This window comes from Sphingobium sp. EP60837, from assembly GCF_001658005.1.
GTDB lineage: Bacteria > Pseudomonadota > Alphaproteobacteria > Sphingomonadales > Sphingomonadaceae > Sphingobium > Sphingobium tyrosinilyticum.
This window is the reverse complement of the sequence record NZ_CP015987.1, coordinates 894,179-1,008,868: the sequence shown is the minus strand read 5'-3', so window position 1 is coordinate 1,008,868 and position 114,690 is coordinate 894,179. Positions and strand designations below refer to the sequence as shown.

The 114,690-nt window shown below is 61.7% G+C and carries 109 protein-coding genes (2 of these 109 only partly in view); 65 read left to right on the top strand and 44 right to left on the bottom strand.

What is annotated here, in order from left to right:
* Positions 1-183, top strand: partial view of an SDR family NAD(P)-dependent oxidoreductase gene (locus tag EP837_RS17595; protein ID WP_066531348.1) — the 3' end only. The gene continues 585 nt to the left of window position 1, outside the view; the window shows 183 of its 768 coding nt (coding positions 586-768); its start codon lies off the left edge, out of view; it ends in the stop codon at positions 181-183.
* Here the strand turns inward: EP837_RS17595 and EP837_RS17590 are convergent.
* The 3 genes from EP837_RS17590 to EP837_RS21450 all read right to left on the bottom strand — a co-directional run bounded on the left by EP837_RS17590 (position 180) and on the right by EP837_RS21450 (position 3,261).
* On the bottom strand, positions 180-1,373 hold the full coding sequence (locus EP837_RS17590; protein WP_066531346.1) for an MFS transporter: 1,194 nt from the start codon (positions 1,371-1,373) through the stop codon (positions 180-182). The genes EP837_RS17595 and EP837_RS17590 overlap by 4 nt on opposite strands.
* Positions 1,374-1,472: 99 nt before the next feature.
* Positions 1,473-3,062 (bottom strand): isocitrate lyase, encoded by a 1,590-nt coding sequence (locus EP837_RS17585; RefSeq protein WP_066531345.1) that lies wholly within the window; start codon positions 3,060-3,062, stop codon positions 1,473-1,475.
* A gap of 28 nt (positions 3,063-3,090) precedes the next feature.
* The gene (locus EP837_RS21450; protein ID WP_197486372.1) at positions 3,091-3,261 is read right to left on the bottom strand and encodes a hypothetical protein; all 171 of its coding nucleotides are present in this window, start codon (positions 3,259-3,261) and stop codon (positions 3,091-3,093) included.
* A 145-nt stretch (positions 3,262-3,406) separates the two neighbouring features.
* On the opposite strand from EP837_RS21450, the gene EP837_RS17580 reads away from it, so the two are divergent.
* From EP837_RS17580 to EP837_RS17560, 5 genes are all read left to right on the top strand, one after another.
* Positions 3,407-4,810 carry a helix-turn-helix domain-containing protein gene (locus EP837_RS17580; RefSeq protein WP_066531343.1) on the top strand — a complete coding sequence of 468 codons (1,404 nt, stop codon included), beginning with the start codon at positions 3,407-3,409 and terminating at the stop codon, positions 4,808-4,810.
* Positions 4,811-4,919: 109 nt separating this feature from the next.
* Complete coding sequence (locus EP837_RS17575) at positions 4,920-5,114, top strand: hypothetical protein (RefSeq protein ID WP_066531341.1); 195 nt, start codon at positions 4,920-4,922, stop codon at positions 5,112-5,114.
* A 39-nt stretch (positions 5,115-5,153) separates the two neighbouring features.
* Complete coding sequence (locus EP837_RS17570; protein ID WP_066531339.1) at positions 5,154-5,444, top strand: hypothetical protein; 291 nt, start codon at positions 5,154-5,156, stop codon at positions 5,442-5,444.
* 90 nt (positions 5,445-5,534) lie between these two features.
* On the top strand, positions 5,535-8,627 hold the full coding sequence (locus EP837_RS17565) for a helicase-related protein (protein ID WP_066531338.1): 3,093 nt from the start codon (positions 5,535-5,537) through the stop codon (positions 8,625-8,627).
* Positions 8,628-8,648: 21 nt separating this feature from the next.
* On the top strand, positions 8,649-9,056 hold the full coding sequence (locus tag EP837_RS17560) for a group III truncated hemoglobin (RefSeq protein WP_066531337.1): 408 nt from the start codon (positions 8,649-8,651) through the stop codon (positions 9,054-9,056).
* A gap of 1 nt (position 9,057) precedes the next feature.
* On the opposite strand, the gene EP837_RS17555 is transcribed toward EP837_RS17560, so the two are convergent.
* The 6 genes from EP837_RS17555 to EP837_RS17530 form a co-directional block, all read right to left on the bottom strand.
* Complete coding sequence (locus tag EP837_RS17555; protein ID WP_225870639.1) at positions 9,058-9,654, bottom strand: DNA-3-methyladenine glycosylase; 597 nt, start codon at positions 9,652-9,654, stop codon at positions 9,058-9,060.
* A gap of 63 nt (positions 9,655-9,717) precedes the next feature.
* Complete coding sequence (locus EP837_RS17550; RefSeq protein WP_066531335.1) at positions 9,718-10,347, bottom strand: glutathione S-transferase family protein; 630 nt, start codon at positions 10,345-10,347, stop codon at positions 9,718-9,720.
* 26 nt (positions 10,348-10,373) lie between these two features.
* Positions 10,374-10,634 carry a DUF6894 family protein gene (locus tag EP837_RS17545; protein ID WP_066531333.1) on the bottom strand — a complete coding sequence of 87 codons (261 nt, stop codon included), beginning with the start codon at positions 10,632-10,634 and terminating at the stop codon, positions 10,374-10,376.
* 445 nt (positions 10,635-11,079) lie between these two features.
* Positions 11,080-11,613, bottom strand: coding sequence for a hypothetical protein (locus EP837_RS17540; protein ID WP_066531331.1), 534 nt, complete (start codon positions 11,611-11,613; stop codon positions 11,080-11,082).
* A gap of 122 nt (positions 11,614-11,735) precedes the next feature.
* Entirely contained in the window at positions 11,736-12,755 is a 1,020-nt protein-coding gene (locus EP837_RS17535) for a zinc-dependent alcohol dehydrogenase (protein WP_066531330.1), read from the bottom strand.
* A 172-nt stretch (positions 12,756-12,927) separates the two neighbouring features.
* Positions 12,928-13,842, bottom strand: coding sequence for a LysR family transcriptional regulator (locus EP837_RS17530; RefSeq protein ID WP_066531329.1), 915 nt, complete (start codon positions 13,840-13,842; stop codon positions 12,928-12,930).
* 203 nt (positions 13,843-14,045) lie between these two features.
* Between EP837_RS17530 and EP837_RS17525 the strand changes: the two genes are divergently transcribed.
* On the top strand, positions 14,046-15,299 hold the full coding sequence (locus tag EP837_RS17525; RefSeq protein ID WP_066531328.1) for a hypothetical protein: 1,254 nt from the start codon (positions 14,046-14,048) through the stop codon (positions 15,297-15,299).
* A gap of 87 nt (positions 15,300-15,386) precedes the next feature.
* On the opposite strand, the gene EP837_RS17520 is transcribed toward EP837_RS17525, so the two are convergent.
* Complete coding sequence (locus EP837_RS17520) at positions 15,387-16,076, bottom strand: CDP-alcohol phosphatidyltransferase family protein (RefSeq protein ID WP_380804964.1); 690 nt, start codon at positions 16,074-16,076, stop codon at positions 15,387-15,389.
* A gap of 355 nt (positions 16,077-16,431) precedes the next feature.
* Here EP837_RS17520 and EP837_RS17515 point away from each other — a divergent pair, with 355 nt between their 5' ends.
* Positions 16,432-17,343 (top strand): formylglycine-generating enzyme family protein, encoded by a 912-nt coding sequence (locus EP837_RS17515; protein WP_066531808.1) that lies wholly within the window; start codon positions 16,432-16,434, stop codon positions 17,341-17,343.
* A 478-nt stretch (positions 17,344-17,821) separates the two neighbouring features.
* Entirely contained in the window at positions 17,822-20,338 is a 2,517-nt protein-coding gene (locus tag EP837_RS17510) for a TonB-dependent receptor (protein WP_197486371.1), read from the top strand.
* Positions 20,339-20,388: 50 nt separating this feature from the next.
* Here EP837_RS17510 and EP837_RS17505 read toward each other — a convergent pair whose 3' ends face one another.
* The 7 genes from EP837_RS17505 to EP837_RS17475 form a co-directional block, all read right to left on the bottom strand.
* Entirely contained in the window at positions 20,389-21,726 is a 1,338-nt protein-coding gene (locus EP837_RS17505) for a sensor histidine kinase (RefSeq protein ID WP_066531326.1), read from the bottom strand.
* A complete protein-coding gene (locus tag EP837_RS17500; RefSeq protein ID WP_066531324.1) occupies positions 21,723-22,400 on the bottom strand; it encodes a response regulator transcription factor in 678 nt (225 codons plus the stop codon). Before EP837_RS17500 ends, EP837_RS17505 begins: the two co-directional genes overlap by 4 nt.
* 119 nt (positions 22,401-22,519) lie before the next feature.
* Positions 22,520-23,680 (bottom strand): hypothetical protein, encoded by a 1,161-nt coding sequence (locus EP837_RS17495; RefSeq protein WP_197486370.1) that lies wholly within the window; start codon positions 23,678-23,680, stop codon positions 22,520-22,522.
* Between the two features lie 83 nt (positions 23,681-23,763).
* Positions 23,764-24,429 carry a TorF family putative porin gene (locus EP837_RS17490; protein WP_066531321.1) on the bottom strand — a complete coding sequence of 222 codons (666 nt, stop codon included), beginning with the start codon at positions 24,427-24,429 and terminating at the stop codon, positions 23,764-23,766.
* Between the two features lie 43 nt (positions 24,430-24,472).
* On the bottom strand, positions 24,473-25,690 hold the full coding sequence (locus EP837_RS17485; RefSeq protein ID WP_066531320.1) for a S8 family peptidase: 1,218 nt from the start codon (positions 25,688-25,690) through the stop codon (positions 24,473-24,475).
* Positions 25,687-26,325 carry a zf-HC2 domain-containing protein gene (locus EP837_RS17480; protein ID WP_066531317.1) on the bottom strand — a complete coding sequence of 213 codons (639 nt, stop codon included), beginning with the start codon at positions 26,323-26,325 and terminating at the stop codon, positions 25,687-25,689. The genes EP837_RS17485 and EP837_RS17480 overlap by 4 nt, the downstream gene beginning before the upstream one ends.
* 7 nt (positions 26,326-26,332) lie before the next feature.
* On the bottom strand, positions 26,333-26,932 hold the full coding sequence (locus EP837_RS17475) for an RNA polymerase sigma factor (RefSeq protein ID WP_066531806.1): 600 nt from the start codon (positions 26,930-26,932) through the stop codon (positions 26,333-26,335).
* Positions 26,933-27,066: 134 nt separating this feature from the next.
* Between EP837_RS17475 and EP837_RS17470 the strand changes: the two genes are divergently transcribed.
* From EP837_RS17470 to EP837_RS17430, 9 genes are all read left to right on the top strand, one after another.
* Positions 27,067-27,471: a cupredoxin domain-containing protein gene (locus EP837_RS17470; protein ID WP_066531315.1), complete on the top strand. Its 405-nt coding sequence runs from the start codon at positions 27,067-27,069 to the stop codon at positions 27,469-27,471.
* Positions 27,468-28,208: a ferritin-like domain-containing protein gene (locus EP837_RS17465; protein ID WP_197486369.1), complete on the top strand. Its 741-nt coding sequence runs from the start codon at positions 27,468-27,470 to the stop codon at positions 28,206-28,208. Before EP837_RS17470 ends, EP837_RS17465 begins: the two co-directional genes overlap by 4 nt.
* Entirely contained in the window at positions 28,208-29,977 is a 1,770-nt protein-coding gene (locus EP837_RS17460; protein ID WP_066531314.1) for a carbamoyltransferase family protein, read from the top strand. Before EP837_RS17465 ends, EP837_RS17460 begins: the two co-directional genes overlap by 1 nt.
* Positions 29,974-30,186 carry a DUF5989 family protein gene (locus EP837_RS17455; RefSeq protein ID WP_066531310.1) on the top strand — a complete coding sequence of 71 codons (213 nt, stop codon included), beginning with the start codon at positions 29,974-29,976 and terminating at the stop codon, positions 30,184-30,186. The genes EP837_RS17460 and EP837_RS17455 overlap by 4 nt, the downstream gene beginning before the upstream one ends.
* A gap of 2 nt (positions 30,187-30,188) precedes the next feature.
* Positions 30,189-31,262: a class I SAM-dependent methyltransferase gene (locus EP837_RS17450; protein WP_066531308.1), complete on the top strand. Its 1,074-nt coding sequence runs from the start codon at positions 30,189-30,191 to the stop codon at positions 31,260-31,262.
* Positions 31,262-32,590 carry a PQQ-dependent sugar dehydrogenase gene (locus tag EP837_RS17445; protein ID WP_197486368.1) on the top strand — a complete coding sequence of 443 codons (1,329 nt, stop codon included), beginning with the start codon at positions 31,262-31,264 and terminating at the stop codon, positions 32,588-32,590. The genes EP837_RS17450 and EP837_RS17445 overlap by 1 nt, the downstream gene beginning before the upstream one ends.
* Positions 32,591-33,129: 539 nt before the next feature.
* The gene (locus EP837_RS17440; RefSeq protein ID WP_066531303.1) at positions 33,130-36,225 is read left to right on the top strand and encodes a TonB-dependent receptor domain-containing protein; all 3,096 of its coding nucleotides are present in this window, start codon (positions 33,130-33,132) and stop codon (positions 36,223-36,225) included.
* A gap of 90 nt (positions 36,226-36,315) precedes the next feature.
* On the top strand, positions 36,316-36,636 hold the full coding sequence (locus EP837_RS17435; protein ID WP_066531804.1) for a DUF485 domain-containing protein: 321 nt from the start codon (positions 36,316-36,318) through the stop codon (positions 36,634-36,636).
* Positions 36,633-38,339, top strand: a complete 1,707-nt coding sequence (locus tag EP837_RS17430) for a cation acetate symporter (protein WP_066531302.1) — start codon at positions 36,633-36,635, stop codon at positions 38,337-38,339. Before EP837_RS17435 ends, EP837_RS17430 begins: the two co-directional genes overlap by 4 nt.
* Before the next feature lie 28 nt (positions 38,340-38,367).
* Here EP837_RS17430 and EP837_RS17425 read toward each other — a convergent pair whose 3' ends face one another.
* From EP837_RS17425 to EP837_RS17400, 6 genes are all read right to left on the bottom strand, one after another.
* Positions 38,368-38,619, bottom strand: a complete 252-nt coding sequence (locus EP837_RS17425; RefSeq protein ID WP_156518693.1) for a hypothetical protein — start codon at positions 38,617-38,619, stop codon at positions 38,368-38,370.
* Between the two features lie 115 nt (positions 38,620-38,734).
* Positions 38,735-39,379, bottom strand: coding sequence for a glutathione S-transferase family protein (locus EP837_RS17420; protein ID WP_066531298.1), 645 nt, complete (start codon positions 39,377-39,379; stop codon positions 38,735-38,737).
* A gap of 260 nt (positions 39,380-39,639) precedes the next feature.
* A complete protein-coding gene (locus EP837_RS17415; protein ID WP_443019154.1) occupies positions 39,640-41,307 on the bottom strand; it encodes an arylsulfatase in 1,668 nt (555 codons plus the stop codon).
* A 194-nt stretch (positions 41,308-41,501) separates the two neighbouring features.
* Positions 41,502-42,443 carry a TauD/TfdA dioxygenase family protein gene (locus EP837_RS17410; RefSeq protein WP_066531290.1) on the bottom strand — a complete coding sequence of 314 codons (942 nt, stop codon included), beginning with the start codon at positions 42,441-42,443 and terminating at the stop codon, positions 41,502-41,504.
* A gap of 27 nt (positions 42,444-42,470) precedes the next feature.
* On the bottom strand, positions 42,471-43,877 hold the full coding sequence (locus EP837_RS17405; protein ID WP_066531288.1) for an MFS transporter: 1,407 nt from the start codon (positions 43,875-43,877) through the stop codon (positions 42,471-42,473).
* Positions 43,878-43,886: 9 nt separating this feature from the next.
* Positions 43,887-46,274: a TonB-dependent receptor gene (locus tag EP837_RS17400; protein ID WP_225870638.1), complete on the bottom strand. Its 2,388-nt coding sequence runs from the start codon at positions 46,272-46,274 to the stop codon at positions 43,887-43,889.
* Positions 46,275-47,100: 826 nt separating this feature from the next.
* On the opposite strand from EP837_RS17400, the gene EP837_RS17395 reads away from it, so the two are divergent.
* The 8 genes from EP837_RS17395 to EP837_RS17360 all read left to right on the top strand — a co-directional run bounded on the left by EP837_RS17395 (position 47,101) and on the right by EP837_RS17360 (position 55,565).
* On the top strand, positions 47,101-47,598 hold the full coding sequence (locus tag EP837_RS17395) for an Hsp20 family protein (protein ID WP_066531286.1): 498 nt from the start codon (positions 47,101-47,103) through the stop codon (positions 47,596-47,598).
* A gap of 362 nt (positions 47,599-47,960) precedes the next feature.
* Positions 47,961-48,590: a DUF6644 family protein gene (locus EP837_RS17390; RefSeq protein ID WP_066531284.1), complete on the top strand. Its 630-nt coding sequence runs from the start codon at positions 47,961-47,963 to the stop codon at positions 48,588-48,590.
* The gene (locus EP837_RS17385) at positions 48,587-49,408 is read left to right on the top strand and encodes a DUF6644 family protein (RefSeq protein WP_066531283.1); all 822 of its coding nucleotides are present in this window, start codon (positions 48,587-48,589) and stop codon (positions 49,406-49,408) included. Before EP837_RS17390 ends, EP837_RS17385 begins: the two co-directional genes overlap by 4 nt.
* A 187-nt stretch (positions 49,409-49,595) precedes the next feature.
* Positions 49,596-50,918: an SMP-30/gluconolactonase/LRE family protein gene (locus EP837_RS17380; RefSeq protein WP_156518691.1), complete on the top strand. Its 1,323-nt coding sequence runs from the start codon at positions 49,596-49,598 to the stop codon at positions 50,916-50,918.
* A 39-nt stretch (positions 50,919-50,957) separates the two neighbouring features.
* Entirely contained in the window at positions 50,958-53,369 is a 2,412-nt protein-coding gene (locus EP837_RS17375; protein WP_066531277.1) for a TonB-dependent receptor, read from the top strand.
* Between the two features lie 9 nt (positions 53,370-53,378).
* Positions 53,379-53,795 (top strand): DUF6152 family protein, encoded by a 417-nt coding sequence (locus EP837_RS17370; protein ID WP_066531275.1) that lies wholly within the window; start codon positions 53,379-53,381, stop codon positions 53,793-53,795.
* 13 nt (positions 53,796-53,808) lie between these two features.
* Positions 53,809-54,585 carry a hypothetical protein gene (locus tag EP837_RS17365; RefSeq protein WP_066531799.1) on the top strand — a complete coding sequence of 259 codons (777 nt, stop codon included), beginning with the start codon at positions 53,809-53,811 and terminating at the stop codon, positions 54,583-54,585.
* Positions 54,582-55,565: a hypothetical protein gene (locus EP837_RS17360; RefSeq protein WP_066531274.1), complete on the top strand. Its 984-nt coding sequence runs from the start codon at positions 54,582-54,584 to the stop codon at positions 55,563-55,565. The genes EP837_RS17365 and EP837_RS17360 overlap by 4 nt, the downstream gene beginning before the upstream one ends.
* 150 nt (positions 55,566-55,715) lie before the next feature.
* On the opposite strand, the gene EP837_RS17355 is transcribed toward EP837_RS17360, so the two are convergent.
* A complete protein-coding gene (locus EP837_RS17355) occupies positions 55,716-56,252 on the bottom strand; it encodes a hypothetical protein (protein WP_156518689.1) in 537 nt (178 codons plus the stop codon).
* A gap of 330 nt (positions 56,253-56,582) precedes the next feature.
* On the opposite strand from EP837_RS17355, the gene EP837_RS17350 reads away from it, so the two are divergent.
* The 10 genes from EP837_RS17350 (at position 56,583) to EP837_RS17310 (ending at position 62,992) form a co-directional block, all read left to right on the top strand.
* Positions 56,583-57,581 carry a LysR substrate-binding domain-containing protein gene (locus EP837_RS17350; RefSeq protein ID WP_066531271.1) on the top strand — a complete coding sequence of 333 codons (999 nt, stop codon included), beginning with the start codon at positions 56,583-56,585 and terminating at the stop codon, positions 57,579-57,581.
* A 40-nt stretch (positions 57,582-57,621) separates the two neighbouring features.
* The gene (gene sorA / locus EP837_RS17345) at positions 57,622-58,821 is read left to right on the top strand and encodes a SorA family sulfite dehydrogenase catalytic subunit (protein WP_066531269.1); all 1,200 of its coding nucleotides are present in this window, start codon (positions 57,622-57,624) and stop codon (positions 58,819-58,821) included.
* Positions 58,818-59,126 (top strand): SorB family sulfite dehydrogenase c-type cytochrome subunit, encoded by a 309-nt coding sequence (sorB, locus tag EP837_RS17340; protein ID WP_225870637.1) that lies wholly within the window; start codon positions 58,818-58,820, stop codon positions 59,124-59,126. The genes sorA and sorB overlap by 4 nt, the downstream gene beginning before the upstream one ends.
* 44 nt (positions 59,127-59,170) lie before the next feature.
* On the top strand, positions 59,171-60,067 hold the full coding sequence (locus EP837_RS17335; RefSeq protein ID WP_066531267.1) for a dienelactone hydrolase family protein: 897 nt from the start codon (positions 59,171-59,173) through the stop codon (positions 60,065-60,067).
* A gap of 278 nt (positions 60,068-60,345) precedes the next feature.
* Complete coding sequence (locus tag EP837_RS17330; RefSeq protein WP_066531265.1) at positions 60,346-60,624, top strand: hypothetical protein; 279 nt, start codon at positions 60,346-60,348, stop codon at positions 60,622-60,624.
* A gap of 39 nt (positions 60,625-60,663) precedes the next feature.
* Positions 60,664-60,819 carry a hypothetical protein gene (locus tag EP837_RS21140; RefSeq protein WP_156518687.1) on the top strand — a complete coding sequence of 52 codons (156 nt, stop codon included), beginning with the start codon at positions 60,664-60,666 and terminating at the stop codon, positions 60,817-60,819.
* A gap of 271 nt (positions 60,820-61,090) precedes the next feature.
* Positions 61,091-61,297 (top strand): cold-shock protein, encoded by a 207-nt coding sequence (locus tag EP837_RS17325; protein ID WP_066531263.1) that lies wholly within the window; start codon positions 61,091-61,093, stop codon positions 61,295-61,297.
* Positions 61,298-61,370: 73 nt separating this feature from the next.
* On the top strand, positions 61,371-61,706 hold the full coding sequence (locus EP837_RS17320; protein WP_066531262.1) for a DUF6481 family protein: 336 nt from the start codon (positions 61,371-61,373) through the stop codon (positions 61,704-61,706).
* 353 nt (positions 61,707-62,059) lie between these two features.
* A complete protein-coding gene (locus EP837_RS17315) occupies positions 62,060-62,281 on the top strand; it encodes a hypothetical protein (RefSeq protein WP_066531260.1) in 222 nt (73 codons plus the stop codon).
* 15 nt (positions 62,282-62,296) lie between these two features.
* Positions 62,297-62,992 carry a spermidine synthase gene (locus EP837_RS17310; RefSeq protein WP_225870636.1) on the top strand — a complete coding sequence of 232 codons (696 nt, stop codon included), beginning with the start codon at positions 62,297-62,299 and terminating at the stop codon, positions 62,990-62,992.
* A 12-nt stretch (positions 62,993-63,004) separates the two neighbouring features.
* On the opposite strand, the gene EP837_RS17305 is transcribed toward EP837_RS17310, so the two are convergent.
* The 3 genes from EP837_RS17305 to EP837_RS17285 form a co-directional block, all read right to left on the bottom strand.
* Entirely contained in the window at positions 63,005-63,817 is an 813-nt protein-coding gene (locus EP837_RS17305) for a transglutaminase-like domain-containing protein (protein ID WP_066531255.1), read from the bottom strand.
* Positions 63,818-64,094: 277 nt separating this feature from the next.
* Complete coding sequence (locus EP837_RS17295) at positions 64,095-64,337, bottom strand: hypothetical protein (protein ID WP_066531253.1); 243 nt, start codon at positions 64,335-64,337, stop codon at positions 64,095-64,097.
* A 451-nt stretch (positions 64,338-64,788) separates the two neighbouring features.
* Entirely contained in the window at positions 64,789-65,571 is a 783-nt protein-coding gene (locus EP837_RS17285) for an SDR family NAD(P)-dependent oxidoreductase (RefSeq protein ID WP_066531789.1), read from the bottom strand.
* A 387-nt stretch (positions 65,572-65,958) separates the two neighbouring features.
* Between EP837_RS17285 and EP837_RS17280 the strand changes: the two genes are divergently transcribed.
* From EP837_RS17280 to EP837_RS17265, 4 genes are all read left to right on the top strand, one after another.
* Positions 65,959-66,489, top strand: coding sequence for a TetR/AcrR family transcriptional regulator (locus tag EP837_RS17280; RefSeq protein ID WP_237234899.1), 531 nt, complete (start codon positions 65,959-65,961; stop codon positions 66,487-66,489).
* Positions 66,490-66,500: 11 nt separating this feature from the next.
* A complete protein-coding gene (locus EP837_RS17275) occupies positions 66,501-66,932 on the top strand; it encodes a nuclear transport factor 2 family protein (protein WP_082919825.1) in 432 nt (143 codons plus the stop codon).
* A gap of 118 nt (positions 66,933-67,050) precedes the next feature.
* A complete protein-coding gene (locus EP837_RS17270) occupies positions 67,051-68,991 on the top strand; it encodes a pyrroloquinoline quinone-dependent dehydrogenase (protein WP_225870635.1) in 1,941 nt (646 codons plus the stop codon).
* 197 nt (positions 68,992-69,188) lie between these two features.
* The gene (locus tag EP837_RS17265) at positions 69,189-69,647 is read left to right on the top strand and encodes a hypothetical protein (RefSeq protein WP_066531249.1); all 459 of its coding nucleotides are present in this window, start codon (positions 69,189-69,191) and stop codon (positions 69,645-69,647) included.
* Positions 69,648-69,838: 191 nt separating this feature from the next.
* Here the strand turns inward: EP837_RS17265 and EP837_RS17260 are convergent, their stop codons facing one another.
* Together EP837_RS17260 and EP837_RS17255 are read right to left on the bottom strand one after the other, a co-directional pair.
* Entirely contained in the window at positions 69,839-72,382 is a 2,544-nt protein-coding gene (locus EP837_RS17260; RefSeq protein ID WP_225870634.1) for a TonB-dependent receptor, read from the bottom strand.
* Between the two features lie 381 nt (positions 72,383-72,763).
* Positions 72,764-73,933: an acyl-CoA dehydrogenase family protein gene (locus EP837_RS17255; RefSeq protein WP_066531780.1), complete on the bottom strand. Its 1,170-nt coding sequence runs from the start codon at positions 73,931-73,933 to the stop codon at positions 72,764-72,766.
* A gap of 186 nt (positions 73,934-74,119) precedes the next feature.
* Here EP837_RS17255 and EP837_RS17250 point away from each other — a divergent pair, with 186 nt between their 5' ends.
* Together EP837_RS17250 and EP837_RS17245 are read left to right on the top strand one after the other, a co-directional pair.
* Positions 74,120-74,596 (top strand): YaiI/YqxD family protein, encoded by a 477-nt coding sequence (locus EP837_RS17250; RefSeq protein ID WP_197486417.1) that lies wholly within the window; start codon positions 74,120-74,122, stop codon positions 74,594-74,596.
* A 160-nt stretch (positions 74,597-74,756) separates the two neighbouring features.
* The gene (locus tag EP837_RS17245; protein WP_225870633.1) at positions 74,757-76,706 is read left to right on the top strand and encodes a flavin-containing monooxygenase; all 1,950 of its coding nucleotides are present in this window, start codon (positions 74,757-74,759) and stop codon (positions 76,704-76,706) included.
* Positions 76,707-76,774: 68 nt separating this feature from the next.
* Here the strand turns inward: EP837_RS17245 and EP837_RS21915 are convergent, their stop codons facing one another.
* Positions 76,775-78,019 carry a TetR/AcrR family transcriptional regulator gene (locus EP837_RS21915; RefSeq protein WP_066531247.1) on the bottom strand — a complete coding sequence of 415 codons (1,245 nt, stop codon included), beginning with the start codon at positions 78,017-78,019 and terminating at the stop codon, positions 76,775-76,777.
* A gap of 142 nt (positions 78,020-78,161) precedes the next feature.
* Here EP837_RS21915 and EP837_RS17235 point away from each other — a divergent pair, with 142 nt between their 5' ends.
* The 3 genes from EP837_RS17235 (at position 78,162) to EP837_RS17225 (ending at position 82,655) form a co-directional block, all read left to right on the top strand.
* A complete protein-coding gene (locus EP837_RS17235) occupies positions 78,162-80,462 on the top strand; it encodes an arylsulfatase (protein ID WP_225870632.1) in 2,301 nt (766 codons plus the stop codon).
* Between the two features lie 127 nt (positions 80,463-80,589).
* Positions 80,590-81,912 (top strand): family 1 glycosylhydrolase, encoded by a 1,323-nt coding sequence (locus EP837_RS17230; protein WP_225870631.1) that lies wholly within the window; start codon positions 80,590-80,592, stop codon positions 81,910-81,912.
* On the top strand, positions 81,912-82,655 hold the full coding sequence (locus tag EP837_RS17225; protein WP_225870630.1) for an SDR family NAD(P)-dependent oxidoreductase: 744 nt from the start codon (positions 81,912-81,914) through the stop codon (positions 82,653-82,655). Before EP837_RS17230 ends, EP837_RS17225 begins: the two co-directional genes overlap by 1 nt.
* Positions 82,656-82,785: 130 nt before the next feature.
* Here EP837_RS17225 and EP837_RS17220 read toward each other — a convergent pair whose 3' ends face one another.
* Entirely contained in the window at positions 82,786-83,742 is a 957-nt protein-coding gene (locus EP837_RS17220) for an SDR family NAD(P)-dependent oxidoreductase (protein WP_066531776.1), read from the bottom strand.
* A gap of 24 nt (positions 83,743-83,766) precedes the next feature.
* Positions 83,767-85,161: an RNB domain-containing ribonuclease gene (locus EP837_RS17215; RefSeq protein ID WP_066531243.1), complete on the bottom strand. Its 1,395-nt coding sequence runs from the start codon at positions 85,159-85,161 to the stop codon at positions 83,767-83,769.
* A 131-nt stretch (positions 85,162-85,292) separates the two neighbouring features.
* Between EP837_RS17215 and EP837_RS17210 the strand changes: the two genes are divergently transcribed.
* The 3 genes from EP837_RS17210 (at position 85,293) to EP837_RS17200 (ending at position 87,449) form a co-directional block, all read left to right on the top strand.
* On the top strand, positions 85,293-85,619 hold the full coding sequence (locus EP837_RS17210; RefSeq protein WP_066531241.1) for a hypothetical protein: 327 nt from the start codon (positions 85,293-85,295) through the stop codon (positions 85,617-85,619).
* A gap of 21 nt (positions 85,620-85,640) precedes the next feature.
* Positions 85,641-86,321 carry a pentapeptide repeat-containing protein gene (locus tag EP837_RS17205; RefSeq protein ID WP_197486366.1) on the top strand — a complete coding sequence of 227 codons (681 nt, stop codon included), beginning with the start codon at positions 85,641-85,643 and terminating at the stop codon, positions 86,319-86,321.
* A 183-nt stretch (positions 86,322-86,504) separates the two neighbouring features.
* Positions 86,505-87,449, top strand: a complete 945-nt coding sequence (locus EP837_RS17200; protein ID WP_197486365.1) for a DMT family transporter — start codon at positions 86,505-86,507, stop codon at positions 87,447-87,449.
* An 8-nt stretch (positions 87,450-87,457) separates the two neighbouring features.
* On the opposite strand, the gene pobA is transcribed toward EP837_RS17200, so the two are convergent.
* Positions 87,458-88,627: a 4-hydroxybenzoate 3-monooxygenase gene (gene pobA, locus EP837_RS17195; protein ID WP_066531237.1), complete on the bottom strand. Its 1,170-nt coding sequence runs from the start codon at positions 88,625-88,627 to the stop codon at positions 87,458-87,460.
* Between the two features lie 152 nt (positions 88,628-88,779).
* Here pobA and EP837_RS17190 point away from each other — a divergent pair, with 152 nt between their 5' ends.
* From EP837_RS17190 to EP837_RS17180, 3 genes are read left to right on the top strand one after another with little or no spacing between them, the layout of a single operon-like run.
* Positions 88,780-89,658 (top strand): helix-turn-helix domain-containing protein, encoded by an 879-nt coding sequence (locus EP837_RS17190; RefSeq protein WP_066531774.1) that lies wholly within the window; start codon positions 88,780-88,782, stop codon positions 89,656-89,658.
* The gene (locus tag EP837_RS17185) at positions 89,655-89,858 is read left to right on the top strand and encodes a hypothetical protein (protein ID WP_066531235.1); all 204 of its coding nucleotides are present in this window, start codon (positions 89,655-89,657) and stop codon (positions 89,856-89,858) included. The genes EP837_RS17190 and EP837_RS17185 overlap by 4 nt, the downstream gene beginning before the upstream one ends.
* Entirely contained in the window at positions 89,848-90,075 is a 228-nt protein-coding gene (locus EP837_RS17180) for a hypothetical protein (RefSeq protein WP_066531232.1), read from the top strand. Before EP837_RS17185 ends, EP837_RS17180 begins: the two co-directional genes overlap by 11 nt.
* Positions 90,076-90,154: 79 nt before the next feature.
* Here the strand turns inward: EP837_RS17180 and EP837_RS17175 are convergent, their stop codons facing one another.
* The 7 genes from EP837_RS17175 to EP837_RS17145 all read right to left on the bottom strand — a co-directional run bounded on the left by EP837_RS17175 (position 90,155) and on the right by EP837_RS17145 (position 97,033).
* Positions 90,155-91,093: a Gfo/Idh/MocA family oxidoreductase gene (locus EP837_RS17175; protein WP_066531228.1), complete on the bottom strand. Its 939-nt coding sequence runs from the start codon at positions 91,091-91,093 to the stop codon at positions 90,155-90,157.
* A 144-nt stretch (positions 91,094-91,237) separates the two neighbouring features.
* Entirely contained in the window at positions 91,238-92,083 is an 846-nt protein-coding gene (locus tag EP837_RS17170) for a class III extradiol dioxygenase subunit beta (RefSeq protein ID WP_066531227.1), read from the bottom strand.
* Positions 92,083-92,484 carry a protocatechuate 4,5-dioxygenase subunit alpha gene (ligA, locus tag EP837_RS17165; protein WP_066531225.1) on the bottom strand — a complete coding sequence of 134 codons (402 nt, stop codon included), beginning with the start codon at positions 92,482-92,484 and terminating at the stop codon, positions 92,083-92,085. Before ligA ends, EP837_RS17170 begins: the two co-directional genes overlap by 1 nt.
* Complete coding sequence (locus EP837_RS17160; RefSeq protein WP_066531224.1) at positions 92,481-93,512, bottom strand: aromatic ring-hydroxylating dioxygenase subunit alpha; 1,032 nt, start codon at positions 93,510-93,512, stop codon at positions 92,481-92,483. The genes ligA and EP837_RS17160 overlap by 4 nt, the downstream gene beginning before the upstream one ends.
* Before the next feature lie 100 nt (positions 93,513-93,612).
* Positions 93,613-94,638: an amidohydrolase family protein gene (locus EP837_RS17155; protein WP_066531223.1), complete on the bottom strand. Its 1,026-nt coding sequence runs from the start codon at positions 94,636-94,638 to the stop codon at positions 93,613-93,615.
* Positions 94,639-94,905: 267 nt separating this feature from the next.
* Positions 94,906-95,817, bottom strand: a complete 912-nt coding sequence (locus tag EP837_RS17150) for an NAD(P)-dependent oxidoreductase (RefSeq protein ID WP_066531771.1) — start codon at positions 95,815-95,817, stop codon at positions 94,906-94,908.
* Between the two features lie 64 nt (positions 95,818-95,881).
* Positions 95,882-97,033 carry a LysR substrate-binding domain-containing protein gene (locus EP837_RS17145; RefSeq protein WP_066531222.1) on the bottom strand — a complete coding sequence of 384 codons (1,152 nt, stop codon included), beginning with the start codon at positions 97,031-97,033 and terminating at the stop codon, positions 95,882-95,884.
* 105 nt (positions 97,034-97,138) lie between these two features.
* On the opposite strand from EP837_RS17145, the gene ligK reads away from it, so the two are divergent.
* Genes ligK through EP837_RS17130 form a run of 3 tightly spaced genes read left to right on the top strand, consistent with a single transcriptional unit; the run spans position 97,139 to position 99,757 of the window.
* Positions 97,139-97,813 (top strand): 4-carboxy-4-hydroxy-2-oxoadipate aldolase/oxaloacetate decarboxylase, encoded by a 675-nt coding sequence (gene ligK, locus EP837_RS17140; RefSeq protein WP_066531220.1) that lies wholly within the window; start codon positions 97,139-97,141, stop codon positions 97,811-97,813.
* Entirely contained in the window at positions 97,806-98,870 is a 1,065-nt protein-coding gene (locus EP837_RS17135) for a 4-oxalomesaconate tautomerase (RefSeq protein WP_066531218.1), read from the top strand. Before ligK ends, EP837_RS17135 begins: the two co-directional genes overlap by 8 nt.
* Positions 98,867-99,757: an amidohydrolase family protein gene (locus tag EP837_RS17130; RefSeq protein WP_066531217.1), complete on the top strand. Its 891-nt coding sequence runs from the start codon at positions 98,867-98,869 to the stop codon at positions 99,755-99,757. The genes EP837_RS17135 and EP837_RS17130 overlap by 4 nt, the downstream gene beginning before the upstream one ends.
* 31 nt (positions 99,758-99,788) lie before the next feature.
* Here the strand turns inward: EP837_RS17130 and EP837_RS17125 are convergent, their stop codons facing one another.
* Entirely contained in the window at positions 99,789-99,986 is a 198-nt protein-coding gene (locus tag EP837_RS17125; RefSeq protein WP_066531770.1) for a hypothetical protein, read from the bottom strand.
* A gap of 479 nt (positions 99,987-100,465) precedes the next feature.
* On the opposite strand from EP837_RS17125, the gene EP837_RS21645 reads away from it, so the two are divergent.
* The 6 genes from EP837_RS21645 to EP837_RS17105 all read left to right on the top strand — a co-directional run bounded on the left by EP837_RS21645 (position 100,466) and on the right by EP837_RS17105 (position 104,016).
* Complete coding sequence (locus EP837_RS21645; RefSeq protein ID WP_225870629.1) at positions 100,466-100,663, top strand: hypothetical protein; 198 nt, start codon at positions 100,466-100,468, stop codon at positions 100,661-100,663.
* A 104-nt stretch (positions 100,664-100,767) separates the two neighbouring features.
* Positions 100,768-100,941, top strand: coding sequence for a hypothetical protein (locus EP837_RS21135; protein WP_156518685.1), 174 nt, complete (start codon positions 100,768-100,770; stop codon positions 100,939-100,941).
* Positions 100,942-101,286: 345 nt separating this feature from the next.
* Positions 101,287-101,835, top strand: a complete 549-nt coding sequence (locus tag EP837_RS17120) for a septal ring lytic transglycosylase RlpA family protein (protein WP_066531215.1) — start codon at positions 101,287-101,289, stop codon at positions 101,833-101,835.
* An 87-nt stretch (positions 101,836-101,922) separates the two neighbouring features.
* Positions 101,923-102,687: a molybdate ABC transporter substrate-binding protein gene (gene modA / locus EP837_RS17115; RefSeq protein ID WP_066531212.1), complete on the top strand. Its 765-nt coding sequence runs from the start codon at positions 101,923-101,925 to the stop codon at positions 102,685-102,687.
* Positions 102,688-102,692: 5 nt separating this feature from the next.
* Positions 102,693-103,391, top strand: coding sequence for a molybdate ABC transporter permease subunit (gene modB / locus EP837_RS17110; protein ID WP_066531211.1), 699 nt, complete (start codon positions 102,693-102,695; stop codon positions 103,389-103,391).
* Positions 103,381-104,016: an ATP-binding cassette domain-containing protein gene (locus EP837_RS17105; RefSeq protein ID WP_066531209.1), complete on the top strand. Its 636-nt coding sequence runs from the start codon at positions 103,381-103,383 to the stop codon at positions 104,014-104,016. Before modB ends, EP837_RS17105 begins: the two co-directional genes overlap by 11 nt.
* On the opposite strand, the gene EP837_RS17100 is transcribed toward EP837_RS17105, so the two are convergent.
* Positions 103,997-105,367, bottom strand: a complete 1,371-nt coding sequence (locus EP837_RS17100) for an ATP-binding protein (protein ID WP_066531207.1) — start codon at positions 105,365-105,367, stop codon at positions 103,997-103,999. The two genes, EP837_RS17105 and EP837_RS17100, sit on opposite strands and share 20 nt — an antisense overlap.
* Positions 105,364-106,098, bottom strand: coding sequence for a response regulator (locus EP837_RS17095; RefSeq protein WP_066531205.1), 735 nt, complete (start codon positions 106,096-106,098; stop codon positions 105,364-105,366). Before EP837_RS17095 ends, EP837_RS17100 begins: the two co-directional genes overlap by 4 nt.
* Before the next feature lie 264 nt (positions 106,099-106,362).
* Between EP837_RS17095 and EP837_RS17090 the strand changes: the two genes are divergently transcribed.
* The 3 genes from EP837_RS17090 to EP837_RS17080 are packed head-to-tail and all read left to right on the top strand — an operon-like array spanning position 106,363 to position 112,017.
* A complete protein-coding gene (locus tag EP837_RS17090) occupies positions 106,363-107,508 on the top strand; it encodes an efflux RND transporter periplasmic adaptor subunit (protein WP_066531769.1) in 1,146 nt (381 codons plus the stop codon).
* A 7-nt stretch (positions 107,509-107,515) separates the two neighbouring features.
* Complete coding sequence (locus tag EP837_RS17085) at positions 107,516-110,656, top strand: efflux RND transporter permease subunit (protein WP_066531203.1); 3,141 nt, start codon at positions 107,516-107,518, stop codon at positions 110,654-110,656.
* A complete protein-coding gene (locus EP837_RS17080; protein ID WP_066531197.1) occupies positions 110,653-112,017 on the top strand; it encodes an efflux transporter outer membrane subunit in 1,365 nt (454 codons plus the stop codon). The genes EP837_RS17085 and EP837_RS17080 overlap by 4 nt, the downstream gene beginning before the upstream one ends.
* Here EP837_RS17080 and EP837_RS17075 read toward each other — a convergent pair.
* A complete protein-coding gene (locus EP837_RS17075) occupies positions 112,014-112,910 on the bottom strand; it encodes a LysR family transcriptional regulator (RefSeq protein WP_197486364.1) in 897 nt (298 codons plus the stop codon). The genes EP837_RS17080 and EP837_RS17075 overlap by 4 nt on opposite strands.
* A 149-nt stretch (positions 112,911-113,059) precedes the next feature.
* On the opposite strand from EP837_RS17075, the gene EP837_RS17070 reads away from it, so the two are divergent.
* Both EP837_RS17070 and EP837_RS17065 read left to right on the top strand, forming a co-directional pair.
* Positions 113,060-113,377 (top strand): hypothetical protein, encoded by a 318-nt coding sequence (locus EP837_RS17070; protein ID WP_066531768.1) that lies wholly within the window; start codon positions 113,060-113,062, stop codon positions 113,375-113,377.
* Positions 113,374-114,690, top strand: partial view of a PepSY-associated TM helix domain-containing protein gene (locus EP837_RS17065; protein WP_066531190.1) — the 5' portion only. The gene runs 270 nt beyond the window's last position; only the first 1,317 of its 1,587 coding nucleotides appear in the window; it begins with the start codon at positions 113,374-113,376; the stop codon falls past the right edge of the window. The genes EP837_RS17070 and EP837_RS17065 overlap by 4 nt, the downstream gene beginning before the upstream one ends.

Sequence of the window (114,690 nt, the reverse complement as noted above, 5' to 3'; positions counted from 1 at the left end):
CATGAACTCAGCCGCCTCGGCCAGATCGACCAAAGATGGGTGGATAATACGCATCGGCTGCTCTGCCTGAAGCGCTGGGGCACGGCGGAGGAAATCGGGCATGCGTGCGTGTTCTTCGCGTCCAACGAAGCTGCCTATGTGACGGGGCAGCACATATCCGTTTCGGGCGGCTTCGGCGTCTAAGGAACCTGCGGCTTGACGGTCCAGCGGTGACCTATGCTGGCGGCGAACAGGCCAGCCGCCAGCAAATAGGCCAAACCCACTGCGGTGAAGGCAAAGGCAATGCCATAAGCTTCCCGGACCGGAGCTAGCAGCAGCGGATTGAGGAACTGGCCCAGGAACATGGCCGCGACGTTCACACCCATCGCGCGGTCGTGCAGCGGTTCTGGCGTCCGCAGCAGCAACTCCGAGGCCACTGTCGGTTCGATGATGCCGATGCCCACTCCCACGACGATCATCGAAAGCAGTACCCAGGCTCCGCTGGGCGCCCAGGCAGCGAGCGGCAGGCCGAGGCCGATTGCGAGCGAGATCAGGACGAACATCTGCCTGAAACCCAGCCAGCGCCGCATCAGCCCGTAGAAAGCGCTGCATATCGCGCCGACGAGTGACGACAAGCCGATGAACTGCCCTATGGTGGAAGGCGCGGTGAAGCCCTTGGCGGCCATCAGGAAAGGCCCCTGAATGACCATCATATACATGCCGACCGTATAGCCGGTCAGGAGCAGGTAGAACGTCCATCCGCGAAGCACGGGCCGCCAACTGAGCGAAACGCTGGCGGCCGAAAGTCCGCGATGTAACCCTCTGAGCGCGCAGGGGATGAGCAGCAGACTGACGCCGTAGAGCATGAACGGAGCGCGCCAGCCAAAGCGCTCGACAACATAACCCATGACCACGAGGAGGCCCAGAGAAGCAATCGATGCGGCGGTGGACATGAAGCCAAGGAGCGACTCCCGCCTGCCGCCCTCGAAATATTCGCCGATCACGGCATAAACGGAGGTCAGCAGGACACCACCCACAAAACCGCTGACAACACGCGCGGTGACGAGCAGGGTCAAGCTAGGGGCCATTCCGCCGCTAACGCCTGCAATCGCATAAACCAGCAGACAGGCGGAGATGACTGCGCGCCGTCCCCAGCGTTCGGACAGATAGCCAGAAATCGCAGCACCGACGATCATCACCATCGCAGGCACAGTCAGCACCAGTTGCGCGGTGAGCGCACCGAATTCCTGCGCCATCTGCAGGACCCCCGGCGCGATCGCCAGAGCGAGCATGGAGATGAGCACGGGAATACCGAGCGCCAACGCAACCACGCTCGCACCCCCTACATAGGGGGCATGCGCTCCAGGTTCAGCGCCCTCCTTCTCCGCGGTCATTTCCCCTCCCCGCTCCGTCCGTCATCCGCTCTAGCGGCGGTGATTTAATCTGTGCCCGCGGTTTCGTGACGCGGCAAGGGGAAATGGCTGGCTTGGCTGTCAGGCTGCGAACTGGTTCATGGTGTTGTGAGCGCCGCCCGCCTTGAGCGCCGCCTCACCGGCAAAATATTCCTTATGATCATCGCCGATATCGGAGCCCGACATATTCTGATGTTTCACGCAGGCGATGCCCTCGCGGATCTCCTTGCGCTGCACCCCGGCGACATAGCCCAGCATGCCAGCCTCGCCGAAATAGTCCCTGGCGAGATTGTCCGTGCTGAGCGCTGCGGTGTGATAGGTCGGCAAGGTGATGAGGTGGTGGAAGATGCCGGCCCGCGCCGACGCGTCTTTCTGAAAGGTGCGGATCTTCTCGTCAGCTTCTAAGGCCAGTTCGGTCAGGTCATATTCCGCGCTCATCAGCTTCGCGCGATCATAGGACTCCAGGCCCCTCCCCTCCGCCAACCAGCGGTCATAAACCTGCTGACGGAAGTTGAGCGTCCAGTTGAAGGACGGCGAATTATTGTAAACCAGCTTCGCGTCGGGAACGACTTCCCGAATACGATCAACCATGGATGCGATCTGATCGATATGCGGCTTTTCAGTTTCGATCCACAGCAGGTCCGCGCCGTTCTGCAACGATGTGATGCAGTCGAGCACGCAACGATCCTCGCCCGTCCCTTCGCGGAACTGGTACAGGTTTGACGGCAGCCGCTTGGGACGCATCATCTGCCCGTCGCGGACGATCAGCACATCCCCTTCGCTCAGCGTCTCTATGGGTTCGCAATCGAGGAAGCTGTTATACTGGTCGCCCAGGTCGCCCTTTTCCCGGACATAGGCGATCTGCTTGGTGAGCCCCGCGCCCAGCGAGTCCGTGCGGGCGACGATGATGCCATCCTCCATCCCCAATTCCAGGAAGGCGTAACGGCAGGCGCGGATTTTCGCGAGAAAGTCTTCGTGCGGCACCGTGACCTTGCCATCCTGATGTCCGCATTGCTTCTCATCTGAAACCTGATTCTCGATCTGCAGCGCGCACGCGCCCGCCTCGATCATCTTTTTGGCCAGAAGGTAGGTCGCCTCCGCATTGCCGAAACCCGCGTCGATGTCGGCGATGATCGGGACGACATGTGTTTCATAATTGTCGATCGCATGGGACAGGCGCTGGGCTTCAACCTCGTTGCCACTGTCCCGCGCATGGTCGAGATCGCGGAACATGAGGCTCAGTTCGCGGGCGTCGGCCTGTTTCAGGAAGGTGTAAAGCTCACTGATGAGGGCGGGCACGCTCGTCTTTTCGTGCATCGACTGGTCCGGCAATGGGCCGAACTCACTGCGGAGCGCGGCGACCATCCATCCCGAAAGATAAAGATATTTACCCTTCGTCGATCCGAAATGCTTCTTGATGCTGATCATCTTCTGCTGGCCGATGAAGCCGTGCCAGCAGCCGAGCGACTGTGTATATGCTCTCGGATCGGCATCATAGGCGGCCATGTCCTGCCGCATGATCCTGGCCGTATGGCGCGCGATGTCGAGACCGCTCCGGAAGCGGTTCTGCAACCGCATGCGCGTAACAGCGTTCGCGTCGATCGCGCTCCATGACGCGCCGTTGCCCTTAATCATCTCCGCCGCAGCCGCGACGTCACCCTGATATGTCATTCGTCAATTCCTCTGGAGTAAACCGCGATCAGCTTCGGCCGCTTGGCGCGACGCGGCCCAACCGGTGATAGAGATGGGCGAACTTGATCGATGCGGGCTGGTCCCTGACCTCGTTCAGATAATGGGCGACCGCTTCACGAAGCAGGGAGAAATCCTCTGTCGAGAAAACCGCCCGAGCGCGCTGTTGTTCGCTGTTCATGTCCCTTGGTTCCTTTCGCTTGCTTCAATTTCCTGAAGCCCATGGGGAGGTAGTGACGCATCTGCGCATCAGGCGGAATGGCTATGAAAGCCGCGAAGTCACAATTTACATTGTACATCTTGTGAATTTTTGACAGAATGGCTTCATGAAGGCAGCCACAGAACGGAAGCTCTATCTCGGTCCTAAGCTGCGGCTGCTTCGCCGCGAGCTGGGCCTCAACCAATCGCAAATGGCGGAGGAGTTGGGCGTCAGTCCCAGCTATCTCAATCATCTGGAGCGGAACCAGCGGCCTCTCTCCGCGCAGATGCTTCTGCGCTTCGCCCAGACCTATGACCTGGACATTCGCGAATTCGTCTCAGGAACACTGCCCGACGCGGCGGGCGGGCTCATGGAAATCTTCACCGATGCGCTCCTCCGCGACATCGGCGTCCCACGTGATGAGGTGAATGAGATCGCGGAAAATTATCCCGGCGCGACCGAAGCGATCACGCGCCTTTATCGCGCGATAACGGATTTGCGGCGGTTGCCCGAGGCAATCAATCAGGCGGGCGGGCATTCCCGAACCAGCACCGCGCTCGATTGGCTGCGCGACTTTGTGCATGAGAATAACAACCACTTCCCCGCCCTTGATGCCGCAGCGGAAGGAATCGCTGGCACTCTGCCCGACGAGCCCGCCGAACTTTTCGTTGCCCTGCGGCAGCGGTTGGAGCGGGATCATGCTGTGTCCACCCGCATCATGAACGACAAGGCCATGGCTGGCGGGCGGCGCTTCTACGACTTTCATAGGCGGCGGCTGATGATCTCCGACCGGCTGCCCGCGTCAGGCCGCCTGTTCGCCGCAGGATTCCAGATCAGCATGATGGAGATGGAAAAACCGATCGCCGAAATTATCGAGCGAGGCGCGCCCGACAGTGAGACGCGGCCCTTGCTGCGGACCATGCTGACCAACTACGCCGCCGCTGCGCTGATCATGCCCTACAGCCGCTTTCTTAGCGCGGCGGAGGAAGGCCGCTATGACATGGACCTGCTGCAACGCCGCTTCGGCGCATCCTATGAGCAGACGGCGCACCGGCTGACGACACTGGCGCGCAGTGGCGAGCGGGGGGTGCCGTTCTTCCTGCTAAAGGTCGATATTGCAGGGACCATCTCGAAACGCTTCGCGGGCGAGGGGATGCCGCTCGCTCAATTTGGCGGGGGATGCCCACGCTGGAACGCGTGGCGCGCCTTTCACATGCCCGAACGAAGCGTGGCGGAAATTGTCGAGATGCCCGACGGCGAGCGCTATATGACCTTCACGCGCGCAGTTCCTCATTCGCTCGATCCTCAGGCCAAGTCGGTCCAGGCCATCGCACTTGGATGTCACGTAAAGCATGCTGCGCGCATGGCCGCTGCCGACATGCTGCCAGATCAGCCGAACCTGATCGGCCCGGCGTGCCACATCTGCCCCCGTGTGGCCTGCCCCGACCGCGCATTGCCGCCGATCACCCGATCGCTCGCCGTCAGTCAATATCAACGGGGGCCGACGCCCTACCCGTTTCAACAAGTCTGACCTTTTCCCTGACCGGCTGGTCGTTGGCACAACAAGGGTTGGGAACCATCCCGACTGGTAACCCTTCCTGTGTCGAAGTTCGCGAGCCGAACATGTCCAGGAGGTTGCCATGCCGACGAAGATTTCAAGATTTCAGATTGACGATGCCGAGGATGAATATCTGCTGACGTTTGAAACGGAGGACGGCAGCGCGATTGAGCTGACGGCAAGTTATGAGCAGTTGGACCTGATCGCCGAAGCGATCGATGCTCAATTGGACAGCGACGAGGAGGATGCGTTGGGCGCGGAGATTCAGGAGGACTGATTACCCCCGGTCACTACCACCGCATAAGAAAGGACTGACATGAGCCAGACGATTGAACGACGGTTCGCAACCCGGGCCGAGGCGGATAGCGCCGTAGAACTGCTGGTCCAGGAACATGGCGTTGACCGAAGCGACATCTTCATCGCCGCAGATGGACCGGAAAACAGCGTCGGCGAGGTTGTGAGCGGAGGAGACGCACCTGCTATGCAGAAAGAGGAGGCGCGAGGAGACGCTCCGCTCAACTCGCCGGTCCTTGTGTCGGTAGACATAAATGATGACGCGAAGGTGACTGTAATCGAAGCGGTAATGACGGAACGATCGGGATACTGAACCGGCGACGCGGTCATTTATTAAAAGGTGAAGAAACTCCGCCGATGCACAAGGGTTTGCTCCTGGGGACGCAGCATTGGAGGTCGGTGAATGACTATCGCCTGGGTTGCGACCCGGTTGGCAGATTTTATGGGGCGCGAAAATCTCCTCTATTTAGCTGATGACGATCAGCAGGCTGAGCGGCTAGCCGCTACATTATCTGCCTTGATGCCGGACAGCCGGGTGATATTCTTGCCTTCCAGCGACACATTGCCGGGCGACAGCGCCCCGGCCTCCCCTGCCAATGTAGGACAGCGGGTTGCCGCGCTGCACGCGTTGCGGCGCGCGGCATCATCTCCTGTCGCGCTGATCATGAGCGGCGAAGCTGCTGGGCGCGCCTATCCGCCGCCGGACGCCTTTGATGTCTCCCCACCCACGCTTCGCATAGGCGACCTGCTGACCCTTAACGAGTTGGCAGAACGCCTGACCCAGATCGGTTATTTTCCGGACGACCGAGTGGATGAGCCGGGCGAGATGGCTATCCGAGGCGAGGTTTCCGACATCTTCCCAGCCGACGCCGGAACGCCGGTCCGCGTGGAGCTTGTGGACGGCAAGGTGGCCAGCCTTCGCGCCTATGACCCCATCAGCCAGCGAACCATCGAGGAACTGGATTGCATCGCCGTCGGCCGAGCGGCGGAACCTCTGGCGGAACGCCCCGTCACGATCCTTGCTCATCTCCAGCCCGGAAAGATAAGCTACTCGGCCAAGGCGGAAAAGCGGCGGCAGCGCTTCCTTGCCTTGGCGGCTGAGGTTAAGGGCCGGGATGATCGCGCGCCTCAGGAGGAGTGGGAAGAAGCGCTGGGACGATGGGAGGTGGTGGCACTGGACCCGCCGACCGAGATCCCTCGCTTTGCTGAGCAGCGGTCTCCGCTAACTGCCTTCGCCCGCTTCGCCCAGCCCCACCTGGACTCTGGACGCATCTTCATCCTCGCAGGTGGTGAGCGCGACCTGCGCTTCCTGCGCAGCAAGGTGCAGGCAAAATTGGGGAAGGACTTGGTCGAACTGTCCCGTTGGCAGGACGTCGCGGCGCTCCCCCTCTCCAGCGCCGCGATCATGCGCTTACCCGTCGATATCGGCTTTGCCGATGATCGCCACCTGTTCGTCGCGGCCGCAGACCTGCTTGGCAGCCGGGCGCTGGTCGAGGATATAGCAGCGAGCGTACTACCCGCCTGGACCGATGCAGCGACGCAGATCCAGTTGGGCGATGTCGTCATTCATGAAGATCATGGCGTCGGCATCGCTCTTGGCCTGGAAATGGCGCCAGGGGAGGACGGCGCAGAAACTGAAATGATTGCGCTCGGCTACGGCGGCGGAACACGGCGGCTGATACGCATCGCCGACGCCAATCGGATCTGGCGCTATGGTTCGGACCCGGACGCTGTGGCGCTGGACAAACTCGACAGTTCCTCATGGAAGAAACGCAGCGGGGAGATAGAGGCCGCAGTCGCCCAAACTGCTCGGGGGCTCGCCGAAATGGCCAAGGTGCGCGCGGAGGCAAGCGCGCCCGAAATGGTTCCGGATGACGCCGCCTATGAGCGGTTCGTGGGCGGCTTTCCCCACAATGAAACGGCGGATCAGGCGCGGGCCATCTTGGCCGTCCGCGACGATCTGGCGAGCGGGCGGCCGATGGACAGGCTTGTCGTCGGCGATGTTGGCTATGGCAAGACGGAGGTGGCTTTGCGCGCTGCAGCCATTGCGGCGCTCAGCGGTTATCAGACCATCGTTGCCGCACCGACGACCGTGCTGGTCCGCCAGCATCTGGAAGGTTTTACCGCCCGCTTTAAGCCGATGGGTATAAAGGTCGCCAGCCTTTCCCGCCTTTCATCGCCAGCCGAAAAGCGGGCGGTCAAAGCGGGACTGGCCGATGGCTCCATCGATATCGTTATTGGCACCGGCGCAGTCGTGGGCAAGGGCGTCAGCTATGCAAAGCTAGGGCTGGTCGTAATCGATGAGGAGCAAAAATTCGGTGCCGCCGACAAGAAGCGGCTGCGCGGCTCTGCTGAGGTGCATCTGCTCGCTCTAAGCGCGACCCCGATCCCCCGGACACTGCAGTCCGCCTTGGTAGGACTTCAGCAGATATCCGTCATAGCGACCCCGCCGGCACGGCGTCAGCCGATCCGCACCAGCCTGGGCAGATTCGATGACAGCCGCGTCCGTACGGCCCTTATGCGTGAACATGGTCGTCGCGGGCAGAGCTTTGTCGTCGTGCCGCGCATTGAGGATATGACCTCGCTGGGCGAAAGATTAGCTAGGCTGGTGCCGGACCTTTCGATCGCGATGGCCCATGGTAAGATGCCGGCCGCTGAGATCGACGAGACAATGGTCGATTTTGCCGACGGCAAGGGTGATATCCTGTTGGCCACCAACATCATCGAAGCAGGACTGGATGTGCCCCGCGCCAACACGATGATCGTGTGGCGCGCTGATCGTTTCGGCCTGGCGCAGCTGCACCAGCTGCGAGGGCGTGTCGGACGCGGAAATCGCAGGGGACAGGTGCTATTGTTGACCGACAAGGAAAGTCCCATTGCCGAGCGGACGATGAAGCGCCTGCGCGCGCTCACTGCCTTCGACCGACTGGGCGCCGGTTTCGAGATCAGCGCGCGGGATCTGGACATGCGGGGCGCGGGCGATCTGCTTGGGGACGCGCAGGCAGGGCATATGAAGCTGATCGGGGTGGACCTTTACCAACATATGCTGAGCGCCGCGATGCGCCAGGCCCGTGGCGAGGAGGATGAGCGATGGATGCCGGACATTCATGCCGGTGCGGAAGGGTATTTTCCGGCAGAGTGGATACCCGACCCGTCGATTCGCCTCAGTCTTTACATCCGCCTAGCCCGTCTCATGGAGGCATCCGAAATCGATGTTTTCGAAGAAGAATTGCTCGACCGCTTCGGCACTCTTCCCGACCCAGCGGAATGGCTGCTGGCCCAAGCGCGTTTGCGGGCCAGCGCAAAAGACGCGAAGATCGTGCGCATCGATGTCGGCCAGGCAGGCGTGGCCCTTACGCCACATGCGCACAATAGCGCCGACTGGTCTGAAGCTGGCTTAGAAGCTCGGAATGGCAGATGGCTGCTACAGTCTCCGCCAAATTCCCAAACAGCGCTGGAGCGCGCAATTATGGTGCTCGATCGGGCGATAGGATAGACAGAGGCTAAGAGGCGCCAAATGTCTTATCAGGACCTTGAATTAGCCCTGCCCGAAGTGTTGCGGGCCTTTTATGCCCGTGTACGGCAAGACGATCAGCTTGGACCGATTTTCAACAGTGCCGTGTACGACTGGGATGAGCATCTGGAGCGTATCGCCGACTTCTGGTCATCGGTGATGCTGGGAACCGGCAGATACAAGGGGAACCCGGTGGCGCGGCACCTCCCGCATGCGGCGCAGATTAACCGAGCCAAGTTCGACCGCTGGCTTGAGCTTTGGCGCGAGACGACAAGCCTCATGCTTCCGGCGGAGGTCGCCGCCGGCCTGCAGACGAAGGCTGAGAGGATCGCCGAGAGCCTCATTCTGGCAATGCAGTTCCCTTCCCCTGCTCAACGGACAATGATGGCAAAGATGGCGGCTGACCGCTAATCTAGCCGGCCGCAAACCCTTCCCCGGCAAAGGGGCGGCTAAGGAATGGCGAGTTGCTGAGGCCGAAGCGCCAAGGCGTGTCCACTCCAACGCGGATGCCGATCCGTCGGCCTTCAGTGATCGGCGACTCCCCGCCAGGTGCGAATAGCTGGAACGGAGCATCGCCGAGCGGCGCTCCGTTAAGCGATCCATCGATCCCCAAAGCCTGACATAATCGGCCGGGTCCTGAACATAGCAGGCGCGGATCGCTGATGCCCCTGCGAACGACCATCTGCCCGATACCCTCTAACGGTTCCAACGCGCGGATGAGGACCGCACTTCCAGCTTCCCCTGCCACCGCGTTCAGGCACCAGTGTAGGCCGTAGATCCGGTAGATATAGGCGTGGCCAGGCGGGCCGAACATAACGGCGTTGCGGCGCTTCTGCCCGCCAAAACTGTGAGATGCAGGATCGCTTATGTCATAAGCTTCCGTTTCGACGATACGGCCGCCCACTCCGTTAATGAGCAGCGTGGCGCCTATCAGCCCGCGCGCAATGGTGGGCGCCTTATGTTGGAAGAAGGACTCCTCGAGCGCCGGTCCCGCATCGAATATGGTCAACCTGGCCTCATGAACCTTGAGGGTAGCAAAGTGAGACCAAGCGGGGACAAGCCTTCGCCCGCCTTAGCCCGGTCGTGACGGAACCACCCGGCCGCCCGAAGATATAGCCTTTTCATAGGCCGGCCGGGCCTGCAGGCGGGAAAGATAGGTTTTCAGACCCGGATGATCGGCAGCTAATCCCGCCCCGGCGGCCAGTTCGACCAGATAGGCGAGTTGAATGTCAGCGATGGTGAAGTCTTCACCCATCAGCCAGGGTCCCTCACCCACGCCATCGGCGATGTACGCCATGGTCTTCACCAGTTCGGGCTGTACGAAATCAGTCAAATTCTCCTGTAAGCCGCCCACCATGCCGCCGATTAAGGTGAGCATGACCGGCATTGCTGCAGACCCTTCGACATAATGCAGCCATTCGTCGTGAATGACCCGAGCCTTGCTGCCGATCGGCGGCGCGAGACGGCCGCCGCCATGCTGATCGTTCAAATAGGTGAGGATAGCGCCCGATTCCGCGACGACGAGCCCGTCATCAACTATAACCGGGGCTTTGCCCAGCGGATGCACGGTCGCCAGTTCCGGTGGCGCCCGGAAGGAAGGCGTGCGCTGATAGACGACCAGTTCATAGGGGATACCGAGTTCTTCAAGTGCCCACAGGACTCGGGTCGATCGGGAATAGACCAAATGGTGAAGCGTGATCATCGGCAATCCTTTAAACGGCTTGTAGGCTATTCGCGGAGGACCGGCTTCGCCTTTATCTGGGTTACAGCCTCTTCAAATGGCAAAATCAACAGGGTCCGACCCTGTTCATCGGTGACCTGGATTGCTCCACTGAGGTCGAGCACGCCGCTGGCAACATCGTCGCTAATCAACCCGCGCGCATTTGTTAGGGCGAGACGAAGCGCCTCTGCCGGACTGTCGAGCGCCACTCCTTCTTCGTCGGACAGCATGCCCGACCGATCATGGAGGTGAAAGTGATAACGCGCCATATCGCTCTTATAGTTATGTCTATAGGTGCCTCCACCCCACCCGCTCACTAACTCAAGCGAACGGCCAAGCGTTTTTATCCGTTAAGCGTAATCATTCCTGCCTGCGTTCAAATGCCGGGCGGTCTATCCCACGTCGGCAGATGCACGGCGAGCACGCCGCTCTACGATCCTGCGCGCACTTTCTGCCTCTCTCATCCAGGACTTTGCGGCCGTCAGGCATATCGCGCGGACATTCGGCAAATCACTGCTATTGGCACGGGCGAGATGGGTGGCCGCCTGGGCTTTGCAAAACTCAACAGATGGCTGATCCATGTCCGTACCTTCATTTTATGAAGGCCCGCCCCTTAGGGTGGCGGGCCTCGATGATCCGGACGATTGCGGGGAGCAATAAAAAGTCGTCCGGCAGCCTATAAACCATCGGGCCGAGCCGATGTTCCAGTCAGCGTCAGATTTGCGCCGCCGTCTTCGCACGTGATGAACTGTGACCGCCGTTTCGGTAGAGGATTTCACGCGCTTCGGCGGCATTTACCGTGGAATCGCTGGAATCGACTGACACAAACACGTTCCCGCTCCTGATGCGCTCATCATAATAGGCAGCATCCTCGTCATCGACGCCGTGCTTCTTGAGCGTTTCATTGAGCGTCCCGCCGGCAGCGCCGATTGCTGCGCCGATTGCCGCGGCTTCCGGCACCGCTGACGCGGCGATGGCGCCTACGGCCGCCAGTGGCCCCACCCCAGGAATGGCCAACGCGGCGATGCCGAGACCTGCGCCGAGTGCGCCGCCTCCCAAAATTCCCCTCAGCAGATTGCGATGATCATCATCAGTGATTTCGCCATCGCCCGTGCGCGTTGTTGTTTTCCCGTCGTGCTGGGCGATGATGGAGAGGGAACCGTCGCCAATACCGGCAGCCCGCAGTTCGGATACGGCACGTTCGGCCTCGGCATGACTATCGAAAATAGCGGATGCGATCTGTGTCATTCTACTCTCCTACAGGCATGAAGGCCTGGGCCGGTCGAACGATGCAGCCATTGCATCGTTCCGGCGCGAATCTTCAATGCGATGAGGTGAGCAATAATCCCGCCGTGCTCATGAACGCCGGATCACGGCTTGATGAGTATCTTACACTGCGTTGTGGGCTTGCGCAGCGCCTCGAACGCGTCGGGCAGCTCGTCTAGCGTCACCGTGGCGCTATGCATCGGGCTTGGGTTGATGTCGCGCCGGGCGATTGCGTCGATCACCGCGGCAAAGTCCTGCTCGGTATAGGCTTGGCTGAACCGGATCGTGACTTCCTTGCCAAGCGCCACGATCGGCGCGATCACATCTTCCTGTATGACCACGCCAGCCACCACGACGCAGCCGCGCACGCCGACCAGTTCTACTGCCTGACGCAGCATGCCCGGTATGCCCACACATTCGAAGACGAAGCGCGGCCGCGCTTCACCCGTGGCCTTGCGATAGGCCTCAAGCACGTCCTCGGCATTGGGATCGATCGTCGCGGTTGCGCCCAACTCGGCCGCGCGAGTGCGCCGATTTTTGGACATTTCGCTGACCACCACATGACGCGCACCTGCATGGCGTGCGAACAGCGCCACCGCTGCGCCTATGGGCCCTCCGCCCAGAATCAGCACGGACGCGCCCTTGGGCATGTCCGCCATGCTGACGATATGATGTCCCACGGCAAGAGGCTCGACCAGCGCGCCTTCTTCGAAGTTCACACCGTCTGGGAGGCGTTGAAGCATGTTACCGCGCGCAGCCACATATTGCGCATAGGCCCCCGGCGCGTTCAGGTAGCAGCCGGTGAAAAGGTTGGCGCTGCACAGCGCAGGCAGGCCGCTGTCACAGGCATCGCAGCTGTTGCAGGCGTTGAGTGGAAGAGCCGTTACGCGATCGCCCGCCTTCCATCCGGCGACATTGGAGCCGACTGCGGCGATCATGCCTGCAAATTCATGACCCAGGATTAGCCCCGATGGGGTGTGGGCATGTTCGGTTACATGAAGGTCGGAGCCGCAAATGCCCGCATTCTCGACCGCCAGGATCACCTGATCGGCGTCGGGCGTCGGATCGGGCACGTTTTCGATGGAAAGCGGCTTTCCGACTCCCTTGAATATGGCGGCGCGCATCTGTTCAAGCTCCTCATTGGATAAAGTTGGTCGTGACGCTTCCCTACCGCGGTCGCGCGGATGATGTTGTCGATCGCGCTATTCTGCTACAGGTGTCAGGATTGTATAAGCTATGTTCTTTGTAAGGGAGCGTTGCAGCTCGCGTAACGTCCAGTTGAGGGGCCGATGCCATCTAGGTGGCCCCCTTTGCGAAGACTTCGGGCAGGAAGGACAGGAAGCTGCGCAACTTCCCAGGCTGATATGCCGATTTCTGATAGACGGCGAAAATCCCCTCAGCGCCGATGCGGGGGTGCAGGATCTGGTGATGGGGAAGCAATTGCACCAGCGTTCCAGCGGCAAGCTCCTCATCCACCTCATGCAAGGGCATCATGCCGATACCAAGGCCCGCCAGGATCGCGCTGCGCAACACGGTGCCGTCATTCACGCGCATTCTTCCCTGCGGCTCATGGCTTTGGACCTCGCCGCCAGTCCCGACGAACTGCCACGGCATCGCGCCCATTTCAGGTTCGTAGAGAATGACCTCATAGGCGCCGAGCGCCTCGGCATTTTCCGGCAGCAGCCTTGAAGATACATAATCCGCAGATGCGATCAGCACCAGTTGGCTTGGGGCAAGCAGCTTTGCGACCAGATCGGTACTGTCGGGTCGGGTATAGCGTATGTCCACATCGATATTGTCTGCGATCAGGTCCGCGTCCTCGTCGTTCGACACGAACAGGTCGATTTCCACCTCGGGATTGGCGGTCAGGAAACGGGGCAGTGCCGGGACCAGCAGGCGTGAGGCGGTGAGCGCCCGAATGTTGACGCGGAGCCGGCCGCGGGGCTTTGCCTCCAGCAGCGAAACGCTGTCGATCATCTCGTCAAGTTCCGCCAACATCGGCCGCGCGCGACGAAGCAGCATCTCTCCCGCCTCAGTAGGTGTGAGCGTCCGCTTGCCCCGGTTAAACAGCCGCACCTTCAACTGCGTTTCGAGCGCGGCAATTTGCCGCGAAATCGAGGCGGTCGATGTTCCCATCTGCCGAGCGGCCGCGGCCAGACTACCATGCTGCATCGCCAGTACGAACATCCTGATGCCGGTCATCATCTGCATGGCATGTTGACTTCAGTAGCTCCCCGATTTTGGAACGAGTAGCACCGCGCCCAGGCCGCGCAAAGAACAAGCGAACCAGCCGCCGCCAATGCTGCGTGTGAAAAACTGCCGTTATGCGTGATTGAATTTCAGGTGGTCGCACTCAGGCGCGACGGGCATGATGCACATGGAAGGCCCGTATATCGGCCGATGGAGGATGCATAATGACTGCGCATTCAGCCCTTTTCTTGGGGAAAGGCCGCCGGCTGCTGGCGACGGGAGCGCTGGTTGGCGCAGCGACCATGTTGACCGCGGCGGATGCGCCGACTGGCGGCGAGCCGGGTGTCCGCGCTTTCGTGCTGGGCAATATCTACCTCGCCAATGGTGGAACGGGAGATATCTGCCGCGCCGAGGATGAAGGGGCGCTGGAACGTTTCCGCAAGTTGCTTCCCGCCGCGCAGCAGCAAAAATATGCGGACCCGGCGAAAAACCAAGAGCTCGAGAAATTGATGAACGAGCATTTCGGTTTCCGCCGCCTGATATTGCGCGATGATCGGACGGGGAAGGTCAAACTGCCGCCCGGCGTTGACCGGACCGCGGCGATAACGCCCGAACAGGCGCTCGCCATCGGGGCACTGAACGGCTTCCCTAAAGGCAAGGGACGCCCCGCCTTCAGCAAGCGGGATGTGGTCTATAGCGCCTGCTCTGACCCTTATGACTTTCCGGTGCTGGCCAAGAATTTCCGGACCTATGACGGCCCCGTCGCGGCGGGAATGAACCTGGATGGAAAGGTCAGCAAAGAAGATTTCACGGGGCCCGATGGTGAGAAGGGGATCGACAACCAGCTATGGCGCGTAGCGGGATGTTCCTGGCCGTTCCGGGAAGGCAGCAATCCTGATATTGCGCGCAAGACATTGATCTCTTCGCTGGCGCCTACGCTGATCGAGTTGCGAGGGGTGGATGACGCCAGCAATGATCCGGATGTGACGGTGACGGTTTTTGCCGCGACGACCGCCCTTAACAAGGATGGCAAAGGCGGCGTGCTGGCGCGAGCGACCTTTATTGCCGATCCGGATCCCCGCCTAAAGGCGACGACGCATGGGCGGATTGAGAATGGCGTGCTGACGACCGATTCATTCGACATGGTGCTGAATTACAAGGAACAGATTATCGATGCGCCTCGCCATATCCGAGGGGCTCGTATTCGGGCGACGCTGACCAAGGACGGGGGCATCGAGGGCGGCTTCTATGGCTATTATACTTTGGACAGCTATTATTCCTCGATCGAGCAGATGACGCAAAATGGGGCCAATCTGTCGCGCCTGACTTGTCCCGGCATAAGGCTGGCCATCGACCGATTGGCCGATGGGTATCGCGATCCGAAGACGGGTAAATATACCGCTATTTCGTCGGCCTATCACTTTTTTGGAGTGCGGGCTTTTGTCGTTCCTCCGCAGCAGACGGCGCGCGCGGAGTGAATTGATGAATGCAAAAGCGAGAAAAAAAAACGCGTTTTTGAGCATCACTAAACGTTAGATAATGAAACTGGATGAGCTGCGCGAGGTTCAGCCGAATCTGCGCTCCAGGGCTTCGCCGTCGATCTGGGCCAGCCTTCGCCCAGTGACGAGCGTCTGGCCGACGAAAAGCAGGATCAGGATGGAGCCGACCGTGCCGACAAAAATGTCGAAGCCCGACCAGCGCCCGAACAGCCCCGGCCCTGCCCCCAGCACCATCATCATGACGGTCAGCGCGATCAGCATGATCCTGAGTTCGGTCGGCCCCGCCGACAAATAGGAGAGCTTGAATTCGCCCAGCACGCGGGCGGACAGAAAGGCGTGGATCGACAGCAGCAGATAGCCCGCCAGCGCGATCAAGGCGACGTCCATGGTGACGAAGGGGCTAAGGCCGATGCCCGCCAGGATCAGCAGCGTAGCGAGCCCGTCACAGCTATGGTCGATGAAATAGCCGTACGAGGGACGCTCGATCCGCCGGTGCCGCGCCAGGCTGCCGTCCATGGAGTCGCCGAACCATTGGACGACATAGCCGGCGATGGCGAGGATCAGCCAGGGATAGGCAAGATTGCTGCCCACATAGCCGATGAAGATCATGAACGCGCCGATCATGCCCAGGATCGTCAGCTTGTCCGGCGTGACCCAGGCAGGCATGCGGGCGCAGAGCCAGTTCAGCAGCCGTCGTTCCTTCGCAGCGAGCCAGTTTTCCTGTATCCGGTCGAGCGGTTTAGGCGATTGAGGCATGTCCATTGGCTGCTGCGGCTTTCATGTTCGCGGGAGCACATAAGTCTCTCTGTCGAGTTGCGCGAAACAGGACCCCGATCAGCGCCCTCTATCAGCATGACGACGCGGGGAACAAGGGGTTTTCGGACGTATGGCGCCAACGGTGAGCCGAAGGCCGAAGCACGCGCGTAACAAGCGGAAGGGTTAGGATGGCCAAGCCATAATATCTGGACAGCGGCGGCCACTCACGCCTTTATGATGTGAGCGAGCCTATTATCTTGAGCGGTCGCAGAACATATGTGGAGCATCCATGCGTCAGTTTTCCAAGCCCAGGGCGATACGGTCATCGCGGCCGGTGCAGCCGGACACCAGCGGCATGCGGTGGGTGGAGGGCGGCGCATTCGCCATGGGATCGGAGAATTTCTATCCTGAAGAAGCGCCGGTGCGGCGGGTGCGGGTCGATGGCTTCTGGATCGACGAGACGCCCGTCACCAATCGTGAATTTGCCCGCTTCGTCCAGGCGACGAACCACAGGACGGTTGCCGAAATCGCGCCTGATCCCAAGGATTATCCCGGCATGCCGATCGAACTGGCGCAGCCCGGATCGTTGCTGTTCCAGCGCACGGCCGGGCCGGTGGACCTGAACGACCATAGCCAGTGGTGGACCTTCGCCCTGGGCGTGGACTGGCGGCACCCGCACGGGCCGGGGAGCAGTCTGGACGGGCTGGAGGATCATCCCGTCGTCCATGTCACTTTCGAAGATGCGCGGGCTTATGCGAAATGGGCTGGCAAATCGCTGCCGACCGAAGCCGAATGGGAATATGCGGCGCGCGGCGGACTGCAAGCGCAGGATTATGCCTGGGGCGAGGAGCTGGCTCCAGAAGGACGGATGCTCGCCAATTATTGGCAGGGCGCCTTTCCCTTTGCCAACACATTGGACGACGGGTGGGAAAGAACCTCGCCTGTGCGCAGCTATCCCGCGAACGGCCTTGGCCTGTACGACATGATCGGCAATGTGTGGGAGTGGACAAGCGACTGGTACGCCCAGCCGCGGGTCGAGGCGAAGGCGCGCGGCAGCTGCTGCGTGCCCGCCAACCCGCGTGGGCCGACCCGACACGAGAGCCTGGACGCCCCTAACGCCATCCCGCGAAAGGTGCTGAAGGGCGGATCGCATCTTTGCGCGCCTAATTATTGCCAGCGCTACCGCCCTGCGGCCAGGCATGCACAAGCGATCGAGTCATCGACGAGCCACATCGGCTTTCGCTGTGTGGTGCGGGCGAAAGGCTGACGGCGTTGACGACGGACCAGAGAAGGGAAGAGTTGGCATTCCTCCCCTCTCCATAAGGCTCTGCAAAGACCCGTCTCCGCAACCTGGTTGGAGTCGATTATCTCCTTTGCGGCGGAATTTTTTCGCGTGCGTCCAGCGCTAGAGCGGGGCAAATGCGAGCCGCCACAATGTTGATTTGAATTTTTTATAGAATATTATACGCAGTTCATCAAAATTAGTAGAGATTTAATTCATAAATTCCTCCATTGATACATGTAAGACATTTTGTTTCGACTAATTATGTTGGCTAACTCGTAGATATAATGTTAGAGATATTTGCGATCTCTTCAAGTTTATGTTCGTTTCTGCCAACATGAAACGAAAATGACAGCTGATATACTGATCATGTTACATTCAATGTAATAAAACTGTTGTCATCACAGCCTAGTGGCCAGCCCCGCAAAAGCATCCACTCAATGGGTCTTAAGGGGTTTTCAAAATGATTCGCTCTTCCACCTCGCTGCTGCGTGCCTCGCTCTGCACCGCGCTGCTGGCTTCCGTTTCCGCTCCCGCCCTGGCCAGCACCACGGCCGAAGAACAGGCTCCCCTCGAAGCCGCGGCGGCCGACGATGCCGGCCTTGCCGCAATCGTCGTCACTGCAACCAAGCGCGAAACCAATTTGCAGGAAACGCCGATTTCCATGGCGGTGATGAGCACTGAGGCGCTCAAGGATCGTCACGTGTCGAGCCTCTACGACCTCGCCGACGGCGCTGTTCCGTCACTGCGCATCGCGACCTTCGAAGCGCGCCAGTCGGCCCTCACCATCGGCATTCGCGGCATCGTGCCGCTCGACGCCAACCAGCCCGCGCGTGAGCAGGGCGTCGGCATCTATGTCGATGGCGTCTATATGGGCCGCCAGCATGGCCTAAACGCTGCGCTGTTCGACGTCGAGCGCGTCGAGGTGCTCAAGGGTCCGCAGGGCACGCTGTTCGGCCGCAACACTGAAGGCGGCGCGCTCAGCATCGTCAGCAAGGCGCCAACCGGCGAGTTCGGCGGTCGCGTGGAAGCGGGCATCGGCAATTATGGCGGCCGCACCGCCGACTTCCACCTCGACCTTCCAAAGGTGGCGGGCTTTTCCGTCAAGCTGGACGGCGTGATCCAGCATCAGGACGCCACGACCGAGAACCCGCTCGCGGGCCAGGCGGGCTGGAACTACTACAACCGCAAGGGCCTGCGCGCTGCCGTACGCTGGCAGCCGACGGACACCATCACGAACGACTTCGCCTATGACGTCGCGAAGGATGAGAATACGCCCTTCTACAGCCAGTTGCTGAACTACAATCCCAACAGCTGCGCCAACGGCACCCAGGCGTCGCAGCCTGCCTGCACCCTGCCCGGCACCGCTTACACTAACCTGACCGGGGGTCCGGTGAAGCCGCTGCTGCCCGGCGTGGTCGTCAATGGCGATAGCCGCATGAAGGATGCCGACATCGGCGTGCCACAGCAGGTCAGCGTCGATAAGACGCACGGCTTCACCAACTCGCTGAAGTGGCATTTGTCCGACGAGCTGGAACTGCGTTCGATCACCGCATGGCGCGGCGTCGATGCAACCCAGTGGGACAATTCGGGCGGTGCGCACCGTCCGCCGCTGGTCAATCTGACCGCCGCCTGCACCCTCGCGGCTCCCTGCGCCTTCAGCCGGTACAGCCTGGCCGACCTGCGCCAGCGCCAGTTCAGCCAGGAAGTCCAGGCGGTCGGCACAGTCGGTTCGATCGACTATGTCGCGGGCCTGTTCTACTTCAATGAGCATGTCAGCGACGATGCCGCGACCCCCAGCTCAATGGGCGTGGCCCTGGTTGGCGGCACGCCGACCTATGTCACCATCCCCTTCTGCACCGCATCCACGCCGGCTTTCGTCGACTCGGCGGTCAACGGCTGCTCGATCGACCGCGCTTCGGAAGTCTGGTCGAAGAGCTACGCCGCCTATGGCCAGCTGACCTGGAACGCCACCGACGCTCTGCATATCACCGTGGGCGGCCGTTACACGCACGACAAGAAGAAGGGCGTGCTGCATTATTCGCGCAATGTGAATTATGACCTCACGCCGCCCGCCGCGAGCGTCGGCTACAAGCCGCTGGATGCGACGTGGAACCGCTTCAATCCGATGGCGACGGTGGCCTATGACGTCAGCAACGACCTGCACGTCTATGCCAAATATGCGACCGGCTACCGCGCTGGGGGCGCCAGTTCGCGCACGTCCAACTATCAGGCGTTCGATCCGGAAGACGTGAAATCCTATGAAGTCGGCCTGAAGTCCGACTTCTGGGGCGGCCGTGGCCGCTTCAACCTGGCCGGCTACATCATGGACCGCAAGGACAGCCAGGTCGATATCAGCTCGATCCAGTTCGTCGGCACGAGCAGCTTCAACAACCTCGTCACCATCAATGCGCCCGGCACCACCAAGATCCGGGGTATCGAGGCCGACCTGACGGTGGAGCCGATCGACGGGCTGACGCTGAACGCGTCCTATGCCTATACCTATACCAAGATCCCGCCGGTGCTGATCACTGCGACCGACACGGCGGGCCGTTCGACCAGCGTCTATCAGCAGTTCTACATCGTCTTCACGCCGCGCAACGCCGCGAGCGGGTCGATCGACTATGCCCTGCCGATCGGCGGCGGCGACACGAAGCTGAAGTTCCACTTCGACGGCAACTATTCGCAGGCCACCCAAGCCTTCGATCAGTTCGTCACGAAGAATGACAGCTCGCTGATCTTCAACGGTCGCGTGTCGCTGGCCGATGTCGATGTGGGTTATGGCCGCAACCTGACGCTCAGCATCTGGGGCCGTAACCTGTTCAACGAGCAATATGTGTTCCGCCGCGATCCGTCGAACAGCCTGCCTGCCGCCCCGACGAGCAACGTGACGACCGGCAGCATCGCCAACGTGCTGGGCGACTATGGCAACTTCAATGCGCCGCGCACCTACGGCGTGGAAGCCAGCATCAAGTTCTGATACCGGCTTGAAAGGACAGATGGCGCGTCGCTCCGGCGGCGCGCCATTTTTCATGAGCAGGGCAGATGCACCGTTACCTTAAGGCCCGGCTGCGCGTCGCCCAGCTCGATCGTTCCCCCGTGCAGGCGCACGATCGAAGCCACCAGCGGCAGGCCGAAGCCATGCCCCCTGGCATCGCCGCCGCCCGAGAGACGGCCGAAGCGCTCCAGCGCCCGCGCGCGGTCGTCCGGCGCGATGCCGGGGCCATCATCGGCGACGGTCAGCATCGCTCGGCCCTCCTCGCACCGTACAAGGCCGATGGCGATGCGGGTTCCGGCCGGGCTATGCCGGACAGCGTTCTCCAGCAGGTTGAGGATCATCTGCGACAGCAATTGCTCGTCGCCCGACAGGGTGATGTGAGCCAAGGCCGCGCGCGTGATCACGTGCGTCTCCTCGATCACCGGCTCCAGCGCCTCGACGCATTGCTCCGCCAACTGGGCCAGTTGGACTGGGCGGAAATTTTGCCGCCGCGCGCCGCTGTCCACTTCGGCGATGCGCAGCAAAGCAGAAAAGAGCGTGAGCAGTTGATCGGCCTCGACCTGGGCCGCTTCTATCCGGTCGCTCACGCCCGCAGCCTCCGGATCATGGCTGATCAGGTTCAGCTGGTTGCGCAGGCGCGCCAGCGGCGTGCGCAGTTCGTGCGCGACGCCATTGATCACGTTGCGCACTTCCTCCATCAACTCGTTAATGCGGGTCAGCATCTGGTTGAACGCCTGCGCCTGCTGATCAAATGCGGTGTCCGAACCGTCAACCGGCACACGCCGGGTCATGTCGCCCGCCAGGATCGCGTCCACCGTGCGCCGCATGTCGATGATCCGCCGCCGGATGATCAGCGTGAAGGTGGTCGCCGCCGCCAGAGCTATGCCGATGATCGATCCAAAGCCGATGAAGTAGATGCGCTTGCGAACCTGATTATAATTGTCGAACGGCTCGGTTTCCGCGATCACCGCCAGCCGCAAACCGCGCCCCAGGTCGCGCACCAGCACCCTGCCATGCGACAGGCCCTTGACCCGGTCCGCCACATCGACGCGGGACAGCCCAAGCGGCAAAGGACGGCTGACGCGTAAGTTACCGGCGATCTGCTGCCCCTTTTCCAGCAGGATGAAGCCGAGGTCACCCGTGTCGCGATCGCGCGAGGCCATCATGATCCGGATGCCGATGCGGCGCGGCGACTGCGCTTCGCCGGGCGGCGCGATCATCATGCTCGTGCCGGTGATCCGCTGGACCACCAGATGATCGATCGTCCCGAGCGTCGCGAAATAGATACCGAACGCCGTCGCCAGCGTCGCGCACAAGAAGAAGAACAAGAATGCGAGCGTCAGTGCCCGCAAGGACCGTAGCGATTTCACGCCCTCAGCATATAGCCTGTACCGCGAACCGTCACGATGGGATCGGGATCGTCAAATTCGGTGAGCTTGATCCGCAGCCTGCGGATAGAGGCATCGACCAGATTGGTGGCCGGTTCGAAATCATAGTTCCACACACGCTCCAGCAGCATCGCGCGCGTCATGACGCTGTCGGCGTGGCGCGCCAGTTCGGTCAGCAGCTTGAACTCGGTCTTTTGCAGATTGAGCGTCCTGCCATTGCGCGAGGCGCTGTGCCGCGCCGGGCTGATCACGAGGTCGCCGGCCCGCAGCGTTTCGTCCGAGCCTCTCTCGCTCCACCCCCGCGCTCGCATGAGGGCGTGCAGGCGCGCGTTAAGTTCCGCGGGTTCGACGGGCTTCACGACATAATCATCCGCGCCGCTCTCCAACCCTTCGACCTTTTGCCGCCACTGGCCGAGCGCCGTCATCATGATGACGGGGGTCAGAAGATTATGATCGCGCATGCTCCGGAGCACCGTAACGCCGTCCACGCCGGGCAGGACCCGGTCCAGGATTATCGCGTCGAACTGCTGCGCCGCCACCAGCTCGGTCGCGGTTCGTCCGTCCGGCGCAACGGTCGTGTCATGACCGAACAGCCGCAGTTGCTCATCCAGTTGCGTGGCGAGATCCTGGTCATCTTCGACAAGGAGAAGTTGCATTGACAATGGCCATCCACTGATATGATTCCATTGTGGGAATCTCTATGACGACCAGGTTTCATCCAGATGACAGTTCGAAGATGATCCGAACATTTCCGGGACGGCGAATATATGGGCGTTTAAAGGCTTGAACTGTCCGGAACCGCAGCCATGTCATTCAACAGGCCAAGTTCGTTGAGGCGCATCCACGCCGCTCGCGCCATTGCTGCATGAGCCCGCGCGTCGGGATGAGGGTCCGAAGAGAGACGCCATTGGCGGTCGAGCGGAACGATAACATGGGGGATGCGACCGCCATCGAAAATCGCTGACCGAAGCGCCCGCTCGCGTGGCCGTTCGGGCTGATAAACCGGAACCAGAACCAGCGGCTGCGCGCCACGCGCGCGCGCCATGGCCACATCAGCCCGCAAAAGGCGGCGATCGGTTGCAACTGCCTCTTCGATGGCCGAGGGGGTCCGGTAGGGAAACAGAACACGGCCGAGGCGGCTCAAATACCAAGTTCGTTCTGCGGCGTGCCACCGCCCGGCGCGATCGATCCAGGGACGATTTCTGTCGAGATCGCGCACCAGCAAAGTGGGCGCGTAGAGGATGACGACTGCTACCGGGCGGTGAAATTTTGGAAGTTCCCGTTTCAGGTGAAGGTAAACCTGTCCCGCGGAATAGGCGTTGACTGCGAGATTGGCGCTCTGAATGCCGCTGAGCTTCTGGACCCGGCCCGCGATGGTGTCGCGCCAGTTCAGCCCTTTGCCGAACATGATCGACTCCCCAGCGAACAATATCGAAGGAAGCGCCATGTCCAGCGGTCCAGTTTCCACGCGGTAACCATGAGCCTCGATGACATAGAGCGGACGCGAGGCAAATTCAGGATCGATGATCCGGCGCGCGGGGATGGTGGTCCAGCCAATCAAGGGGTCGGCTTGACGCAAGGGTTCGTCCGTCGGGGTCCAGGCCAGGCCCGCGCGACCCGACCTCCATTGCATCGCCAGTTCGCTCGCGGGAAGCGCCAGCAAAATGGCGGCGGCGACCCCAACCCATCGCCAAATCTTGCCGGGTCGCGCCGCGCGGCGGCGGAAAATGACGCTCAACAGCAAGGCTAGGGCTATCGTCAGCAGAAGGAAGCGCTCAATCTGGACGATCCGCACGAGCCAATCGCTGGGAACCAGGATGTCGGGCAGCAGATGGCGCTCGGTCCACTCCTCGTCCATGCCAGCGGCGAAGCGCAGCAGCAGCAGGGCGACGGCGCCCGTCAGCAGCCGCGCCGTCCAGCTAATCCAATGGCTCATCCGGAAATATGTCGCGTCGTCGCGCAACTTGGCAGGAGAGGAGGCCCACATGCCGCTTTGGTGCCGCTGACGCTTCCTGCGGTTCAAAAGACCAGGGTGAGGCCGATGACCAGCGCTCCGCCGTTATCATGGCCGGGACCATAAGGTCGCTTGTCTTCTGCATATCCGGTCCAGGCGACTTCCAGATCGATGGAGCCCATGTGTCGGCGCAGGCCGAGACGCCAATCCGTCACGCCGCCCGGACTCCCTGCCGGACGATCATCGTTCAGATAGGTCAGCCGCCCCAAATGGCTGACGATCACCCAGTTGCGGGCGAGATCGAGTTGGCCATCAACCTCCATATAGAGCGTCGCCTGGTCTTTGCGGAAATAGCCGGGCGAAATGAAGACACGGCCTGACAGGTTGCGGCCGATGATGCCGATATAGGCTTCGGTATAGCTGCCGCCGCCGATGATCCTGGAATATTCGGTATAGCCATTGTGCACCACGCCCAAGTCTAGCGTCGCGCCGGGCGACAGGCGGTGAGCGAAGCCTGCATATTGTTTAAAGGCGAAGGGTTGGAGGCCATTTGTGCGGTCAGCGACGAGAGCGGCGGAGCCGCCTAGATAAAAGCCGCTGGCGCTGTCATGGACCAGTTCCAGTTCGGCCACGGGGCGGCGATCGCTGATCGGCTGGCCGCGAAGCCGGGCCTGGCTGAACAGGCTGACGCTTCCACCCAGTTGCGCGGCGGCCGGGGCCGCGGGCAGCATGACGCCAACGAGAGCCCAGAGGAGGAGTGCGGCGCGCCTGCGCTCAATCGCGGCCTTTCGTCGCAAGGGATGCAGGGCATGGACCGTCACATCCTGCCGTCCTGCCCTGCACCGTGGCGAGCGCATCGATGACCCCTCCTGACGTGACCAGTGTCGGTCGTCCCTGCCTATTGCGGCGCGCCTGCTTGATCAAGGCGATGAGGCCACTCACATGGGCGGCGGCATAGGATGTGCCATCGACCAGCGCCCAGCCGCCGCCGGGCTCCGTCGCAGGAATGTCTCGGGCCGGTGCGACATAGACGGGGTGGCGCTTGACTGTTTCCGGGTTGCCGGAAACCGCGATGACGCCGGGGTGCGAGGCGGGAAAGCCGCCATTTGCGCGGCCTGGGTCATAGGCGGCGACCACCGACGCGCCGCGTGCCATTCCAGTGTCCAGCAGCATTGCCAACAGGCGATCAGGCGGGCCGCCGAGGCTCATATTGATGATGGGCGCGCGCCGGTCGATCGCATGATGAAGCGCCTTGGCGATGCTCAGGCTATCGCAGACGGCGGCGGCATCCCGGACATTCGTTTGCCAGCACGCGCGCAGTCCGGCCACACGGGCGCCCGGGGCGATCCCGGCGACGCCGATCCCATTGTCCGCCTTTGCGGCGATAATGCCAGCAACTTCGGTGCCGTGGCGTTCGGCGGTGAGCGGGCGGCCCGCGACGAAATTGACGTTGGCGCTGATCTGCCCGGCAAGATCGGGATGGCGCGCGTCGATCCCACTGTCGATGACGGCGACCGTAACGCCCCGGCCGGTCGCGATCCGATGCACTGCGTCCAGGCGCCAGAGGGGCCTTGCGGGCTGGGCAGGATAAAGCGGATCGTCATGCCCCGCCTGGCCCCCAAGCGTCTGATAATCGTGCATCGGCTGCGACCATTGGACCAATCGGTCGCGTGAAACCTCCGCCGCCATGCCTTCTGCCGACGCGCCAGGAGGGAGGCGCATCACCACGCAGTTGAGATTAATGAGGGGCATCGGCCAGTCGGAAACAAGCGTCAGATGATGGGCGCGGGCAATGCGCCGTGCCTCGCGCATTATCTGGCTTCGGCTGAGCCGAGCGCTGTAACCGCCGCCATAGCTGCCGCCTGAACGGAAATGCGGAGCGGGAAGGCGCAACATGACGAGAATGCGGTCGCTGCTGCCCGCCTCCTGGGCTTCACCTGGTTTGGACAGGGCGGTGAGCGCGACAAGAATGAGGATGGCGACGCGGATCATCGCCTTGGATCAGCATCGAGCGGCTGGGCCAGCATGACGCCTGGGTGCGCCCGCAGTGCCGCCATCGCCGCTTCGCGCCGTCCCGGCTCGACATCCAGCACATAGGCGCCGGTCGCTGTTGGCCCATCGACCAATCTTGCGCTTGCGCGCACAAGAATAGCCCGCAGCTCCACTTCGCTGATTTGAGGACGGAACAGGACCAGGATATCGCCGCCCACGCGCGTGGTCGGAGCGCTGAGAGTGCGATAGTCGGCCGAGGGATGAGGCTGTGTCAGCAGAAGGAGGCATGTGAGCATCGCCATTTGGACTCCCGCACAGGCGGCGAGCGCGACGGGCCAACTTGTCCCGATCCAGAGTCGTTTAGACGGCTGCGCCTCCCGTTGGCGGGTGCGGTGGCTGGGAGCCAGTCGGCGCTGCAATTTCTGCCAACCGAGTGCGGGTTGAAGAGGCAATCGGATGACTTCCCGCTTCAGGTGATGCTCACGATCAAGCGCGGCGCGGCATTGGCTGCACTCGCCGAGGTGGCTTTCGACCCTCGTCAGGTCCTCTGGCTCCAGTTGGCCAGCCGCATACCAGGGCATCAACATCTCTGTGGTCAGGTGCGGATCGTCGCGGAAGGAGAGGATGTCAGCCATTCCCACCTCACACCCAATCGCTGAATTCGCCGGCGAGCTCGCGCCGCAGGTGCCGCCGGGCGTGAAACATGCGCGTCTTTACGGTGTCCACAGGGCAATCCATGATCTGCGCGATTTCGCGATAGCCGATCTCATGGAAATAGGTGAGGTCCACCACCGCCCGCTGTTCGGGCGAGAGGCTGGCGAGCGCATCGAGCAGAGCTTGCCGTGCCCGTTCGTCACCCGCTGACTGTTCGGGCGATCGATCGCCGCTGATCCGGGCTTCTTCGCAAAAATCCTCAATCGGATCGTCCTGCTTGCGGAGCGCCTTCATCGCCTTGCGCCAGGCGATCGAGAACAGCCAGGTGGACAGCTTGCTGCGGCCCGAAAAGCTGTCCGGCCGGTCCCACAACACCATCAGCGTGTCGTCTAACACTTCCTCCACCAGTTGCGGGCGACGCAAAATGTTCATGAGAAAGCGGGCGAGGCGCGGCTGATAGGAGCGGTAGAGACTCTCAAATGCCTTGAGGTCGCGTCGGCGGATGCGGGCGGCGAGGGCAAGGTCATCCTCGGCGCTTGAACGCGCTCGGTCGGATTTACCGCAACCAGCCGGTTGAACCGTCTCCAAGGGCGACTCCTTCGCACCCGCTTCCATGAGTGTGCGCCTGTCGGCGTCCGGTTCAAGATTTTTTGGAGACCCGGTGAACCAAGGCGACGGCAAGCGCCACTTATCTCCGTCCACCGGGAAAACGGAGGCAGGCCATGTCTCATAGGCGATCGCTGGCGGCGCTGACCGCGCTCATCCTCTCCTCATCCGTGACGGCCCAAAGCGACATGTGGAGCAATGCGCGTCCACTGACGCTCAGCCTGTCGAGCTTTAAGTTCGAGCCATCGGAGATCTTGCTGGAACATGACGCGCCCTATCGGCTTCATTTCGTGAACGGCTCGTCGGGCGGACATGATTTCGCCGCAAAGACGTTCTTCGCCGCGGCCCGGATCAAGCCGGAGGACGCGGGGAAGATCAGGGGCGGCCGCGTGGAGGTGGGAGGCGGTGAGAGCGTCGACGTACAACTGATCGCTCCGTCGTCACCCGGCACCTACAAGGTGCGCTGCACCCACTTCATGCACAGCGCATTCGGCATGACCGGGAAGGTCATCGTGCGGTGAAAGCGCTGAATGGCCACAGCTGGCGCATGCCGATCGACCGGCTGGTATGGGCCGACCCGCGTCGCCGCGCGCGCAAGCTGCTGCAGTTCGCCGAGGTCGAGGCGCAGGGTGCGCGCGATCTGTTCCGTGCTGCAGAGGTGGCGAAAGACCCGACGCTCCGCCGCCGCTTCTTTGCCCATGCGAAGGACGAGCAGCGCCATGCCCGGTTGTTCCGAACGCGCGGCCTGGCGCTGCGGCGGACGCTCGCCGATCCGGGGCCGGATCGCGTGTTGGGCGACGGGCTTACCCCGGGCGAGCGGGGGTTCGACCGACTAGAGGTTGAGAAGGAGGACACCGCCGCGCTGCTGGCTTTCATCCACCTGTCTGAAAGCGCGGCAGCGCGAGTGTTCAACGGCTATGGCGCAGTGCTGGACGATGACCCGGAAACCCGGGCGGTGATCCAGCAGATCGCGCATGATGAGGAAGGGCATATGCGCTATTCGCATGCGGAACTTACCCGCCTGGCGCCTCAGCGTGCCGATCAGGCGCTGTGGAGGGCGCGGATGCGACGGCTCTGGCGGGCCTATATGCGCTTTGCGCTGATCGTGGCCGCCATGATGTCGCGCCTCATCCTGACGCTGCTCTATTTCCTTCTGCTGCCGCCCTTCGCCTTGGTCGCCAAGCGCACCGGGCGGCAGGAGGCGGTGGGCTGGCATGCTTGTGCAACGAGGCGGGATGACGGCGGAGGGCAATATTGATGAAGATACTGGGTCTCTCCGCCTTCTATCATGATTCAGCTGCCGCGCTGGTGATCGATGGCTTGCCGGTCGCCGCGGTGCAGGAGGAGCGGCTGTCGCGCCGCAAGAATGACGCAGAGTTTCCGATGCAGGCGATCGAATGGTGCCTCGATCATGCCGGCCTCGAACCTGAGGAACTGGACGCCGTCATCTTTTATGAGCGGCCGGCGCTTAAGTTCGACCGCGTGCTGATGACCCTGCTGCGCAGCTTCCCGCATAGCTGGCGCGCCTTCCCCAAGGCGATGAACAATATGCTGGGCGAGAAATTATGGGTGCGTGGCGTTATCGCAGCGCAACTGGGCGTCGATACGCGCCGCATCCATTTCACCGACCATCACTTGTCGCACGCAGCCGCCGCTTTTCTCGCCGCGCCGACAGAGCGCGCGGCCATTTTGACGGCGGACGGCGTAGGCGAGTGGGCGACGCTGACCGTCGGCCGTGGGAGCAAGGGCACTGACGGTGGCACGCAAATCGACCTGTTGCGCGAGGTGCGCTTTCCTCATTCGCTCGGCCTCTTCTATTCGGCCTTTACCGCCTATCTGGGCTTCAAGGTCAATGAAGGGGAGTATAAGGTCATGGGCCTTGCCGCCTATGGCGCGCCCCGCTTTGCGGAGGAAGTGCGGCGCATCTTGCGGCGAACATCCGATGGCGCGTTCGCCCTGGACCTTGGCTATTTCGATTATCACCGGGCGGTCGATTCCGCTTATTCGCGGGCTTTCATAGAGATGTTCGGGCCGCCTCGCGATCGCTTCGAGCCGATTGATCTCGGCACCCCTCAAGGTCAGCATTATGCCGATGTGGCGGCCAGCGCGCAGTTGGCGCTGGAGGAGGTGATGGTCGATATCGCCATATCGCTGCGCAAGGAGACCGGCCTTGCCGACCTGTGCCTGGGTGGCGGGGTGGCGCTGAACGGCGTTGCCAATGCGCGCATCTTGACCGAGGCCGGGTTCGAGCAGCTGTTCGTGCCGTCCGCGCCGGGGGATGCGGGCTGTGCATTGGGCGCGGCGCTCTATGCCGATCGCATTCTCTTCGGCCGCCCACACAGGGACTGTCCCGATCACCCCTTCTGGGGTCCGGCGGTCGAGCCCGACAATCTGACGCAGATCGCGACGGAGGACGACTTGCCTGTCGCCCGCATCGATGAGGCGGAACTGATCGACAATGTGGTCGAGGCGATTGCCAATGGCGCGATCGTCGGCTGGATGGAGGGCGCGGCCGAGTTCGGGCCACGGGCGCTGGGCCATCGCAGCATCTTGGCTGATCCGGGTGATGAGGCCATGCGCGATCGCCTCAACCGCGACATCAAGTTTCGCGAAGCATTCCGTCCCTTCGCCCCAGTCGTGCCGACTGAGCATGCCGACACGTATTTCGCCCTCCCGCAAGGCGGCAGCCGGCTCGGCCGGTTCATGTCCGGAGTATTTCCGGTTCGCTCCGAATGGCGAAACCGGCTGCGCGCCGTCACCCATGTGGATGGCACTGCCCGCGTCCAGGTGCTGGAAGCAAGGATGGCGCCACGACTTCATGCATTGCTGGCGGCTTATGGCCGGCGGACGGGCATTCCGATCCTCCTCAACACTTCGTTCAACCTGGCCGGCGACCCGATCGTCACCAGCGCGGCGGAGGGCTATTCGACCTTCCGCCGTACCGGCATGGACTTGCTGGTCGCCGACAATGTGCTGGTCCGCCGGCAGCGGGCGCAGCAGCAACCGTTGGTGGAGAAAGTCGCATGATCCGGCGGAAGGGGCGCCTGCGGCGTCAACTCATCATCGTGGGGCAAGCGGGCGGCACGATCGCCGATCTGGTGCGGGGCATGTGGCAATCGCCTGGCGGCAGGCGCTGGATGATCCCATTGGTGGTCTTCCTCTGCTCGGTAGGGGTAATCCTGACGCTGGCCTCCGGAGTCCAGGCGTTAGCGCCGTTCATTTACTCGATCTTCTGAAAATGGACGCGACAGCCCTCTCGCTGCTCGCCTGTCCCCGCTGCGGCGAAGGGCTGGACGACAGGCTGCGATGCCGGGGCTGCGCAGCGACCTATGAGGAGATCGACGATATAGCCGACCTGCGTCTGCCCGGTGACGCCCGCACCGAACGGGTGCGCAGCTTCTATAGCGAAGCGCCCTTCCCCGGTTATCCGCCGCGCGACAGCATCGACTGGCTGCGCGCGCGCGCCGAGCGCAGCCGGTTCGCGCAGATGCTGAATGCGGCGATCCCCTATGACGCGCGGATCGTCGAGGTGGGATGCGGCACCGGCCAGATGAGCCTCTATTTGGCCCATGGCGAGCGGATCGTCATCGCCGCGGACCTCTGCCGCGCGTCGCTGGAGTTGGGCGCAGCGGCAGCGCGGCGGCTGGGGAAGGATCGCGTCCATTTCGTCGAAACCGATGTGCATCATCCCGGTTTGCGCGCGGTTGCTTTCGACATCGTCTATTGTTCGGGCGTACTCCATCACACGCCCCATCCGCGCGCAGCCTTTGCCCATGTGGCGCGGCTCGCCCGGCCCGGCGGCTTGATAGTCCTTGGCCTTTACAACAGCTATGCGCGGCTTCCCCACCGGATGCGGCGGCTGGTCGCGGGGCTGTCCGGATGGCGCTGGGCTCCCGGCGATCATGTGCTGGCCGAGCGGCGTGGAGAGCCCGAAAGGCGTCGGGCGTGGCTGCGCGATCAATATCATCATCCCGAAGAGCATCGGCACAGTCTGGGAGAGGTGCGCCGCTGGTTCGCGGCGAACGGCATCGACTATATCCGCTCGGTTCCCAGCGCCTTGCTGGGTCAGGCCGACGAGGAGCAGAAGCTCATTGACGCCGAGGAGGGCGGCTGGTGGCTGGAAGACATACTTGCCCAATGCGGCTGGATGCGGCCACTCGCTGCGGAGGGAGGGCTATTCGTGGCGATCGGCCGCGCAAGGGGCGCGGACATCAAGGCGAGGATGGGCTTGCCGCCACAATTTACCGAACGGTCGGCCGGCAATGACGATGATCGTTCAGCCGTTGGAAAACAGTCATCAGGGGTAGCATGATGGAAAGACGTCTCGCCTTGCGCTCCATTGGCTTCGCTCTGGCAGCGTCACTCGGCACCACAGCCTGCGGCGATCGGGCTAAGCTTCCCCTGGAGGCGGGCTTCGGGCCGACCCCCACGCTTCCCGCGCCGCGCCAGACGCTGATTCCCACGATCAAAGTTGCACCGGCTCGTGGTTGGCCAGCGGGCGGCAAGCCGGTGACCGCGCCCGGACTGGTTGTCAATCTTTTCGCCGATCGGCTGGACCATCCACGCTGGCTGCATGTCCTGCCCAATGGCGATGTGCTGGTCGCCGAGGGCAGTGCGCCCCGGCGCCCGGAAGACAGCAAAGGGATAAAGGCTTTCTTCATGCGGCGATTCATGAAGAAGGCGGGAGCCGCCGTCCCGAGCGCCGACCGCATCACCATCCTGCGCGACGCTGATAAAGATGGGGTTGCCGAGGTCCGCCGCATATTCCTGGGCGGGCTCCACTCTCCATTCGGAATGGCATTGGTGGGCGATGATCTCTATGTCGCCAACACGGACGCGATCCTGCGCTTTCCCTATCGATCCGGGACCCTCAACATAGAGGCTGCCGGCGCGCATGTGGCCGACCTTCCGGCAGGACCGCGTAACCATCATTGGACGAAGACCATCATCGCCAGTGCCGATGGGCGGAAAATTTATGCGACGGTTGGGTCCAACAGCAATGTGGCCGAACATGGCATGGATGAGGAGGAAGGGCGGGCTGCTATCTGGGAGATCGACCGCGCAACCGGCCGGAGCCGGATCTTTGCGTCGGGCCTGCGCAATCCCAACGGCATGGCATGGGAGCCCGCGACCAATCGCCTGTGGACGGTCGTCAATGAACGGGATGAAATTGGGAGCGATCTCGTCCCCGATTATCTGACATCCGTTCAGGAAGGCGGCTTCTACGGCTGGCCGTATAGTTACTTCGGTCAACATGTCGATAAACGCGTGAAGCCGCCCCGCCCCGACTATGTCGCGCGCGCGCTGATGCCCGACTATGCGCTCGGCCCCCATACGGCATCACTGGGGCTGGCCTTCCTGTCTGGTGGACGGCTGGCCGAACTTTATGGACAGGGCATGTTCATCGGACAGCACGGATCATGGAACCGCAATCCGCCCAGTGGCTACAAGATTATCTTTGTGCCCTTTGCGAATGGGCGACCCTCCGGACCAGCCCGCGATGTTTTGGCCGGCTTTCTCGACGCGAAGGGGAAGGCGTACGGACGCCCCGTAGGAGTCGCGATCAATGGCGACGGAGGCTTGCTGGTCGCTGATGATGTCGGCAATCGCATTTGGCGGGTGACAGTCGATCGGCAATAGCTTCCGCGCTTTACACTTCGCTTTGCTCTGTGGACGCAGGTGCCGCGACTTGGCGGCCATTGTGGAGCGTTAAGCCGGTAAGTAACAGGAGAGCATCAACTGCTCCCGCGCATGCGAAATCAGAAGTTCGCACACGAAGGAATACCCCGCATTGTGTCGGCAACGCGAGGTACTACCTTCGCGAGCAAGGGTGCTCGATACATTGTCATAACTCTTCCGCATGATAATAACGATGGCGCATCGGGAGTAGTTGCCAAGCTTTCATGTAGTCCACGGTTGGGGATATTGCGGAAATTCGTCCTTAAACTTCGACCTTTCCGTAGCGAAAGGTGGGCCGAAGTCCTGTCCGATGATCGCAGGATCAGTGATAGACTCGCATCCTGATAATTTCCTTTCGATCCGAAACCGATTGTTGCATTTCAGCAACGTTGCAGCAAAATTTGACGGGGCGGTTAAGGTAAGGGACCCGACCGTGTCTCCGGGTGTTGGTGGCTTGCCGGCGTTTCGAGCGACGGCTGGGCGGCAAGGGGACCAGATCTATGGCAAAACATCACTTCCTCTCGACGGTGGCCTGCTTCGTGTTGGCTGCCGCGAACCATCCTGCATGCGCACAAAGTTCTGCGTCTCAGTCCAACAGCACGTCTGCAAGTCAAGGCACCGACACAATCATTGTCACAGGATCGCGCATCGCTCGGCCCATTGTCGATAATCCTCAGCCGACCGCGACGGTAACGTCCAAAACAATCGAGAACCGCAGCTATACCAGTGTCGGCCAGGCGCTTCAGGATCTACCTGGCTTCGCGCTTCCCGACAGTTCCCAGTTCGGTACGCAGGCAAATGGTTTCAACGTTGGCCAACAGTTCGTGAACCTTTACAATTTGGGATCACAGCGCACCTTGACTCTCGTCAACGGTCGTCGCTTCGTGGGAGCCAATCCCCCATCGATCTTTTCCGCGGCGGAAAGCGGATCACAAGTTGATCTCAACACCATCCCTACCAAATTGATCGAACGCATTGAAACCGTCTCTATTGGCGGCGCACCGATCTACGGATCGGACGCGATCGCAGGGACCGTCAATATTATCCTGCGCCGCGATTTCCAAGGTGTCAGCATCGACGGCCAGTCCGGGATTAGCCAGCGCGGCGACCTGTTCAACTGGCGAGTTCGGGGCCTTGTGGGACAGAATTTTGCGGGCGGCAGGGGTAATATCACCGTCAATGCAGAATATTCCGAGGACAAGGGACTGCTTGGAACCCGGCGCGCCTCAGTTGCGCGGCAGCGGCAGTTTGTACAGCCGTCCGATCCCAACTCTCCTTATTCGCTGGTCCTCGCGGACAATGTACGCACCTTTCTGGGCTCCGAAGGGGGCATCCCCTACTTCATCGACCGGGGCACGCTGGATCCGAACATTCCTGGCTCACCACGGAACATCCGGAACGCGGCAGGACAATTGGTCCAATTTGGGCCTAGCGGAACGCTGATACCCTACGATCCGGGGCAGACCACTCCCGACCCGACAACTTTCATCGGTGGCGATGGGCTGAACTTTGCAACTATCGACAACCTTCGCGTGAACTCGACACGGTTCAACGCCGCAGCGCAATTCAATTTCGAGCTGAACGATAATTTACGCCTGTTTGGGGAAGCATGGTATTCGCGCACGCGCGCCACCAATCTGCGCGATCAACCGGTCTATAATACCGCCTTTTTTCGGTCGGCCCCAGCAGGCACTTTCGACCCGAACGGTAATTTCATCGTTCCGCTGAACAACCCCTTTCTCAGCGCAGCTGATCGGGAGACCATTCGTGCAAGTCTGATTGCCAACGGCCTTCCATCAAGCGATGACGAGGGTGTCTTCTATCTTGGGCGCGCGAACACCGATCTTGTTTCGGGTGAATCTCGGCTGAAACAGGATCTGTATCGCTTCGTCGCCGGTGTCGAGGGCAGTTTCGATGCGCTGGGCCACCAGTGGACCTGGAATATTTCCGGCAATTACGGTCGAACAAAGAGCATTTCGCTGATCCCATCTCTGGTGGAGCCGAACCTGCGTCGCGCCTTGAATGTGACGACGGACGCAGCGGGCAATATCATATGCGCTCCCTTCAACCCGGATCCTACCGACCCGACGCAACCACCAATCCCGCGAACCGATCCCAACACGCCGCCCTATGAGACCTCTTATGCCGGTACAATATCGCAAACCTGCGCACCTCTCAACATATTCGGGTCGGGGAGCCCCAGTCAGGCAGCGCGCGACTATGTCACCACGATTGCGCGCACGACGGCGGTGACCACGCAACGCGATTTGCTGGCAACGCTAAGTGGCGCCGTCGCAACGCTGCCCGGTGGCGATCTGGCCGTGGTGGTTGGCTATGAGAACCGGCGCGAATCCTCGTCTTTCCGTCCTGACGCCTTTTATACAACACCGCTGGGCCGTTCGATCCCCATCCTGGGGCTTAAAGGTTCCTATACGACCAACGAGTTGTTCGGCGAATTTCGAGCCCCGTTGATCGGGGAAGATCAGAACATCCCTTTGATCCATCAATTGGAAATCAACGGCGCAGGGCGCTACGTGCATAATTCAGTGACGGGCAATGCCTTCACCTGGACGGCCGGTGGTCGCTGGGCCCCCATTCCCGATCTAGCCATACGGGGCAATTTCACTCGTGCCATTCGAGCGCCAGCCGTGGGTGAGCTGTTCGTTCCAAACCAGCCTGCCTTCGATGGGGGTTACGATCCCTGCGACGTGTCGAACCTAGAAAGCGGACCTAACCCCGCTGTTCGCCAGGCAAACTGCGCCGCAGCCGGCCTGCCGCCGGACTTTGTATCAAACATCAACTCGATCACTGTTCCGATCACGGTTGTAGGCAATCCAAACCTGAAGGAAGAATATTCAAATAGCTGGACGGTTGGCGCTGTATTGTCGCCGCGTTTCTTGCCAGGGTTCACCCTTGCGGTGGATTATGTCAGCATTGACATCCGCGACGCCATTACTTCTTCGAGCGCTGAGGATGTGTTGACTACATGCTATGATTCCGCAGACTATCCCAATAACCCCTTCTGTGCTCTGATAACTCGCAGCGCGGACCCGGACCCGGAGTTTTTCGGCCAGGTCGAGACGTTGTCAGAACCTTATATCAATCAAGGTCGCGTCGTGTTCCGAGCGATTGAGGTAGCGGGAAGCTACACCTTGCCCTTGGGTGATGACAGCCGATTGACCTTGGGGGTCAACTATCAACACACGTTGAAGGAGTTCAATCAGATCCGTGAAGGAGGGCCGATCACCAACACGCGTGGAGAAATCGGCAACAGTAAGGATATCGCTGTCGTCGATCTGACCTATGAGCGAGGGCCACTGACCTGGTTCAATCAAGTGCGCTATGTGGGACCCGCACGCTTCGATGCAACCGAGCCGCAGGGCACGCGCGAAGTCGATAAGGTTGACGCGTGGACGGTGTGGAACACCTCCGTCAGCTTGGCTGTCAACAAACAGTTCCGGCTGCGGCTGAACGTCGACAATGTGCTCGATGTGGGCGTGCCGGACCCCGGCACAACAGGTAACGCGACACGCAACACCTATTATCAGGGTATTTTCGGCCGCACCTTCTTGGTTGGAGCGGAAGTGAATTTCTAGGGCCGCTATCGCCTAGACGTCGAACTCATCCAGTTGCAATCACATGTCTCAACCCTATCATGGGGCAAGCATATGGGCAGGGGGCATGAGATGACGGGTGGCGAGGACGCGGCGTTGATCAAGGCGGTAGCATCCGATCCGCGCTACACCATTTTGGTGGCGCGCAGGGCTCGGCTGGGCTGGTGGCTGTCGGCGATCATCTTCTCCGCTTTTGTCGGCTATCTTCTGTTGATCGCCTTTGACAAGGCGCTGCTGGGCGCGCCGATCGCGGGTGGAGTGACGTCGCTCGGCATCCCGGTGGGCCTTGGCTTGATCCTGCTCGCTATTGCGCTGACCGGTGTCTATGTCGTCCATGCCAATCGCCATCATGACGCGCAGATGGCTGAGATCCTGAAGGACCATCGCGCATGAGGGCGGCGACTGCCGCGCTCGCCGCCTCTGCATTGACCTTCATACCGATGCCAGCCTTGGCCGCTGCGTTGGAGGGTCAGGCGGATCGTCAACCGACCAACTGGGTGGCCATCGCCATGTTCGTCGCCTTTGTCGGGCTGACGTTGTGGATCACCAAGGTGGCGGCGGCACGCACCCGCACGGCGTCCGATTTCTATACGGCGGGCGGCGGCATTACCGGATTCCAAAATGGGCTGGCGATGGCGGGCGACTATATGTCGGCGGCGTCCTTCCTCGGCATTTCGGCGCAGATCTTCAACGACGGTTATGATGGCCTCATCTACTCCACCGGCTTTCTGGTGGGCTGGCCGATCCTCTTGTTCCTGATGGCGGAGCGGTTGCGCAATCTGGGCCGTTTCACCTTTGCCGATGTCGCGTCCTACCGTTTCGCGCAGCCTCCGGTGCGCAGCTTTGCGGCGGTGAGCACATTGCTGGTCGTGTCCTTCTACCTGATCGCGCAGATGGTGGGAGCGGGTCAGCTCATCAAGCTGCTCTTCGGCCTGCCCTATGCGGTGGCGGTGGTCATCGTCGGCGCGCTGATGATGTTCTATGTGCTGTTCGGCGGCATGCGCGCGACGACATGGGTGCAGATCATCAAGGCGGTGCTGCTGCTGGGCGGGGCGAGCTTCATGGCGCTGATGGTGCTGGCGCAGACCGGCTTTTCCCTGGAAGCGCTGTTCTCCCGCGCGGTGGAAGTTAAGACGCAGGCGGCGCTCGCGGGCGGCGCAAATGCGGCGGAGGCTGCAGAGCGGGGTCGGTCGATCATGGCGCCGGGCAATTTCATCAAGGACCCGGTATCGGCCCTTTCCTTCGGCCTTGCGCTGATGCTGGGGACGGCGGGCCTGCCGCATATCCTGATGCGCTTCTTCACTGTTCCCGATGCCAAAGAAGCGCGAAAGTCCGTGCTGTGGGCGACGGGTTGGATCGGCTATTTCTATATTCTCACCTTCATCATCGGCTTCGGCGCGATTGTGCTGGTGGGGACGCAAGGCAGCTATCTGGACAGCGATGGCGCGTTGCGCGGCGGCGGCAATATGGCCGCGATCCATCTGGCCCACGCCATCGGCGGCAACGCTTTCCTCGGCTTCATCTCGGCAGTGGCGTTCGCGACCATCCTCGCGGTCGTCGCGGGGCTGACCTTGTCGGCGGCCTCGGCGGTGAGCCATGATCTTTACGCGACCGTGTTCAAGCATGGGAAGGCGAGGTCGCTCGATGAACTGCGCGTGTCGCGGCTGACGACGCTGGCGCTCGGCGCCCTGGCGGTGCTGCTGGGCCTGCTGTTCGAGAAACAGAATGTCGCCTTCATGGTGAGTCTGGCCTTCGCATTGGCGGCGTCGGGCAACTTTCCAGTGCTGATCCTGTCCTTGCTCTGGAGCGGCTGCACCACGCGCGGCGCCGCCTGGGGCGGAACGATCGGCTTGCTGACGGCTTTCGTGCTCACCCTGTTGTCACCGGCGGTCTGGACCAACAGCTTCAATTTGGGACCAGCACCCTTCCCCTATAGCTCAGCGGCGATCTTTTCCGTCCCGGCAGGGTTCATCGGGATCTGGCTAATCTCGCTATTCGACCGCTCGCCTCGCGCGGCGATCGACAAGGCGGGCTATCCGGCGCAGCGGGTGCGGGCGGAGACCGGCATCGGCGCTTTCGCCGCCAGCGATCATTGAAGACCGTGCCGCTCGACGGTTGGCAGCTTCAAGCGCCAACGAAGATCAGCACCGCGCCGATGACGATAAGCCCAATGCCCGGCAAATCGCCCATAAGGTTTAATCTGTCGCCTTCGCCGCTTGGCTCTAATGTTTGGCGTGGGGCATCGCGCCTGATGCGGCGGGATTGACTGAGGCGGCCGCGCCGCAATGTGCTCAATGTAGCAATGAGCACCCCGGCGATCATGCAAATGGCCCCGAACGAAATCAGCAGCATCGCGACTTCCTTTCGCTTGGTCACGACAGGGCCATAATATCGCAAATTGGCCGAACTAGGAACGGCCCACCGCCTGCTCTCTCCGCTCGGCGGACTGTCGTATGGGAGCGGGGTGAATAATAAGAGGCGGCGATGAGCCTTACGCTTTTTCCGCTCTCTTTTCGTCAGCCGCTTTGAAAAAGCAGATTTGATCGTCGTAAGCCTTCTTGAAGGCTGGACGGGCTGTCACCCGGCTCACATAAGCCTCGGTCGCCGGACGATCGCCAAAGGCGCGAACCTTGGGAATTCTCAGCACATCCGCCATCAGCAGGTCCGCGACCGTGAAACGACCCGCAGCCAGCCATTCGGTCTCGCTCAGGACCCGTTCCATATGGTCGAGACGCTGGCCGAGCCACCCGGTCATTTGATTATTCTCGTCCCCCGAAAGCGTCAGGAACCACCAAGGCACGCTAGCCATCTCGACCGAATTGAGCGCGGCAATCGTCCATTGCAATGTTTCCGCTTCTCCCGCGGGATCAGACGGCATCAGAACGTCGCTTGACCGAGCCAGATGCAGCAGCGCGGCCCCGCTTTCGAACATCTTCAGTCCGCCAACGTCCAGGAAAGGAACCTGCCCGAAGGGCTGGCGATCCAGATGATTGGTTTCGCGGTCATCGAACCGGACGGTCCGAATGGCATATGGGAGGTCAGCTTCCTCGCACGCCCATCGCAGCCTGAGGTCACGCACAAAACCGCGAGGGCCTTCCGGCACCCAATCCAACGTCCAGATCGTCAGTTCGCTCATCGCAGCACGCCCTCTACTGGCGGTTGAGTCCTTGATCATGCGCAACCAGGTCAAGCATGATCCGATTAGCGGAACGTCCGATCGTAGAGAAGCAAAATTGGCGTCTGAAAGCCGCTGGTCGCCGCGCCCCTTGATACTCACTGTAGGGACGCGGCGATCGGTGGTGGCGGGTACGAAATTTGCCACCTCCCGCCCCTGCCCCCCGCCATGTGGAGGACAGTATCGCGACAACGGATATGAATGCGATTACCTCATGCGCCTCAGTTCTCCGTCCTAGGGGCAACGGGCAGCACGACGCCTTTGTCCTTCGCGTAATTGTCCCAGTCGGCCACCAGTTCGCGAAGCTTGGCGGGTTCGATGGCCGCCAGATCCTTCGCCTCGGAAGGGTCTTTTGCAACGTTGAACAATTGCCATGTGCCATTACCGACGCTTTTGCGCGGATAGGCGCTGCCCGACGCGGGTAGAAAAACAGCCTTCCAGTCGCCCTTTCGCAACGCTCGGCGGTAGAAAAGCTCTGTCCCCACCGCCTCGGTCGGTTGCCGCACTTCCGCCTGCTTGCCGCTCAGCACCGGCGCCAGACTATGCCCCTGGAACGGCAAGATCGGCCGTCCGGCGAAGCTCGCGGGCTGCGCTTGGCCGGCAAGCTCCAGCAGGGTCGGCGCCACGTCAGTGACATTCAGATACGCCTTGGCGATCCGTCCCCCGGCGATATGCGGCCCGGCAGCGAAAGCGGTCACGCGGGTGCCGCCCTCCGTCGGATATCCCTTGACCAGCCAGGATGGCGAGCTGTTCGCTTGCGCCCAGCCGGGGCCATATCCGACATAGGATGTCGCCGCGCCGATATTTCCCAAGCTGTTGTCGATCCCGAGCTTAGCCACGCCACCAGGTTTCAGCGCGGCCTGAAATGGTGCGTCGATGACATTGCCTTCCGGCCCGTTGTCCGCGAGGAAAATGATGATGGTATCTTCATATTTGCCGAGCCGCTTTAGCGCGGCGACGACCCGTCCCACATTCTGGTCCATGCGATCGACCATCGCGGCATAGACCTCCATCTTGCGCGATTCCAAAGCCCTTTTCTGGGGCGTCAGCGATGCCCAGGGCTTTACATCCTGCCACGCGTGGGGCGCCTGATCGGCAGGCACAAGCCCCAGCTCCTTTTGACGCTTCAGTCGGGTGTCGCGAAGCCGCTCATAGCCTGCATCATAGCGGCCTTTATATTTGGCGATCACTTCGGGCGGCGCCTGCAATGGCCAATGCGGCGTGGAATATGGCAGGTAAGCGAAGAACGGGCGCGCGTCCTTTGCCCCTTCTTCTAGGAAGCCGATCAGGCGGTCGGTGAAATAATCCGCTGAATAGCGGCCCTTGGGATAGGGCACGATCTTGCCATTGTCCCGATAGGTTGGAGCCGCGTCGATCGCTTTCCATGCGTCATTCTGGTCCGCGCCAAAATGATTGCCCAATCCCTGGAGCAAAGCATAGGAGCGTTCGAAACCGCGCGCCGCAGGGCCGCGCTCCGGCGACAGGCCAAGATGCCATTTGCCGGACATCAGCGTTCGGTAACCGCCTTGGTGCAGCAGTTCGGCGATCGAAGCCACCCGGTCATTCAGATAGCCTTCGTAGCCCGGCCGACCGACCTGATCCGGCTGGAGCGTCTCGGCCATGCTGCCAAGACCAGCCTGATGATTGTCGATGCCGCTCAGCAGCATGGACCGCGTCGGCGAACAGGTCGGCGCAGTGTGAAAGCCGGTGAAGCGAACGCCCGCGGTCGCGATTGCGTCCAGGTTCGGAGTGGAAATCTCGCCACCAAAGGAACCAAGGTCCGACCAGCCGAGATCATCCGCCACGATGACGAGGAAATTGGGACGGCGCTCTGCCGGTGCTGGCGCGCTGTTGTTCCGTAGAGCTGGCGCGGTCGGGCTTTGCGCCATGGCCCCGCAAGAAAGTGCTGTTGCGGCCAGCAAAATCGCCGATTTAAGAAATTTCATTATCGCCTATCTCGTAGGAAGTTCGTCTAAGGCCAGAACAGCTTACGTGTTCGTGAAAGTCAGAAATAGGGGACCACGCTGCAGGAAGGAGGTGGCCCCCAATTCGGATCAGGCGATCATCGCTGGCGACTGGCGCGTCATTCGGCCGGCACCAAGCTCGCCGGCTGTTCCTTCTTCACGGTGCGGCTGCGACGCCCGTCGATTGCGACCGGCACTTCTCCCGCAACGGTGGCGCGGCGCAAGGTGCGGCGTTGCAGGCCAAAGTCGGCGATCGCGCGATGCTGGGTGGCGCGATTGTCCCAAATGGCGACGTCGCCCACCGCCCAGCGCCAGCGGACGGTGTTTTCCGGCTTGGTGATATGATCCTGCAGGATGGAGAACAGCCGTTGTGAATCCGCGCTGTTCAGGCCCACGAACTGCTTGAGGAAATGACCCAGGATCAGGCTTCGCTCGCCGGTTTCCGGATGGACGCGAACCACGGGATGTTCTGTCTCATACACCGTCGAAGCAAAGATGGCGCTATAGGCTTCAGCGCGTGCTGCGTCCTTCGTGCCCAGCGCATGCGCATAATCATATTTGTTCGAATGAACCGCCCACAGCCCATCGACCAGGGTCTTGAGAGATTCGGGCAGCTCTTCATAGGCGGTCGCGCCATTGGCCCATAGCGTATCGCCGCCCGCGGCCGGCACATGGATCGCGCGCAGGATCGACGCTTTGGGGTAGGCATCGACGAAAGTCACGTCGGTGTGCCAACTCGAAGCCGCATAACCTTCCTTGGAATCCAGTTCGAGCAGGTAGCGTGAACCCTCTGCGACCGGGACAGTGGGATGCGCGACCGGATCGCCCAGCAGCGCAGCGAATTCTTCATGCCGGGCATCGGTCAGCTCATGCTGTTCGCGGAAGAACAATACCTTGTGACGGGCCAACGCCGCCTCGAGCGCCGAGACGGTTGCGGGGTCGAGATCGCCCGAAAGCGCGATGCCGCGGACCTCGGCGCCGATACGGCCGCCTACCGGGACGATGTCGAGCGGGCTTTCGGCATCGGCCGCATTGACGAAGTTGTGGATCAAGTCAGTCATTGCATTTCTCCTTGGGGCTGTGGAGGTTTATTCGGCAGGCGAGAGGGCGGCGTCGCGTTCCTCCAGCCGGCGTCGAATTTCGGAATGGCGCACTTCGTGCAGCGGAAAGCCATGGATCAGCGTCGCGGAAATCAGGTGCGTAATCGCCGGACCAAGGGCGAACACCCAGAGCAGGCCGCGCAAGGCTTCGGGCGTGTTGCTGGCGGCCGTGGGGTCAAAGCCGAGCCAGCTGACCAGCGGCAGCGCAATGCCGACCGCAACGGCCATCCCGGCCTTGGACGAAAGGCTGAAGGTGGAGAAGAACAGGGCGGAACGATCTTCCCCCGTGCGCAGCCGATGCTCGTCGGCGACGTCGGCGACCATCGAGCGCAGCATCAGATTGCCCGATCCCTGCGCCAGACCCTGCGCCACCGTCAGTGCGAGCAGCGGGCCAAGCTGGCCGGGGACCACGAACAGCAACCCGAGGTTGATGGCGACCTGCGCCAGTTCGCCCGCCACGGCGGCGCGGGCCTTGCCGATACGATAGCCGATCTCTGCCCAGATTGGTCCCGCGATCACGCCGAAGATGAATTGGAAGAGGAAAAGGCCGCTCGCCCAGTGCGGCAGGCCCATGTAGAAGGTTACGAAGAACACGATCAGGCCGCCGCGTGTGCTCTGTCCCACGGTTACCGCGAAGTCGGACAGCAGCACGCGACGAAGCAGCGGCTCGCGGAACAGGAGCGCTAAAGTCCTGCCCAGTGGCAGGCGCTGTGTCGGCGTCGCGGGTGCAGAAGGTTCGGCAAAGGCGCGCAGCGCCAACGGCACGGTGATGACAAGGCTGCCGATGATTACGGCGCCCATCGCCGCGAGCTTGAGCGCGGCGTCGGCCGGCCTTAGCTGATCTATGACAGTCGGCAGGATCAGCACGGCCAGCAGGGACGACGCCCCTGCGACCGTCTGAAATGTCACGACGCGGGTTCGCTCGTGATAGTGCCCCGAAATCTCGCCGGACCAGGCCAGATAGGGGATCTGGATCATCGCCGACCCCAGATAGATGGCGAACAAGGCCACCGCCAAATAGAGCGGCGATACCGCGCTGGCCGCGGGAAAGAACAACGCCAGTGCCGCCAGGCCGAAAATGACGGCGCCCGCCACGATCCAGGGACGCCGCCGTCCAAACCTGCTGTTCGTCCGGTCGCTAAGCGTCCCGATCAGCGGGTCGGCGAGCGCTCCCCATAATCTCTCACCCAGGAATATCGCGCCGATCAGACCCAGCGACAGGCCGAAATGCTGCGCATAAATCGCAGGCAGATGAACGCCGAGCGGCATCTGCGCCGCATAGATCGGCACGGAGAGTGAGGCGAAGCTCGCAAGCCGCCACCTGTTCAACCCACCAGATCTTGCCGGGAGAGGCCGTGCTGCTATGAATTTGGACGGGGTGTAGAGCGTCGCCATATGCAATCCTCACAATTTTGTCCTGAGGGTGGCGCCAACTGTCCGCGGCTCACCAATGGTGCCGGAGACCATCCCAAATGCGCCGGGCGTAAGAGCTTGGAAGTAGTTCTTGTCGGTGAGGTTCCTGGCCCAGACCGAAAGGTCCCAACGGCCATCTTCCGCCCTGATGCCGATACGGGCATTGATGATGCCGTAACCGGGCACCTGAGCGTAGCGGCTGTTGCTGGACGAGGTGTTGAAAGTCGAGCGATGAGAGAAATCCGCATGGCCATAAATGGCAATGCTGCCGCCGTTGACCGGCTGGGCAATATCCGCGCCCAGCGTATAGGTGAACGTGGGCACGCCCGGTAGTTGAACGCCGGTCAGATCCTGCGTGGGCGCCAGCGCGGCGCTCCGTTCAGGTGCCTGGGGCGCGTTGCGATAATCGAGATAGGTAGCATCGACATAGGAAAGCGATGCGGTGAGGCTCGCCCACTTGCTGGGTGCATAGGACAGATCGCCCTCGACGCCCCTAGATCGAACCTTGGGAATGTTCGAGATATATTGGACAACTGGGCCCAGTGCGCTGAGTTCGGTGATCGCGGTTTGATAGTCGGAAATCTTTGTCCAGAAGGCTGCCGCGTTGAACGTCAGCGCACGGTTCAGGAACTGGCTCTTGAGGCCGATTTCAAAATTATCGACAGTTTCCGGCTCGACTTCTGCGACAGCACCAGAAGGGATATTGGTGAGGTTGAGCCCACCCGACTTGTTCCCATGCGCATAGCTGCCGTAGAGCAATACGTTCGGTGCCGCCTTCCAACTGAGCGTCGCCAGTCCCGACAGGCTGTCATCGGAAAGGCCCACGCTATAATTTGTACGCGGGTTGAATTGATTGCGGATCGCTGTAGCCGTTGCAGCTTCGGCCGCCGACAGCGTCGATAGATCCGTACCCGCCACCCAGAACTGGCGATAGACGCCGGTTTTCTTTTCATGCGTGTAGCGCAGCCCGGCGGTCAGGCTCAGCCTATCGCTGATGTTCCAGCTCGCCTGTCCGAAGGCTGCGTAGCTTTTTGTCGTCGGCTCAGAATAGCTGTTCGATTCAAAGCCGTTGAGCGCGGCGTTGGCAATGACGGGGTTGACTGCAGGCAGAAACCAATTGGGTGCTGCCGTCCCATAAGCCGAAGCCCCATAGCCGCGCACCGTCTGCCAGAAATAATAAAGCCCCGCGACCCAGTCGATACGGTTGCTGCCAGTCGAGGCAAGTCGCACCTCCTGGCTGAACTGGCGCTGGCGGTTGGCCTGCTGTGCCTTGGTCATGACGGGCAGACTGGTGGAGTCGCCATCATTGGCCGGGTTCCAGTCCCACCAGCGATAGGCGGTGATGGACGTCAGCGCGACCTTGCCCAAATCCCAATCCACCTGACCCGATGCGCCGTAGCTTTTCATGAAAGCCTGGTAACGGGCGTCGGAATCGCCTTGGCGTGCGAAAGGATCGGCAGGCAACAAAGTGTATCCCGCACGCGCCGCACGATCGAAGATATTGTTGGCGATCGCGGCGCCACTGTCATAAGTGCCGAAATAAGTGACTGGAATGTTCAACACATAATGTTGTTTCTGATGAGAATAGTCACCGATCAGCTTCACTGACAGCGCGTCGGTCGGTGTGATCAGCAATTGGCCGCGTACGGAAAAATTGTCGTAATCCTGAGCCTTTGAACCGTTATAACGGTTGGTCAGGAACCCGTCCCGGTGCGTGTCGGCGACCGACAGGCGGAAAGCCGCCTTGTCTGCAACGATGGGAGCGGACACCGAGGCGCGTAGCTGGTGATAGCCGTAATTCCCTCCGCTTACTTCGCCGTAGAATTCGGGTTCAAAGCTGGGCGCACGGCTGGTAATGTTGATCGCGCCTGCGGTCGTGTTCTTCCCGAACAGCGTGCCTTGCGGACCACGCAAAACCTCGATCTGCTGCAGATCGACGAGGTCGAATTGCGACTGTCCCGGGCGGCCATAATAGACATTGTCGAGATAGAAGCCGACGCCATTCTCCAACCCATCATTGGTCAGGGCGACATTGGATCCCAAGCCACGTATATTGATGTTGGTATTGCGTGGGTTGAAGCTGAAGACTTGGAGACTTGGCACGAGCTGCTGGACTTGCGACAATGTGAAATTGCCGGTTTTTTCCAGAGCGTCCGCGCTGACGACGCTGAGCGCGATGGGCACATCCTGCGCGTCCTCGTCGCGGCGGCGCGCCGTCACGAAGATTTCTTCCGCATTAACTGCGGATGCAGCCTCCGCAGCGGGAACTTCATCAGCAGCTCTAGCGTGAGGCGCACTCACCAAGCCCATAGCGGCGGTAGAAGCCAACAGGCCCAGGCGAATGGAAATGATGTCCCTATGGTTGTTCTTGTTAAGCACGGAGTTCCCTTGGTTCTTTCTTGATTGCTTTGGAGTCGTCGCGCCGATCGCTATCCATCGCAGAAATGCCGAATACGGCGGCAGCGGCATGCTGAAGCGAGATGGAATAGGCACGAGGATTTGCTGAGCCGCGCGGTGCGGCTCTGGATTGGCATGCGGACATGGATCATCCTTTCACCAAGCACCTCACGGCGCTTGTTAGAGGAATGCGGTCATCGCTCCGCCCCGGCCGAAAATCGGCCGTGAAGATAGATCAGCGCATGTGGATGAAATAGGGTGCTAGGTTTGCCGCACCTTTTCAGGATTCGCTGCTAGAAGCTTAGTATCGGTACTCGGTCGCATCGTTCTTTCCCCGTGATAAGGGGGGAACACGATCCATGGCGTGGTCGCCTAAGCATCGTGCGCTTTAGCCGTTGATGACGCGGAGCAAGCTGCATCCCTTCAAAAGCCGCGGGCCTTTTAAGCACATTGTGCGCGATGCGGTGGCCATCTGCATCCTGTATCTCTACCTATTAAATAGAGTTGATCGATGCAAGTGAAGTTTTGCTTGGGCACGCCCCAATTTCCGTTGCACACCGCCGATATTGCTGATGGCTGTTGGTAACCACTGTGCGATGAAATGAGATAGCAAAGCCGCTCCTCAAGGCAATCAATGCTAATCGCCGACGCTGTAAAGCTCATCTGGGTTTGGCGCGCTCGCGGGGCTTGAAAAGCCACCAGAGCTTACCAAATAAGTGCTGCCGGATGCCGGCAGGATCCGGCATGGAGAGCGTCCGCTCTCTCGGACACATCGTCATAGACTTGTTGCTCAACGGAGGACTTGGATATGAGGACGAACTTCGACTTTAGCCCGTTCCGAATGTCAACGGTCGGCTTCGACCGCTTGTTCGACCTGCTTGAAAACGGGTTGGCTGTAAATGTCGGCGAGGGCTGCCCGCCTTTCAACATTGTCCGCAAAGGTGACGATCGCTATCGCATCGATCTGGCGGTAGCGGGCTTCCGTCAGGACGAGATTGAAATCTCGGCACAGCAGAACATGCTTGTCGTGACCGGCCGCAAGGGCGGCGGCGAGGAAGGCCACGTCCTTTACCACGGTATCGCCGGGCGTGACTTCGAACGCCGCTTCGGTCTGGCGGATCACGTCCAGGTGAGGAGCGCCGATTTGCAGGATGGCGTGCTTTCGATCGAGCTGATGCGCGAAATTCCAGAGGCGATGCAACCTCGAAAAATCGCGATCAGCTCCACCAATGGCAACGCCGGTCGGCCGCAAGCCTCTCCCGCAATCACGGATGACGAAGCCGAGCGCCGCGAGGCAAAGGAATGAAGCGGGATCGCTGAAACAAACGGCGGCGGTGCGCCAGCAAGATCCGGCTCTCCTCCGACACAGCATTGTCCCCTCTGGCGTGCCGCCACGTGCGGCACGCCTCGCCATCCAGGACCATCCTTGAACATCTGGGCGGCGATTATCTCATTCCGCCACAGCGCGTGGATTAGGAAGAATATTCATAAGGATATTCTGAAAGCTTCGTTCGGTTCGACAAATCTTTTCCCTATTTCACGACGCCGGACGGTGCGGGGTATCATGGCAATGCCGATGCCTCCCGAAAAGTCCTGGTTTATACAGACGCCCGGAACCTGAACGCCACGCCGCGCCCTCAGGCAGGCGGCGCAGAGCGGGTGGAGAATATGCTGTCGACTTTCCTGGCCTATCTGCAGTTCAAGCTGGGCGCGCAGTTCGACAATTCGGGGCATGCCATTTCCGACACCTCATGGAGCGCGCAACTGCAAGGGTCGGAGCGGCTTTGGATGCTGCTGGAAGGCACGCATGTCCTGACCCTGATGCTCTTTGCCGGGTCGATCCTGTTCGTCGATCTGAGATTGCTGGGCGTAACCTTCAAGAACACGCCCGTGTCGAAGGTGACGGACACACTCCTTCCCTACACCGTCGCGGGCTTTATCGTGATGCTGCTTACCGGTGCGGCGCTGTTCTTCGCCAATCCGCTGGAATATTATCATAATGTCATATTCCGGCTGAAGTTCATTTTCCTGATCGCCGCCGCCGCCAACATATTCTACTTTCACTATCGGGTGCAGGCCAACCGCGCCGCTTGGGACAATCAAGCCAAGCCGCCCGCCTCCGCCCGCCGCGCGGCGGCATTTTCGCTCGCCTTGTGGATCGGGGTGATCGTCGCCGGGCGCTTCGCCGCCTATGATTGGTTTTCCTGCGATACCGCTCAGGGTTTCGTGGCAGCGGCCGCCCAATGTTCGGAACGCTCCGTCACCCTTGCCGCCATCGAAACGGAGCTTGCCCCATGACCGTCAACCTGCGCGACCTCGCCCCGTCCATCCAACCCGCCGTTGATGCCATCGCGGCCATACCCGTGATCCGCTATGTCAACGAAACGGCCTGGATTTTCGCGGTCGTCGAAACCGGGCACCTATTGTTTCTGGCCATTTTGGGTGGCTCCGTCCTGGGCCTCAACCTGCGGCTGTTGGGGTTAATCCTGCCCGGCATGAGTAACCGCGATGTGGAGCGAGCCTTGCATCCCTGGTATGTGACGGGGGTCGTGGGCACGATCGTCACTGGCGTGGCAATGGCGATCACCGTGGCGCGCACCCTTTTGCCGAGCGGCGCCTTCTTCATCAAGATGGTGGCCCTGGCCGCTGCAATCCTGCTCAGCCATGTTGTGGCGCGCCAGGTAAGGAGCGGCCGCATGGCCCTGCCGGAAAACGCCATATTTGGGCTTGCGCTGCTGCTGTGGAGCGGAAGTCTGCTGCTCTTCGCGACCACGCAGGGGCTGAACAGCGGCGCTATGCTGATCGGGCTGGCGGGCGCTGGCATCCTCGCCGCCGCCAGTCAGCCGCGTCACCGGCCCGCGATCATCGGTCTTTTCGTCGTGGCGTTCGGCGCGTGGTTCTTCGCGCTTGATGGCATTTCGGATGAAGGGCACCTCGCGGGCTGGGCCGGCAATGCCCTACTCGCCGCAACCGTCGTTCCCGCGCTAGGCGCTGGCGTGCGAGACATTCGGGCAGGCTCGCATCAGGCGGATGTCTCCATGAAGCTGACCGCCTTCGCCTCCACTCTCGCATGGGTGACGGTCGCCGCCGCAGGCAGGTGGATTGGGTTCAGCTGACCTTCTGAAATCGTCATATCTGACTATCAGGGCGGGCCGCATATTCATGCTGTCCGCCCAATATTCATTCCCGCCGCGACAAAGTTCAAAAGCGGATTATGTCATAAAGGTAGAACGACAAGTTGGTTCAGGCCAGTCCTGATGCTCCCTATCGGAATAACATTCATAATATAGATAGGGGCAATAAGTGATCACCGATTCTCGCGCTTCCACTAAGCGTTCGCACCGCGCCGTTCTTTCCTGGTCAGCCGCCGCCGCTGCATTGATGCTTGCTGGCGGGGTGGCCGTCGCGCAGACGGCACCGCAGGCCGCCGAGGCGCAGAATGCCGTCGAGGTACTTGATCGCGCGAAGGTCGATGCGCTGCTCGCCCAGCCCGACAAGGTGCTGTTCATCGATGTTCGCCGCGCCGATGAGATCAGCACGATCGGCGGCCTGCCCGTCTATCTCAACATCCAGCCGTCCGAACTCGGCCGCCTGCGCTCCTTCATTCCGCGCGACCGCCAGCTCGTCACCGTATCCAACCATGCAGGCCGCGCGAAGAAAGCCGCGTCGCTGCTCGCGCAGCAGGGCTTTCAGGTCGCGGGCGCGGTCGGCGTGCAGGATTATGCGGCGCAGGGCGGCTTCCTGTCGGGGCAGAAGGTGCAGACTCCCGCTATCCCCGGCATCGTCGCCGCCGACACTCGCGTTGATGTCGTGCGCGAAGGCTTTGAAGGTACGGAGGGTCCGGTCCTGCTGAAGGATGGGTCGCTCCTGTTCACCGAGAACCGCGCCGACCGCATCGTGCGGATCGCGCCCGATAACAGCGTTTCGACCTATCTGGAAAAGACCGGGTCGGCCAATGCCTTGGCGGTGAACGCTGCGGGCGATCTGCTCGCCGTGCAGACCGCTCCCTCCGCCGTCGCGGTGCTTCAGCCCAAGGCGAAGGCGCTGGCGACCAGCTATGCCGGCAAGCCCTTCAACCGTCCCAATGATCTGGCGGCGGCGCGCAGCGGCAACATTTATTTCACCGATCCCGGCGCACCGGCGCAGGCGGGCGCCTCGCCAGCGAAGACCGGCCTTTACCGGGTGGACAAGCGCGGCAAAGTATCACTGATCGCGGACGATATCCGTCGGCCGAACGGCGTAGCGCTCAGCCCCGATGAAAAGACGCTCTATGTTGCCAATACCGCTGGCGAGGCGCTGATCGCCTATAGCGTGGGCGCGGACGGCAGCGTTTCCAACCGCCGCGACTTCGCCAAGCTCGTCGGGTTCAAGGAAACGCCCAATGGCCCGAGCAGCGGCGCGGACGGCATCACCGTCGATGCGGACGGCCGCGTCTATGTCGCGACCAGCGCGGGCGTTCAGATCTTCGGCGCCGATGGCTCTGCTCTGGGGATCATCCCTCTGCCCCGCGCTCCGCAGAATCTGGCTTTCGGCGGCAAGGACCGTTCGCAGCTTTATGTCGTCGGTCGCGGCGCGGTCTATCGCATCGCCACACTGACCCACGGGGTCGATCGTCCGGGCAAGTAATCGCTCGCATCGCCCACTTTTAAATTTCAGGATCACATCATGCTTTCCATCGACAACAAGCCATCGCGCGGGCGCGGCGTGGCGCTGCTATGCGCTGGCTTTTTCCTGTCCACCGCCTCTGCCGCCTATGCCCAGGCACCCGCCGCCGAGGCGGAAGCAGCGGTTGACGCGGCCGAAGCCATCGTCGTCACCGCGCGCAACCGGGCCGAGGACATCAACGACGTCCCCATCCCTATCTCCGTCGTGAGCGGCGAGACGATCGCCCAGCAGCGCGTTTTCACCATCGCCGACCTGACCCAGCGCGCGCCGGGCCTTACCGCCACCACGCCCAACGCCCGCCGCACCGGCGTGTCGCTGCGCGGCATTGGCAGGACCAGCGGCAACGACAATATGGAAGCCGCTGTCGGCGTGATCGTCGATGACGTCTTCCTCGGCCATGTCGGCATGACCTATCAGGACTTCACAGATCTGCAGCAGGTCGAAATATTGCGCGGCCCACAAGGCACGCTGCTGGGCAAGAACACGTCGCTCGGCGTGCTCAAATATACTAGCAAACTCCCCTCCTTCACGCCGGAGGGCGTGATCGAGCTGGAAGGGGGGCTTTCAACGCCTTCTTTCAAGGCGCGCGGCTCCTACACCAATGCGCTGGTTGACGATGTGCTGGCGTTCCGCGTCTCCTTCTTCGTCGATAAACAGCGCGGCGACATCCGCAACGTCAACCCGCGTGGCGGCTATTGGCATGAACGCGACAGGTGGGGCGGCCGCGCCCAGCTGCTGTTCAAGCCCAGCGACAATTTCTCGCTGCGCCTCAACCTCGATTCCGCCGAAACGAACGAGAACAGCAACACCAAGCCGTTCATGGTCGATCCTGCAACGCTGAATGACGGTTCCGCGCGCACGACGACCTACAGCACGCGCCTCGCCCGCAGCTATTTCGGTGGTTACACGCCCATCATCGGGTCGTGGCGGACGATCGACATGGACCAGGCCGAACCGCTGATCACCCGCAACCGCGGCGTTTCGGTTATCGCGACTTGGGACACTGGGCCATTCGAACTCAAGTCGATCTCCGCCTATCGCACCTTCCACTTCGACGCGAAGAATGACAGTGAGCAGACCCGCTTCGCCATCGCGCGGGGCGGCACGCTGGTCGATACCGAACAGCTCTCGCAGGAATTCCGCATCGCCGGTTCGCTGACGCCATCGATCGAATATCAGGCGGGCCTCTATTTCTTCCGCATCGAAACCGACACCACGAGCCGCAACCTGTATGGCGCGGACGCAGGCGCTTTCTACGCTACCAACGCGCAATATAATACGCTCAACACCCCCACGGGCCGGGAATTGCTGCGCGCCTCGCTCGCCAACATCTTCGCGTTCAGCAACCAGAATCCGATTTCCGACAGCCAGGCCGCATTCGCCCAGTTCGACTGGAAGGTCACCGATCGCGCATCGATCACGGCGGGCATCCGCTACACACGCGAACAGAAGAAGAGCAACATCACCCGCACTTCGTTCCGGGCTGACGGCGCGCCGCTCGTCTCGACCGGAAACGCCACAGCAGACGCCATCCGCAGCGCGCAGTTGGGCACGGACTTCGCCACCATCACAGGCGAGCGCATCGATGATGATTCGATTTCATGGCTCATCAATCCAAATTACAAGTTGACCGACGACGTCCTGCTCTATGCCTCGGCGAGTGGCGGCGGCAAGTCGGGCGCGGTCGCGTTCGAAAACAACGGCACGCGCCGCAATGTTAAGCCGGAAAAGACCACCGACTTCGAGCTGGGCGTGAAGGGGCAATTCGGTCCGCTGACCCTTAACCTCAACGCGTATTACACCAAGGTCCGCGACTATCAGAACGTCACAAGCGAACCGGACCCGAGTTCATCGACCGGCTACAGCTCGCGCCTCGGCAACATCCCCGGCGTCAAGGCGCGCGGCGTCGAGTTCGATGCGGCCCTCCAGCTGTTGGACGGCCTCAGCCTCACCTTGGGCGGCGCTTATAACAAGGCGACCTATTCCGACTGGTCGACCGCAACCTGCCCCCGCTCCTATCCGGCCACGGTCGCGATCTGCAACAACACCGGACGCCAGGTCGTTGGCGCGCCGCGTTGGACGATCATCACCGGCTTCAACTATGTCGGTGAGCTGTCGAACTCGGGCTGGTCGGTCCACGCCTTCGCCAACAACAGCTACCGCTCGCGCCACAATCTGGAACAGCTGCTGTCCGACTATGGCTGGCAGAAGGGCTATAATCTGACGGATGTCGGCTTCGGCATCATCCGCGATCATGGCGGCGCGAAGACGGAACTCAGCGTCGTCGCGAAGAATGTCTTCGACACGCGCTACACGACCAGCATCAACGATTTCAGCAACACCGCGCCGATTGGCTACGACGGCATCGGCGCCCGCCGCTACGTCGGCGCACTTCTTCGCACGCAGTTCTGAGGAGGCTTCATGGCTTATCAACACTGGCGCACCATTGCCGTGACCGCCTTGCTACTAGCGGTAGGCGGCTCGGCAACCCAAAGCGTCGCCCACCACGCCTTTGCGGCCGAGTTCGATTCCGCAAAGCCCGTCGCCATCCAGGGCGTCGTCACCAAGGCGCGCTTCGTCAATCCGCACAGCTGGATCTATCTGGACGTCAAGAACAAGGACGGATCGGTGACCAACTGGGGCTTCGAGTTCGGCACGCCCAGCTCGCTGCGTACCAATGGCCTCAGCAAAGAGGATGTCAGCCCCGGCACCAACATCCGCATCGCGGGCTATCGCGCCAAGAATGGCGGTCCTTTCGGCTATGCCGCCACCATCACGCTGGACAGCGGCCGCAAGGTCCAGACCGGCAGCGCCCCCGATGCACCGACGAGGCGCTGAGATGGGACAACTGATGACAAGAGCCCGCCGCCTCGCCGCCGCGACCGCGCTGCTGGCGATCGCCTTCACCGGAACGGCGGCAAGCGCGCAGACCGGCAGCCAAATCCCGCGCCGCGCGGACGGCCATCCCGATTTCGCGGGCATCTGGCAGACGTTGAGCGAGGCCGATTACGACCTGGAGCCGCATGCCGGACGCCAGGATGCGCCTCCGGGGCCTGGCGTGGTGGAGGGCGGCTCGATCCCCTATCGCCCCGAGGCGCTCGCGCAAAAGCAGCGCAACTTCGCCGCGCGCGAGAAGGATGATCCCCGCCTCAAATGCTGGGTGCAAGGGACGCCGCGCGGCATCTATTATCCCGCGCCCTTCCAGATCTTTCAGCGCGACAGCGATCTGACGCTCGTCCACCAGTTCGGCCATCAGGTCCGCACCATCTTCACCAATGGCACCGGCCATCAGACCGATACCGAGGACGGCTATTATCTGGGCGACTCCCGCGCCAAATGGGACGGCGACACGCTGGTCGTGGACGTGACCGGCTTCAATGAGGAAACCTGGCTCGACCGCGCGGGCAATTATCACAGCGACGCCCTGCATGTGGTCGAGCGCTGGAGCTTCGTCGACAAGGACACGATCAGCTATCGCGCCACGATCGAGGACCCCAAAGTCTTCACCAAGCCCTGGTCGATCGAACTGCTGCTCAATCGCCGACGCGACAAGAATTTCCAGCTGATCGAGGATTATTGCTTCACCCTGCCCTATGAGCAGGCCTATCCGCACAAGGAGGTCAAATGAGACCGAGCAAGATTGCGCTCTGCGCGCTGCTGGCGCTCGCCCCCGCAGCCCACGCCCAAACGCCCGAAGCCACTCCCGCCCAGCCGCGCGTCGCTGGCAATGGCGGCGGCATTCGCTGGCAAAAGCAGGTGCCGGTGATCGCTTCCGGCGCCTGGACCGGAGCCAAGCTGGCGGACGGCCAGCCTGACATTTCCGGCTTCTATTCCAACACCATCTCTAACCACAGCAACTTCACCGACCCGCAGGCCGGACCGCCCGGAGAACCTTCGGACTCGGCGAACCTGCCCCGCAACCAACGCGCGCCGAGCCGCGTGTCCGACCCGGTGGACGGCCAAATCCCCTACCTCCCCGCCGCCCGTGCGCTGCAGGAGGATTTCGCCAAGAATTTCCCGAACCCGGACAAGCCGCGCTACATTGAGCCGCTGGCGCGCTGCGCACCGGCGGGCGTGCCCAAATCCTTCATGTGGCACGGCTTCGAGATCCGCCAGTTCCCCAACTATGTCGTCTTCCTGTTCGATTCCGGCACGCGGATCATCCCTCTCGACAACCGGCCGCATCTGCCCGGCGCCATCAAATTATGGAATGGGGATGCGCGCGGTCATTGGGAAGGCAATACGCTGATCGTCGATGTGCAGAACCAGAATGGCAAGGCGCTGTTCGGCCGCTATGGCGATTTCATCAGCGAAAATGGCCGCGCGACCGAACGCTATATCTTCGATGCCAAGGGCAGCGGCTTCAACTATGTCGCGACCTTCACCGACCCGACCGTCTATTCGCGTCCCTGGACCGCGACGATCCCGGTCAAGCGCTACACCGAAGCCGACAAGCCGGACGGCTGGCATTATGATGTGAAGCCCGCCAACCGGCCTGGCCAGCCGCTGCTGCACGAACGTGTCGAGCGGGTCTGCGTCGAAAATAACGGGCCTTTCGGCGGGGGCGCTGTCGGTGTGCCCACCGACCGGCCAGTCATCGCCCGCTAGATACTGCCTCATTGCATCTGGCCGGCCCAAATTTCGGGGTCGGCCAGTTTTCCCTTGGACAGGACCTATTTCAGGAACCGCGTCTGCGAGCGGACCTCCTCAACCGACGCAGTCCGCCCCGCAATGTCTTCGCCTGGCCTCGTTCTCCTATCAGAAGCCTTCCGGCAGCGGGGGCGGCGGCGCCTCGATATCCGGTGCGAAGGTCAGGTGGCATGCGACGCACTGCGCATTGATCCGGTCGCCCGCGCTTTGCACCGCCGCGAAGTCTTTGCGCTCGGCCGCATCGGCACTGGCGCTCGCCGTTTCCCTGAAGGCAATCAGATGCTTGTCCCACTCAACATCCGCAATACGGTAGGCCGAATGCTCCAGCGCGTAGCTGAGTTGCTGCAGCGTCAGCGCATCGCTCTCCGCATTCTCCCAATCCTCCTCCGTCACGGGCTTTCCGGATCGCTCGCCATGAACGTCTGTTTCCAGCGCGGTCCATTGCCACAACTGCTCGGCATTGCGCTGCATCACATGGCCCATAAACTCCTTGATTGGCAGCTGGGATTGCTCGTCCGGCAATGCGGCCGCTCCCGCGGCGCAAGCCAAAGTTCCTATAATTGCGGCAAGCGCGATCTTCATGTCCTGACAAAATCCTCCGGATGGCAACGCCACGCTTTTTAGGTGCGGCAGATCGACATCCAACCAAGGAAAGGGACGTTAGATATTCTCGTTGGGCCTAAAGGAAAGCTGCGGGCAAGCCTTCAGTAGCGAACTGAATCTATACAAACCTATGATAATAGACGGTTTTTTAAGAGCCTGGGAAACGCCCGTTCGCGGAATACCTTTAGCGCAAAGCGTGGCCCCTCTCTTGCCAACACAGTGTTTCTCAATCATTTAAGTTGTAAATAAAGCTACCCTGCCTTGGATGCCTCAAACAATATGATCAGGGGAAACAGGGGTGATACAGCTTTGCAGGGATAAGGCTTCGGCCTTCGCCATCGTGCGGCTCGCTATCGGCGGGGTCGGGCGTCCATGAACTTTCAACAGCTCCGCTATGTTCGCACGGCGATCCAGCATAATCTCAACCTGACCGAGGTCGCGAACCGGCTCTCCACATCGCAATCCGGCGTCAGCAAGCAGATCAAGGAATTGGAAGCTGAACTGAAGGTCGATATTTTCGTTCGTCGCGGCAAGCGTCTCACCGGCCTGACCAAGGCGGGGGAAAATGCCGCCCAACTGATCGACAAGCTGCTTCACCAGGCGGACAACCTCAAGCGCCTGTCCGAACAGTTCGTGCAGGAGGATAAGGGCCGCCTGGTCGTCGCGACCACGCACAATCAGGCCAATTATGTCCTCCCCCCGGTTCTCCTGCGCTTTAGCGAGCGTTTTCCGGAGGTGGAGATCGAATTGCGGCAGGGCACGCCGCGCTATGTGGTCGATCTGGTGCTGCGGGGCGAAGCGGATATCGGCGTCGCGACCGAAGCGGTGGATGACTATCCTGAACTGCAAACCTATCCCTGCTTCAGCTGGGAGCATGTCGTGATCGTCCCGCCCGATCATCCGCTGGCCCGCGCCGAGCATGTCTCGCTGGCCGACACGGCCCGCTATCCCATCATCACTTATAATCCCGAATTTTCCGGCCGATCGCAGATCAACGAAGCCTATGAAAGGGCGGGTATAGAACCGGACATCCGGCTCACCGCCATGGATGCCGATGTGATCAAGACTTATGTCCGATTGGGCATGGGTGTCGGCATCGTATCGCAAATGGCCGTCAGCAGCGGGCCGGGCGACTCTCTGATGGTGCTGCCGGGCTCAAACCGCTTCTTCCAACCCAGCGTGACCAAGATCGCGACGCTCAAGGGATCGCTGCTCCGCAACTATGCTTATCAGTTGATGGAGATGCTCGCGCCCCATCTCGACGCGGCCGTGCTGGCAGGTGTGAAGCGTCGGCCGAGCCAGGAACGCGCCGCACCGCTGCTGAGCTTTGCCGATCGCGCCGATCTACAAGCGCAAAGACTCAGCGCCTGAAGAGGAATATCTTTTCCGACATCCTTAACGAGTAACGACCATGAACAACATCAATCGACGGCAATTCGTCAGCGCAGCGGCGGGCATGCTGATCACCGCGCCGGGCCTTGCGCGGGCGTCCACCGTGCGCCTGCCCTTCGACAATGGCGAACGGCCCCTGGTCCAACTGCCGCAAAAGCGCCCGCTCATCGGCCTCACCATGCGCCCGCCGCAGCTCGAAACGCCGTTCGAGATCTTCAATCAGGGGCTGCTCACCCCCAATGACGCCTTTTTCGTGCGCTATCATCTGTCGGGCCTGCCCACCGCTATCGACCACGCCCAGTTTCGCCTGACCATCGGCGGCCATGTGGGTAAGCCCTTGTCGCTCTCGCTGGCAGCGTTGAAGCGCGATTTTCCGAGGCAGGAGATCGTTGCTGTCAATCAATGTTCGGGCAACAGCCGCGGCTTTTCCGATCCCCGCGTCGGCGGCGGGCAGCTGGGCAATGGGGCCATGGGCAACGCCCGTTGGCTGGGCGTGCCGCTAAAGGCGCTGCTCGACCGCGCGGGCGTTCGGCAAGGCGCGCGGCAGGTGACCTTCAACGGCCTCGATACGCCGCCCTCCGACAGCATTCCGGATTTCATTAAGGCGCTCGACATCGACCACGCCCGCGATGGCGATGTCATGGTCGCCTGGGCCATGAACGGGGCCGACCTGCCCTTCCTCAACGGCTATCCGCTCCGCCTCATTGTGCCGGGCTATTATGGCACCTATTGGGTCAAGCATCTCCACGAGATCAATGTCGTCGATGCGCAATATGACGGCTATTGGATGAAGACCGCCTATCGCATCCCCGACAATGACTGCAATTGCGTGGCGCCTGGGCAAAAGCCGGACAAGACCAAGCCTATCGGCCGGTTCAATATCCGCTCCTTCGTCACCAGCCACAAGGATGGCAACCGGATTCGCGCGGGCCGCCCCGTCACCTTCCGGGGCATCGCCTTCAACGGCGGCACCGGCATCGCCCGCGTCGAACTGTCACTGGACGACGGCGCCAACTGGAAGGAGGCGCGGCTCGGCCAGGATCTTGGCCGCTATTCCTTCCGCGAATGGACCGCGCCCGCCACCCTCGCCGCTGGCGATCACCGGATCAAGGTCCGGGCCATCGGCCATGACGGCGAAACACAGCCCCTGACACCCCGCTGGCAACCAGCGGGCTACATGCGCAATGTCGTCGAAACCATCGGAGTGAAGGCAGCATGAGCCCCAAGCCCTATCTGCTCGCCCTCGGTCTCATCGCGCTTGCAGCTACCGCCACGGCGCGGACTCGGGATTATGAACTGCCAGCCGACACCGTTCCCTTCGCTCTGGCGGGCGCGAAGGGCGAGATCATCGTCAACAATTGCATGGGCTGCCATTCGCTGGACTACATCACCACCCAGCCCCGCGGCAAAGGCCCGCAATTCTGGCGAGACGCCGTCAATAAGATGGTGACTGTCTATGGCGCGCCGATCGATCCCGCCGATGTCGATGCCCTCACCGCTGCCCTGCAACAAACGCACGGCTGATCGCCTCGCTTTTCCCTTACCCCACCCCTTGTTGGAGTGCCGTAATGTCAGCCACCGACCGACCCGTCAGCACTGATTTCAGCCGCGATGTTCTGGACCTTTTCGACGCCTATGTGCACGGCGCGCTCGACCGGCGCGGCTTCCTGCGCCAATGCGCGGTCCATGCGGGCAGCGTGGCCGCCGCCACGGCGCTGCTGACGGCGCTTAGCCCCGATTTCGCTATCGGCCAGGTGATCGCCCCGGCTGACCCGCGCATCAGCACGGCATGGATCGACATCCCCTCGCCACAGGGCAATGGCGCCATCCGCGCCTATGTCGCACGGCCTGCAAAGGTGAAGAAGAAACTGCCCGTCATTATCGTCGCGCATGAAAATCGCGGGCTCAACCCGCATATCCAGGACATCGCCCGCCGTCTCGCCGTCGATAGTTTCATCGCGGTCGCACCTGACGCTCTCACGACCTTGGGCGGCTATCCGGGGGACGAGGACAAAGCGCGCGAGCAGTTCGCGACGCTCGACCGCGCCAGGATCGGTGAGGATTTCGTCGCCGCCGCGCGCCACGCGCTGACGATCGAAGGTGGCAATGGCAGGCTGGGCGCGACCGGCTTCTGCTTCGGCGGCGGTATAGCCAATCTGCTGGCGACGCGCCTTCCCGAGCTGCGCGCCGCCGTGCCCTTCTACGGCAGCGCCCCGCCGCTGGCCGATGTGCCCAAGATAAACGCCGAACTGCTGCTCCATTTTGGCGGCAATGACGCGCGCACCAATGCCGGCTGGCCACCCTATGAGGAAGCGCTCAAGCAGGCGGGCAAACGGTACACCGCTTATACTTACGAAGGCGCCGAACATGGCTTCAACAACGACACGACGCCCCGCTTCAACAAGGCGGCCGCTGATCTCGCCTGGAGCCGGACGCTGGCGCTGTTCAAACGCACCTTGACCTGAGGTCCACCAATTTGCCTGCCGACCGGCAATTTGCGTCTGCATATGGGCGGCACGCAGGTTCCGTCGGCAGCGCAAATGTTGTAAGATTCCAGATTAAGCCTATATGGAAAATATCAAGGACATAGCAATGTAGGCGTTCTTGACTGAGAGACCATCGCGCTCCCGCTTACCAGGGATTCTCACATGGACCTCAATCAACTTTATTCCCGGCATCATATTTCGTTCATCCGGCCAGCTGGCGCAGGCAGTGAATCGATACTGCACAAGCATCTGTTCGCATGACGGAGGACGCCATCACACCCGCACGCCCGCGAAGACGAGCGTTCGTCAACCGCGAGACGCGGATTTCTCCTGACCAGGCGAGGCGGCAGGGTTTGATCACCCATCTTGCATTCGTTCTTCTGGGGCATGAGGAAGCAATCCGCTTCCTAAACACCCACAACACCTCCTTGGGCGCGCGGCCGCTCGATTTGGCGATCGGTGATCCAACGGGATATTCCGTGGTCGAAGATGCGGTCAAGCTGCTCGCCCGGCCCGCAACCGGAGGACGGCAATAATCCTGCCGCCCAACTCGCTAATCAGGATGGGAGAGAAAAATGACTGTTGCCCCGGAGGTCGAAGCCGAACTCATGGCTCGCTATGGCATCACCAAAGTGCCGGCATATCGCTACCATTATCGGGAATGGCGATATTCGACCTTGAATGACGCACTGGCTCAAGCCAAGCGGGACGAGGCTGCGCCCTCGAAATAACGGCGCATCCAGTCACGCCATGGGTGTGGCAATAAGGCGAAAACAACGGGAGATAAAGAGGCTCTCCAAGACAGATGGAAAGCGGTCGACCGGTCGGCCTAGCACCCGCATTTTGCTTTTGCATCGACTTGTGCTATCAACATCTCGCTGAACGTCGCGCTTCGACGGATATCGGGCCGCCTCGGCTCTCCTTTGTCCCACATTTGCCTCTTGAAGCTAGGATGCGCGCATCTTCGCGTGCTCCCATGAAATTTGGACAAGGAGCTCCAATATGATCACCGGAACAGTCAAATTCTTCAACGCCGACAAGGGCTATGGTTTCATCGCGCCGGAAAGCGGCGGCGGCGACGCCTTCGTGCACATCACCGCCGTTGAACGGGCGGGCATGCGCACGCTCGAGAAGGATCAGCGCGTGTCCTACACGCTGGAAACTGATCAGCGCGGCAAGGCATCGGCAACCAACCTCCAACCTGCGTGAAGGCAGGCGCTGGGCGGCTTCGGCCGCCCGCGATGGCCCGCACGAATTTTAAAAAGACAGGACTTTCCTCTTAATGAAAAGATATAAGGAACCACATTTCCAGGAGCGCATAGCCGCTGCGGCGAGCGCCCGGACAGAGGTTCTCGACCGATTGCGGACCAAAGCGCCGGTGGTTCGGGCTTCCGCCCCCGAAGATGTGGAACGCCGCCTTGCTAAGGAGGCTGCGGCGCGGGAAAAGCGCCAGAACGCACTACTCGCGGCGAAAGAGCAAAAGGCGGCCAAGCGGGCGCAGGCCAGCGAAGAGGCTGCTGCAAAGGCAGCCAAGCAAAAGCCCGAACTCAGTGAGGCTGAACGCAAGTCGGCCCGCGACGCACGCTATCTCGCCCGAAAGAACCGGGCATCGTCTTGAGCGGGGCGCTGCAAAGCCTTTTTGGCCGATGCGGCGCATTCCCAGATACACACTTCATGTCCTCGCCGACAATTTGGCCGCGCCTGACACAGGCTGTGCCGTGCGGCGAGACATACATTGAAACGCGGCATAGACCGCAAGGACTGATTATGAATATGTTTTCCAAACCCGAAAAACGCGCAACGCTCTCCCCGGCCTTATGCCGGTTAGAGGCGCGGTCTCCTGCTCCGGGTCGCCCGGCGACCCTGTCGAGCAGTGAATTGAAGCGCGTTGTCATGGCGATGGTGGGCTAACCTCCATCCCCGGCAGCACTTCTTTGCTGCCGATAATCTAAATTACAGTCAGGAGTCTCCATGAGCCGAGAAGCAGTCCGCCCCTATCTGATCAGCAAGGATGATGAAGGGAACTTTCGGCTCACGGTTCGGGAGACCCGCTATAATTCTCAAGGCTATCCACTCGTAACCTCCCATCTGCAGGACGAGACGTTCAAATCAGCGGCTGCAGTCCGTAACTTTGCTCGGGACGTCTTCAAGGCGGAGCCTGGTCAATATGACCAGCTAAAGTCACGGTCATAACACGCAATGACAGCGTTGGCGTCACAAGATGACAGGGAAGAAATTCCCGTAGAGCTGGTTGACACAGCCAAGCTGCCCGATGGCGGCGAACTGATGCTGTGGCGTCGCGGGGACGATTATTCGATCCAGTTCGGCGACGATGAACTGATGGGCAATCAGGTTCGCCATTCGGAAGAGGCCCTGGCGACGCTGGCATGCGATCGGCTATCCCACCGCGACGGCCGCATCCTTATCGGTGGGCTCGGCATGGGTTTCACGCTGGGCGCGACCCTCCGTTCACTGTCATCTACGGCAGAAGTCGTCGTGGCCGAACTTGTGCCCGAGGTCGTCAAATGGGCCAGAGGTCCGTTGGCGCATCTGTTCAAGGACTATCTCATCGATCCCCGCTTGTCGCTGGAGATGGCCGATGTTCACGACGTGATCGTCAGGCACAAGGCGGGATTCGACGCCATTCTTCTCGACGTCGATAACGGTCCTGACGGAATGATCCACCTTCCCAACGAACGGCTTTATTGCAACTGGGGACTGCGAGTGGCGCGTGAGGCCCTGAAGCCGGGCGGCATCCTCGCCATATGGTCGGCCTATACGGATGACGACTTTGTCGATCGCCTTGAACAAGCTGGTTTTGGCGTGGACGAGGTGAGCATCCCTGCCCTGGCTGGTGAGGAACATGTAATCCACACGATCTGGCTCGCATCCAAGGGCGATTGAGGTTCCGGCAGCTCAGTTTTCGAGCGGAGGGCTGTCCACCGTATCAGCCGTCAGACAGGTCACGCAAACCTCCTGACTGACCAGCTCCGCATATCCGAAAATCGTCATGAACGAGATGTCGGTGGCGTCTCTTCCGACGGCTACGCGCACAAGCCCCTCCACTGGAGCAAGCCCGCTGGCGTCGACCAGGTGCCAGCCATCGTCCAGCCAGACATCGACGACAGCATGAAAGTCGGGCGGGTCCAGCTGCCAGGCATAGGCCGAAACCAGGCGCGCCGGGATACCAGCTGCGCGGGCAAAGGCCGCCATCACATGCGAAAAGTCCCGGCAGACCCCCTCGCGCGCCACAAAGCTATCGACCGCACTCGTCGTGCCGTGACTCGCACCCAGCCTGTAATCGATGTTGCGGCGTATCCACTGCGCCATCGCATCGATCTTCGCCCCTCCATCAAAGTCTCCGAACTCTCGCGCCACGAAAGATACGAAGCGATCGGACTGGCAGAACCGGCTAGGCCAAAGATAGGGTATGACATGGGCAGGCAGATCGGGTCGCGCGGAGACGGGCAGCCCTATCAAAGACCTGGCGCCTCGCTCCACGTCGAAGGTGCCGTGATATTCCGCCAGAAAATCACCCTGCGCGGTAGCCCAGGTTCTGCGGCCAATCCCATCATCGCCCGGCACGGTGCGCAACGGTTCGGTGCCACGGACGGTCAGCAGGTCATTTACCAGCCGCTGCTCCGGCATCTGCGCGCCTTCAATCGCCAGAAGCACGTCAGCCTGCTGCGGCATATGATAGGCGAGCCTCGCTTCCACTTTAAGGCGCATGCAATATCCTGATCTGCTCGCGGCCGGTTTTGGCTGCCAGCACGCGAAGAACTTCGCGAAGCTCGCTCCTGTTCCCGAGGCTCGTTCGCCGCCGCTCCCGATCAGTCGCGCAAGCGCGCGAGGGCTTCATGTCCCTCGCGGCTCAACACATCAATGATCTTAGCATAGGCTCGGGCTTGTTCCTCATGCTGGCTTTTCTGCCGCGGACAATTTGCCAGAAGAGCCTGACTGAGCGCCGCGAGCCGCCCGCGTTCCAGACGATGGGATTGTTCCACAATTATCTCCGTGAACCATTGGGCGGCAACTGCCGGGCGATATGAGAGGGAGAACGCTTTACCTCGCCCAGGATCAGCTTGTGCTTCATAATGACGCGAAGCGCCTCCGCGTCCCTGGGATCGAGCAACACAACCCTCGACCCGCCAGACAGCAGCGGCTCGACCGTGGACATCCGAAACATATGCTTGGCGCAGAGCGCTTCGATGGCGGACGGGGACTGATCGATATGGATGACCCGGCTCATGCTTGATTTCCCCAAGGCCCGAAAGGAAAGGGGTTAAAGGGCGTGGACCCGTCCGCCCTCTTCGACCGGTAAGGGAGACGATGGTCGCGAATGCGCCGGGCATAGCCTTGCGCCAGCCCTTGATATGCCGCGCGCGTTGATATGCATGGCGCATATTGTGCGCGAAGCAGTTCTTCCTGCTCTCGTCGCAGCAAATAATTCAGGTCGTCCATGAAGCGCTCCTCGGCTTGCAAGCGGGAGCGCGTTGGTCTCTCAGTCACGGCGGATGCCTGCAGCAAATTCCGCGCAATAATGATGCAATAGCGGATATTCGGCCTGCTGTCGCCCGTAAACGCCTTTTCCCGGAAAAATCTATCGAATGCTGCGGGAAAGTCGCGTCTAGATTACGCCTGCTCGCCCAACGCCAATGCTCTGTGAGAGTGGCTCGAACACCTGCGCGGCGGAACCTGAGCTAGCGGAGTACAACTTGCGGGGGGCGGCCGATCATCGCCCCCGCATCGATCGTAACAAGCTGGCCCGTCATCGCGCGGGCCTCGCTCACCAGCCACCGGATCGTGGAGGCGATGTCCTCTGGCGTGCACAAGCGGCCTAGTGCGGATGCGTCCTCGAACGTCTTGCGGGCCTGATCGAATCCGTCCTCCCCCAACCCCCTGCGAAGCCAGTCGCCATCTATCACGCCGGGTAGCACGGCATTGACGCGGATCGGAGCGAGATTACGGGACAGCGCCATGGTCAAGGTGTTCAGGGCTCCCTTGGACGCCGCATAGGCGTAAGAGCTGCCGGTTCCATTCAAGCTGGAGATCGAGGAAACGAGTATGATGGCGCCCCCTTCTTGCGCGCGCATCGCAGGGAGCACCGCCCGCGCCATTTGATAAGCACCGATAACATTCACGCCATAGATACGATGGAAGTCCTCGGCATCCTGCCCTTCCAGATCGCTCATCGACACGAACTGGGTCACTCCCGCCGAGTGGACCAGAGCATCGATGCGGCCCCAGCGACCAACTGCGGCCGAAGCGAGCGCTCGGCAATCATGGTCGCTCGCGACATCACCGCGCACCGCAACAGCGTCGCCGCCGCCTGCAACGATATGGGCGACCACATCGTCCGCCGCGTCCTTGCTGCGGGCGTAGTTCACCAACACATTATATCCGTCGGCAGCGAGAGCTTTGGCCGACGCGGCCCCGACGCCCGTTCCACCGCCGGTGACGATCGCAACGCGTTTATCAACCACAGCGATGCCTCCCAAACCTGTCTTTTTCGCACTATTCAGCCGCTCTCCGGTAGGAGAAAGCCATCCATAGCTCAAGGGCTGGATCATTGAACGACATTGTCGGGCGCCCATCGCTTCCACGGCTAAGCGATTGGACAGCTGCGCCTAGGCAGCGCGCGACAGACATCGAACCCTCTTCCAGCACAGCGGCCCAACCAGTGTGGCGTTCCCCCCCCATACACATCGTTCGCCCATACACTTTGTATTGTCACTCTGCACGGACCATGCTAGCTCGTTAGCCGAACATCGGAGCTGACATTTTTGGAAACCGTCACACCCCGGCGAAATCAGTTGCAGGAGGAGCAGCGCTCCCGCACGCGCCACATTATCGCACAGGCGGCGCTGAAGGTGTTTTCGGAACGCGGCTATGTCGCCAGTTCAATCGAACAGATATTGGTGAAGGCAGGCGTCAGCCGGGCCGCATTTTACAGCCATTTCGATGGGAAACTCGCGGTGGTCATAGCCATAGCCGAAGATTTCGAACCCGCGTGGAAGCCCGTTTTTCGTCACCTTGCAGAATTGTGTAACCCACAACTTCCCGAACTCATGGCATGGACAGCGGGCTATCTCAATTTTCACCGGTCTAATGTGGAAACCTGCACTCTCCTCACCCAAGTGGCCGCGCTGGAAGAGCAGCTATACCGCAAAATATCGCTTCAGCGCGACGCGCTGATCGACATGCTGGCAGAACTGCAGCCAGCCTTCGCCGCAGCCAAGCAGGACAGCGATGTCATGCTTGAGGCGCAAATCCTTCTGCTTGGGATAGACCAGACCTGCTTTCATCTCGTCCGCCAGCACCTGCGCGATCCGGGCGACACAGCGACCAGGATCATGGCGTCGCAGATGCGCCATTTCTTTCAAAGGAATGGAAACAGATGATCGGAATAGACATGACCTTGGACGACGTGATCGCGCACCATCAGATTGCCCGGCAGCTCGCCGAATTTGCCCGCGCGATGGACGAACGCGACTGGAGCAGGATAGCCGAAATACTGGTGGATGACGCGGTCGCCGATGTTGGTGAAGGCCGGCTCGACGGCAGTGCCGCCTTTATTGCTACCCTGCGCCGCTATCTCGATACATGCGGACCAACGCAGCATCTTCTTGGGAATCTCATAGTCGATGTGAATGGGGATGAGGCGCAGAGCCGCTGCTATGTCAGCGACATGCATCTAGGGATTGGCGAACGCAAGCACCTCACCTTCGCCACGCTAGGCGACTATCATGATCGCTGGCGTAAGATCGATGGCTGCTGGCGCATGGTGGAGCGTATCAAGCATAATCGCGCACATGTCGGCTCATTCGACGTGTTCCAGATCTAGCCCGGCGGACCAAGTTTCCGACCTGCGCGATCATTCATCCGATGAAAGAACAGATGTGACCTCCAGCCTGCCTCCTCGTGCTTTCCGAAAAGCCAAGCGCGTTGCCTTAGCGATCCTGTTGCCTGTCGCGTTGATCGGCGCGGCCATGCACGTTTATGGGCAGGGTTGGTTCACGCCCAATCCCCGCATCGATCTGGCAGGGCCCATTGCCGGTTGGAATCATTGGGGTGGAGACGCAGGCGGAACGCGATATTCGCCGCTGACGCAGGTCACGCCTGAGAATGTCTGGGCGCTGAAACCCGCATGGACCTACCATATTGGGATGATCAAGGCTCTGGGACAGAGCTCGCCCACATTCGAGGCCACGCCGATCATCGCGGAAAATCGGCTCTACACCTGCTCGGGCGTCACCCGGATCGTGTCTCTGGATCCTGAATCCGGCCGCGAGATTTGGGCGTTCGATCCAAAGTCCGATAATTTCAGCACCTATCAATTAAATTGCCGGGGCGTCACCTATGTGCGCGATCCCGCCGTTGCCGCGGGCGCGCCTTGTGCGGGCCGCATCGTGGCTGGAACGCTCGACATGCGCCTAATCGCCCTGGACGCGGCGACGGGGCGCCTTTGCGCGTCGTTCGGGGCGGGCGGCATCCTCGATCTGCGGCAGGGTCTCGGCAAATATGAGCGCGGAGACATGGCGGTATCATCGCCGCCCGTGTTCATCGACAATAAGATCGTCGTCAACGCACGCGTCATCGACAATGTGCGGGTCGATGTCCCGGCAGGCGCCATTCGCGCCTTCGATGTCCATTCAGGCAAGCTCGCCTGGGCATGGAATGCCGTTCCTCCCGGCATGGAGTCCGCATCGAAGACGCACCCGGGCGAGTCTCTCGTCCGCTCCACTCCCAATAGTTGGGCGCCGATGTCCGCGGACCCGGCCTTGAACATGATCTATGTCCCGATGGGCAATGCCGCGCCCGACCATTTCGGCGGTGAGCGCCGGGGCCTTGACCATTACTCAAGCTCGGTCGTCGCGCTGGACGCATCCACAGGCAAGGTGCGGTGGCACTTTCAGACAGTGCATCATGATCTATGGGATTATGACCTGCCATCGCAGCCGGTGGCCTTCGACCTGCCGACCGCCATGGGCGTAGTGCCTGCCCTCGCGCAGGCCACCAAACAGGGTCATATCTTCATCCTCGACCGCCGCAACGGAAAGCCCGTCTTCCCCGTCGTCGAACGCCCGGTTCCACAAGCGGGCGCAGTTCCCGGCGAACAGCTTTCCTCAACGCAGCCCTTCCCGGCCAATCCGGCCTTCATCGTTCGCGCGAAGGATCTGACCGAAGAAGCCATGTACGGCTTCACGCCTTATGACCGTGGCAAATGCCGGGACCTGTTTCGCTCGGCAAACTATCAAGGGCTGTTCACCCCGCCATCCACACGTGGCTGGATACAATTCCCCAGCTTCATGGGCGCAACGAACTGGGGCGGCGTCTCGATAGACCCACATCGTAACATCCTGATCGTGAACACCACACAGGCTGCGGCCTTGATGAAGCTCGTTCCGCGCGCGCAGGTGGCTCAGCTTCAGAAGGCGGGCCAACCCGTGCTTCCTGGGACCGGCTCCCCATACGGGCTCACAATGGGACCGATGCTGTCACCCTTTGGCGCGCCATGCAATCGGACGCCCTGGGGCTCGCTGATCGCCATCGATCTGAAGGCGGGGAAGCGGCTTTGGGAAGTTCCATTCGGCACGACCCGGGACCAGGCGCCGTTTCCGATCTGGCTGAAGACCGGCGTGCCCAATCTCGGGGGCTCAGTCATCACCGCTTCGGGACTCGTGTTCATAGGCGCGGCAACGGACAACTATTTCCGCGCTTTCGACATTCGCACCGGAAAAATCGTCTGGCAGGCGCGCCTTCCGGGCGGCGGCCAGGCCACGCCGATGACCTATCGCCTGCGCAAAAATGGCCGACAGTTCGTCGTGATCGCGGCAGGGGGGCACAAATATCTCGGCACGCGCCAGAATGACGCTCTGATCGCCTACGCTCTTCCGGAGTGAAGCGGCCGCTTCGCTCCGGCATAGGCTCACAAACAGCGATGCAGATCAGCTATCGCTGGCGGAACGCGCTATAGAGCGGGAACATCTGGCCGCGGCATGCCCGCTCGCTCCGTCGCGCAGGACAAGAGCTTTAGCATCTTAATTTGCTTGAACCGGCCTGAATGCTTTAGGCTAAGCCGATCATGGAGGAGAGTCGCATGCGCTTCTTGCTTCTCATCGGATTGACCATCCTGGCCTCCTGCGGGTCGGGCGATAAAAAGCAAGACACTGCTACGCCATCGCTCACCAACCAGGTGGAGACGCCGCAAGCCGCTCCCGCTCTTCCAATCTCAAGTCCTGCGAGCCAGACACCGCCACCGGCTGACTTCAAGATGCCCGATTTTGCGCCGCTCTATCCGGGAGCCAAAATCCAATCGCTCAACAGTGCCTCTGATGACTCCAACCACGAAGTTCGGCTGCTGACCACCGACGACGCGGCCAAGGTGGTTGCCTTTTATCGTGATCGGTTTGCAGCGGCAGGGATGAAGAAAACCTCCGAATTTTTATCAGGAGGAACGGCGATGATGTCGGCGATCGGCAAAGACCGGCAGGCTTCTATCGCGATTACCAAAGAGACGGGCCACAACGCCGTCATAGTCACTTACTCGGGTGAGTAGTCTCGCCCACGGTGACCAAGCCCAAAACTTCGTGAAGCCGACCCGTTAGCCTATCGCAGCGTCGCAAGCGTTTAAATTGCCACGCCCGGCGATAGCCGCTCAAAAAAGATCGGCTGGTCCCGCATTGCACTTGCGGGACCAGCCGATTGTCTTTGCTCAAGGTTCAGCCTTCGGGAGAAGGCCGGCCTCCCTTACTCCCCGCCGAAGCGATAGCGCAGCTTGAGCCCATACATCCGGGGCTCGCCGTAGATCGTCGCCCAGGAAAGCAAGGAGCCGCCCTGGTACACGTCGGTGTTGCTGATCCGGTAGAGCTTGTTGGTGGCGTTGGTCACGAACACCCCTGCGTCCAGGCCCGAGCCTGCGACGTTGTTCCAGTCAAGCGACATATTCAGCAAGCCAAAAGCTTCCAGCTTCTCCCCGGGCTGTTGCGGCGCGACCACCGTCGCTTCGCTATGCTGCGGCGAATTATGCGCATAGTTCACGAAGAACGACATGTTCCCGAGCTTTTCCGCGATGGGCAGGTTCACTGCCACGTGGAAGCTGTAGATGTACGGCACCACATACTGACCCGGAAGGCAGGTGAGGTCCGTGGGCGTGCCGGCGGGTGGCGCCGCGCCGGAGCAATCCGCCAGGAAGCCGTTCGATATCAGACTATATTCGGTATATTTGAACCGTGTGTAGCTGAAATTGCCGCCGATCTCCAATGGCTTCCACGGACGAATGGACGCGTCAAGCTCGACGCCCGAGACATGGGCCTTTGCTGCATTGATGCGTGCGCCGCTTGCCAAGGTTACGGGATTGAAATCGCCGGTCGCCTTCTGGATATTTTGGTAGTTCAGATAATAATAGGAGGCATTGAGCCGGGTCGGAATGCTGGCGATGCGGAAGTCCGACTTGAACCCCACCTCATAGGAGGTGACTTTTTCCGGCTCGAAGGTGCGGGTGTCCACGCGGACGGCATAGGGGTTGAACCCGCCTGCCTTGTAGCCTCGGCTGACCTTCGCGAAGATCATGGCTTCCCGAACAGGCTTGTAATCGAGCCCGACCAGCCATGTGGCCGCCTTGCTTTTCAACGAAGCGGTGAAGTTGCAATCCGAAATCGCGTTAACCAGCGCGGAGTCGGCCGAGCAGACGAACTGGCCGGTCAGGGTCGGCGTATAGCTTTGCGAGAAACCTTTGATCTTATCCCAGGTATAGCGGAAACCGCCCGTGAGGCGCAGGCTGTCGAGCGACGGCGTCATCGCGCCGAAATCGAACGTGCCCTGCGCATAGAGCGCCTTCGACGTCGTCGCGACATAGCCCGGCGTCGCGTTGGCAACGCAGGCGGGCGCAGTGGCGATCTTGCCGTTGGGATTGAAGGTCGCCGGTATCGGCGTGCCAGTGAAAGCTGCGGGACAATAGTTGACCGCACTGCCAGCCTGGTCACCATCGGGCTTCTGGCTATAATAGAACGCGCCGGCGGTGAAGGTCAGCCGATTGTCCAGATAGGTGCCCTGGATCTGGAACTCTTCGGTGAACTGCTTGTAATCGTCGCGCGGCAGCGTAATCGGCGATGTATTATTGTACGCGACTGGCGTGCCTACACCGGGAAGCGTGACCTGTCCTGGCGCGGGCAGCTTGTAGGGATCGACATCATATTGCTGCAGAACGGTGCCGTCGCCGTCGTAGCGGTAAAAGCTCTTGAACTTCTGATAGCTGATGATGTTGCGCAGTACGAGTTCGTCGTTGAAGTCAAACGACAATGTATCTGTGATACCCCAGGTCTTGGTCTTTTGATAATCATCAACACCATGCGCCGTCTGGCGCGGCCCGAGAGCATCGGCCTGCGCCGTGGCCGCGCGGTAAACATCGCACGGCGCGGTAAAGGGGCGCGGCGTATCGGAGCAAAGCCCGAGCTGTGCAAGGCCGGCCGTTCCGTCAATATTGAAGCCTTTGTGAATAAGGCCGGTGCCGTTGAAGCGCGAATAAGAGCCATAGGCCATCAGGTAATTTTCGATGCGTTCGGTCGGGCGGAATGTGATCCCGATGCGGCCCGAATACCAGTGCGTGTCGTCGCGATCCTTGTTCCAGATCACGTCACGAGTATAGCCGTCGCGATCATGATAAGCGCCGACGACGCGGACGAGCAGCTCGTCCTCGACCACCGGAATGTTGATAACGCCTTCAAGTTCCTTGGCGTCATAATTACCATATTTGGCAAGCAGGGATCCTGAAAAATTGTTCGTCGGCTTGTGCGGAACGAGCAGGATTGCGCCGCCAGTGGTGTTGCGGCCGAACAACGTACCCTGAGGGCCTGCGAGAACTTGAAGATTCTCAAGATCGACGAAGTTGCCGGGGCCGCCCTGCTGGCTCAATGTGATCGGCGCGGGCAGTGGCACTTCGTTCAAATAGAGGACGACGCCCGGCGACGCCTGGAAGGTTGCGCCCTGACCACGAAGCGTAAAGGTCTGGGAATCGCGCGAGCCCTGCCCTGCAGAACCGACGACGAGTGACGGGACGCTAGCGTTAAGATCCTGAGACTGCGTGATATTTTGCTGCTGAAGGCGCTCGGGCGAAAAAGCCGTAATGGCGATCGGCACATCCTGCGCGCGTTCTGCGCGGCGTTGCGCCGTCACGATGATATCGGCGGTTGCGCCGAGTTGGTCTCCCGATGTTTGCTGTGCGGACGCAGGGGCGGTCGCCATCACCGCGATCGAGGCAACGGTACCGAAAAGCAGTGCGGAATGCTTGTTCAAGATTCCCTCCCAATTATTAGGTCGCCGCCTTTTTTCTAGCGGTCGATGCTTCACACTAGGGTAGGGCAACAATCTTCGCAATCGAGCAATGCGCAATTGTGTATCATTTTAGCCACTCTTTATGAGCTATTTTCGCGCCAAGGGTAGCGATTTGCCAAGCAGCGCGCCTCGTTCGGCGCCCTCCACCCTTTGATGCGCGCTGGTGGAATTACATCACTGGTTATCCCGTCGCGGGAGCATCTATCCGGTCGAGAACTGAGTCGGCTGCTCGCCGTTCATCGCTACTGCAGGAAGGTCAGGCCGCGATTTTGGCGAAGCGTCTGTCGCCTAGTTTGATAATCGCTGAACATGACAAGAGGAGGGCCTCCACCAGCTGCCCAATTAAAAGCTTTTCGGCAGCCCCAGCACGTGGGTCGCCACATGGCTGAGGATCAAATTGGTGGAGATGGGCGCGACTTGATAGAGCCGGGTTTCGCGGAACTTGCGTTCGATGTCATATTCTTCGGCGAAACCGAAACCGCCATGCGTCTGCAGGCACATGTCAGCGGCATACCAGGACGCTTCAGACGCAAGCATCTTCGCCATATTGGCTTCAGTGCCGGACTGCGCGCCAGCGTCGAACAAGGCAGCGGCCTTCTCCACAATCGCGGCTGCGGCGGTAGTTTGCACATGGGCGCGCGCGATCGGAAATTGCACGCCCTGGTTCTGCCCGATGGGCCGCCCAAAGACGGAACGGTCCTTTGCATAAGCGCTCGCCCGGTCGATGAAGAAGCGGGCATCGCCGATACATTCGGACGCGATAAGGATACGTTCGGCGTTCATGCCCGACAGGATGTAGCGGAACCCCTCCCCTTCTTTGCCGATCAGATTTTCCACAGGCACGCGCAGGTCGTCGAAGAACAGTTCGGTCGTGGCGTGATTGAGCATGGTGCGGATCGGCCGGATCACCAGACCATGCCCCACCGCGTCGCGCATATCGACCAGCAGCACGCTGAGGCCCTCGCTGGGCTTGGCGCATTCCTCGCGCGGCGTCGTGCGGACGAGCAAGACCATCAGGTCCGAATGTTCCGCCCGGCTGATCCAGATCTTCTGACCATTCACCACATAGTCACCACCCTCCCGCCGCGCGAAGGTGCGGATGCGGGTCGTGTCGGTGCCGCTGGCCGGCTCGGTAACGCCAAAAGCCTGCAGGCGCAGTTCCCCCGAGGCTATCCTTGGTAGGTAGCGCGCCTTCTGCTCTTCCGAACCATGACGCAGGAGCGTGCCCATCGTGTACATCTGCGCATGCGCCGCGCCGCCATTGCAGCCGGAGCGATGCACCTCTTCCAACGCGGCGATCGCTGCGCATAGCCCCAGCCCCGAGCCGCCATATTGCTCGGGGATCAGGATCGACAACCACCCCTCGCGCGCCAGCGCGGCCACGAACTCGGTCGGGTAGCGGCGCTCTGCGTCCAGCTGCTGCCAATAAGACCCCGGAAATTGCGCGCAGAGGCGGCGGATGCCGTCGCGAATATCGGTGAAAGTTTCTTCCTGCTCCGGCCTCTTCATCATCATCCCGCCCCTGCCTTATCGCTTCTGGCATGTAATAGCCCCCGGTAGCCGCATAATCCAGAATCCACGCGCAGCCATCATGGACACATCGATCAGGATGGCGCATTCGCGACCTGCGGCATAAGCTTCTTGAACGGATCTCCGGCCGGACAGAAGGCCCTCCCATTTTCCGGCAGCGCCATCTACATGGCTTGCATGCCCCAGATCCTCATTGATGCTGACGCCTGCCCGGTCAAAGACGAAACATATAAAGTCGCATGGCGCCATGATGTGCCAGTCATCGTCGTCAGCAACAGTCCCATCCGAGTGCCGGCGCATCCGCTCATCTCACGCAATGTGGTGAGCGACGGCTTCGACGCCGCGGATGATTGGATCGTGGAGCATGTCGATGCCGCTTCTATCGTCATCACCACGGACATTTTGCTGGCGGACCGCTGCCTCAAATCCGGATGCGGCGCAGTGATCGCGCCGACGGGCAAAGCCTTCACCACAGCCTCTATCGGCAATGCCGTTGCGGTGCGGGCCATCATGGCCGATTTACGCGCGGGCGCGGTGGGCGACGGCCTGGGGGGACCAGCGCCATTTGCGAAGGCGGATCGGTCGCGCTTCCTGTCCGCACTCGATGAGGCGGTGATACGGCTCAAGCGCGCCCTAAGAAATTGACTCTCGCCAATTACGGCATATGTTGCCGAAATTATCTGACGCGTCCCTGAGGCGGGCTCCGCAAAATATGCCGGGATATGGAGAGTGAAGCGCAGGCCGCCGCCTGACGCGCAGCGACAAAAAAATAGCGGCGATACACGCCCGATATTTAGGAGAGAATATGAGCACGATGCAGCACCATAGCGCCGAACGCGGATCAACCGCCCCGGTCCGCCAACTGCCGATGCAGGACAGCCCGGAACTTAAGGCCGCTCTGGAGCAAGCGAACCTCCAAACCTTGCTGATGGTCTATGTTCATCTGACGCATGACGAATCCATGCTGGAGACGTTCAAGGTCCACATCCATCCACCCTACACCAATCCGGACTATCAGATTCCGCAGGACTGCATCGACGACCTGCGCGAAAAGCTGCTTTACGTGCTCACCACGCCCGGCGCGGCGCGGAATGAGGACCCGCCGCTCGCCCTCATGCAGAAAATGATGACCGTCAGCGTCGGCGAGCCGGTCGAAAATGAATTCATCCCCATGGTGCTGGAGCAGAGCGGCTTCCAGCGTACAGCTGCTCGCAAGGAAAAGGCGGAAAGAACACCGCCGCCTCCCGGCTTCAAGGTGCTGGTGATCGGCGCTGGGCTGACCGGCCTTCTCGCCAGCATCGAACTGGAACGGGCCGGATATGATCATGTGGTGATCGAAAAGAATGAGGAGGTCGGGGGTACTTGGTGGAAGAACCGCTATCCCGGCGTCGGCGTCGATACGCCTAGCCACTTCTATTCCTATTCCTTTGAAATCAGTCCGGAATGGAACCACTATCATCCGCACGGCGCCGACATGCGCGAGTATTTCCGCAGCGTGGCCGACAAATATGACCTGCGCCGCCATATCCGTTTCGAAACACGCGTGCTTAGCCTGGTGTTCGATGAAGCGACCGCGCTCTGGAACGTCACAGTTGAAAATGTGAAGACTGGCGAGCGCGACGTGATCCGGGCCAATGCCATATTCAACGCCTTCGGGCCCGCCGACCGTTGGAGCCTGCCGAACATTCCGGGCATCGACAGCTTCCGTGGGGTCTTGACGCATTCGGCGGGCTATGACGAGGGGATCGATCTTAAAGGCAAGAAAGTCGCGGTCATCGGCACCGGCGCCAGCTCGGCTCAGATCGTGGCGACCATCGTCGGCGAGGTCGAGGAGATGGTCGTCTTCATGCGCACCAAGCACTGGATGATCAACAATCCCGAAGTCACCAAGGAAGTGCCGGAAGCGGTCAAATGGGCGCTGCGGCATATCCCGCATTACAAGGAATGGTTCCGCTTCCGCGTATTCTGGTTCGCAGCCGACGGCCTCTATCCCAATGTCGTCAAGGACCCGAACTATCCGGAGGACGGCATCGCCGTATCCGCTCTGAATGAAGGGATGCGTCAATATGCGCTGTCGCACATGCGACACAAGCTCGCGTCTCGGCCCGATCTGATCGAAAAGCTGACGCCCGATTTCCCGATCTTTTCAAAACGGATCGTGATGGATGCCGGATGGTACGACGCGCTAGTGCAATCGCATGTCACGCTGGATGACACGCCCATCGCGGACATCCTGCCGGACGGCATCCGCATGAAGAATGGCACGGAATATAAATTCGACGTCATCATCTGCGCCACTGGGTTCAACCATGGCAAGCTGGTCAAGGATCTTGTGATCAAGGGGCGCGGCGACCATGACTTGGCAGTCGATTGGGCGGACGAGGAAGAGCGCGCCTATATGGGCACGACCATCCCCGGCTATCCCAATTATTTCATGTCAGTTGGTCCCAATGCGGGGCCGAACCATGCGGGCGGCCTCAACATCGTCAGCGAAGCCCAGGTCCACTATATGATCGAGTGTCTCGATCATATGATCGCCAATGGCGCCCGCACCATCGAGCCGACGCAGGACGCTTTTGCACGCCACAACCGCCGGATCGATGATCGCATGAAGCACATGATCTGGACGCACCCGAAAGCGAAAAGCTACTATCAGAACAGCAAGGGCCGCCCCGTCGGACCCTGGCCCTTCCGGCTTGTCGATATGTGGAACGAGATGCGAGGACCCGTACAAAGCGACTATCGCCTCGATTGACGGAGTGGGGGAAGCGCCACGGATAGGCACTTCCCCTCCTGCATTTACTCGCGTCAAGACATAGGCCTTCAATCTACGGCGATGGGCCGCGCCATGATCCGTGCCGTTTCGCGCGAAAGTTGCGCGATACCGGCACTGTCGAGCGATGCCGGGCTCGTTAGGAACCTCACCCCAAAGGTTGCGAGAGTGTGAAACGCCCTCACACAGCCTTCGCACGGCCGAATATTTCGATGCCGCGCAAAAATATCTGAAAGAGGTTCGCGCAGACGATCAATCTGACTGTCATAATAAGCAACGGCCAAAGCGGGAACGCGCTTTACCTCTCTGATCAAGAGGCGGTACATCGCGATGGAGGGCGAAGAAAGATGTTCGGCGAGAACATCCGCCGCCAACACTTCCAATTCGCTGGTGAAATCGCTTGCGCGGGGCGTACGCCATGTCACTGCCGCCCGGCGGTCAATCTCCCGGCCCAAAACATAATGGAAAAGGCCATCCTTATTTCCGAACTGGCGATAAATGGTGGCCCGGCTGACACCTGTTTCGGCCACGAGCAAGTCAAGGCTCATGCCGTCAAAGCCATGATCAAGAAAGCCCGCCAGCGCCTTCACGCATAATCCGTCGAACCGGCTCTCGGGAAGCCGCGTGACAGCGTAGGGCCGCACGGGGCTAAGGGGTCCATGCGAGTGAGCTGAAAGATCTGGCCGCGCCCCATCGCACGAACAGCCATCGAAGAAGAGTCGAACCGAAAAGCGCGCCGACGCCTGCCGCTCCTCCTCCCCCTGCCACGGAACGCCTAGAAAGTGCCGAACACCCTCTGTCGCCACGCCCGCCATGCGTGTTGCAAAATTGAGCGGGTCGATGCCTCGCAGAGAAGCATACTCCCCCTCTCCCAGAGAGACGAGGTAAGCCGCAAGCTCGGACGCACCCCGCCGCCGCCCGTCATGCAGTTCCGCTGCAAGCGCCGGGTGCTGCCGAAAGATCAGTATATTCAATCTCAACAAGCCTGAGGCGGTCGGATCGGCGGCCTTATCGACGGTCTCAATAAGATACCGCTCGATCGCCTCGCGGGCTGGCAGATCGCGGCGTGGTGCGGTGATACGAAATTCGGCGAGCCGCGCACGGGTCACTTCGGCGAATAGATGTTCCTTGCTTTCGAAAAACTCGTAAATGGCCTGTTTCCCGACCTTGGCCTTGGCCGCTACGAGATCCATCGTGCAGCCTTCATAGCCGTGGCGTAGGAACTGACCGGCTGCATGGCGCATGATCTTCTGCCGCTTCTCGGCTGGGTCAAACCGCTTTTTAGAAACCTTCATCCAGTCAGCATCCGCCTTTCACGCATCCCCAGAGTTCGTCCATCCGTCCCCTGTGGTCAACCCCGCCGACAAAGCTATTGCGAACATATTATAATACCGTATAGTCTCGTATCATATGCGACGTCAGGTGGAGAGGAATTCTATGCGCAATGTTGCGAAGCTTGCAGCGATGCTGCCTTTGGTGGCGCTGATCAGCGGCTTTACCGCTGGCGCACAGACCACTCTGGCTGCTGCGCCATCCAGCACCCCTGCCGCTACATCTCCTTATGAACGCCATGCTCCCGCCGGGGCGCCCAATATCGTCCTCATTCTGCTTGACGACGTAGGTTTCGGCGCAACCTCTTCGTTTGGCGGCCCTGCCCAAACGCCGGTGTTCGACGCCCTCGCGCGCAGCGGACTGCGCTATAATCGCTTCCACACGACTGCGATCTGTTCGCCCACGCGCGCATCGCTGCTGACCGGCCGCAACCCGCATGTGACCGGGATCGGTGCGGTCATGAATTCCTCCGACGCCCGGCCCGGTTACAGCGGCTTTCAGGGCAAGGAAACCGCGACTATCGCGCAGATATTGCGGGAAAATGGCTATGCCACCGGCGCGTTCGGCAAGTGGCATCAAACGCCGGATTGGGAGCTTTCGCCCGTCGGACCGTTCGACCGCTGGCCGACCGGGGAAGGCTTCGACACCTTCTACGGCTTTCAGGGCGGAGAAACCGATCAGTTCGAACCCACGCTTTACCAGGGCACCACTCCTGTGATGCGGCCCGCGGGCGATCATTATCATCTGACCGAAGATCTGGCAGATCATGCGATCACATGGATGCGCAACATGCGTGCGTCCTCCACTAGCCGACCCTTTTTCCTTTATTTCGCGACCGGCGGCATCCATGCTCCGATCCAGGTGCCCAAGGAATGGGCTGATCGCTATCGCGGAAAATTCGATCAAGGCTGGGACAAGCTGCGGGAAGAGATTTTCGCCCGCCAGCGGCGGCTGGGTGTGATCCCGGCGGGTACGAAGCTCACCCCCCGTCCATCAGAGATGCCAGCCTGGGATAGCCTGAGCCCGGAACAGAAGCGCTTCTCCGCACGGCTGATGGAAAATTATGCCGCATTCCTGGCGCATACCGATGCGCAGGTCGGCAAGCTGGTGGACGAACTCAAGAAGAGCGGCGAGTATGACAACACGCTGTTCATCTACATCGCCGGGGACAACGGTGCGAGTGCAGAAGGCGGCATTGAAGGCAGCCTTAGTTATATGGGCGCATTGACCGGCGTTTCTCCCGCGCCCGGTGCAAAGGAGTTCGCCCGCGAGGAAGAGATCGGAAGCGCTGCAACCTACTCTCATATCAATGCCGCCTGGGCGTGGGCCAGCAACACACCGTTCCAGTGGACGAAGACTGTCGCGTCCCATCTCGGCGGAACGCGAAACGCAATGGTCATCAGCTGGCCCGATCACATCCAGGACAAGGGCGGGTTGCGCAGCCAGTTCGGCCACGTCAACGACATTGCGCCCACCATTTTGGACGTGGTGGGCATCGCTGCCCCCGACACGGTCGATGGCGTGAAACAACAGCCGATGAACGGCGTCAGCCTTGCCTATACGTTCAACGACAAGAAGGCCGCCGAGCGACACCGGACGCAATATTTCGAAGTGTTCGGTAATCGGGCCATTTATCAGGATGGCTGGATGGCTTCCGCCTTCCACGGCCGCCTTCCCTGGCGGGCATATAGTCCTGATCGTCCCATGAGCGCGGACAAGTGGGAGCTTTACGATCTGCGCAGCGATTTTTCCCAGTCCACCGATGTTGCGGCCAAACACCCCGCGAAGGTGGAGGAGATGAAGGCCCTATTCATGACCGAAGCGGCCGCCAATCGCGTCCTGCCTCTCAAAGGTCAGGTCATGAGCAAGGCCGGACTGCCCGACCCTTCGGAAGGCCGCAAGGAGGTCGATTATCACGCGGGAGCCATAGGCATTCCGGAGGCAGCAATTCCCCGCCTCTATAGCCGCTCCTGGACGATCCGCGCACAGATCGACGCGGCGGATCAGGCGCGCGGTGTCGTCGCCGCGCTTGGTGGGACCGATGCGGGCATGTCGCTCTACCTTAATGAGCAGGGGCGCCCCAGCTTTACCTATCGGCTGTTCGATACGAAAACCGTCCATCTGACGGCGCCCACAGCCGCAAAGCCCGGCCCGCACATTCTGCAAGTCGATTTTGACTATGTCGGCGGCGGCATCGGCAAGGGCGGCACTTTACGCCTCTCCGTCGATGGGCAGCCGGTCGGCAGCGACAACGTTCCCAGCACCCCGATCCACTTCAGCATCCACGAAACCTTCGGCGTCGGTATCGACAGCGGAGCGCCGGTGGGACGCTATCCGGCGCGCGCAGCTCTGGGCTACCCAATCGAAAATGCGGCGATCGACAAGGTGACCATCCGCCTTCGCTGACCATGAAAAGCTGAGTGCAGGATGCTGTGACGTCGTGAGAGCATCCTGAACAGTCAAACTCGGCCTTGGCGCGCGATATTGGAGACATGGGGATACGCAGCAGCTTCGCCGCGTTCAGGGGAGAACCTTGGCCGGGAGAAAGCCCATCACCACCTTCATGTTCGCCACAGGTGTCGAAAACAGCGTGCCGACTATCGACAACGGCCGCACGCGCGTCGATGAGATGGAAAGCTGCGGTCATTATGATCGCTGGCGTGAAGACTTCGCCCTCGTGCAGGATATGGGCATAGGCTATCTGCGTTACGGCCCGCCCATTCACCGCACCTGGCTCGGGCCCGGCAAATATGACTGGGACTTTGCCGACCAGAGCTTTTCCGAGCTGGAGCGGCTGAACATCGTCCCCATCGTCGATCTTTGCCATTTCGGCGTGCCGGATTGGATCGGCAATTTCCAGAACCCTGACTTTCCCCTGCAATTCTGCACCTACGCCCGCGCTTTTGCCGAACGCTTTCCCTGGGTTCAGCTCTATACGCCGGTCAATGAGATGTATATCTGCGCCACCTTTTCCGCGCGCTATGGCTGGTGGAACGAGCAGCTCAGCAATGACGGCGCCTTCGTCACCGCGCTCAAGCATATCGTGCGCGCCAATGTGATGGCGATGCGGCAAATATTGGAAGTGCGCCCCGACGCGATCTTCATCCAAAGTGAATCGTCGGAATATTTCCACGCGGAAGCTCCATCGGCGATCCGCCCCGCCGAAATCATGAACTCGCAGCGCTTTTTGTCGCTCGATCTCAATTATGGCCGTCGCCTTGATTCAGAGATGTATGAATATCTCATGGATAACGGCATGACGCGGGAGGAATATCACTTCTTCCTCGACAACCGCCTGAAGCAGCATTGCATCATGGGCAATGACTATTATGTCACCAACGAACATCGGGTGGCCGTGGACGGGACCACGCGCGCCTCGGGCGAGATATTCGGCTATAGCGAGATAACCCGTCAATATCATCAGCGCTATCGTTTGCCGGTGATGCACACTGAAACCAATCTGTCGCAAGGGCCGCTCGGCACGGAAGCTGTCGATTGGCTGTGGAAACAATGGGCCAATGTGCTGCGCGTTCGCAACGACGGTGTACCGGTCGTCGGCTTCACCTGGTATTCGCTCACCGACCAGGTCGATTGGGACAGCGCGCTCCGGGAAAAGCGCGGCAACGTCAATCCGCTCGGCCTTTACGACCTCGATCGCAAAATCCGCCCGGTAGGCGAAGCCTATATGCGCCTGATCCAGCAATGGCGCGACGTGCTGCCGACGCAAAGCCTATGCCTGACGGTCCCTGTCGTCCTCCCGAGCGATGCGGGCCGCAGCTTCGCCGTCGAGCAGCGTGCACGCGCGAAACAGATGATCAAGACGCCCGCCACCACCCCAGCCGTGCAGGAGGATTGATGATGGAGCCCCGGTTTGAAGGCAGGGTCGCGATCGTCACGGGCGCGGCCGGAGGGATCGGGGCAGCCATCGCGGCCCGGCTCCATGCAGAAGGCGCAGCGATCGTCATCGCGGACCTGAAGGTCGAAGCTGCGCAAGCAGCCGCGACCAAGCTCGGCCCGAAGTCCATCGGCGTCAGCTGCGACGTAGGCGCGGAGGATCAGGTGGAAAGCTGCGTCCGCACAGCTCTGGCCTGCTTCGGCAGGATCGATATCATCGTCAACAATGCGGGGCTCATGCCGTTCAAGACGCTCGCGGAGTGGTCAGGCGACGATTGGCTGAAAGTGCTGCGGGTCGATTTGCTCGGCGCGGCCTTTTTCACGAAGCAGGCATTTCTTCATTTTGGCGACAAGGGCGGCGCGATCGTCAACATAGCCAGCGTCCATGCCATAGAGACCAGCGCCAACGCCGCACCCTATGCAGCGGCGAAGGCCGCCATGCTCTCCCTCACCCGCAGCACGGCTATCGAGGGACGCGGCGTCAAGATCCGCTCCAATGCCGTGCTTCCCGGAGCGATCGATACGCAAATGCTCTGGAACAATCCCAATGTCCAATCAGGCGCGGAGGTGATCGATAAGAAAGATGTCGGTACGCCCGAAGACATTGCCGCTGCGGCGGCTTTCCTTGCGAGCGACGAGTCAAGTTCATCGCGGGCGCGTCGCTGGCAGTGGACGGCGGGCGGCTGGCCAAGCTCTGACCAGTAACTGGAAAAACGATCAGAGTGACGAAGATGATCGGTTAGCCCGAAATTGCGCGCATGGGTAAAAAGGTTGCGCTGGGCCGGGCAAGTCTCTTTTGGGTCGCAAACCTCTCTTGCGCCGGTCCAGCACCGCCTTAACGGATCAGCGGTTCGGCGACATCCCACAGGAGGCGGGCCGCATCGCCATCCAGCGAAGCGGCGGTCACGCCCCAGCCGGGCGGCAAGGCGGATGACCAGAGCGACGCGATAGCGCAATCCTCGATATAAAGCCCGCCCCTGCCCTCAAGCTCCGGCGCGACTGCCGTCCACACGGGTGAGGCAGCACCTTCCTCCAACGTCTTCATCCGCCCCTGCGGCAAAGTGCCATCTTCATTCACCCAGCCCAGGCGCACGGCGTCCTCGAATGTGACATGGCGGCCAAGATTGGTCGCGACGCCGCCGGGCGTGACCGCGTTCATGGTCACGCCGCTGCCAGCATGGCGGCGGCTATATTCCACGGCAAGCAGGTTCGCGCAAAGCTTGGCATGCCCATAGGCTTCAAACTTCTCATAGTCGCGCCGTTCGTAACTAAGGTCGTCCAGGCGCAGCTCGGAGAATTGATGCGAGCCCGAAGAGACGATCACCACCCGCCCCTTGCGCCGGGCAAGGTTGGGCAGCAACAGCTCGGACAGCAGAAATGGCGCAAAATAATTGACCGCCATCTGGCTCTCGAACCCATCTTCGGTGCGGGTGAGCGGCGGCCCCATCAAACCGGCATTGTTGATGAGCAGGTCCAGCGGGCGATCGCCCCATCCTGCTGCGAAGGCGCGAACCGACGCCATCGAAAGCAGATCGACAGCGGCCACCTGAGGACGCACGGCGGCGCCTGCCGCGGCAATTTCGGCGGCGACGCGCTCTCCCGCCTCGACGTTGCGGACGGCCAGCATAACCTCCGCTCCAGCCCCCGCGAGCGCCGATGCGATCGCCGTGCCCACGCCCGAAGACGCCCCGGTGACGATCGCCGTACGGCCGGACAGATCGACGTCGCGCAGCACGTCCTGCGCGGTGGGAAAGTCGTCACTTGCAGCCTGGTTATTCTGATTTTGCGCCATGATCTCTCCTGTCATCCTTCCCTATCACCGGCCGTTGGACGTCAGCGAGAAGAGAAGCGATCGACGAGCCGTATCGACATTTTCCAGGCGCAGCGCAACGCTGCTCCCCGGATTCAACCCCGGCACGGCCAGGCGAGACGTAACCGGCCAATCGCAAAGCTGCACCTTGGCGCCGCGCTCATCCACATCCGTTACAACGGCGCCGAACCTTTCCCCTTCCTTCCCGCTCAGCAACAGTGTCTCGGCAAGGTCCACCACTGCCCGTTCGATCTTCCCTGCCAATGTATCCGCCCGCGCCATAAATGTCGGCAGCTTCTCAAACGCCTCGCTGACGGCGGGGGAGACTGCGCGGCCATTGGCCACTTCCAGCACGGCGCGCAGAACATAGCGGTCCGCTAAACGCCGCAGCGGCGCGGTCGCATGGGCGTAAGTGGCGGCCATAGCGGCATGCCAGGGCGTCACTCCTGCCCGATAGGGGGCATATGACGCCCCCGGCCCCGCGCGCCGGATCGCCATCATCAGCGCGGCATGCTGCGCATTGCCAGGCGTCAAGCTCCGCTCGAAATCCTTGAGCGTCATGGATGCCGGCCAATCGACCTTCAACGCCTGCGCGCTCAGCCTCAGCCGCTCCACCGCCCTTTCATCCGGTTCGGCCATAACGCGGAACAGGCCCGTCGCATGCGATTGCAGCGCATCCGCCACCGCCAGATTGGCCGCCAGCGACAGGCTGGCATTGTCCGCTTCCGATTCCAGACGCGGCCGGAACGCCAATTCAAAGCCGCTTCCCGCCAAGGCCGAAACCTCCTGCTCCGGCGGATCGACCCGCGCTGATCCCCGCTGCGCTTCGGCATGTCGGATACGCCGCGCAAGTTCACCAAACTCCTTCGGAAGGTCCGCCGCCCCCACACTGTCATAGGCGAGCTTGGCCCTGCTGCGGATCAATGCGCGCTCCACGCTGTCCAATCGAACCGCGCCATCCCCGTCAACCCGAACGACAAGCAAGATGGCGGGCCGTGGACCTTGCGGGAGCAGGCTGGCCGCCCGCTCGCTCAACACCGGCGGATAAAGGCTCGCCTTGCCATCGGGTAGGTAGAGCGTCTCCCCCCGCCGCCACGCCTCCACATCTATCGCGCCGCCATCATCGACGAACCAGCCCACATCGGCGATGGCGTAATGCAGCAGCAGATCGCCGCCGCTCGGTTCGATCCACAGTGCCTGGTCGAGATCGGTGGACGAAGCGGGATCGAGCGTGACGAAGGGCAGGTCTGTGCGATCGACATGCTCGGTCGGAACACGCCGGGCCGCTTCTTCTGCGGCCTGCACCGTATCGGGCGGAAATGCCGCAGGGACCTGAAATTCGGATCTGATGAGCGCAAGGCCCGCGCCCAGCGCATTGCCGCTATCAACAACTGTCTTCATCCCCGCCAGTTAGATCAGGCGGCCCGGCGATTGTCCATAATTGGCGATGCTCCCGCCGCTCGTCGCAAATCGATTGACGTTGCAGAAACGGAAAGCAAATAGGCGAATAAGGGATGAGGGGGGCGGAACCGATGAAGTTCAGTATATCCATTTGCATCGCGGCGGCGTGCGCGGCGCTCGCGCCATCGGCGGCGCTGGCTGACGATCCGAATGATCCGACGATGCGGAGCGCAGCGGCGCGCGCGCGCGACCGTGCGATCATCAAGCGTATGAACCAGCAGCAGCTGGCCTATGTCCGCGAACGCGACGCCCGGATGATGCAAAATTATCGGCAGGCGCAAAGCGGCAATCAGGGCGACTATGCAGACGCGCGCGCCGACTATTCGCGCCAGATGGCTGCATGGCGTCGCGCCGTCGCCGCCTGCAACGCGGGCCGCTGGGAATATTGCGATAACTGACTGCGTTCGCGGAGCATGTCGATGAGCCCTGAACACGGGCCTCCGATATGTGACCGAACGCTCGACCGTGAAACCCTCCAACAGCTTGAGGGACCACAGTCGCTCATCCAGTGCGACCTGTCGGACGCAGATCTTTCGCGCCTCGATCTATCCGATTGGTCTTTCGAACGCTGCAATCTGCGGAAAACGGATTTCAGCGGGGCGAAGCTAGAACGCACGCGCTGGCGATCCTGCCGCGCGGCGTTCGCGAACTTGACAGGATGCGACCTCAGCGAAGCGGCCGTCGCCGCCAGCGACTTCAACAATGCGTCCTTCAAGCGGACAGTGCTGGAGGGCGCAAAGTTCGGACAATGCAAGCTCACCGGGGCAGACCTTACCGATGTGCGGGGGGTCGATTTCCATTTCGAAGAGACCCTGCTCATCGACGCCAAGCTGCCCGGCCTCTCCTTCCGGCGAGCAACGCTGACCCGCATGGACTTCTCGCAAGCGGACCTGCGCAAATGTGATTTCCGCCAGGCGAGCTTCCAGCAGTCCAGCCTGCGTGAGGCGAATATGCAGGGTTGCCGCTTCGAAGGCGCAGACTTGCGCGGCGCGGATCTTGGCGGCCTGCGTCTGGTTGACGCCGGACTCTTCCGCGGCGCTACAATTTCGCGGGAGCAGGCGGCGCAAATATTGGGTGAGCTGGGCCTTAATATCCGCTGAAAACCGCGGCCGGCCGCAATCCTTCGCCGTGCAGGTGAGAAGGTGCAAACTGCATGTGCCCTGCTCGGCTAACCAAGCCCCTTATTCCACGAGTGCGGTTGAGCCAACGAAGCCCTTCCGCGCCGCGTCATTATCGTGCAGGTGCGGGGCGCTTCTTACGACGCCCAAGGAAAAGCGATGGATATGAAAAGCGGAACAGGCACGCTCGGCACGAAGCCCGCCGCCGCACTTCCTCCGGTGGAACATCGCGGACGCGGCATAGCCTTGCGCATCGGCGGCGTCACATGCTTCGCCACGATGATGGCGGCGCTCAAATATGCGACGCTTCATGGCGTTGGCCCCGCTGAAATCCTTTTCTACCGCAACCTCTTCTCGCTTCCGACGATCATTTTGTGGGTGATGGTCGGCGGCGGCATCGCCGCTGTCCGGACGAAGCGGCCCGGCGCGCATGCAACCCGCAGCGCGCTCGGGCTCAGCGTCATGTTCTGCACCTTCCTCGCCCTGTCGATGCTGCCGCTGGCGGAGGCCACCGTCATCAGTTTCTCCTCGCCGCTTTTCGCCACAATTCTCTCGTCGCTGGTCCTCAAGGAAAAGGTGCTGTGGCACCGCTGGGGCGCGATCGCCGTGGGGCTGCTTGGCGTGCTGGTCGTGGTGCGTCCCGGCGGCTCCGGGCTTCCGGCGCTGGGCGTAGCGGTTGCACTGATCGCCGCCTTGGGCGCAGGGCTGGTGACAATGACGTTGCGTCAGATCGGGCAGACCGAAAGTCCTACGGCGACCGTTTTCTGGTTCAACATTGCATCGGTGATCGCGACGGCAGTGCCAATGCCGTTCCTGTTCCAGGCTCATTCGCCCGCCATATGGGTGGCGCTGGCGCTCGGCGGCCTGATGGGCGGCATTGCTCAGATCATGATAACCGCCGCTGTCCGCTTCGCTCCGATTTCGGCGCTTGCACCCTTTGATTATCTGCAGATCGTCTGGGCGATGCTGTGGGGCTTCCTGTTGTTTGACGCGTTTCCGACATGGAACGGCGTTGTGGGCGCGATGCTGATCGGATCAGGTGGCTGCTATGTCATCTGGCGCGAACGGAGGACACGAACCATCGTCGTGCCTTCGTCCAACGAACTGTGACGACAGACCTATAGAGGCAGGCCCACATAATTTTCCGCGATCGTCGTCTGCGCGGCCACCGACGATGCAATATAGTCGAGATCAGCCAACTGCATCCGCCGGTCGAACGCATCATTGTCCGGAAAGCGATGCATCAACCGCGTCAGCTGCCAGGAAAAGCGTTCCGCCTTCCAAATCCGCGCGAGCGCCCGCGTCGAATAGCCCGCAATTGCATCGGCGTCGCACCGCCCGAACCAGCCGATCAGCGCATCGGACAGGTAGAACACATCTGAAGCCGCGAGGTTAAGCCCCTTTGCCCCGGTAGGGGGCACGATATGCGCGCTGTCCCCCGCCAGCATCAGTCGCCCATGGCGCATCGGTTCGAATACGAAGGACCGCAGCGGCGCGATCGACTTTTCCAGCGCGGGTCCGCGCACGATCCGCGCGCCGGCCTCAGGCCCAAACCGCACCGCCAGTTCATCCCACAGCCGGTCGTCCGGCCAATCCTCGACCCGTTCCTCCAGCGGCACCTGGATATAATAACGGCTGCGCTTTTCCGACCGCATCGACGCCAGCGCAAATCCGCGCTCATGATTGGCGTAGATCAGCTCATGGTCACAGGGCGGCACATCGGCCAATATCCCCAGCCAGCCAAAAGGATAGATCTTCTCATAGGCCGTCGCGACACGTGCCGGGATCGCTTGCCGCGAAGGCCCATGAAAGCCGTCGCATCCACAGATAAACTCCGCCTCGATGCGATGCTCGCGCCCATCCTTGCTGTAGGTGAGGTAAGGCGCATCGCTCTCCACATCATGCAGCGCCACATCGCCCGCCTCGTAGATGATCTCTAATCCTCGGCCGGGCGCGGCGTCCATCAGGTCGCGGGTCAATTCGGTCTGGCCATATACCATCACCTGCCGCCCGGTCAGCGCGGCAATGTCGATGCGGATCAGCCTTTCGCCATCGGCCAGATGGAACCCGGCATGCGGCAACGCCTCGCGATGCATCCGCTCGCCGAGCCCCAGCCTGTCCATCAGGTCCGTCGTGGTCCGCTCCAGCACGCCCGCGCGGATGCGGCCCAGCACATAATCGGCGGATGCGCGCTCGACGACCACCGCTTCCAGCCCCTCGGCGCGCAGCAAATGGCCAAGCAGCAGCCCGGCGGGGCCTGCGCCGACGATGGCGACTTGCGTTCTCATGCAATTCCTCTCCGGCTTTCAAAGCGATTTCCAAGCGATCGCCATCGATCGGGGATAAGAAATCGCGGCAATATGAGTGCCGCTCATCATGCGCCTCGCCGCCCTTGCCGGACATGGTCAAACTGGCCTATGGTTTGGACGATTCAACAGCCATGACCGCGCCTGTCCCCACCTTCTATCTCTATGGAGAGCCCCAGCGCGGCGTTGCCGAGGGCTTTGTCCATGTCGAAAGCCTGGACGATCGCTCCCGCCCGAGCGAGTGGACAATCCAACCGCATGTCCATCGCGACCTCAACCATATCATCCTGGTTGCGGAAGGCGGCGGATCCATGCGCGCCGATGGCGACAGCGTCGCCTTCGATGCGCCTTGCCTGCTGCTCATCCCGGCCGGGATCATCCACGGCTTTAGCTGGTACATGGACTCCCGCGGCTGGGTGACGACCATCGCCGACAGCTATCTCCACCACATGCTGGAACGCGATCCCGACCTCCAGCCACTCTTCCGCGCGTCCCGCGCCATTGCCCTGTCCCAATCGGATAAGGTCGAAGGGCGCATCGGTCAGCTCGCACAGGAACTCGCCTGGTCCGCTCCCGGCCAACGCGCCGCTGTCGAAGCGCATCTCCTCTGGCTGATGGTGCAGGCTCTGCGTCACGCCGCCCTCTCCGACGACAGCGCCACCACTGGCGGCCGCCAGGCCCGCCTCGTCGCCCGGCTGCGGGAACGGATCGAACAACGCTTCCGCCACCGGGAACCCGTCGCCATCCACGCCCGCGCCCTGGGCGTCAGCGAAACCGCGCTCCGCCATGCCTGCGCCCGCGTGGCGGGCCTCTCCCCCGCCGCGATGCTGGACGAGCGCGCGCTGCTCGAAGCGCGGCGTCTGCTCCTCTATTCCAACCTTTCCGTGGCGGAGGTCGCCTATGCCATAGGCTTTGAGGACCCCGCCTATTTCTCCCGCTTCTTCACCCGCCACAGCGGCCAATCTCCCCGCGACTGGCGCGCCGCCAAGGGCCGGGCTATCAGCGCGTCATGAGCGAGGACATCCGCCACATTCTCGACCGCCTGCGCACGCCGCCCGGCAATGTCGTGGCCCGCGCGCGGCGCATGGTCGAAGCCTATGTGCCGGAGGATCGCCGTGGCCCCGGATGGGACCGCCACTGGCGCGAACTGGAAGCCTATCTTGAATTGCCCGGCCGCTGGATCGGCGGAGAGAAAGCCGAAGATGACAGCTGACAAGATTACCGACCTACTCGTCGCCCGCCTGGTCCGCGACTATGGCCGCAGCAAGCATCATTGGCGCAAGGTGATCGGCCGCGTCCGCCTCTACAGTCGCGACACGCACCCGCATTGCAACTGGTCGATCACACCGACGGGTTCGGCGCAGGAGATTTCGATCATAGAGACGCTAATGGACGACCTGCGGATGCGGCACCCGTTGCTCAGCAGCTAACCTCCGTTCGCCCTGAGCTTGTCGAAGGGCGCACGCGGACTTCGACAAGCTCAGCCCGAACGGAGCTAGTCTATCACCTTTACCACAACTGCCGCTCCAGCTCCCCCAGCACACGATAGCAATCAAACACCTTCGCTACGCTGCTGTTAGGTTCCCGGCCCTCCCGGATGGCGCTGACAAATTCCCGGTCCTGCAGCTCGATCCCGTTCATCGACACATCCACCTTGGACACGTCGATCGGCTCTTCCTTGCCGTTCACCAGATCGTCATAGCGCGCGATATAGGTGCCGGTGTCGCCGATATAGCGGAAGAAAGTCCCCAGCGGCCCGTCATTGTTGAAGCTCAGCGACAGGGTGCAGATCGCCCCCGTCTCGCTCTTCAACTGGATCGACATGTCCATCGCGATGCCCAGTTCCGGATGGATCGGTCCCTGCATCGCATGCGCGTCCACGATCTTCCCCGCCTGATAGGCGAACAGGTCCACCGTATGCGCCGCATGGTGCCACAGCAGATGGTCGGTCCACGACCGCGGCTCGCCCTTCGCGTTGATGTTCTGCCGGCGGAAGAAATAGGTCTGGACGTCCATCTGCTGGACATTGAACTCGCCTGCCTGGACGCGATTGTGCACCCATTGATGGCTCGGGTTGAAGCGCCGCGTATGCCCAACCATGCAGGTCAGCCCGGTCTCCTCCTGCTTGGCGAGCACCGCCTGCGCGTCGGCCCAGCTGTCGGCGAGCGGTATCTCCACCTGGACATGCTTGCCCGCTTCCATGCACGCGATCGCCTGCGCCGCATGCATCTGCGTCGGCGTGCAGAGGATCACCGCGTCCACATCGTCCCGCGCCAGCGTATCGGCCAGGTCGGTCGTCGCATGGCCGATCCCATATTTGGCCGCCACCGCCTGCGTCGGTTCCAGATTGCGCCCGACCAGCGATGTGACGGTCACGCCGTCAATATTCTTCAGGCCATCAAGATGCTTTTCACCAAAAGCACCCGCACCGGCGAGGGCAATACGCATGAGAAAAACTCCGTTCATTATCCCCCCTGCCGCAGGCGGGAGGGGGTTAGGGGGTGGGTGCGACTGCATTGGCAATCGCCTGCAACGCTTGAGAGGGTCAGGCGAAAGCCGCCCCCGACCCCTCCCGCGAGCGGGAGGGGAAATTCAGTCCAGCGGCTCCAGCACCAAATGCCCCACAGCCGTATTACTCGCGGGCACATGATAATGGCGATGCAGCACCTTGACGTTTCGCCCCAGCGCTCCGCGCATCACCAGCCACATCACCATCTCGATCCCTTCAGAGCCCGTCTCCCGCAGATATTCGATATGCGGAATAGCCCGCAGAGTCCCGTCATCCTGGGCGCTCATCATGTCCAGGAAGCGATTGTCCCATTCCGCATTGATCAGCCCCGCGCGCGGTCCCTGCAACTGATGGCTCATGCCGCCCGTGCCCCATATCTGCACGTTCAGATCCTCGGGGAAACTCTCCACCGCCCGCGCGATCGCCTCGCCCAGCATCCAGCAGCGATTACCCGTCGGCGGCGGATAGGTGACGACATTCACCGCCAGCGGAATGACCTTCACCGGCCAGCTGTCCGGCTGCCCGAACATCAGGCTCAAAGGCACGGTCAGCCCATGATCGACATCCATCTCGTTGATGATGGTCATGTCGAACTCGTCCAGGATCAGGCTCTGCGCAATGTGCCAGGCAAGGTCCGCATGCCCTTCAACGTCGGGCACCGGCCGCGGCCCCCAACCCTCGTCGCAGATCCCATAATGGTCCGCGCAGCCGATCGCGAAGGTCGGAATGATCTTCATGTCGAACGCGGACGCATGGTCATTATAGACCAGCACGACCACATCGGGCTTTTCCTGCGCGATCCACTGGCGCGACCAGTCATAGCCCGCGAACAGCGGCGCCCAATAGGGCTCGTCCACCTTCCCATTGTCCATCGCCGCGCCGATCGCGGGCACATGGCTGGTCGCAACGCCAGCTGTAATGCGGGCCATCAACGCTTCTCCCTGATCGATCGGACGCCTTGAGGAGAGCGCCCCCCGGCGATCATCATCGCCTGATAATCTTCGGGGCTCATCCCCGTCATCGTGCCCACCGCCTGCAGGAAGCTGAGGCCATCGGTCGAAAACACCTTCGCCAGGAAATAGATGTTCCCGCCCAGATCCAGACAGCGATTATAGTCGCGGTCCAAAATGGCCAGCTTCTGCTCCTCGCTCATCGGCCATTGGTCGATATAGCCGCGCTCATCCGCCTTCCATCGCTCGCGATTTTCCGCCTTCATCAGGCTCATGGCGAACTGGTTCATCCAATATCCCTGTCGCGCCCGCTTGGCGGTATAGACGCGCGTGCCGGGAATATCGTCGAACTCGGCGAGATAGTCGTGAATGTCGCTCATGCGGCCATCGCCTCCTTTGCCTTGCGAAGCCGGTCGATCACGCGCCGGGCGCGCACCCCGCCTTCGTCGATATTATATCCGCGCAGCTTGATGTCTGGATTGGCCGCAATAGAGCGCTGCTGCGCCTCCAGCACCTCCAGGTCCTGCGCGAACACGCCGCCCTGCTGCGTCTTGAACCGCACCGTAAAGCCTGGATCATCGGTCAGGAAATTGTGCGCCATCCCCCAGAAATAATGCATGCTCGTCTCGCTTTCAGGGGTGATCGCATCGATCACGAAGCCTCGCGTCCCGGCATCATGATCCGCCAGCGTCAGCCCCATCTCGACCGGAGCCACCCCCACATCGATCATCACGTTGGAAGGCGCGACGAACTGGCACACTTGCCAGCGATCGACCTTGCAATCCCGACCCAGCGCCAGTCGCCAGAATGGCGGCGGCTCGACGCCCGGCATCCACCGGCTGACGAACACGCCGTCGCCTTCCACCCGCGTTTCGATGGGCGCTTCCATCAATTCGATCTGGCCGATGGAGCCCGAATGCACATAGGTTTCGTGGGTCAGGTCCATGAGGTTGTCGATCATCAGCCGGTAATCGCAGGCGACCGGATCATAGCCGCCGTCAAACACCCATCCCGGCGCGCTGCACGGCCAGAAATCCGGGATCAGGTTCGGATCAGCCTTCGCTTTATCCCCGACCCACAGCCAGATGAAGCGATGCCGCTCCACCACCGCGAAAGTTTCCGCGCATATGCCCTTGTTCACCGGATCGGTGCGCAACGGCATTTCTTCCGCACAGCCGTCAGCCCCCAGCTTCAGCCCATGATAGCGGCAGCGGATGCTGTCCCCCTCCTTGATCCCCATCGACAGGGGCAACATGCGATGCGGACAGGCATCGCGCATCGCGACCGGCGTCCCGTCCAGCTTGCGATAGAGCATCACCGGCTTGCCGCAGATGGTCCGCGCCATCGGCTCGCGGCCGACTTCTCCGTCCCACGCCGCGACATACCAGGCGTCCGTTATCCAACTCATTGCACACGGCTCCGTGAAATCCATCTCCCGCCCCTGCCTTCCAACTCAGGGGCGGGAGATGAACCTACCCCCCAAGGGGATAGTTGGTTCGTTCGGAAACTCACAGGCCGCGCGCCTTCAACTGCGCGTCCAGCCGGGGGAAGACGCGCCGCGCATTGCCTTCGAAAATCGCGTGCCGCTCGGCCTCGCCGATATCCAGCGCATCGACATAGCGTTTGGTATCGTCGAAATAATGGCCGGTCGTCGGATCGATCCCGCGCACCGCACCCACCATTTCCGACCCGAACAGGATATTCTTGTTGTCGATCACGTCGGCCAGCAGGTCGATGCCCGGCTGATGATAGACGCATGTGTCGAAGAAGATGTTGTTCATCAGATGCGTGTCGAGGCTCGGCTTCTTCAGCATGTCGGCCAGGCCGCGATAGCGCCCCCAATGATAGGGCACTGCGCCCCCGCCATGCGGAATGATGAAGCGCAGCTTCGGGAAATCCTTGAACAGATCGCCTTCCAGCAACTGCATGAAGGCGATCGTGTCCGCCGCGATATAATAGCCGCCGGTCGCGTGCATTGCCGGGTTGCAGCTGCCTGACACATGGATCATCGCCGGAACGTCCAGCTCGACCATCTTCTCGTAAAAGGGATACCAATAGCGGTCCGTCAGTGGCGGATGCTGAAAATGCCCGCCGCCCGGATCGGGATTGAGGTTGCAGCCGATAAAGCCCAATTCGGTGACACAGCGTTCCAGTTCGGCGATGCTGTTCGCCATGTCGGCCTTGGGCGACTGCGGCAGCATGCACACGCCAACAAATTTCTCGGGAAACATCGCCACCACCCGCGCGATCAGGTCGTTGCACCGCATCGCCCATTCCTTCGCCACAGCCGCATCCCCCACATGCGGAGCCATGGCCGAAGCGCGCGGGGAAAAGATCGTCAGGTCCGCCCCCCGCTCCTTGATCAGGCGCAGCTGGTTCGATTCAATCGTATCGCGGATCTCATCGTCACTGATGTCAGGATAAGGCGGTGGCGTGAGGCCCGCCTTGAACGCCGCCTTCTGCTCCTCCCGCCAGGCGTCATGCCCCTTGGGAAGCACCGTATAATGGCCATGGCAGTCAATAATCAGGCTCATCGTCTCAACTCTTCCCATCCCTCTCGCGTCACCCGCCGCAAATTTTCCTTCCAGCGGGTGCCGGGACCCATGCCGCAGCTACACCAACACCAGCCCGCAACACTCCGTCATGCCCGCGACCCGCAAGGGCAGCGAAACCAACGCTGGCATTTCAGGCGGTCGGCGCACCACATCATCCGTCCGTCCATTCATCACCCCCTCTGCCCCGTTCGGGCTGAGCCTGCCGAAGCCCCTTTCCTCACGAACGGAGACAGGAACAACAAATGATCAGGCCGAAACCTCCTCACCCGAACAGATCCCAGCCCCCGCCGGGACGACGTCCTTCGAAATCACGCCAAGCTTCGCCTCCAGCCCCTCCGGCGCCACCTTCACCCCTAACGCCCCAATCGCCCGCTGCCGCTCCACCGTCCCGCGCGTCATCGCAGCGCCGGTGCGCAACCCCTCCAGCGTCTTGACCACCTCTTCCATCTCAGCCGCGCGCCGCAGTCCATGCACCAGCATCCGGTCGAGATTATAATCGGCCCGCTCCGCCCAGGGCCGCGCCTTCTCGCTCGCATCCAGCGACGCCAGCACCTCGTCACGCACGCCCGCAGCCTCCGCCGCCAGCACACATTCGGCAGTCAGCGCCTCTATCCCCTTCACCATCACCGACCGGATCATCTTGATCGACGAAGCACGTCCCACGGCCTCGCCCACCACACGCATATTGGCAAAGCCCAGCGCGCCAAGCCGCGCAGCCGCCTCTTCCGCCCGCGCGCCGCTCAACAACAGCGGGACCGACAGACGCGCCGGATGGACCGGGGCCATGACCGCAACATCCACGTAATGGCCCCCCACCGCCACGATTGCGCGCGCAGCCGCCTCCTTGGTCTGCGGCGCGACACTGTTCATGTCGCAATAGATCGCGCCCGGGGTCAGACATTCGGCCGCCGCCTCGGCCACGTCCAACGCCTGATCGGCTGTGACCAGCGAAATGACCAGACCCACGCCCGAAAGCGCATCCTCCATGAAGCGCGCGCCCAGCACATGCGCCTGGGCATAGGCGGCCAGCATCGCGTCTCGATCAGCGGCGCTCTCGGTCTTGCAGTCGAACACATGCGCCCGTGCGCCCCATGCGCCCGCCATCGCAAAGGTCGAACCCGCCTCGCCAAACCCGATCAGACCGACTTCCTGCTCCATGGGCACAGCCATGACCGAAGGCTGCGGCCCCGGCCAATCGAATCCATGGCTCCGCTATAAGAAATTACGAATTGATATCCGCGACCTCGGTCTCCACCGCTGCCATGAAACGCTGCTGCAACCGGGTCGGCCGCCAATCGGCGCGCGTGGTGAGGCCGATCGTCCGGCTGATAGCTCCCGGCGCCGGACCAATATCCGTCACCAGCCCGGCATTCAGCTCCAGCGCCAACTGATCGATCGACAGCATCGTCAAATAGTCCCCGCTCACCAGCAGTTCCCGGATTGTCATCACCGACCCGCATTCGATCGGCACTGCAGGCAAATCGCCGCCGAGCGCCTCGAACATATGCCGCCACAGTCGCCGCAGCGGCGCACCCTCGGGCGGCAAAATCCATGGATATCGGCGCAGTGCGTCCGCGTCCCACCCCTTCGCCAGCGGGTGCCCCGCCCGCGCCAATATGGTCGGCCTGTCCTCGAACAACGGCCTTTGATCCAGATCCTGTCCGATCGACGGGTCGCGCAGTGCGCCGATCATCATGTCCACCTCGCCATCGCGCAGCGGCCCGACGAGTTCCGCGTGCGACCCTTCATGCACGCTGATATGCACCTGTGGAAAATCCTTGCGAAAGGCGCTGATCGCCCGGGGCAGCAGCCGCGCGCGCGACAACGGCATCGCGCCCACGACAATCCGTCCGCTCTCCTGGCCTTTCAGTTCCGCCAGTTCATCCAACCCCGACCGCAGCTCCGCCAGCGCCAGCCGTAGCCGCCGCGCCAGCACTGCGCCCTGCCGCGTCAGCACCAGCCCGCGTCCCCTCCGGTCCGCCAGCCTGTATCCCATCGCCAGCCCCAGATCGCCAACCGCCCGGTGTAGCGACGGCTCCGTCACCCTCGCCTCGGCCGCCGCTGCCGCATAGCTTCCTGCCTGCGCCAGCGCGACGAACGCCCGTATCTGCGCCGCCGTCACCCGACTGCTCCCGATCAGCCGCAGCGCCGCCTCGACCCGCGGCGCGAAACGGATCGCTGCTTCGGTCGGGGCCATGCCGCCCGGCTGCCGCTCGAACAAGGTCAGGCCAAGTTGCGCCTCCAGTTTCGCAATGCCTTGCGTCACAGCCGGCTGCGTCAAATTCACCGCGCGCGCCGCCAGGCTGACGCTCCCTTGCTCCACCACAGCGGCCATGGCAGCCAGGTGCCGGATATTGAACTGGTCAGGATTCATGGACAAGACTTAGCAAAATCTAATAGGAAGGGCACAGTTCAAATTTGAGCAACTCCATTCTTTTCGCCACTTCCTTCCTGGTTTCGCAGGAGAGGGAAGAAAATCATGTCCGGCATAGTCGTCCAAAACATCGACAGAGCGGACCTTTCCGTCATCGACGGCCTTGCCCATTGCGGTGTCGCTACCGTCCACGAAGCCCAGGGCCGAAGCGGACTTCTCGCCCCCTATATGCGTCCCATCTACCCCGGCGCCCGCATTGCAGGCAGCGCCGTCACGATCTCCGCCCCTCCCGGCGACAACTGGATGGTCCATGTCGCGATCGAACAGCTTCGCGAAGGCGACATCCTCCTCCTCGCCCCGACCAGCCCCTGCACCGACGGCTATTTCGGCGACCTCCTCGCCACTTCCGCCCAAGCCCGCGGCTGCCGCGGCCTCGTCGTCGATGCTGGCGTCCGCGACATTCGCGATCTCACCGCCATGAACTTCCCTGTCTGGTCGAAAGCTATCCACGCCCAGGGCACGATCAAGGCGACGCTTGGTAGCGTCAACGTGCCCGTCGTCTGCGCCAACGCCCTCGTCAATCCCGGCGACGTCATCATCGCCGACGATGACGGCGTCTGCATCGTCCCCCGCGCCAACGCCGCCGCCATCCTCGAAAAAGCCCAAGCCCGCGAAGCCGCCGAAGAAGCCAAGCGCGCCCGCCTCGCTGCCGGGGAACTTGGCCTCGACATCTACAATATGCGCCCGCGCCTTGAAAAAATGGGCCTGAAATATGTCTGAGCACCAAAGCTCAGCCCGCGTCATGTGGATGCGTGGCGGCACGTCGAAGGGCGGCTATTTCCTCGCCGAAGACCTGCCCTCAGACACTGCCGCCCGCGACGCCTTCCTCCTGCGCGTCATGGGCTCCCCCGACCCGCGCCAGATAGACGGTATGGGCGGCGCCGATCCCCTGACCAGCAAGGTGGCGGTCGTCAGCAAGTCCTCCCGCGACGGTGTCGATGTGGACTATCTCTTCCTCCAAGTCTTCGTCGATCAGGCGATCGTCACCGACGCACAAAATTGCGGCAACATTCTCGCGGGCGTCGGTCCCTTCGCCATAGAGCGTGGCCTAGTCGCCGCCCGAGAAGGCGAAACCCGCGTCGCAATCTACATGGAAAATAGCGGCCAGATCGCCATCGCCACGATCCAGACTCCGGGTGGCAGGGTTCGCTATGATGGCGATGCCCGGATCGACGGCGTCCCCGGTGCCGCAGCCGCCATCCCGCTGGAGTTCCGCGACACGGCCGGCTCCTCCTGCGGCGCGCTGCTCCCTACCGGCAATGCCACCGATGAAGTCGAAGGCGTGCCTGTCACCCTGATCGACAATGGCATGCCTTGCGTTGTCATGAAGGCCGCGGATGTCGGCATTACCGGCTATGAAGACCGCGACACGCTCGACAATGACGCAATCCTTAAAGCCCGCATCGAAAAGATACGCCTGGCTGTCGGCGAGCGGATGAACCTGGGCGATGTCCGGGAAAAGTCCGTGCCCAAGATGATGCTCGTCGCCCCGCCCCGCAATGGCGGAGCAATAACGGTGCGCAGCTTCATTCCCCACCGGGCCCATGCCTCCATAGGGGTTCTTGGTGCCGTCAGCGTCGCCACCGCCTGCCTCATCGAAGGCTCCCCCGCCGCAGAAGTAGCCGTCATTCCCGAAGGCAGCCGCAAGACGCTCTCGGTCGAACATCCCACTGGCGAAACCACTTGCGTCATGGAACTGGACGATCAGGGCAACGTCGCCAGCGCCGCCATGCTGCGCACGGCCCGCAAATTGATGGATGGGGAAGTCTTCGCATGACGGATCGTATCGTCTCTTGGCATTGCAACCCGTCCGTCCCCCGCTTCACGCCACCGCCCGGCGCGGTCGATGCGCATTGCCATGTTTTTGGCCCGATGGCGCAGTTTCCTTTTAGTCCGAAGGCCAAATATCTGCCTGAAGACGCAGGACCTAACATGCTCTTTGCCCTGCGAGATCGCCTGGGCTTTTCCCGTAACGTAATTGTTCAAGCGAGCTGCCACGGCACCGATAATGCCGCCACCCTGAACGCCATCGCAAAGTCGAACGGCAGGGCGCGCGGCGTCGCGGTGGTCGATCCCGCTATCAGTGACGCAGAGCTTGAAAAGCTGCATGAAGGCGGCATTCGGGGCGTACGCTTCAACTTCCTCAAGCGCCTTGTCGATAACGCCCCAAAGGACAAGTTCCTGGAGGTTGCGCATCGCGTCCAACCGTTCGGCTGGCACGTGGTCGTCTATTTCGAAGCGGCCATATTGGAAGAGATGCGCCCCTTCCTAAATGCCATTCCAACCCTGATCGTGATCGACCATATGGGCCGCCCTGACGTGTCTCAAGGGCCGGACGGTGCCGACATGCGCGCCTTCCGATCGCTGCTCGACAGCCGCGAAGATATCTGGACGAAAGTCACCTGCCCCGACCGGCTCGATCCCCACGGGCCGCCCTGGGACGATTTCGCCTGCGCCGTTGCGCCCCTGGTCGCGGACTATCAGGATCGCGTGCTTTGGGGGACCGACTGGCCGCATCCCAACATGGAAAAGGCGATCCCGGACGACGGCGCATTGGTGGACATCATTCCGCGCATAGCGCCGACCGCCGACCTGCAGCGCAAGCTGCTGATCGACAATCCAATGCGGCTCTACTGGCCAGAGGAAACAAAGAGCAGCAGCTGAACGCCAGGGCGGAGCATGCTCAGTCTCGCAATCAACTGCCCGCCTGCGTGTTCACCGGCGGCGCAAGGGGATTGGAGTCCTTGACCTCGCCTTTTTCGATCTTCTCCTCCGCTTCGCCGCTCTCCTGATCCGGCTCGCTGTGCGGCGAACCGCGTTCAGGTGCGGGAATGTCGTTCCGGCCCTCCGCTGGTTGGTCGGCCGATTGGCCGCTCTTCCTATCTTCTTGCACCGGCTGCTCCTTTTTTTGCTGACACTCTCCAACGCGTCGGTGCGACCCAGTTTCCCAACTTGCCGCGAATATGGGCGCGGGAAGCATCCCGAAGCGAGCCGAAGCGAGCCGAAGCGAGCCGAAGCGTTCAATCGGCATGGCTCGCGCTCTAAAAGTATTTCACAGCCTAAAAGGCTTTACGACGCGTATGTCGCCGCGCCGAGCCAGAAGGCTGCGCTGGAAGCGTGGGGAGCCGATGCGAATCTCTTCGCACGCGGTGCTGCCGAGCAGGTCAGCGATCCCCAGCTAATCAAAGATCCGCTCGCCGAGCCGGGCAAAGTCATCAAGCGCCCACGCGCCAGCGCAGCCGAACATTTCGCCTCCCTCAACAAAGTGCAGCAAGCGCCGGGGAAGAAGACAACATCGACAAAGACGGAGGCCAAGACACGCGTTAGACAGCCAGCGCCCCGTCCAAGCCGAGCCGCAAGGCGCTGGACGAAGTGGAAGAGGCCCTTGTTCAGGAACAGAATGCGGCGAAGTCGGCTATGGCGGCGCTAGAAGAACGACTGGCGCGCCTTAAAGCGGAGATCCGGGAACTGCGCGAAAAACAGGCGCGAGCTTTCCAGCAACTGGAAGAACGCGCCGAACGCGAGCGTCAGAAATATGACGCTGCACGTTCCAGGTGGCGGACCTCCTGATGCGGCAGACATCCAACAGGTTAAAGCAGATTATTGCCATTCCAGCGCAACAGCTTGGCACCAGATGGCTTTTGCGTCGTTATCGCCAGTCAGGAGGGGTCTAAATGGACACCCGTGACCCTATTATCGCAATCGGACTGTTGACGCAGGACGATGTTCGGCGGCTTGGCGAGAATTTCTCACGACTTTTCCCGATCCCTCGCGATGGCGCTTTCGATGAGTTGATAAAGGCGATCGACGACGCGGACCAGCAAAAGGATTTACGCCCCAAGACCTGAAGGGGCCTGCGCGTCATCCCGGGAATTCATATCGAGACAGTTGGGCCCGGCTGTATGCCTTCGACTTATGATGGTCGGGGCAGCCGGGCCCAGTCTCGCAGGGATCTGGGGGGAACCCTGCGAATAGCGCGGGTTCCCCGGGCGCCCGCGGCTGAGGACCACCTTAGCTCGCGCGGCCACGCCCGCCATTGCGCTTAATGCTGTCGGATGACCATTAGGAGCAACAGCGACATCGCCTTTCGGAGAGTTGACACAGCGCTGCTACTACCGCCCTGAAATCGCGAGTTAAGACTTTGTGGCGGAAGCGGATTGCCCCTGCCTTGGCCGCCACGTTATGGGACAGCCATGCCAGCTCTCCACCGCTTCCTCCCGCTCCTTTCGCTGCTCGCCGCCGGCTGCGCTTCCTATCAACCTGTTTCCGACACTCCGGTGCGGATCGGGCGGCCTTATACAGCGCGCGGAGTCGCTTATGTCCCTGCCGAACAGCCCGGTTACGATGAAGTCGGCTATGCGAGTTGGTACGGACATGAATCCGGGAATCGGACTGCGCGTGGGGAAAAATTTCGCCCTGACGGGATCAGCGCCGCTCATCCGACGCTGCCGCTACCTTCCTACGTCGAAGTGTCGGAACTGACGAGCGGCCGCACGATATTGGTTCGCGTCAACGATCGTGGCCCGTTCGCCCCGGGCCGCATCATCGATTTGTCGCGCGGAGCCGCCAAGTTGCTGGGCATCGATCGGCAAGGGCATGCCGCCGTGCAGGTGCGTCTGGCTGATCCGGACGAGAAGGACCGCAAACGTCTCCGCAAGGGCAAGGCCGCCAAGCAACGACCACCACTCGCCGGCGAAGCGCTTGCCGCGCAGCGCCGCCGACTTTCCCTGCCGCGCGAGTGATATTCAAGGCATGGCAGGGAATTTACCCGTCGCCTTGGTGCTGAAGCGCTGTATAGCAGCAAATATATCCTGTCAGCTGGACAATCTATGCGCCGCTTCCTTTACCTGCTGATCCTCCTTCTGGTGGCCGCCCCGTGTCAGCCCGCCATAGCGCGTGACCGCGGGCCTTTGGTTCTTGCCGCCGCGAGCCTTCAGGAGTCGTTGACGGCCGCTGCCGATGCCTGGGCCGCGCGGGGCCATGATCGCCCGGTTCTATCGTTCGCGGCTTCTTCCGCGCTCGCCCGCCAGATCGAAGCAGGCGCGCCTGCCGACATGTTCCTGTCGGCAGATGAGCCGTGGATGGATGCCCTGGCGGCTAAGAGGCTGGTAATGCGGGGCACGCGCGTCTCTTTCCTCACCAATCGGCTCGTCCTGGTTGCGCCAGCGGATCAGCGGAGCAGGATTTCGATCCGGCGCGGTTTTCCGCTCGCCCGCGCAGTAGGCGCCGGACGACTGGCCATGGCCGATCCTGAGAGCGTTCCAGCAGGCAAATATGGGAAGGCGGCGCTAACTACGCTGGGCGTCTGGCCCGCGCTATCCAACCGGATTGCAGCAGCGGAAAATGTGCGCTCCGCCCTGGCCATGGTGGAAAGGCGCCAGGTTCCCTTCGGCATCGTCTATGAGACCGACGCCCGCGCGACTAAATCGGTGCGGATCGCGGGTATCTTTCCCGCCGCCAGCCATCCGCCGATCACCTACCCGCTGGCGCTACTGACCCGCTCGACTCACCGAGACGCCGCTGGTTTCCGCCACTTTCTGCTATCTCCTCAAGGTAAAGCGATCTTCCGCCGCTATGGCTTTGGGACACGGTAAGCGCGATGCTGCTCAGCGCTGAAGAGTGGGAGATTGTGCGCCTGTCGCTGAAGGTCAGCCTGGCCGCTGTTCTCATGATGCTGCCTTTCGCCTTCGCTTTAGCCTGGGCGCTGGCACGGGGCCGCTTTCCGGGCAAGCTGCTGCTCGATGCGGCCGTGCATCTGCCGCTGGTACTGCCGCCCGTGGTGATAGGATGGCTGTTGCTGATGGCCTTTGGTCCAGCCGGTCCGATCGGCAGCGTGCTGGAACATTGGCTCGGCCTCACGGTCATGTTCCGCTGGACCGGCGCAGCTATCGCGGCCGGGATCATGGCGCTGCCACTGATGGTACGGGCGATACGTTTGTCGATTGAAGCCGTCGATCACCGCATAGAAGATGCCGCGCGCACTTTGGGGGCCAGTCCCGCCTATAGTTTCTGGACCATCCTGTTGCCTTTGTCGCTGCCCGGCATCGCCACCGCCTTCATCTTGGGCTTTGCCCGCTCGATCGGGGAGTTCGGAGCAACCATCACCTTCGTGTCCAACATACCTGGCGAAACCCGCACATTGTCCATCGCGATATATAGTGCGTTGCAGGTGCCCGGCACCGATGCGGCCGTCTGGCGTCTAGCACTGATCTCCATCGCTCTGTCGCTAGGCGCACTCTTGCTTTCAGAAGCCCTCAGCCGTCGCCTGCGATTGGAACGGAACGGCCATGTCCTTTGATGTCGATGTTCGGAAAAGGCTGGGGGGGCATCTTATAGAGGCCCGGTTCGTCGCCCCGGCTGGGCTGACGCTGCTGTCCGGGCCATCCGGCGCAGGCAAGACGTCGGTTCTGAACATGATGGCGGGGCTGCTGCGGCCGGACGAGGGCCATGTGACCATCGCCGGGGACATGCTGTTCGATGCCGCCAAGGCCATCGACCGGCCTGCCTATCGCCGCCGACTGGGCTACGTGTTTCAAGACGGCCGCTTGTTTCCCCATCTTCGGGTTCGGGCAAACCTGCTTTACGGTTATCGACTGGCTCTGCCGGAGGATCGTTGGATGTCCCTGGAAGAAGTAGTCGTGTTCCTTGGCATCGAGCATCTGCTCATCCGCTGGCCCCATAGCCTGTCCGGCGGAGAAGCCCAGCGGGTGGCGATCGGCCGGGCGCTGCTGTCTGGCGCCCGCGCGCTGCTGATGGACGAGCCGCTCGCTTCGATCGATCCTGCCCGACGTAACGAGATCATCGATGTCATTCTGCGCATCCGCGACGAGCTTGGCCTTCCTATCGTCTATGTGACGCATAATCCGGCGGAGGCGGACCGCTTGGCGACGCACAGGGTCGAGATCAGCCCTTCATTTCTATAATCGCGATCAGCCCGCCATCCTCTGCGTTGGCGAGGCGGACCGATCCTTGAAATGTTAGCGCCAATGAGCGCGCGATGGTCAGGCCGATACCGGTCCCCGGCCGTCCGCCCGGCTGACCCGCAGCGCCGCGCGTGAAGGGCTCGAACATTTGATCGAGTTGATCGGGTGGGATGCCGGGACCCCGGTCGCGAACGTAGATCAAGACACGCCCGCCCTGGCGCGAGCATCCGATTTCCGCGCTGCCACCATATTTGATCGCGTTGCTGACAAGGTTGCTGATGCAGCGGCTAAGCGCGTTGGGCTTGACGCGTACGGTGCCTCCACAGCCCCCGGTGAAGCGCAAGGGCCCACCCAAATCCTGCGCGTCCTCGACCATGCTTTCCAGCAGGGAGTCGATGTCGATGACCGACCATTCTTCTTGCGCTTCCGTACTTGCGGCGAGGTCCAGCCCTTCCCGCACCAACGTCTGCATCGCTTGATGGTCGTGTAACAGGCGCGTCCGCAATTCTTCATTCTCGACAAGCTCGAGACGAAGACGCAGCCTGGTGAGCGGCGTTTGCAGATCGTGGCTGATAGCGGCGAGCAACTGCGTCCGCTCCGCGAATCCCGCGCGCGCGCGGCGTTGCATCAGATTGAAGGTCGATAGCGCCGCCCTCACCTCCTCTGGACCACTTTCGGGTATCTCCTCCGGGTCAAGGGAAACGGAGAAGGCTTCGGCCGCATGCTCCAGACGGCGCAGCGGCTCCGCCACAATGCGGGCCACGATGATCGCCAGACCAGCAGAGGCGATCACGATCAGCAGCATGTAGAGCGGGTTTGCCACCATGCTGGGGGGCCTCGCCAAACGCGGCAGATTGAGCGCCATCGATCGGCGGGCTCCGGTACTGTCGGTGAAGCGTACGATCCAACAATCGGGCCGCGGCGCATCGATGACGCCAGCGGCACGCTCCGACGGATTATAATGCAGAGCGGGAAAGCAAAGACCGGTAGGAACCTGGCTCGCTTCCGGGTTTGAAGCCGGGCCGAACCGCGCCCTGAGCGCACTGGCCAGCGCCGCGTCAGGTTCAGCGACGGCGATGCCTTCGGGCGCTGCGGCTGCGCCCATGATCTGCTGCGCCGCCAGCATGGCCTCCACGCGCTGCGGATCTCGCTGCAGGCGGTGCCCGATGTCTTCGGCGCTGGCGACGACGCGCTGGATTCGCCAGCGTTGAAAGTCGTGGCTGCGGCTCTGTTCGGCGACCAGCAGGGCGAGCATTGCCGCGAGCGACATGCCGATCGTGAGCAGCAGGAAAATCTGGCCGGCTAGCGACCGGAAGAAAGTCCGCGCGCGGGACGATATCGATCCGATCATTCGTAGGACACCGGGGTGGCGAATACATATCCTTCGCCGCGCACCGTCAGGATCAGCTCTTCGCCGCCGGGGGCGCTTGCCAGCTTTTGGCGCAAGCGGCTGACCTGGAGATCAATGGATCGGTCGAACGCTGCCGTCGCCCGCCGCTCCGGCACCAGATGTTCGCGTGAAAGAACGATATTGGGGTCCTCGATGAAGCGGGACAGCAGTCGGAATTCGGCAGAAGAGAGCATGACGAGGCGATCATCGTCGGCGATCAGCCTCCGCTGGAACAGGTCTAGCCGCCACGGCCCGAAACGGGCAAGGCGCGCACCCTTGTCGCGCTGGCGATCACCGCCATCGACCTGCGTCCGGCGGAGCAGGTTGCGGATCCGGACCAGAAGTTCGCGCGGTTCGAAAGGCTTGGTCAGATAATCGTCCGCTCCCAACTCCAATCCGAGCACTCGATCAATCGCGCTTCCCCGCGCGGAAACCATGATGATGCGCACATCGCTGCCCTGACCCCGCAGTTCGCGGCAGAGGGCGAGGCCGTCGCCGTCGGGGAGGTTAAGGTCCAGCACGATAAGATCGACTGGCTGAACGGCGAGCGCTGCCTTGAGTTCGGATACGCTGCCTGCGGACAGGACTTCATAATGGTCTTGAAGCAGCTGTCCGACCATCAAATCGCGGATGTCCGGGTCGTCATCAACGACGATCAGACGGGGGGTGCGGTGATTTAATGAAGGAAACATGGAATTAAAATAACCTGGGGGAGGAGAGATGTCTTCTGGTGGCGGCAGGTTGATACGTTCGGATACAATTGGACATGTTGCGATGCACAATGGGACATCTTGCCTCTATGAATACGGAGGACATGGGGCAAATAGGAATGGTCGGTTCCTGCCCGTCTGACAAGCGTCAGTGCTGCGGGTCCGTCCTTCACCCGGCGCTCCCCTCCTCCCCCTGCGCCGGGTGAAGTTCCTGCACCACTGAACATGTTTGGAATGCCTGCCGCCATGCCGCTGCGCCCTGCCGCCCCTTATTCGCTTTCCCGCTATGCGACAGCAGCCGTGGCGCTTTGCCTACTTGCGACGGGCTGCGGGCAGAAGAAGACGCCGGAGAAGAAGCCGGTCGAAGTGGGCGTGGTCACCTTGCAGGCGCAGGATGTGACGGTTTCGACCGAGTTGCCCGGCCGGACGGCATCGACCATGATGTCGGAGGTTCGACCCCAGGTCGCGGGCGTCGTTCAGAAGCGCCTTTTCACTGAGGGCTCCTATGTCCGGGCCGGTCAGCCCCTGTATCAGATCGACCCGTCGCTCTACCGAGCATCGCGCGATGAGGCCCAGGCGGCGCTCGCCAATGCGCAGGCGACCGCCGTCGCGGCGCAGGCCAAGGCCCGCCGCTATCAGGCTCTGGGGCAAACGGAGGCCGTCAGCGCGCAAGACCGGGACGATGTGGTGGCGGCGGCGCGGCAGGCGGGCGCCGCGGTACAGCAGGCCCGCGCTTCGCTGCAGACGGCAGGCATCAACCTGCGCTTCACCGAAGTGCGGGCGCCGATCAGCGGCCGTATCGGACGTTCGATGGTCACGCCCGGCGCGCTGGTGACCGCCAGCCAGACGACGCCGCTCGCCACCATCCAGCAGCTTGATCCCATATTCGTCGATATCACCCAATCGAGCGCGCAGCTTCTAGCGCTGCGCCGCGCGCTTGCGGCGGGCAAGGCGCTTCCGGCAAGCGCGGTCATCCGGTTGAAGCTGGACGACGGCAGCGACTATCCGATGGAAGGCCGGGTCGAGTTCGCCGAACCGATCGTCGATCCAAATAGCGGCACGATCACGCTGCGCGCGCGCTTCCCCAATCCGGACAGTTTGCTGCTGCCCGGCATGTTCGTGCGCGTCGTCGCGCCGCAATCGGTGGTGCCCGGGGGCATCCTGGCGCCGCAGCAGGGCATCAGCCGCGATCCCAAGGGCAATGCGACAGCGCTGATCGTTACCAAGGCGAACAAGGTCGAGCAGCGTACCGTCATGGCGGCGCAAGCAGTCGGGGACAAATGGCTCGTTACCTCGGGCCTGAAAGCCGGTGACCGGCTGATCGTCGAAGGAACGGACAAGGTCCAGCCCGGCGACACGGTGCGTGCGGCCGTCATCGGCCGGGGCAAGTAGGACCGCGATGCTAAGCCGCTATTTCATCGAACGGCCCATCTTCGCCTGGGTCATCGCAATCGGCATCATGCTTGCCGGTCTTGGAGCGATGCTGTCGCTGCCGATTGCACAATATCCCGACATTGCGCCGCCTTCCGTCAACGTCAACGCCAACTATCCCGGAGCATCGGCCGACACTGTCGAAACCAGCGTCACCCAGGTCATCGAGCAGCAGCTGACCGGCATCGATGGCCTCATGTATTTCTCCTCGACCTCGACGGCCAATGGGCAGGCGCGGATTTCCGTTACCTTCAAGAAGGGGACCGATCCCGACACTGCCCAGGTGCAGGTGCAGAACAAGGTGCAGCAGGCGCTCAGCCGCCTGCCCAATGCGGTGCAGCAGCAGGGGCTTACCGTCACCAAGTCGCAAACCGACTTTCTGATGCTGGTCGCCCTTTACGATCAGACCGATCGTTCGACGCAGACCGACATTTCGGACTATCTGGTCAATAATTTCCAGGATCCAATCTCGCGCATCGAGGGTGTCGGCGCGGTGCAGATTTTTGGGTCGCAATATGCGATGCGGGTCTGGCTGGACCCCTATAAGCTCGCCACCGTCAAGCTGATGCCATCCGATGTGGAAAGTGCGATCCGGGCGCAGAATGTCGAAGTGTCGGCGGGGCAGATCGGTGCTGATCCGGCACCGGCCGGGCAGCAGCTCAATGCGACGGTAAGGGCCCGCGCGCGCCTGCAAACGCCCGAGCAGTTCCGCAATATCATCGTGAAGACGCAGAGCGACGGGTCGGTGGTTCACCTGTCTGATGTCGCGCGGGTTGAGCTGGGCAATGAAAGCTACGCCTCATCGGCCGCGCTCAACGGTCATCCGGGTTCCGGCGTCGCGCTGCAACTCGCGCCTGGGGCGGATGCGCTGAAGACCGCAGAGCTGGTGAAGTCCAAGGTGACCGAGTTGTCGGCCAACCTTCCCCACGGCTACGGCGTCGCTTACCCACGCGACACTACGCCGTTCATACGTTTGTCCGTCGAGGAGGTGGTGCAGACGCTGATCGAAGCGGTCGGACTAGTCGTCGTCGTGATGTTCGTGTTCCTGCAAAGCTGGCGCGCGACGCTGATCCCCGCGGTCGCCGTGCCCGTCGTTCTGCTCGGCACCTTCGGTGTGCTTGCGCTATTCGGCTATTCCATCAACACGCTCACTCTGTTCGGCATGGTGCTGTCGATCGGCCTGCTGGTCGATGACGCGATCGTGGTCGTCGAAAATGTCGAGCGATTGATGCATGAGGAGGGGCTGGACGCCCGCGCTGCGACGATCAAATCGATGGGCGAGATTGGCGGCGCGCTGGTCGGGATTGCGCTGGTGCTGTCGGCGGTCCTGCTGCCCATGGCCTTTTTCGGCGGATCGACTGGCGTCATCTACCGCCAATTTTCGATCACCATCGTGTCGTCCATGCTGCTGTCGGTCGTAGTGGCGCTGATCCTGTCGCCTGCGCTCTGCGCAACGCTGTTGAAGCCCGCCAGCGAAGAGAGGCGGCAGCAGGGATGGCCGGGCCGCTTCAATCGCTGGTTCGACCGCGTAACCGGCGGCTATATGCTGCGGTTGAAGCAGGTGATGCACCGGCGCGCGCTCTTCTGGGGCGTCTATGTGCTGATCCTGGGCGTCCTCGCGCTGCTCTTCGTGCGGCTGCCCACCAGCTTCCTGCCGGTCGAGGACCAGGGACAGGTGATGGTGCAGATGACGCTGCCAGCGGGCGCGAAATCCTCGCGCACCACAGCGGCCATCGAAAGCGTCCGCAACTATTTCCTGAATGACGAAGCCGAGAATGTCGGCAGCATCTTCATTGCCCAAGGTTTCAGCTTTGCCGGACAGGGCGAGAATACGGCGCAGGGCTTCATCAACCTTACCTCGTGGGAGGATCGCAAAGGCAAGGCCAACAGCGCGGGCGAGATCGCGACGCGCGCCACCAAACAGCTTGCCGCCATCCGCGACGCGAAGATATTGGCGATGACGCCGCCCTCCATACGCGGGCTTGGCCAATCGAACGGCTTCACCTTCGAGTTGCTGAACAGCGGCGCCCTTAGCCGGGAACGCTTTCTGGCGCTGCGCAACCAATTGCTCGCCGCCGCCGCGCAAAGTCCGCTGCTGGCAGGCGTGCGCGCCGCCACGCTGGAGGACACGCCGCAATTGAAGGTCGATATCGACAGCGAAAAGCTGGCCGTGCTGGGCCTTACCCAGAGTGATGTGGACGATGTGCTGAGTTCCGCCTGGGGCAGCACCTACATCAACGACTTTGTCGATCGCGGCCGGGTGAAGCGCGTCTATATGCAGGCCGATGCCCCCTATCGCGCGCTGCCGACGGATATTCAAAACTGGCAGGTGCGGTCTGCAGCGACGGGCGAAATGGTGCCATTTTCCGCCTTTGCCACGACGCACTGGGAAATGGGGCCGACGACCGTGTCCCGTTTCAACGGGCAATCATCCTATGAAATTCAGGGGCAGGCCGCGCCGGGCGCCAGTTCGGGCGAGGCCATGGATGAAATGATCCGCCTGCAAAAGCAATTGCCCGCCGGGACGACCTATAGCTGGAGCGGCCTTTCCTATCAGGAGCAGCTTTCCGGCGGGCAGGCGCCCTTGCTTTATTCGCTGTCCGTGCTGGTTGTCTTCCTGTGCCTCGCCGCGCTGTATGAAAGCTGGTCGGTGCCGCTTGCCGTTCTGTTCGTCATCCCGCTGGGCCTGGTGGGAGCGGTCATCGCGGTGTGGGCGCGCGGGCTCGAGAATAATATCTTCTTCCAGGTCGGCCTGCTCACTACCATGGGCCTCGCGGCGAAGAATGCGATCCTGATCGTCGAGTTCGCCGAGCTTGCCTACCGCCAGGGCAAGGATGCAATGAGCGCGGCGATGGACGCGGCGAAGCTGCGGTTCCGCCCGATCATCATGACATCACTGGCCTTTATCGCGGGCGTGCTGCCGTTGGCGCTCGCCAATGGCGCAGGAGCGCAGAGCCGCATCGCCATCGGCACGGCCGTTGCGGGCGGCATGCTGACGGGCACATTGCTGGCGATTTTCTATGTGCCGCTCTTCTTCTTCACGATCATGCGCTTCTTCACGCACAAGAACAGTCCGCCACCGGCCGCTGGAACGGAGGTGCCGGCATGAAGCGCCTTGCCCTCTTGAGCTGCACGGCCGCGCTGGCCGCCTGCAACCTTGCGCCGAATTATGAGCGACCGGCACCGCCAGTGCCTCCTGCCTGGCCGAGGGGTCCCGCTTATTCTGCACAGGATACGGCGCAGAAGGCCGGATTGCCCTGGAATAGGGTGATCGGTGATGAGCGCCTTCGCACTGTGATCGAGCGCGCGCTCGCCAATAATCGCGACCTGCGCGTCACGCTGGCCAATGTGCTGGCCGCGCGGGCGCAATATCGCATCCAACGGGCTGCGCAGTTGCCGACGGTGAGCGCTGACGCAGGCGCGACGCTCAGCCGCCGCAATGGTGAGCGGCAGGACAGCTACAGCGCGGACGTGGGGTTCAGCGCGTTTGAGATCGATCTGTTCGGGCGCTTGCGCAACCTGTCCGAAGCGGCGCTGCAATCTTATCTGGCGACGCAGGAAGGGGCGCACGCCGCACGCATCGCACTGGTTGCCGAAACCGCCAGCGCTTATGCGACCCTGGCCGCCGATCAGCAGTTGCTTGCCGTTTCGCGCGATACGCTGGCCAGTGCGGAGCGGACATTGACGCTCACCCGCTCGCTGAATGGCGTTGGCCTGTCGGGCAAGTTGGATGTTCATCAGGCCGAGACGATCGTCGAACAGGCGCGATCCGATGTCGCGGCGGCGGTCACCCAGGTGGCGCAGGATCGGAACGCGATCGACTTGCTCGCCGGGGCGCCCGTGGAAGACGCGCTGCTGCCGGTTTCGCTCGGCGCGCTGATCGGATCGACGGCGCGGGCGCCCGCTGGCCTGTCGTCTGATATATTGCTGCAGCGGCCCGATGTGCTGCAGGCCGAACATCAGCTGCAAGCGGCCAATGCCGATATCGGCGCTGCGCGGGCGGCGATGTTCCCGAAGATCAGCCTTACGGCGGCGATCGGGGTGGCGAGCTCGGCGCTCTCATCGCTGTTCAGCGGTGGCGCTTTCAGCTGGACAGCTGCGCCTTCGGCGAGCCTGCCGATCTTCGGCGGCGGGGTGCGCGGCAATATTCAGTATAGCAAGGCGCAGCGCGACGCGGCACTCGCCAGCTATGAAGGGGCGATCCAAAGTGCGTTTCGGGAAGTCGCGGACGCCCTGGCGCGCGCGGGGACGATCGGGGAACAGCAGCGGGCGCAGCGGGCGCTGGTCGTTTCCAATGAGCAAGCCTATGCGCTGTCCGAGCAGCGCTACAGGGCGGGGATCGACCCGTTCTTGACGACTTTGGTCAACCAGCGATCGCTCTATTCGGCCCGGCGCAGCGCCATCGCGACCGACCTTGAATTGTTGCAGAACCGGATAGCGCTCTACAGGGTGATCGGCGCGGACTTCTAAAGGTCGAAGGCGGAGCGGATGATCTTCGTCAGCAGCGCGCCTCCCGGAGATAGAAGCTCGTCATCCTTATAAACCAGCGTGATGTCCATGGCGGGCAGGTCGATGCCAAGGTTCAGCCTGGTCAATGCACCGGACGCGAATTTCATGTCGAGATAGGGGCTAATATTGTCGGCCCAGTGGCTGACCAGTTGGGGCTGCTCCGCCAGTTCGAAATAGACCGCGATGGAGGTGCAGCGAAACAGGCGGCTTGGCGGGTCAATGCCCAGGCGGCTCGCAAGGACCGAGATATAGCCGTCGGCATGATCGGCAAGATCGCTGGTGATCCATTCCCGATCCCATAGCTGTTCGATGCACTGCGGGAGCGCGGGGTCATGACCGCCGATGGCGAGGACCGTCTGATAGCTCTTCAATGTGACGCATTGCAGCCCGGCGACGTCCGTTGCGCCATAATGATGGACAATGCCAAGATCGATGACGCCGCTGCGCACCGCGTCGAAGATTTGCGCAGGCCGCAGTTCCAGCAGTTCCAGCTCCACCGAAGGCTGGCGCTGGCGGAAGCTGGCGAAAACGCTTGCCATTCCGGCCCCGGCGGCTGGCGGGGACATGCCGACCAGCAGCCGGCCGCCCAGCGTGCCCTTCAGCCAGTCGATTTCCTCGCGCGCCTTGTCCAACTCCTTCTGCATGACTTCGTAGCGTTTCGACAGGATCGCGCCGAACGGGGTCAGCGTCGCGCCGGTCGCGCCGCGCACCAGCAGGGGGACGCCAAGCTGGCGTTCCAGTTCGCGGACCGATTTGCTGAGCGCTGGTTGCGACAGGTTCATCGCCCGCGCTGCCCGCTGGATGCTTCCTGCCTTCACGATCTCCGCCAAGGCGCGCAATTGGTGCATCTTCATGAAGCGCATACCTTCCTTCCGCGGTCGATGAAGCCGCATATCAGGAAGGGTCGGCAAAGCAAAAGGGCGTGGGGAAAGTGACTTAGCGCCCCCCCCCTTAATGCTAATGACTTGCATCATATGGTTGTCGCTCTATGAAGGGGCCGATGATGAGGAAAGTCATCCCCGGAACAGGCCGCCGTTGGAGCCGCATCCTGCTTGCCGGACCGGGTGCGGTTTTGGTCACCGTGGTCGTGATGGCGGGCATGGCACTGTGGCTGCCCGGCGGACGGGCGGGAATCGACAATCTGGTCCTGCCGCTGGTGGCGGCGCCGCTGATCTGGGCGACGCTCTTCTTTCATGCCTGCCTTGATCGCAGCGTCGGCCGCATCGCGCTTGTCGCGCTGTTCCTGCTGGTCAGCCACGGAGGGCTGCTCGCGCACAAGTTTCTCGACCGTACGGCAGCAGCGAAGGTGGCAGGCAAATGATCCATCTCCCCAAGAATGAAGCGAAGCTGATGGTCGCGGTCCATGGCTGGTCGGGAATATTGCTGGGGCTGGTCCTTTATGCCGTGATCCTGACCGGCACGGCGGCGGTGTTTGCGGAGGAGATCGGCACCTGGTCCGCCGGTCACGTATCGACTAGTTCAGCCTTTGAACGGCCGATCGGCAAAACCGTGGAAAGTCTGGGCGCACAGACGCCGTCCAAATATCATGAAGGCGTCGATCTGTTCGAAGTCGGCGACCATGAGCTGGGCGCCTTTTTCCATCGGCACGAAACCGATCCCGACGGCACATTTGTGAGCCGCGGTATTTATTATCAGGTCGATCGCGACGGGCGAGTGGTGGACCGGCAGAGCGGAACCGGCGAAGAAGTGTTCGGCCCGCACAATGATGACGCGCTGAGCCATTTCCTGGTCGATACGCATGTGCGGCTGCACATCCCGAACCCCTGGGGGCTTCTGCTGACGGGCATATTGGGCCTTGCGATGCTGGTGGCGGCGATTTCGGGACTGATGATCCACCGGCATCTTTTCAAGGATATCTTCACCCTGCGGCCCAGGGCCAATCCGGTGCTCTTCAACCGGGACCGGCACAGTGTTGCCGGGACATGGAGCCTGCCCTTCGCCTTCATCCTCGCCTTCACCGGCAGCTTCTTCTCCTTCTTTGGAACGGTCGGGGTGCCCATAGTCGCCATGGCCGCCTTTGGCGGCGATGTTCAGGCGCTCAACGACACAGTGTTCGGCAATCCGGGTAAGCCCGACCCACGGCCTGCGGCGACCAGCGGCCTTGACCGGATCACGAGCGATGCGATCCATCGGACGGGTGAGATCCCCACATTCGTCACGATCGAGAATTTCGGGCGGGCCGACGCCAAGGTCACGACCTTTCATCCGCCCGAGGAAAGCGGCGTTGTCCCGATCAGCCTGCTCTATGATGGAGCGGACGGTGGTTTCAAACAGGTCAAGCCGTTGATCGGCGCGACGCCATCGGCAGGGGGCACACTCGCCGCGATCATGTCGCCGCTGCATTTCGGCAATTTCGCGGGGCTGCTCTCCAAAGCGATCTGGTTCGGGCTGGGCTTTGCGATGTGCTATGTGACATTGACCGGCCTTCGCCTTTGGGTCGTACGGAGAGCGATCGAAGCGCGAACGCTGGGATGGCTCGATCGCCTGGTGACGATTATCGGACTTGGCCTGCCGTTCGCGCTACTATGTACGGTTGCTGCATTTTTCCTCACCACATCGTCTGGACAGGCGTTGTTCTGGACGCCTGCCGGTTTCCTGATTGCGTCAGCAGCG

Coding starts and splice junctions, on each gene's coding strand:
- EP837_RS17590 (WP_066531346.1), bottom strand. CDS start 1,373: ATGACCGCGGAGAAGGAGGGCGCTGAACCTGGAGCGCATGCCCCCTAT.
- EP837_RS17585 (WP_066531345.1), bottom strand. CDS start 3,062: ATGACATATCAGGGTGACGTCGCGGCTGCGGCGGAGATGATTAAGGGC.
- EP837_RS21450 (WP_197486372.1), bottom strand. CDS start 3,261: ATGAACAGCGAACAACAGCGCGCTCGGGCGGTTTTCTCGACAGAGGAT.
- EP837_RS17580 (WP_066531343.1), top strand. CDS start 3,407: ATGAAGGCAGCCACAGAACGGAAGCTCTATCTCGGTCCTAAGCTGCGG.
- EP837_RS17575 (WP_066531341.1), top strand. CDS start 4,920: ATGCCGACGAAGATTTCAAGATTTCAGATTGACGATGCCGAGGATGAA.
- EP837_RS17570 (WP_066531339.1), top strand. CDS start 5,154: ATGAGCCAGACGATTGAACGACGGTTCGCAACCCGGGCCGAGGCGGAT.
- EP837_RS17565 (WP_066531338.1), top strand. CDS start 5,535: ATGACTATCGCCTGGGTTGCGACCCGGTTGGCAGATTTTATGGGGCGC.
- EP837_RS17560 (WP_066531337.1), top strand. CDS start 8,649: ATGTCTTATCAGGACCTTGAATTAGCCCTGCCCGAAGTGTTGCGGGCC.
- EP837_RS17550 (WP_066531335.1), bottom strand. CDS start 10,347: ATGATCACGCTTCACCATTTGGTCTATTCCCGATCGACCCGAGTCCTG.
- EP837_RS17545 (WP_066531333.1), bottom strand. CDS start 10,634: ATGGCGCGTTATCACTTTCACCTCCATGATCGGTCGGGCATGCTGTCC.
- EP837_RS17540 (WP_066531331.1), bottom strand. CDS start 11,613: ATGACACAGATCGCATCCGCTATTTTCGATAGTCATGCCGAGGCCGAA.
- EP837_RS17535 (WP_066531330.1), bottom strand. CDS start 12,755: ATGCGCGCCGCCATATTCAAGGGAGTCGGAAAGCCGCTTTCCATCGAA.
- EP837_RS17530 (WP_066531329.1), bottom strand. CDS start 13,842: ATGCAGATGATGACCGGCATCAGGATGTTCGTACTGGCGATGCAGCAT.
- EP837_RS17525 (WP_066531328.1), top strand. CDS start 14,046: ATGACTGCGCATTCAGCCCTTTTCTTGGGGAAAGGCCGCCGGCTGCTG.
- EP837_RS17520 (WP_380804964.1), bottom strand. CDS start 16,076: ATGCCTCAATCGCCTAAACCGCTCGACCGGATACAGGAAAACTGGCTC.
- EP837_RS17515 (WP_066531808.1), top strand. CDS start 16,432: ATGCGGTGGGTGGAGGGCGGCGCATTCGCCATGGGATCGGAGAATTTC.
- EP837_RS17510 (WP_197486371.1), top strand. CDS start 17,822: ATGATTCGCTCTTCCACCTCGCTGCTGCGTGCCTCGCTCTGCACCGCG.
- EP837_RS17500 (WP_066531324.1), bottom strand. CDS start 22,400: ATGCAACTTCTCCTTGTCGAAGATGACCAGGATCTCGCCACGCAACTG.
- EP837_RS17495 (WP_197486370.1), bottom strand. CDS start 23,680: ATGAGCCATTGGATTAGCTGGACGGCGCGGCTGCTGACGGGCGCCGTC.
- EP837_RS17490 (WP_066531321.1), bottom strand. CDS start 24,429: ATGCTGCCCGCGGCCCCGGCCGCCGCGCAACTGGGTGGAAGCGTCAGC.
- EP837_RS17485 (WP_066531320.1), bottom strand. CDS start 25,690: ATGATCCGCGTCGCCATCCTCATTCTTGTCGCGCTCACCGCCCTGTCC.
- EP837_RS17480 (WP_066531317.1), bottom strand. CDS start 26,325: ATGGCTGACATCCTCTCCTTCCGCGACGATCCGCACCTGACCACAGAG.
- EP837_RS17470 (WP_066531315.1), top strand. CDS start 27,067: ATGTCTCATAGGCGATCGCTGGCGGCGCTGACCGCGCTCATCCTCTCC.
- EP837_RS17460 (WP_066531314.1), top strand. CDS start 28,208: ATGAAGATACTGGGTCTCTCCGCCTTCTATCATGATTCAGCTGCCGCG.
- EP837_RS17455 (WP_066531310.1), top strand. CDS start 29,974: ATGATCCGGCGGAAGGGGCGCCTGCGGCGTCAACTCATCATCGTGGGG.
- EP837_RS17450 (WP_066531308.1), top strand. CDS start 30,189: ATGGACGCGACAGCCCTCTCGCTGCTCGCCTGTCCCCGCTGCGGCGAA.
- EP837_RS17445 (WP_197486368.1), top strand. CDS start 31,262: ATGGAAAGACGTCTCGCCTTGCGCTCCATTGGCTTCGCTCTGGCAGCG.
- EP837_RS17440 (WP_066531303.1), top strand. CDS start 33,130: ATGGCAAAACATCACTTCCTCTCGACGGTGGCCTGCTTCGTGTTGGCT.
- EP837_RS17435 (WP_066531804.1), top strand. CDS start 36,316: ATGACGGGTGGCGAGGACGCGGCGTTGATCAAGGCGGTAGCATCCGAT.
- EP837_RS17430 (WP_066531302.1), top strand. CDS start 36,633: ATGAGGGCGGCGACTGCCGCGCTCGCCGCCTCTGCATTGACCTTCATA.
- EP837_RS17420 (WP_066531298.1), bottom strand. CDS start 39,379: ATGAGCGAACTGACGATCTGGACGTTGGATTGGGTGCCGGAAGGCCCT.
- EP837_RS17415 (WP_443019154.1), bottom strand. CDS start 41,307: ATGGCGCAAAGCCCGACCGCGCCAGCTCTACGGAACAACAGCGCGCCA.
- EP837_RS17410 (WP_066531290.1), bottom strand. CDS start 42,443: ATGACTGACTTGATCCACAACTTCGTCAATGCGGCCGATGCCGAAAGC.
- EP837_RS17405 (WP_066531288.1), bottom strand. CDS start 43,877: ATGGCGACGCTCTACACCCCGTCCAAATTCATAGCAGCACGGCCTCTC.
- EP837_RS17395 (WP_066531286.1), top strand. CDS start 47,101: ATGAGGACGAACTTCGACTTTAGCCCGTTCCGAATGTCAACGGTCGGC.
- EP837_RS17390 (WP_066531284.1), top strand. CDS start 47,961: ATGCTGTCGACTTTCCTGGCCTATCTGCAGTTCAAGCTGGGCGCGCAG.
- EP837_RS17385 (WP_066531283.1), top strand. CDS start 48,587: ATGACCGTCAACCTGCGCGACCTCGCCCCGTCCATCCAACCCGCCGTT.
- EP837_RS17375 (WP_066531277.1), top strand. CDS start 50,958: ATGCTTTCCATCGACAACAAGCCATCGCGCGGGCGCGGCGTGGCGCTG.
- EP837_RS17370 (WP_066531275.1), top strand. CDS start 53,379: ATGGCTTATCAACACTGGCGCACCATTGCCGTGACCGCCTTGCTACTA.
- EP837_RS17365 (WP_066531799.1), top strand. CDS start 53,809: ATGACAAGAGCCCGCCGCCTCGCCGCCGCGACCGCGCTGCTGGCGATC.
- EP837_RS17360 (WP_066531274.1), top strand. CDS start 54,582: ATGAGACCGAGCAAGATTGCGCTCTGCGCGCTGCTGGCGCTCGCCCCC.
- EP837_RS17350 (WP_066531271.1), top strand. CDS start 56,583: ATGAACTTTCAACAGCTCCGCTATGTTCGCACGGCGATCCAGCATAAT.
- sorA (WP_066531269.1), top strand. CDS start 57,622: ATGAACAACATCAATCGACGGCAATTCGTCAGCGCAGCGGCGGGCATG.
- sorB (WP_225870637.1), top strand. CDS start 58,818: ATGAGCCCCAAGCCCTATCTGCTCGCCCTCGGTCTCATCGCGCTTGCA.
- EP837_RS17335 (WP_066531267.1), top strand. CDS start 59,171: ATGTCAGCCACCGACCGACCCGTCAGCACTGATTTCAGCCGCGATGTT.
- EP837_RS17330 (WP_066531265.1), top strand. CDS start 60,346: ATGACGGAGGACGCCATCACACCCGCACGCCCGCGAAGACGAGCGTTC.
- EP837_RS21140 (WP_156518687.1), top strand. CDS start 60,664: ATGACTGTTGCCCCGGAGGTCGAAGCCGAACTCATGGCTCGCTATGGC.
- EP837_RS17325 (WP_066531263.1), top strand. CDS start 61,091: ATGATCACCGGAACAGTCAAATTCTTCAACGCCGACAAGGGCTATGGT.
- EP837_RS17320 (WP_066531262.1), top strand. CDS start 61,371: ATGAAAAGATATAAGGAACCACATTTCCAGGAGCGCATAGCCGCTGCG.
- EP837_RS17315 (WP_066531260.1), top strand. CDS start 62,060: ATGAGCCGAGAAGCAGTCCGCCCCTATCTGATCAGCAAGGATGATGAA.
- EP837_RS17305 (WP_066531255.1), bottom strand. CDS start 63,817: ATGCGCCTTAAAGTGGAAGCGAGGCTCGCCTATCATATGCCGCAGCAG.
- EP837_RS17295 (WP_066531253.1), bottom strand. CDS start 64,337: ATGAGCCGGGTCATCCATATCGATCAGTCCCCGTCCGCCATCGAAGCG.
- EP837_RS17275 (WP_082919825.1), top strand. CDS start 66,501: ATGACCTTGGACGACGTGATCGCGCACCATCAGATTGCCCGGCAGCTC.
- EP837_RS17265 (WP_066531249.1), top strand. CDS start 69,189: ATGCGCTTCTTGCTTCTCATCGGATTGACCATCCTGGCCTCCTGCGGG.
- EP837_RS17255 (WP_066531780.1), bottom strand. CDS start 73,933: ATGATGAAGAGGCCGGAGCAGGAAGAAACTTTCACCGATATTCGCGAC.
- EP837_RS17250 (WP_197486417.1), top strand. CDS start 74,120: ATGGCTTGCATGCCCCAGATCCTCATTGATGCTGACGCCTGCCCGGTC.
- EP837_RS17245 (WP_225870633.1), top strand. CDS start 74,757: ATGAGCACGATGCAGCACCATAGCGCCGAACGCGGATCAACCGCCCCG.
- EP837_RS21915 (WP_066531247.1), bottom strand. CDS start 78,019: ATGAAGGTTTCTAAAAAGCGGTTTGACCCAGCCGAGAAGCGGCAGAAG.
- EP837_RS17235 (WP_225870632.1), top strand. CDS start 78,162: ATGCGCAATGTTGCGAAGCTTGCAGCGATGCTGCCTTTGGTGGCGCTG.
- EP837_RS17225 (WP_225870630.1), top strand. CDS start 81,912: ATGATGGAGCCCCGGTTTGAAGGCAGGGTCGCGATCGTCACGGGCGCG.
- EP837_RS17220 (WP_066531776.1), bottom strand. CDS start 83,742: ATGGCGCAAAATCAGAATAACCAGGCTGCAAGTGACGACTTTCCCACC.
- EP837_RS17215 (WP_066531243.1), bottom strand. CDS start 85,161: ATGAAGACAGTTGTTGATAGCGGCAATGCGCTGGGCGCGGGCCTTGCG.
- EP837_RS17210 (WP_066531241.1), top strand. CDS start 85,293: ATGAAGTTCAGTATATCCATTTGCATCGCGGCGGCGTGCGCGGCGCTC.
- EP837_RS17205 (WP_197486366.1), top strand. CDS start 85,641: ATGAGCCCTGAACACGGGCCTCCGATATGTGACCGAACGCTCGACCGT.
- EP837_RS17200 (WP_197486365.1), top strand. CDS start 86,505: ATGAAAAGCGGAACAGGCACGCTCGGCACGAAGCCCGCCGCCGCACTT.
- pobA (WP_066531237.1), bottom strand. CDS start 88,627: ATGAGAACGCAAGTCGCCATCGTCGGCGCAGGCCCCGCCGGGCTGCTG.
- EP837_RS17190 (WP_066531774.1), top strand. CDS start 88,780: ATGACCGCGCCTGTCCCCACCTTCTATCTCTATGGAGAGCCCCAGCGC.
- EP837_RS17185 (WP_066531235.1), top strand. CDS start 89,655: ATGAGCGAGGACATCCGCCACATTCTCGACCGCCTGCGCACGCCGCCC.
- EP837_RS17180 (WP_066531232.1), top strand. CDS start 89,848: ATGACAGCTGACAAGATTACCGACCTACTCGTCGCCCGCCTGGTCCGC.
- EP837_RS17175 (WP_066531228.1), bottom strand. CDS start 91,093: ATGCGTATTGCCCTCGCCGGTGCGGGTGCTTTTGGTGAAAAGCATCTT.
- EP837_RS17170 (WP_066531227.1), bottom strand. CDS start 92,083: ATGGCCCGCATTACAGCTGGCGTTGCGACCAGCCATGTGCCCGCGATC.
- ligA (WP_066531225.1), bottom strand. CDS start 92,484: ATGAGCGACATTCACGACTATCTCGCCGAGTTCGACGATATTCCCGGC.
- EP837_RS17160 (WP_066531224.1), bottom strand. CDS start 93,512: ATGAGTTGGATAACGGACGCCTGGTATGTCGCGGCGTGGGACGGAGAA.
- EP837_RS17155 (WP_066531223.1), bottom strand. CDS start 94,638: ATGAGCCTGATTATTGACTGCCATGGCCATTATACGGTGCTTCCCAAG.
- EP837_RS17150 (WP_066531771.1), bottom strand. CDS start 95,817: ATGGAGCAGGAAGTCGGTCTGATCGGGTTTGGCGAGGCGGGTTCGACC.
- EP837_RS17145 (WP_066531222.1), bottom strand. CDS start 97,033: ATGAATCCTGACCAGTTCAATATCCGGCACCTGGCTGCCATGGCCGCT.
- ligK (WP_066531220.1), top strand. CDS start 97,139: ATGTCCGGCATAGTCGTCCAAAACATCGACAGAGCGGACCTTTCCGTC.
- EP837_RS17135 (WP_066531218.1), top strand. CDS start 97,806: ATGTCTGAGCACCAAAGCTCAGCCCGCGTCATGTGGATGCGTGGCGGC.
- EP837_RS17130 (WP_066531217.1), top strand. CDS start 98,867: ATGACGGATCGTATCGTCTCTTGGCATTGCAACCCGTCCGTCCCCCGC.
- EP837_RS21135 (WP_156518685.1), top strand. CDS start 100,768: ATGGACACCCGTGACCCTATTATCGCAATCGGACTGTTGACGCAGGAC.
- EP837_RS17120 (WP_066531215.1), top strand. CDS start 101,287: ATGCCAGCTCTCCACCGCTTCCTCCCGCTCCTTTCGCTGCTCGCCGCC.
- modA (WP_066531212.1), top strand. CDS start 101,923: ATGCGCCGCTTCCTTTACCTGCTGATCCTCCTTCTGGTGGCCGCCCCG.
- modB (WP_066531211.1), top strand. CDS start 102,693: ATGCTGCTCAGCGCTGAAGAGTGGGAGATTGTGCGCCTGTCGCTGAAG.
- EP837_RS17105 (WP_066531209.1), top strand. CDS start 103,381: ATGTCCTTTGATGTCGATGTTCGGAAAAGGCTGGGGGGGCATCTTATA.
- EP837_RS17100 (WP_066531207.1), bottom strand. CDS start 105,367: ATGATCGGATCGATATCGTCCCGCGCGCGGACTTTCTTCCGGTCGCTA.
- EP837_RS17095 (WP_066531205.1), bottom strand. CDS start 106,098: ATGTTTCCTTCATTAAATCACCGCACCCCCCGTCTGATCGTCGTTGAT.
- EP837_RS17090 (WP_066531769.1), top strand. CDS start 106,363: ATGCCGCTGCGCCCTGCCGCCCCTTATTCGCTTTCCCGCTATGCGACA.
- EP837_RS17085 (WP_066531203.1), top strand. CDS start 107,516: ATGCTAAGCCGCTATTTCATCGAACGGCCCATCTTCGCCTGGGTCATC.
- EP837_RS17080 (WP_066531197.1), top strand. CDS start 110,653: ATGAAGCGCCTTGCCCTCTTGAGCTGCACGGCCGCGCTGGCCGCCTGC.
- EP837_RS17075 (WP_197486364.1), bottom strand. CDS start 112,910: ATGAAGATGCACCAATTGCGCGCCTTGGCGGAGATCGTGAAGGCAGGA.
- EP837_RS17070 (WP_066531768.1), top strand. CDS start 113,060: ATGAGGAAAGTCATCCCCGGAACAGGCCGCCGTTGGAGCCGCATCCTG.